We start from the raw sequence: 111,767 nt of genomic DNA on the forward strand, positions 1-111,767 counted from the left end.
CCGGAACATCGGCACCCGCAGCACGTAGGCGATGCCGTCGCGCACGTCCCGGACCAGCGTGGTGTTGCGTGCCGGCGGGGCTGCCGCCGCCCCGGCCGGCCCGCCGGGCGGGCGGCGCCTTCACGAGCGGACGGCTCATGGACGGGTGCGGGTCACGCGGGGACCTTGGCGGTGGCGTCGACGATCACGCGGAGCAGGTCCACCACGCGGGGTCCCCAGCGGGAGGCGACGTCGTCGTCGAGGCCGACGACCTGGTTGTTCTTGACCGCCGTGACGCCCGACCAGCCGGCGCGCGCCTTGACCGTCTCCGCGCTCTGCTTGCAGCACTTGGTGTCGGCGAGGAAGACGAAGTCCGGGTCGGCCTTGACGATGACCTCCTGGGAGAGCTGCGGGTAGCCGCCCTGCTTGCCGTCGGCGTCGGACGCGTCGGCGATGTTCTCCAGGCCCACCAGGGTGTAGAGCGAGCCGATGAAGGTCTTGCTGGTGGCCGTGTAGAGCTCCGGGCCCAGCTCGTGGTAGTAGGTGAGCTTCTCGGCGCGCTTCGGCAGGTTGGCGACCAGCTTGGTGATGTCGTCCTTCATGCGCTTCGTCACGTCGGCGGCCTCGTCCGCGTGGCCGGTGAGGGCGCCCAGCTCGGTGATCTGCCGGTAGCTGTCGTCGAGCGTGGTCGCGGCCGGGGTCTGGTAGACCGGGATCTTCAGCGCGGTGAGCTGATCGACGATCTTGTTGCGGTCGTCGGAGAGGACCACCAGGTCGGGGCTCTTGCCGGCGATCGCCTCGGCGTTCGGGGTGAAGCCCGAGAGGTCGCTCTTCGGCGCGTCGGCCGGGAAGTTCGACTGGTCGTCGACGGCGGTGACCTGCTTGCCGGCGCCGATGGCGAAGAGCATCTCGGTGGCCGACGGGGAGAGCGAGACGATCTTCTCGGGCCGCTTCTCCAGCGTCACCGTGCCCACGGTCACGGGGAAGGCGGCGCCGGCCGAGCTGGCGCCGGCGGCGGGGGTGTCGTCGGAGCTCTTCTCGGCGCAGGCGCCGAGGGCGAGCGCGGCCACCGCGAGGGTCGCGGCGAAGAGCCTGGGGGTACGTCTGAGCACGGGGTCCTCCTGTCGGTCGAGGAGCGTGGTGCTTCGCCGACAGGGAGCGGTGGCGCCCGTCCGCGAGGCGCCCTTCCTCGAGAGCGCGTGTCGCGACCACGGACGCAGGCGACCTGGCTCGTCCCCGCCACGCCCGGGTACGGCGGTGGCGGGACATCACAGTTGCGGGACAGCGCCGGTTTCGCACCGGCTTCGCTGCGCGTGGTCGGTAGAACGGTAGCGCACGCCCCGGACGTGCCTCGACGATCCAGGGCGCATCGGCGCTCGTTGATCACCAACGGCGGCGACACGCCCTGGATCGGCGTACGCGGAGAGGGGTGGTGGGGCCCCGCCGGGGGCGGAACCGGGGCCCCACCGGGTCAGGAACTGGTGATGGTGACGTTGTCCACAGCCGCCTCGACCAGGCTCGCGCCCGAGGCGTCCGCCGCCTCGACGAGGATCCGCACCGACTGACCGGCGTACGGGGTGAGGTTGGCGTTGGCCACCGCCCAGGCGCCGTTGCGGTTGGTGGCCGCCCCGGACTGGGTGAACAGGGCCGTGGTGCCGCCGTTGTGCACCACGCTCACCCGGAGGTAGTCGGCCGACGAGGCGTTCGAGCCGTGGGCCAGGTACCAGGCGAGGGAGAGCGTCAGCGTGCCGCTCGACGGCAGGGTCACCGCCGGCGACCGGGCGCTGGTCACGCCGCCGTCGACGTCGTGGTCACCGGCCCCCGTGCCGGCCAGCCGGCCGGTGACCAGGTCGTTGGCGCCGGCGTACGGGGTGAGCTGCTTCGCCCCGCTGGAGTTGGTCGCCTGGGCGGCGCCCCGCTCGAACGCCCCGGCGGTCGCGGTGTCGGTGCCGTTCGGGTTGATGGTCCAGCCGGTGGCCGTCTCGAAGGTGTCCGACCAGATCGTGGTGCCGCCGCCACCGCCGCAGTACTGGTCCTGCTTGCCGATGACCCGGTACGGGCAGTCGGCGTACTCGCTGATCAGCAGGACCGCCTCCCGGTTCCGCGAGGTCTGGGCGGGGATCACCTCGTCGGGCGGGTAGAAGCCGCCACCGCCGGCCGAGCCGGGGTACATCTCGAAGGTGTACGCCCAGATGCCGTGCTGGCCCCACATCCAGTCGATGCTGTCCCCGTCGGTGATGTAGAGGTCGCTGGACTGCTGCGGGGTGTAGCCGTTGGTGTTCGCCATCTGCTGGCCCAGCGTGGCGAAGGTGTTGTACTGGTCCGTCGACATCCCGGGGGCGGTGTTGTTGTACGTGTAGCCGAACGGCCAGAGCACCAGCTCCGAGTACGTGTGGAAGTCGATGTTGGCCTTGATCTGCTGGGTGCCGCCGACGACCCGGCTGTTCACGAAGTTGCGCAGTGCCGCGGTCTCCGGCGCGGAGAACGCCGACGGGCCCCGGTAGGTGTCCGACGAGGTCGAGCCGGACGAGCCGCCGCAGCAGCCCCACTGGTAGGACCAGTTCCGGTTCAGGTCGGTGCCCACGTACGACGAGCCGCTGTTGGGCTGCCGGTTCTTGCGCCAGGAGCGGTAGGAGCCGGTGGCGATGTCGTACTCGCTGCCGTCCGGGTTGACCGTCGGCACGATCCAGATCTCCCGGCTGTTCACGATGCTGGTGATCCGGGAGTCGCTGCCGTAGCTGTCGGTGAAGAGGTTGAGCAGGTAGACCGCCATCTCGACGGTCAGGTGCTCGCGGGCGTGCTGCTGGGAGTTGAACAGGATCTCCGGCTCGTTCTCGTCGGTGGCGACGTTGTCGGAGATCTTCACCGCCATCAGGTCCCGGCCCTCGTACGAGGAACCGATGCTGATCTTCCGGGCGATCGAGGGGTGGTCCGCGACCACCTTGTTCACCAGGGCGGTCAGCTCGGCGTAGTCGTGGTAGTTGGAGTCGGCGGGCGGGAAGGCCGCCGTGCCGACGTCCCCGTCGGCGTGGTCGTGCCCGTCGGCCGACGGGGCGGGGACCGCCTCCAGCCGGAAGCCGAGCCGGGTGATGGCCGCCGCCTCGGCGGGGGTGGCCGAGACGTTCAGCACGCCGTGCTCGACGAAGTCGATGGCGGCGCCGGTGCCGGCGACGGCGGTGCGGTCGTCGACCGTACGCGGGCCGAGCACCCGGTACGACGCCGTCGCGGAGTCGGCCCGGTCCGGGGCCGGCCGGGCTGTGGCCGGCGCGGCGGCGACCGTGAGCAGGGCGAACCCGGCTGCTACGGCGACCGCCAGACGACGGCGGAGGGTGGTGTTGCGGAAGGCCATGGACAACCTCCTCGGAGGGCGGGAGGAGATCCCGCTCGGTGGAGGACACTTCACCACCGCTCACATGGTCATATCAACATCCATCGCTGCCCACTTTGCATGTCATCCTGATCCTCACATCGGCAAGGATTTTCCAACTGTCGACCTCTGGCGAAAGTTCCTTCCGAGCGGGACACTGACCCGCAACGATCGTCCGTCCCTGCGGAGGACCCATGGCCAGAACACGCCTGCGTACGGCCGCCCTCGCGGCCGCCACCGCACTCTCCCTTCTCGGCACCGCGGCACCCGCCGTCGCCGCGCCCGTAACGGCACCGTCGACCACCCGCCCGGTGGTCCACGACGAACAGATCACCTTCCAGGACTGGTCCCGCTACCCCGACTGGCGTCGCGGCACCCACGCCGGCACCACGGCCGTCCCCGGCCTCCGGCCGGGTGTGACGATGGCCCGGCCGCTCGGCACCACCGACTACACCGACCCGCACACCGGCGTCACCAAGAGCTGGGAGTACGCGACCTGGACCTCCCCGGTCACCCAGGTCGGGTTCGACGCCACCGAGCTGATCGCCTCGTGGAACGCGAAGACCCCGGCCGGCACCTGGATCCAGGTGGAGATGCAGGGCACGTACAACACCGGCGTCCAGACCAAGTGGTACGTGATGGGCCGGTGGGCCTCCGGTGACGCCGACATCAAGCGCACCAGCGTCAACCGGCAGGGCGACCCCTGGTCGACCATCTGGACCGACACCTTCAGCATCGACGACGCCTCCGTCGGGGTGCTGCTGCGGGGGTACCAGCTGCGGCTGACCCTCTACCGGGCGCCGGGCCAGCAGGCCGCGCCGGTGGTCCACACCCTGGGCGCGATGAGCTCGAACGTCCCCGACCGGTTCACCGTCGAGCCGAGCAAGGGCGGCATCGCCTGGGGCAGGGAACTCGCCGTCCCCCGCTACTCGCAGAACGTCCACGCCGGCCACTACCCCGAGTACGACGGCGGCGGCCAGGCCTGGTGCTCCCCCACCTCCACCACGATGGTGATCGAGTACTGGGGCCGCAAGGCGTCCGAGGAGGAGACCTCCTGGGTCGACCCGACCTACCCGGACCCGACGGTCAACCACGCCGCCCGGATGGTCTACGACTACCAGTACGACGGCGCGGGCAACTGGCCCTTCAACACCGCGTACGCGGCCAGCTTCCCCGGCCTGGAGGCGCGGGTCACCCGGCTGCACTCGCTGGACGAGGTGGAGCGCTTCATCGCCGCCGGGATCCCGGTGGTGACCAGCCAGTCCTTCCTCGCCAGCGAGCTGGACGGGGCGAACTACGGCACCTCCGGGCACCTGTTCGTCATCGTCGGCTTCACCGCCGAGGGCGACGTGATCGTCAACGACCCGGCCTCGTCGAGCAACGACGTGGTGCGCAACGTCTACAAGCGTGAGCAGTTCGAGCAGATCTGGCTGCGGACCAAGCGGATCAACGCCAGCGGCGGGGTGTCCGGCGGCCCCGGCGGCGTCGTCTACCTGATCAAGCCCACGACGAAGCCGTGGCCGAAGGTGGCCGGCTCCACCAACTGGTGACCTGACACCGACCTGATCGAGGGGTCCGCGTCGCCCGGCTCAGGCCGGCGACCGGGCCCCTCGGCCGTTGCGGACAAGTCTGTTCGAGAGGTGCTCGCCGGATGTCTACGGGTTGGCCGACTTGCGACGTTGATAGGGCGTGACCTTCGAGGAGTACGCGTTCGCCCGCACTTCGGCGCTGGTGCGGCTCGCCCGGTTGCTGACCGGTGACGAGCATCGGGCCGAGGACCTGGTTCAGGATGTCCTCGCCAGGGCGTACGCCCGCTGGGCGCGCATCTCCCGGACGGATCGACCCGATGCGTACGTCCGTCGGATGCTCGTCAACGCCCACCACTCGTGGTGGCGCCGGCGCAGCAGCCAGGAGATCTCCGTCGCCGACGTGCACGATCGGCCGGGCGCTACGGACGAGGCCGCCGGTGTCGCCGAACGCGACGCGCTGTGGCGGCTCGTCCGCACCCTGCCGGCGCGTCAACGCACCGTCATCGTCCTGCGCTACTACGAGGATCTCGACGACACGTCGATCGCCGAGATCATGGACTGTTCCACCGGCACAGTCCGTACCCACGCGATGCGGGCCCTGGCGGCACTCCGCAAGCGACAGGAAGCATCCGCATCCGCCTCCGCCCGGACTGGAGGAGAGTTCTGATGTCCAGCGATCTCGATCAGCAGCTCGCCACGACGCTCAGGCACCACGCGGGCGGCGACATCGACCCCGCGCCGATCGTGGAACACGCCAGGCGTCGCGGCCACCACCTCCGGCTGCGCCGCCGCTGGCTGGCCACCGCGGGGACGGCGGCGGCGTGCGTCGTCCTGGCCGCGGCGGTCATGGTGCTGCCGTCCGGTCGGGCACCCGATGGCGCGACCGTGCCGGCCACGGCACTCGTGCTGCCGGCCGCACCGGGCCAGCCCGGCGCCATCGCACGGCCCGAGGATGTGGGGGCCGACCCCGGCGTGGTGCACTTCACGACCGACAGCCTGGTCAGCGATGCCTCGTCCGCGACCTGGAGCGCCGGCCGTGGGGTCGAGAGCGTCGAGTTCCGGGGCCCGACCGGGCAGGCCCGGTTCGCGTTGGCGCGCAGCGTCGCGACGCTCGATGGGCTGCAGCAGACGTTGTCGTCGGCGGGGCGACCGCAGCCGCCGACCGATGTGCGAGTCGGAGGCCGCCCGGGGGTCGCTTGGCTCGATACGAAACTGTGGTTCGTCCGCTGGCAACCCGTCGACGGGCTGTGGGCTCAGCTCGACATCTACGCGACCGGCCGCGACGAGGCGACGGACGCGGCGAGTCGCGTCCGGTTCGACGGCGCCCACCGCTGCGTGGTGCCGTTCCGCCTGCGGTCACTGCCGCCAGGTGGGCGGCTGCTCGGCTGCTCGGTCACGCTTTCCCGGTCGGAGCACGGCTCCTTCGATGAGGCCTCGCTGACGGTAGGGGACGATTCCGGGCGCTGGCTGACGGTTCGGGCGCAACCTGTGCCGGGGCGCGACGCCAGGGAAGCCGACCTCGTCGCAGGGCCCCACCGGGCACGCCGGCAGGGCAGCGACGTGCTGGAGATGTACGTCAAGCCGTTCATGGTCGAGGCGTTCCTCAAGGGTTGGGGGAACGGCTACACCGAGTCGGAAGGCCTGACGGCGCTGAGCGGGTACCAGCCGGTCCACGACCTCGACCGCCCCGACACCTGGTGAACCACCCCGCGCCGATACGGCGGCCCTGCGCTGGCCTTCGACGCTTAGGGCTGGCGTGCGTTCCTCGACTCCCTGAAGCACAGCTAGCGCTGCCATCCGTGGTCGGAGGCTGCCACCTTCCGGAAATTCCGTTCTACTCTTCGGGACAGCCATGGACCTTGGCAAGAGAGTGCCCCTCCAGGGGCGCTTTCGTGCCAAGATCTCCGCCGCCACGGTCCCGGCCGTGGTGGTCCACCGGCGGTCAGTCGTGGTTACGGCGGGTGCCGGGCGTTTCGGCCGGGCGGTAGCACAGACGGGGCAGCTCGACAGGGGCCGAAGAGGGATACGCGGATGCGGTCACACCGTTACTCGACGCGGCAGGGCAAGGTGGGGCTTTGGAGGGCGCTGATCAACGGGCGCCACCCTGTTGCTCGTCGCCTCCGGGCTCGTCCTCGCCGGCGAGGGCGGAGCGGAGCCGCTCCTTCTCGGCGCGACGACGCTCGGCGGCGGTGGCCATCTCCTCGGCCATCTCGTCCCGCCAGCCCTTCAGCAGGAAGAACGACAGCGCGGCCGAGAAGGCCAGCGCCACCATCAGCTTGATGAAGATGTCCATCTCGACCAGCCAGAGGGCCGCCAGCACGGCGACGAACAGGCCGAGCCGGCCCAGCGTGTACTTGACCGCCGCGCTCACGTTCCGCACTCCGTTCTCCGCGCCGGGGCTCCGGCGGCAGGTTCAGCCCGTCCGGCGGGCCAGCCAGTGGACGCCGTGGAACCAGACCACCGCGTACCCGAGGGTGAAGGTCGCCGCCCCCAGCCCACCGGAGAGCAGCGGCGGGAGACCGGCGGCGAGGCCGGCCACCACGAGCCCGGCGACCACGCCCACGGCGACGGCCGCCAGCGCCGACACCACCCGGGCCGCGCCGAACTCCCAGGCGCGGAAGTCGTCCCAGAACAGCCAGGCCGGCAGGATGATCGCCAGCCAGCCGTTCGACCGCCCGAATTCGCCGCTGCCGATCAGCGCGAACGCCCAGTCGAACAGCACCACCGCCAGCACGCCGATGACCAGGCCGGCCAGGCTCACCCCGAGCAGGTCGCCCAGGGTGAGGATGCGCCCCTCGGCGTCGCGCCGGGGGAATCCGCTCCGCTGCTCGGTCATGGTCTGGAAGGGTACGTGCCGACTCAGGCCCAGACCTGCTGCGGCTCGGCGCGGCGCTCGGCCAGGGACGCGGGGGCGTCGTACTCGCGGACCACCTCGTAGCGGGTGTTCCGCTCGACGGGGCGGAAGCCGGCGTCCCAGATCAGGTGCAGCAGGTCGTCCCGGTGCATCGTGTTCGGGGTGCCGTACGAGTCGGCGTCGTGGGTGATCTTGTATTCGACGACCGAGCCGTCCAGGTCGTCGACGCCGAAGTTGAGCGAGAGCTGGGCGACCGACAGCCCGTGCATGACCCAGAAGCACTTCACGTGCGGGACGTTGTCGAAGAGCAGCCGGGAGACCGCGAAGGTCTTCAGCGACTCGGCCGGCGACGCCATCGTCGTCCGGGCCTGGATCCGGTTACGGATCTTGCCGTCCGCCGAGTCGACGAAGTCGTGCTGGTAGCGCAACGGGATGAAGACCGCGAAGCCGCCCGTCTCGTCCTGGAGCTCGCGCAGCCGCAGCACGTGGTCCACCCGGTGCCGGGGCTCCTCGATGTGGCCGTAGAGCATCGTCGCCGGGGTCTTCATGCCCTTGCTGTGCGCCAGGGCGTGGATCCGCGACCAGTCCTCCCAGTGGCAGGCGTGGTCGACGATGTGCTGGCGGACCTCCCAGTCGAAGATCTCCGCGCCGCCGCCGGTCAGCGACTCCAGGCCGGCGTCCATCAGCTCGTCGAGGATCTCGTCGGCGCTCAGCCCGCTGATCTTCTCGAACCACTGCACCTCGGTCGCGGTGAAGCACTTGAGCTTGACGTTCGGCAGCGCCGCCTTCAGCTCGCGCAGCACCTTCGGGTAGTAGCGCCAGGGCAGGGTCGGGTGCAGGCCGTTGACGATGTGCAGCTCGGTGAGCTGCTCGTCCTCCATCTCCTTGGCCTTGCGGACCGCCTCGTCGATGCGCATCGTGTAGGCGTCCTTCTCGCCCGGCTTGCGCTGGAACGAGCAGTACGCGCACGAGGCGGAGCAGACGTTTGTCAGGTTGAGGTGCCGGTTGACGTTGAACATCACCCGGTCGCCGTTGAGCTCGGTGCGCCGGTGGTGCGCCAGCCGGCCGAGCCACGCGAGGTCGTCGCTGTCGTAGAGGGCGATCCCGTCCTCACGGGTCAGCCGCTCGCCGGCGTACACCTTCGCTTCGAGCTCACGCTTGAGTCCGGCGTCCATCGAAAGCCACGTCCCTTCCACCTGCGGTAGGAATCGAGCGTACGTCGGCCCGCCGACGCCGCCGCAGCATGGTCGGCCCCCGTGCGCCGGTTCACCGAACTCACAGGCTCCCGTTACCTGCCGACGCATCGACATCGTTGCCTGGGTGCGGTAAGACAGGGTGGGACGTTCGCCACACACTGGTAGCGTCCCGACGGCCGCGCCCACCGGCGCGGCGACGCAGGCCGGACGGGGAGCGGAATGGGCGACAGCAGGCACGGGCGACGGCAGCGACGGCGGAGTCCGGTGATCTCGCCGGTGCTGCGCCCGGCGCTCTGGTCCGCCCTGCTCGGCGCCGTCGCCGCCACGGTCCTCGCCAACCCGGTCCAGGCCGACCCGTCGCTGCCCACCAGCGTCCCCGACACCGGGTCCCGGCCGTCCTACAGCGGCCAGCTCCAGCTCCCCGGCGGCACGCCGGTCCCGGGGCTACCGGGCACGGTCCCGGGCGTGCCGGGCACGGTTCCCGGGCTGCCGGGCGCGGTCCCCGGCGTGCCGGCCGGCAACGTCGGCAACGGCCCGCTCGCCGCCCAGATCTACGCCGCCGAGGCCCAGGTCGGGCAGCTCCGTGACCAGCTGCTCCTGCTCCAGCAGAAGCGCACCGAGGCCGAGACGCAGCGTGCCACCGCCGAGCGCAACCTCGCCCTCGCCCGGGACGCGGTGGCGCGCGCCCAGGAGGGCGCCGACGCCGCCGCCGCGGGCGCCTTCAAGGCCGCCGCCGCCCTCCCGCCGGGCGAGTTCGCCAACGACCTGCACGAACTGAGCCGGCTCTCCCGGATCATCCGGGGCGAGAAGGCCGAGGGCGGCACCACCGCCGCCCAGGGCGAGGTGTCCCGGGCCCGCACCGGCGAGCAGGCCGCCAGCCAGGCGATGGTCTCGGCCGACTCCCGCCTCACGGGCGCCAGGACGGAATACTCCGCCGGCGAGAAGGCCCTGCGCGCGGCCGAGAAGAAGCTGGACAAGCTGAAGCGGGACAACGCCGCCCAGCTCGTCGAGATCGAACGCCAGCAGGAGGCCGCCGAGCAGCGCCTCGGTGCCGGCTACCTCGGCAACGAGACCGCCAACGGACTGGCCGCCCACCCGACGGCGCTGAAGGCCCTGGCGTACGCCAAGGCGCAGCTCGGCGACCCCTATCTGTGGGCCGCCGAGGGGCCGGACCGGTTCGACTGCTCCGGCCTGATCTACGCCGCCTACCGGTCGGCGGGCTACTACGGGCTGCCCCGGGTCTCCCGGGACCAGTACTACGCCACCCGGTCCCGCACCGTGTCCCGCACCGCGCTGCTCCCCGGTGACCTGCTCTTCTTCGCCTCCGGCACCAGCTGGACGACGATCCACCACATGGGCATGTACGTCGGCGGCGGCAAGATGATCCACGCGCCGACCACCGGCGACGTGGTGAAGATCTCCACCGTCCGCTGGTCGCGCCTCTACGCCGCCACCCGCGTCATCGGGGCGGTGCCCGCGCCGGTCAGCACCCCCTCGCCGACGCCGACGCCGAGCAAGCCGCCCGCGACGAAGCCGCCGACCAGCCCGAAGCCGACCTCGCCGACCTCGCCGTCGCCGAGCCCGTCGACGTCACCGTCGACCTCGCCGTCCCCGACGCCGACCGGCACCCCCTCGCCCACGCCCACGCCCGACACGTCGACCTCGCCGTCGCCGTCCCCGAGCAGCTCGGACGCCTCGTCGCCGAGCCCCTCGGGGGGCAGTGTGGCGCCGACCACGGCGCAGAGCAGTTCCGATCCGGCGGCCAGCACCTCGGCCAGCACGTCGGCCACCGCCTCGGCGAGCTCCGGCAGCTGACCACGGTCCCCGGGCCGACCGACGGGATCGGCCCGACATCGCCCCCGGAACACGCTCCGGCTGTGCCGTCGGGCCGGAATGTGGCACGGTGACAGACAGGCACGCCCGGTCCGATGTCGCGGATCCGGGCGCGAGCGTGCGCGGAGGGCGAGCATGGCCGAGCAAAAGGTTCCGGCGGAGCCGGTCGACCACGGATCCGCGCCCGACCGGAGCGGTGCCGGGGCACCGCATCCCCTGACGTCCGTCGGCGCACCGACGCCGGCCACAGCCGACGGCGCGGCGGGGCCGTCCGGGTCGTCGACCGAGCCGTCCCCCGACGACGTACGCCGACAGCCCGACGCGCCGGCCCGGGGCCGGGTGTCCGTGGCCACCGCCGCCGCGCCCGGCGGGAGCGAGGCGGTACCGCCGCCCGGCCCGAGCGCCGGCACCACCTACCGGGCCGCCGGGACGGGTGCTCCGGCGGCCACCCCGGTCCCCGGTCAGCGGGGCACGGCGGGGGCGCGGGCCAGCGCCGCCGTACCGGGCATGCGGCGGATCTCGGCCGACGAGGCCGGGGCCATCCGCTCCCGGACGGGCGAGGCCCGGATCTACCGGGCGGCGCCGGTCAACCCGGAGCCGCCGGAGCCCGCCCAGCCGCCGGAGCCGGCGCAGCCGCCGACCCCGCCCGTCCCGGAGCCCGAGCCGGCGCCGGCCCCCACTCCGCCGGTACCGGGTCCGAACCCGCCGTCGCCGGCCCCTCCGGTCCCGACGCCGACGCCGCCGGTCCCCGGTCCCTACCCGCCCGGCCCGGTACCCCCGGGACCGGGACCCAGGCCGCCGGCACCGGTACCGCCCGTGCCGGGTCCGCCCACGCCGCCACCCGGGCCGCCGGTGCCCGCCCCGCCGCCCCCGCCCGGCCCGACGCCGGCGCCACCGTTCCCGCCGCCGCCCCTCACGGCCGTCGCGAGCGCTGGACCGGCACCGGGCCCCGTCGCGGGCGCGCCGCCGTTCTCCGCGCCACCAGCGGTCACGCCGTCGTTCTCCGCGCCGCCGTTCTCCGCGCCGCCGTTCTCCGCGCCACCGGCCGGCGCACCCTCGTTCTCCGCGCCGCCGTTCTCCGCGCCGTCGTTCTCCGCGCCCCCGGCGGTAGCGTCGCCGGCATCCGCGCCCCCGGCGGTCGCGCCCCCGTTCTCCGCACCGCCGGCATCTTCGCCGCCGTTCTCTGCGCCTCCGGTGTCCGGGCCGCCGGGCGTGCCCGCTCCCGCGCTGCCCGGCTGGCCGCCGCCCACCAACCCGGGCGACCGCCGGCCCGGTGGCGCCGAGCCGGCCACCGCGCCCCGGGAGGCACGCCGGCTGAGCGGTCGCGTCGACGGCGGCGGCCCGGCCACGCGCGTCGGGCAGGCCGGGGGCGCCCCCGCGGGCCGCTACGACGGCGGACCCGACCTGGGCACCATCTACGGCGCGGGTGCCGGAGCCGCCACCGAGGGCCCGGGCTTCAACACCGTGGCGTTCCCGAACAACCCGGTGGAGAACTCCGGCTCGTTGACCGGGCACATCCTTGCCCAGGGCTGGACGGAGACCCCCACCGAGCAGCGCTCCAGCACCGCCAAGGTGGTGGTCGTACTGGCCGCCTCGCTGGGCCTGCTCGTGGCGATCAGCGTGCTGGTCGTGCTGCTCGCCAACGACACGGTGGGTGGGCTGGTGGGCGGCGTCCTGAACAAGTGAGCCGCGTACGACGATTGGTGAGCCCGCCCACTACCCGTCCGTGGTCGGGTGGCGGGTTCGTCCTGTCGCCGTACACTGGTGAGGATCACTGACCCGGCGCGCCCTGCGCGCCCATGGGCGATCTTGCGGGCGATTCGGCGGCGTTCAGCTGCGGCAGGCCATCGCGAAGATGCGCCCCGCTCGAAAGGCATTTCTTGACGACCTTTGCTGAACCCAGCACGTTCCTGCCCGCCCTCGACTCCGCCGACGCGCAGACCGCCGTCGAGCGGGACGGCACCGTCCAGGACCCGGCCGCCCCGGCGACGCCCGAGGCCACCGACTTCGCCGCGCTGGGGCTGCCCCAGCCGCTGGTCCAGGCGCTCGCCCGGCAGGGCATCACCACCCCGTTCGAGATCCAGCGCGCCACCATGCCCGACGCGCTCGCCGGCCGCGACGTCCTCGGCCGTGGCCAGACCGGCTCCGGCAAGACCTTGGCCTTCGGCCTGCCCCTGCTCGCCCTGGTCGCCGACCGCAACCGGGCCCGGCCGTTGCGCCCCCGGGCCCTGGTCCTGGTGCCGACCCGGGAACTCGCGATGCAGGTCAACGACGCGCTGATGCCGCTCGGCAAGGCCGTCGGCGTGTTCCTGAAGACCGCCGTCGGCGGCGTGCCGTACGACCGGCAGATCGACGCCCTGCGGCGCGGGGTGGAGATCATCGTGGCCACCCCGGGCCGGCTGGGCGACCTGATCGCCCGGGGCGTCTGCCACCTGGACGACATCGAGGTCACGGTCCTCGACGAGGCCGACCAGATGGCCGACATGGGCTTCCTGCCCGAGGTCACCGAACTGCTGGCGAAGACGCCGGCCGGCACCCAGCGGCTGCTCTTCTCGGCGACCCTGGACGGCGACGTCGACGCGCTGGTCAAGCGGTTCATGACCGACCCGGTGACGCACTCCACCGCCCCGTCCACCGCCTCGGTGTCCACCATGGACCACCACATGCTGCTGATCCCGCCGCACGACAAGTTCCCGGTCGCCGCGTCCATCGCGGCCCGGGACGGTCGGACGATGGTCTTCGCCCGCACCCAGCTCGGCGTCGACCGGTTGGTCGAGCAGCTGGCCGCCGTCGGCGTACGGGCGGGCGGGCTGCACGGCGGCAAGACCCAGCGGATGCGTACCCGCACGCTGGCCGAGTTCCGTGAGGGACGCGTGAACGTGCTGGTCGCCACGGACGTGGCGGCCCGGGGCATCCACGTCGACGGTGTCTCGCTGGTGCTGCACGTCGACCCGCCGAAGGACCCGAAGGACTACCTGCACCGCGCGGGGCGTACCGCCCGGGCCGGCGAGTCCGGCGCGGTGGCCACGCTGGTGCTGCCGAAGCAGCGGCGGACCACGCTCGCCATGCTGGAGAAGGCCGGCGTGGCACCGGCCGAGACCCGGGTGCGGGTCGGCGACCCGGCGCTCGCCGAGCTGACCGGCGCCCGCGAGCCGAGCGGCGTCCCGGTGCGCATCGAGGCCGAGGAGCCGCGCCGGCACGGCGACCGGCCGGGCGGCCCGCGCCGCTACGGCGACCGCGACACCCGGGGCGAGCGCCGCTACGGCGACCGGCCCCAGGGCGAGCGGCGCTACTCCGACCGCCCGACCGACAGCCGCGGCTACGGCGACCGTCCGCAGGGCGAGCGGCGCTACTCCGACCGCCCGACCGACGGCCGCGGCTACGGCGACCGGCCCCAGGGCGAGCGGCGCTACGGCGACCGGCCGACCGACAGCCGTGCCTACGGCGACCGCCCGCAGGGCGAACGCCGCTACGGCGACCGGCCGACCGACGGCCGTGGCTACTCCGACCGTCCGGCTGACAGCCGCGGCTACGGCGACCGTCCGCAGGGCGAGCGGCGCTTCGGCGACCGGGGCGGCTTCCGGCCCGAGGGCCGGGGGCGCGACGACCGGCCGCGCGACGACCGGCGGGGCTTCGGCGGGCGTCCGCCGGCGCGTACCCACTGACCGACAGCGTCATCCACGAACGCCGTCGCGGGGCTCAGGCTCCGCGGCGGCGTTCGCGCATTCGCTGCCGGTGTCGGCCGGGTCGCGTAACGTCCGGCTCATGCCGACCATGCCGAAGTCGCTCTTCTGGACCCGGACGGACACCGCCGGCGCGGAGCACGCGCTGTTCGACGACGGCCGTGGACTGACGGCGCGGGGCACGCTCACGGCTGTCGACCCGATCCCCTACACCTGCCGCTACCAGCTCGCCACCGACCCGGAGTGGGCCACCCTCCGCGTCGAGGTCGAGGCGGAGGGCACCGGGTGGCTGCGGAGCGTACGCCTGGAGCGGGTGACCGACGGGTGGCGGGTGACCACCGCCGAGCAGGGTGACCTGGACGCGGCGCTGCGGGCGGCCGGCCACCCGCCGGTCGGGCTGCCCGGCACGGACGACCCGGGCCGGCTGGCCGGGGCGGTGGACGTCGACCTCGGCGGGGCGGCGCTGTTCAACGCGCTACCGGTGCGCCGGCTCGGGCTGCCCCGCGCCGCGGCCGACACCCCGCACCGGATCGACGTCGCCTGGGTGCTGGTGCCCAGCCTGCTGGTGGTGCCCGCCGAGCAGGTCTACACCCCGCTCGGCCCCGGCCGGGTCCGCTTCACCAGCGACACCTTCACCACCGACATCGACCTCGACGGCGACGGCTACGTGGTGCGCTACCCCGGGCTGGCCGAGCGCGTCGACCCGCGCTGACCGGGCTGCGGACGCCTCCCCCGACGCCCCGGGCCGGCCAGGCTGGCGCGGCCACCCCGCGGCGCAGGCCAGGCAGGCGGCTCAGGCCGGCCAGGCGCCCGTGCTGAGGAAGCGCTCGACGGTCGCCACGTGCGGGGTCGGGTCCAGTCCCTGGGCGGCCAGCCAGTCGTCGGAGTAGTAGGTGTCGGCGTAGCGGTCGCCGGCGTCGCAGATCAGGGTGACCACCGAGCCGGTGCGGCCCTCGGCGAGCAGCTCCGCGATCAGCCCGAAGGCGCCCCACAGGTTGGTGCCGGTCGAGCCGCCCACCCGGCGGCCGAGCACGGCCGAACCGGCGCGCATGGCGGCCAGCGAGGCGGCGTCGGGCACCTGGACCATCCGGTCCACCACCGACGGCACGAACGACGCCTCGACGGTCGGCCGGCCGATCCCCTCGATGCGGGAACCCCGCCCGGTGCGCACCGACCAGTCGGCGGCCTGCCAGGCGGGATAGAACGCGGAGTTCTCCGGGTCGACCACGCACAACTTGGTGGGCAGCCGCTGGTAGCGGGCGTAGCGGCCGATGGTGGCGCTGGTGCCGCCCGTGCCGGCGCCCACCACGACCCACGCCGGCACCGGGTGCCGTTCCAGGGCGAGCTGCGCGTAGATCGACTCGGCGATGTTGTTGTTGCCCCGCCAGTCGGTGGCGCGCTCGGCGTAGGTGAACTGGTCCATGAAGTGCCCGCCGGAGTCCTCCGCCAGCCAGCGGGCCTCGACGACCACCTTGGCCGGGTCGTCGACGAGATGGCAGCGGCCACCCTGGAACTCGATCTGGGCGATCTTCTCCGGCGAGGTGGAGGCGGGCATCACCGCGATGAACGGCAGCCCCAGCATCCGCGCGAAGTATGCCTCGGAGACCGCCGTCGAGCCGGAGGACGCCTCCACGATCGTGGTCTCCGGGCCGATCCAGCCGTTGCACAGCCCGTAGAGGAAGAGCGAACGGGCCAGCCGGTGCTTCAGCGAGCCGGTCGGGTGCACCGACTCGTCCTTGAGGTAGAGGTCGATCCCCCACGACCGGGGAAGTGGGAACGGCAGCAGGTGGGTGTCGGCGGAGCGGTTGGCGTCCGCCTCCACGGCGGCGATCGCCTCGGTCACCCAGCGCCGGCTGGCCTCGTCGCACCGGTCGATGTGAGTCACGTTCGAAACTTAGCAAGCCCGCTCACCGCGGACCGGCCCCGATCCGGCGGCGCTGGCGGCGCTGCCCGGCCCGGCCGGCCGCGAGGATCAGCGGGGCGAGGCGCACGGCGACGCCGGGCAGCGCGTCGAGGAGCCGGACCTGCGCGCCGCGCCAGCGGGGGACGCTGACCACCGGGCGGGGCCGCCGGGCCAGCCGCGCGGCCCGCCGGGCCACCCGCTCGGGGGTCAGCAGCGTCCCGGTGAAGGAGGCCGCGGCGCCCGGGTCGTCGAGCCGGTCGTGCAGCATCGGCGTCCAGATCCCGTCCGGGCACAGGCACGACACGTGTACGCCCCGGTGCCCGGCCAGCCGCAGGTCGGCGAGGGTGCCGATGCTGAACGCGACGAGGGCGTGCTTGCTGGCCGCGTAGACGGTCTCGCCGGGCGCGGCCACCAGGCCGGCCAGCGACACGACGTTGACCACGTGCCCGTGCCCCTGTTCCCGCATGACGGCGAGGGCGGCGAGGGTGCCGTTCATCGCGCCGAGGGCGTTGACCTCGACCACCCGGCGGCGGGTCGCCGCGTCGTGCTCCCACGAGGGGCCGGTGACGAGGATCCCCGCGTTGTTCACCCAGAGGCCGAGCCCGCCCCGGCCGGCGGCCTCGGCGGCGACGGCGGCGCAGGCGTCGGAGTCGCGTACGTCCAGCCGGCGCGACCAGCCGCCCAGCGGGGCGGCGGCGCGGGCCACCGCCTGGTCGTCGTGGTCGGTGAGGAGCACCGGCCAGCCGTCGGCGTGCAGCGCGGCGGCGATGGCGCGGCCGAGGCCGCCGGCCGCGCCGGTGACCACCGCCGCCCCGGGGGCTGGCTTCGTCATCGGCGCACGCTATCGCCGCCCGGCGACCGCGCGCCAGAGCCGGCCGGACGCGGCCGTCTGGCGACCGACGGCCGGGGGTGGCGGGACGCGGTCGTCCGACGGCCGCAGGTGACCGGCCGCGGCCGTCGGGGCGGGGCGGGTCAGGTGGTGGGAGGCACCGGGGCCTGTGGCCGGTTCTCCCACTTCGTGGAGAGGGCGATGCCGGTCCGGGTGGAGGCGACGCCCGGGGTCCGGTTCAGCCGCACGATGAGCCGCTCCAGCTCGGCGATGGTGCCGACCCTGGCCTTGAGCAGGAACGACTCGACGCCGGCCATGAAGTAGCAGGATTCGATCTCGGGCATCTGCCGGAAGGCCTCCAGCACGTCGTCGGTGTCGCCGCCGGAATCCTCGACGATCCCGATGAGCGCGGTGACGGCGAAGCCGATCGCCTCGGGCTCCACCTCCGCCCGGTAGGCCCGGATCACGCCGCTGGACTCCAGCTTGCCGACCCGCTCGTGCACGGCGGGCGCGGAGAGGCCGACCTGTCGGGCCAGCTCGGCGTAGGACAGGCGGGCGTTGCCGCGTAGCAGCTCCACGAGGCTCAGGTCGATGGCGTCCACGGACTGTGACCCTAGCGGTCCGGGCGTAACGTCGGGCATCCGGCGCGCGTTGGACATGACAGGGTGTAGTCGTCTGCAAACCGACAGTCAAGGGAGCCGCACGCAGGTAATATTTCCTAACTTCCCACTCAGTGCGTTTTTCGCGTTTGGCGGACAGGCCAGGTCGCTGGTGCTGTAATTGCCATACGTCCCTCATGACGGCTCTGGGCTCGCACCGGCCGGGGGCAGTGTGTTCAGCCGGGGGCTTCGTCGACGCGAGGAGGGGGCTGTGGACACTGGAGATCGCCTGCTGACACCGGGTGAAGTTGCCGCGCTGTTTCGGGTTGACCCGAAGACTGTGACGCGATGGGCAGCGGCGGGCCGGATAGGCAGCATCCGGACTCCAGGCGGGCATCGCCGGTTTCGGGAATCCGAGGTGCGGGCCCTGCTTGAGGGGGAGGGCATGTTGGACGAGGCGGAAGACGTCGGCAAGCCGCGTAACGCGGGGCCGGCCACCTCGACCGGGCCGGGCCCGGCCAACGCCGGCATGTACTGAATGGTGCGGATCATCACGCGGGCCGGACGGAAGCTCCGGTCCGCGTCGCGGTGAGCCGGGCCCGGGTCACTCCCGCGCCACGCCCAGCTCACCCGACCAGCGTCGGAACAGCGTGTGCGGTACGCCGAGGGCGTCCAGCACCTTGCCGGCCACGAAGTCGACGAGCTGCGGAGCGGTGGCCGCCGCCCCGGCGCCGTAGAAGCCGGGACTCGCCGGCAGCACCACCGCTCCGGCGTCGTGCAGCGCGATCAGATGCTCCAGGTGGCTGCGGGTCACCGGCGTCTCCCGGGGCACCACCACCACCGGCCGGCGCTCCTTGAGGTTGACCTCGGCGGCCCGCTGCAACAGGTCCTTGGAGAGCCCGATCGCGATGCCGGCACACGCCGCCGTGCTCGCCGGGACCACGGCCATCCCGCGTACCCGGTAGGAACCGCTGCTCGGGCCGGCGGCGAGGTCGCCGGCGGGCCAGTGCCGCACGTCGGCTCCCGCCAGGTCGCGGCCCAGCCAGGCGGCGAGGTCGTCGGCCCAGTGTGCGTCCCGGAACGGGTGCCCGGTCTCGTCGAGGACGGTCAGCCGGGCGGCCCGGGAGACGATCAGGTCCACCGGCTCGCCGGCGTCGAGCAGCGCCCGCACGACGGCCGCCGCGTACGGCGTGCCGGACGCCCCGGAGACTCCGACCACCCATGGTTCGCGCATGCCCTCCAGCCTGCCTGGTCGTCCCCTCCCGGTGCCCGGCACCCCCGCCCGGAGCGTCCGAGATGTCCCGCTCGGGTGTCGGTTGTGCGCCGACGGGCGCGATGTCGTGCCGGGAGCGCGCCCATCCCGCCGGCCTGACATGCTGCCGGTGGCGATTCCCACGCGAAGCGGGATCGAACCCGGGAGGAATCGGTGATGACCGGCGAGGTCCTCTGGTCGCTACGGTCGGAGTGCCCCATCCCGCCCCGGCTCTCGCCGCACGCCGACCGGGTGCAGGAGTGGCTGGTCGGCGACCTGCTGCCGGGCCTCGGCCTGGCGACTGACGACGAGGCACCGCAACGGCTGGCGCACGCCGGCGTCGCCCGGTACGCCGGCCGGCTCTACCCCGGCGCCACCGAGGCCGACCTGCGGGCGTTGACGGCCCTGTTCACCTGGTTCTTCCTGGTCGACGACGCGTGCGACCGGCCGGGCCGGCTCGATGCCGACCAGATCCGGGCGCTGCGGGCGGGCGCGCTCACCCTGCTGCACTCCGGACCCCGGCTCCGGCACGCCGGCCTGACCGGGCCGCTGAGGCGGCTGCTGGTGCACGCGTGGCGGGAGCCGCGCCGGCGGATGCCGGCCCGCTGGCGGCTGCGCTTCGCCGGGGCCGTCGCCGACCATCTCGACGGCACGTGGCGGGAGGCGGCGAACAAGGCGGCCGGCCGCCGCCCCGGCGTCGCCGAGTACGTCGCGCTGCGGCGCGCCACCTCCGCCGCGTACGTGTCGTATCCGCTTGTGGAGTTCGTCACCGGCCGCCCGCTGCCCGACCCGGTCCACCACCACCCGCTGCTGCGGGAGATCGCCGGCACCGGCAACGACCTGCTCTCCTGGTACAACGACCTCGCCTCCCTGGAGCGCGACGAGGCCACCGCCGGCGGGCACAACCTGGTGCTCGCGACGGCGGCCGAGCAGCGGGTGCCGGTGGAGACCGCGGTCGGCCTGACGGCCGAGCGCTGGCGGGCGTCGATGCGGCGCTTCGTCGAGCTACGCGCCGGGGTGCCGTCGTTCGGCCCGGCGCTGGACCGGGCCGTCGCCGACCACCTCGACGGGGTGGCGAACGCCGTCCGGGCCACCGTCGACTGGACCCTGGAGAGCACCCGCTACGGCGGTAAGGAACGGCACCTTGTCAACGCCTCCGGTAGAGGAAGGGGCCCTTCCTGACGGGCTGGCCTGGCCCGACCTTGACACGATCCAGGCTGGCCCGGCCGCAGCCGCCGACAGCCGGCACCCGCAGGGCGAGCAACGGCCCAGGGTCAGGCGCGCAGGCCGAGGCGGATCACCAGGTCGAGCAGGGCGAAGACGAACAGCGCGATGCCGACGAAGCCGTTGGCGGTGAAGAAGGCCCGGTTGACCTTGCTCAGGTCGGTCGGGCTGACCACCAGGTGCTGGTAGCCGAAGGCGACGGCGGTCAGCGCCAGACCCACCCACCAGAGCCAGCCGAAGCCGACCAGCGCCCCGAACCAGACGAACAGCGCGAACGTCACCACGTGCGCGACGGTGGAGGCGTGCAGCGCGAACCGCAGCCCGTAGCGGGCCGGCACGCTGTGCACGCCGATCTGCCGGTCCACCTCGGCGTCCTGGCAGGCGTAGATCAGGTCGAACCCGCCGATCCAGAGGCCGACGGCCACGCCGAGCAGCCACGCCGGCCAGGAGCCGTCGAGGGTGCCGGTGACGCCCAGCCAGGCGCCGACCGGGCCGACGGCCTGGGCGACGGCGAGGATCGCGTGCGGCCAGTTGGTGAACCGCTTGCCGTACGGGTAGACGACCAGCGGCACCACGGCGAGCGGCGCGAGCACCAGGCAGAGCGGGTTGAGCAGGGCGGCGGCGGCGAGGAAGACCACGAGCGCGACCGCCGCGCCGGTCCAGGCCGTCCGCACGCTGACCGCCCCGGTGACCAGCTCCCGGCCGGCGGTACGGGGGTTCCGCGCGTCGATCCGCCGGTCCAGGATCCGGTTGGCGGCCATCGCGAACGTCCGCGCGCCGACCATCGCCACGGTGATCAGCAGCAGGTCCAGCCACCGGACCCGCCCGCCGTCGACCTGCATCGCGGTGAGCGCCGACAGGTACGCGAACGGCAGCGCGAACACGGAGTGCTCGATCGCCACCAGCTTGAGGAAGGACTTCACCCGGCCCGGTCGCTGCACGGGTTCGACGGCGGTGGCCATCAGATGCCGTACTCCTTCCAGCGCTTGTCGACCAGGGAGACGACCTCGGGGGCCATCCGCATCTCCTCCGGCCAGCCCCGGGTGTAGCCCTCCTCGGGCAGCTTGCGGGTCGCGTCGACGCCCGCCTTGCCGCCCCAGAACTGCTGGTACGACGCGTGGTCCAGGTGGTCCACCGGGCCCTCGGTGAGCAGCAGGTCCCGGGCGTAGTCGACGTTGCCGAAGGCGCGGAAGGCGACCTCGTTGTAGTCGTGCACGTCGCAGTCCTCGTCGACGATCACGATCAGCTTGGTCAGCGACATCATGTGCGCGCCCCAGATCGCGTTCATGACCTTCTGGGCGTGCTTCGGGTAGCGCTTGCGGATCGACACGATCGCGCAGTTGTGGAACACCCCGGCGGCGGGCAGGTCGTAGTCGACGATGTCCGGGATCAGGAAGCGCAGCAGCGGCGCGAAGATCCGCTCGGTGGCCTTGCCGAGGCCGTGGTCCTCCTGGGGCGGCTGCGACGTGACGATCGTGTGGTAGACCGGGTCGCGCTGCGTGGTCATGCACTCGATGTGCATCACCGGGAAGGGCTCCACCGGGGTGTAGAAGCCGGTGTGGTCGCCGAACGGGCCCTCGGGGAGCCGCTCGCCCGGCTCGATGTAGCCCTCCAGGACGATCTGCGCGTGCGCCGGCACCTGCAACGGGACGGTCAGGCAGTCCACCATCTCGACCCGCTCGCCGCGCAGGTACCCGGCGAACAGGTATTCGTCGATGTCGGCGGGGAGCGGCGCGCTGGCCGAGTACGCCACCGCCGGGTCGGTGCCGATGGCGATCGCCACCGGCAGGCGCTGGCCGAGCCGCTCGGCTACCGCGTGGTGCGCCGTGGAGTTCTTGTGGATCTGCCAGTGCATGCCGATGCTGTTCCGCGAGTGCTGCTGCAACCGGTACAGCCCCAGGTTGCGCTTGCCGGTCTCCGGGTGCTTCGTGTGGGTCAGCCCGAAGTTGTGGAAGATCCCGCCGTCACCCGGCCAGACCTGCAACCCCGGCAGCCGGTTCAGGTCGACGTCGTCGCCCCGGTAGACCACCTGCTGGCAGGGGGCGGTCCTGACCTTCTTCGGCGGCATCGACGTGAGCTGCCTGACCTTGCCCAGGCCGTCCATCATCCCGGAGAGGCCCACCGGCAGCTCCGGCTTGAGCATGTTGCCGATCCGCTCGCCGACCTCGTCCAGCGACTCGACGCCGAGCGCCATCGCCATCCGCTTCTCGGTGCCGAAGAGGTTGATCACCACCGGCATCTCGCCCCGGGTGGGCCGCTCGAAGAGCAGCGCCGGGCCGTCCGCGCGGACCGTCCGGGTGACGATCTCGCTGATCTCCAGGGTGGGATCGACCGGCGCACTCACCCGCCGCAGCTCGCCCGCGCGCTCCAGCGCCGCGAGGAAGTCCTTGAGATCGGTGTACGGGAAGCCACGAGCCGCCATGCCTGCCAGTCTCCCGCACCGACCTGGGCGGCGACCACGCCGGGTGGTGTGACACCGGCGATCCACCGGCACGTCGGCGCGGGCACGGCCGGGCCGCTTCTGCCGGCGGAGTCCGCGCCATCGAACATTGTCGCTCCGGCGGGCCGGATCGGAGGGCCGGCGCTCACTAGGATCAGGTCCGCCGACCGGGCCGGCGGTGACGCCCGCCGCGGCTCCGCGGACCGGCCCACCCCACGAAGGAGATCGATGACAACTGTGCGCTTCCCGCGCGGCAGCGTGCTGCGCGCCCTGACGGTGCTGGCCGTGGTCACGGCGGGCGCCGGCACGGTGGCCGGCCCGGCCGCCGCGCGGACCGACCCCGGTTGGGTCAGCGGCTGGCTCAACGACCTCACCGTCGGCGCGGCCGGTGCGCCCGGCCGGTCGGCACCGCTGGACCTGAGCAGCAGCGGCGCGACCGCCCCCCGGGTCACCGTCGACCTGACCGGTCTCGCCGGCGTCGCCACGGCCAGCTTCCCCAGCTGGTGTGTCACCGAGGGCACCTCGGTGACCTGCCCGATGCCGCCGGAGGCGACCCCGGACGAGTACGGCACCGTCAACGGCACGGTGCCGGTGGTGTTCCGCGCCGTTCCGGGCGCCGTCGACGGCGCGACCGGCACGCTGGACTACACGGTCCGGGCCGACGGGCTGGAGCCGTACACCCAGCAGGCGACCGTCAGCGTGCGCTCCGGGGCCGATGTCCTCGACCTGGTCGACGAGTACGTCTCGGGCGCCGAGGTCGGCGACGTCCACGCCGTGCCCGTGGCCGTGGTCAACGCCGGTGACCAGCCGGCCGAGGATCTCCGGGTGACCTTCCGCTTTCCGGTCGGCCTGCACCCCGCCAGCTACCGGAACTGCCGGTACGGCACCGATCCCGTCCTCGCCACGGTGGTGGTCTGCACCGTGCGGGGCACGTTCGCGCCCGGGATCCGGCACGAACTGCGCAACGGCCTCGCCACCACGATCGGTCCGGCCGCCCTCGGCGACAAGCGCATCACCCAGTTCGTGGAGCCGCTGGCCACCGCGGGGCCGCTGCCCGGCAACGTGCGGCTGACCCGCCGGGAGGCCGACCGCGCGCTCCGGCTGCGGCCGGTCGGCGGGACGCTCGATCCGGTCACCGCCACCGGCCCGGGCGGCGGGACCTACCTGCGGAACATCCACGGCGCCTTCGACATCGTCGCCGTGGGCGCCACCGTCACCGGTGCCGTCGGTGCCACCGTGCGGGTGAGCGTGGGGATCCGCAACGAGGGTCCGGGTGTGCCGGACGGCACCGTCTCCGGCGGCAACGCCGGCGGGTTCCTCTTCACCCCACCGGCCGGCGTGACCGTGCTGGCCACCCCGCCCGGCTGCTCGCCGACCGGCGACGACGAGGGCGGCGCTCCGACGTCCTGGGTCTGCTGGCTGGGGGCGGTGTTCCCCGCCGGGCAGAGCTTCACGGTCCCGTTCGACCTGCGGATCGACGGGCCCGCGGGCGCCCCCGGCGAGGTCAGGTCGTACTACGACTACCCGCGTCCGGACGACGATCCGGCTGACAACGCCGCCCCGGTCACGCTCGGCTGACCGGACAACGGCACGCCTCGACGGAGGTGGGCCGGCCTCGGGCAAGCCGTGGCCGGCCCACCCCGCCCTCGGCTGTCCGGGTGCGTCAGCGGGCGGCCGGCTCCCAGGCGTACGCGGCCAGGGGCGCGTCGAGCGGGGCGCCGGTGAGCCGGTTGGCCAGGGTGGAGATGGTGTACGTGCCGACGCCGAGCACCACGTCCAGCGCGTGCCGGGACTGGTAGCCGGCCGTCAGGAAGGCGGCGATCCCGTCCTCGGGCACCGCGCCCCGGTGGTCGAGCACGGCGAGGGTGAAGCGCCGCAGCGCCTCCAGCCGGTCGTCGGGCAGCGGCGTGCCGGCGCGCAGCGCGTCGATCAGCTCGGGCGTCGCGCCGTGCCGGGCGAGGGCGGCGGTGTGCATGGCGACGCAGAGGTGGCACTCGTTGCGGGTGGCGACCGTCATGACGACGACCTCACGCTCGACCGGGTCGAGGGCACACTTCTCGAAGATGCCGTTGACGGTGAGGAAGCCGGTGAGCAGCTCCGGGGACTCGGCCATCAGGCCGACGGCGGCGGGCAGGTGACCGAGCCTGCGGCGTACGCCCTCCATGGTCGGCCGGGCGGCGGCGGGTGCGGTGTCGGCGGTGTGCGCGGTGAACGGGGGCACGGCAAGCCTGCTCTCGGGGGTCGGGGACGGTCGGCGCGGCCCGATCGGCGACGCGCCGCGCGTGACGTAGGATCGTCAACGTGGTTGTCGAAACAGTAAACGAGGTTGTCGAACGTGGCAACGGCTGACCCCGACCGGCCCGGCTTCCTGCTGCCCCTGCTGCTGCTGGCCGGCTTCCGTACGCTCGTCGACGACCTGCACGCGGAGCTGGCCCGGCAGGGGCACCCGGAGCTGCGGCCGTTGCACGGCTTCGTCCTCCAGGCCGTCGGCGCCGAGGGCACCACCGCCACGGAGCTGGGCCAGCGGCTCGGCGTCTCCAAGCAGGCGGCCGGCAAGACGGTGGACCGGCTCGTCGCCCTCGGCTACCTGGAGCGTGCCGACGACCCGCGCGACGCCCGGCGCAAGCTGGTCCGGGTGACCCTGCACGGCCTGGACGGGCTGCGCCGCTCGGCAGCCGTCTTCGACCAGCTCCGGCAGCGGTGGGCCGCCACCCTCGGCCCCGACCGGGTCGCCGCCCTGGAGGACGACCTGCGCGCGGTCACCCCGGCCAACCCGTTCCGCCTCGACGTGCCCGGCTGGTTCGGCGGCTGACCCCCGCCCTGGCGTTCACGCCCGGGGCGGGCCCCCGGCCCGGTTCCCGGGTGCGCTCGACGGTCTCCTGCCGGGCCGACATCCGGTACTGGCACCCGCCCGGAGCCGGGAGCAACAGGCGCCCGGCGGGGCCGGCAGCAGCACGGCCGCCCGCCGTCAAGACCCCCGGTCGCCGTCGCCCGAACGGTCGAAGCCCGAACGGTGCGCGCCGCGCGGCCCCGCGGACCGACCCGGCCCACCCGCCGACAGGCGCCTTTCCCGGGACGTCCGAGCCGGTCATAGGCCTTTCGGTCACCCGCTAACACACCGCGTGCGAACGCGGCCAGCACCGTCCATGCGGAATTGTCCGCCGTTCAGTCGGGCCCCGCCGGATCCGCGCGGGGACGTAAATCTTCCGACATTGCCCGCAGACAATTCCAATGGTTCCGTCACCACCATCCGAAACATTTTCCATCGGAGATGGGGGTGACGGTTGGCTATGGCCACCTTCAATCAGCAGAACCAGCGCGTGGATCGGCAGTTCAACGCCGAAACCATCGATCTGCGGAACAGCACCTTCGAACGTCTGCCCGACAACGCCGGCCAGACGGAACTCGTCCCTCGGCTGGAGGCCGTCCTGAGGGCGGTGGAACAGGCCACGGCCAGCGGCGCCCTCGACCCGCAGGTCGGCCGCACCGTCGTCGACGACCTGCACGGCGCCCGCCGGAGCCTGACCCGCGACGACCAACGCGAGGCCTCGCGACGGCTGCGGCGGGCCATCGAGGTGCTGCAGGCGGCGGCGCCGCTGGCGGTGATCGGCGGGGCGATGGCGACCATCTGGAACTCGTTGGGCGGGGCTTCCTGATGACCACCTTCGACCAGCACGGCCAGCGCGTCTTCGGCGCCCAGATCAACGCCGACAACGTGCACATCAACAAGTCCGACGGGCCGCAGCAGCTGATGGCCTACGGGCGGCGAGCCGTCGCCGAACGGCTGTACAAGAGGGCGGCCGAATACTTCACCGAGGCGATCGCCAAGGGGGCGAAGGGCTCCGACCCGCACTACTACCTGGCTCTCGCGCTCCTCGGCGGCAGACGGCCCAGCCGGATGGGCCGCGAGGCGCAGCAGGTGATGACCCGGGTGGAGGAGCACCTGGGCAGGGCACTCCAGATCGACCCCGCCGCGGCGCACGTCCGCGCCCTCTGGGCGGCCGTCAAGCGCGACCACTACGCCGACCGCCACGACCCCGGCCCGTCCGTCGCCGACATCGAGGCCGGAGCCGGCGACATCGACCCGGTGCACGCGGCCGAGATCGCCCCCTTCCTCGGCAACCGCGAGAACCGGCTGTGGCAGGCCACCGTCGCCGTGGCGCAGGCCGGCATCGAGGAACGCAAGCCGAACGTACGCAAGTACTTCGTCCGTACGCCCGTGCCACCCGCGACCGGTGGGGCGCAGGCCATGATGGTCGCCGGTGGCATCGGGTTGGTCCTCGCACTGATCCTCGTGATCGCGTCGTTGTCGGAGTCGGGTTACCTCTGCCTCGCGGTGCTCGTGGGTGTGGGCGGCCTCGTCCTGCTGGTCAAGGGATTCGGCCAGTACAACGCGCTCACGTCGGCGTACGAGCGTGACCTGGCGGCGGCCGAGCCGAAGCCGAGCGACGAGCAGATGGACGTGTGGCTGCACTTCGACAAGTTCGGAGTTCTCGACCACGCCCTGCGGCACCTCGACCGCGAACTGGACGATCTGATCTGCGAGCCGCAACTCGTCATCGGTCCCGCCTCGCCCACCGAACAGGCGGTGGGAAAGGACGGCATCCGTCGGTTCTCGCGGTACAAGTTCGTCATCCTGCTGCTCGGACAGACCCGCATCTCGGTCTTCTCCTGCGAGTGGGACTTCGTCAAGTGCATCGTGTCGAACGCCGACGCCTTCGACTTCCGCTACAAGGACATCACCGGCCTACGAATGCGGCAGTTGCACGAGGCGACGCACGGCAGCCGACTGGTGATGACCGGCGACGACGGCAAGGAGATGGAGGTACGGTTCGCCAAGATCTTCGAGATGATCATTGCGGGTACGGACCGGATCGCGGTGACCATCGACGTCCAGGCGCAGAACGCCGGCGCCGGGTTGCAGCCCACGGGGGCCACCGCCACCGAACGGCTCGTCCGGCGGCAGTTGGACGACGCGGCCTGACCGCCCGGTCGCGGCTGCTCGGTCTCGCGCCTACGCGCCGGAGTAGAGCCGGTCAGGATCGACCAGGACCACATCGGGTCGGTGGGCGGCGAGCTGCCGCAGTTCGGCGGTGAACCCCTCGGCGCTGGCCAGCAGCAGCCGCGCACCGCGCGCGTCGAGCCCGGGGCGGGCGACGAGCAGCTCGCGCGCCCGCTGTAGTCGATCCAGGTGGGGCCGGCCCAGCAGCCGGCCCCACTTGACTTCGCCGATGGCGAGCAGGGGACGCGGACCGTCCCCGAGCGGCGACTCGCCGAGGGCGACGAGGTCGAGTTCGTGGCTGCTCCGGCTGGCCGGATCGGTGAGGACCGCCGCGCTCACCTCGGCAACCGGGCCGCCCAACGTCTCCTGGTCGGCGAACCGCAACGCCCACTGCCGGACGATCTCCTCGAACGCCGGTCCGAGCACCGCGCTGGCATACCGGGGCTGGGAGCGCCGCCAGACGTCCGCGCCGCGTCGCTGCTCCAACGCGGTCCAGGCCGGACGCATGACGGCCTGGTAGAAGGTGATCAGCGGTTCGGCGATGCGATAGCGGCTGCGGCCGCTGCGCAGAGGGTCCGGCTCGCGTACCAGGAGACCGGCGTCCTCGAGCACGGTGAGAGGGTGGTGCAGATCGGTGCTCTTCCGACCGATGAAACCCGCGATGCCGCCACGGGTGCCGTTGCCTTCGGCGACCGCCGACAGCACCGAGTGGTAGAGGGCCGTGTCCCGGAGGTCCGGATCCTCGGCGAGCAGGTAGCGCGCCTCGCGGAACAGCGGGCGGGCGGGATTGAGGACCGCCCGCGCGACCCAGTCGTCGAAGTCGTCCGGCCCGTCGGGCGTGTCGTCCTGCACGTACTCGCGTCGGTAGGCCGGCGTGCCTCCGACGATGGCGAACACCTGGGCGGCGAGCAACGGATCGTCGAATCCCCAGAACGCCGCGGCGGCCCGGTAGTCCAGAGGCGCGACGGGCAGCTCCAGCCCGGCTCGCCCGCGCAGCGGCGCGGAGCCGGCCAGCAGCCCACCCATGAACGAGAGCGCCGAACCACACAGCAGGAGACGGGTACGGGAGGCGGTGCGCTCGGCACGGCCGGGGGTGAGCGCGTGCTGGATCACCGACGGCAGGTCCCGGCTCGCCCGAGCCAGGTAGGGGAACTCGTCGACCACCACTGTGACCGGCCGGTCCCGGCCGAGGGCCAGCAGTGCGTCGACCGCGCTCGCCCAGTCCGCGAGGTGCACCGGCCCGGGAGCGCCCACGTGCCGACCGAGCGCCTCGCCCAGACGCCGCAACGAGTCCGCCTGCGTCGCCTCGGTCGCCCCGAAGTAGAAGCCGCCCGTGGCGCGGGCCAGCTCGTACAGCAGCAGGGTCTTGCCCTGACGGCGGCGGCCGCTCACGACGCCCAGGGTCGCGCCCGGACGGCCGTCGGCGGCGAAGCGGGCCAGCTCAGCCCACTCGACGTCGCGGTCGAAGATCCCGGGCGGCTTCGTCAGGTGCACAGCAGGAAGTATAACTACACTTATAATAAGTGCGGTTATACGTCTTGCAAGGCTGGCTCAGTCCAGGCCGCCGTAGGAGTGCAGGCCCTCGAAGAAGATGTTCACGCCGAAGAGGTTCATCAGCATGGTGAGGAAGCCGACGACGGCGAGCCAGGTCGCGACGTTCCGCTTCACGCTCGGGGTGGCCCGCGCGTGCAGGTAGCCGGCGTAGATCACCCAGGAGATGAACGACCAGGTCTCCTTCGGGTCCCAGCCCCACGGCCGCCCCCAGGCCGCCTCGGCCCAGATCGCCCCGGCGATCACCGCGAAGGTGAAGACCGGGAACGCGAAGGCGTGCAGCACGAAGGTCAGCCGCTCCAGCGCCGCCGCCGCCGGCAGCCGCTTCGCCAGGGTGTACGGGAAGCTGCGCCGACCCTGCTCGTAGCCGGAGCGCATCAGGAACGCCACCGCCGGCACCGCGCCCAGCAGGAAGATGCCGGAGGCGAAGACGATCGTCGAGACGTGGATGACGAACCAGTACGAGTTGAGCGCCGGCACCAGCGGCACGATCGGGGTGTAGAGCACCAGCTCGGCGGTCGCCACCAGCAGCACCATCACCAGCGACATGAACAGCCCGAGGCGGCGCAGCTGCGGCCGCTTCCAGAGCACCACCAGCCAGGCGGCGACCCCGATCCAGGTGCCCGTGAGCACGAACTCGTACATGTTGCCCCAGGGCATCCGGTCCGCGGCGAGACCGCGCGTGACCAGCGCCCCGAGGTGCAGCAGCGCCCCGAGCGCGGTGGCCGCGACGGCGACCAGGCCGCCCAGCCGGGCGCGTCGGGCCGTACGCTCGGCCGCCGCCGCGCCGGTGTCGGCGGGTGCGGCGGGGGTGCTGCCCCCGGCCGCGCCGACGCCGGCGCCGACCAGCTCGCGGGCGGGTGCCGCGGCGACCCGGGCGCGGGAGTTGCCCAGCGCGTACTCGACGGCGTGGCTGATCATCGCGATCAGGTACGCCAGGATCGCGAACGACACCAGCTGGTCGGAGAGTGCGGACATCACTCGGCTCCTTCTCGCGCTCCGGCCCGGTCGCCGCCGTCGCGGTCGACACCGGCCTCCTCGTCCGACCGCCCGTCGCCGCCGACTGCGGCCACGAGCTGCGCGAACTCGTCGGCGAACCCGGGATGGTCGGTGCGCGGCAGGCCACCGGCCTCGACCAAACTACTACCGCTCGTCGGAGATCCACTCGTGGGGTCGGCGGCACCCGCCGGCAGCACCCGGAAGAAGACCCGGCGACGCCGCCCGAACAGCGAACCCATCAGCCCGACCAGCAGGACGGCGGAGCTGACCAGCAGCAGCGTCGAGCCGGGGTCGTAGCGGACCGACAGCGTGATGTACGGCACGGTGCCCAGGAACTCGAGCGTGGTGCCGTCGTCCAGCTTCCAGGTCTCCCCCTTGCGGAGCAGCTTGGTGCCGACCTCCTTGACCTTGCCGGCATCCACCTGCCGCTGATCCAGCTTGTAGACCGAGCCGGGGATGCCGGCGTCCATGCCCAGGTTGCCCTGGTAGGCGACGAGGTTCAGCGCCGGATTCCGCTCGGTGGGGTACTCGGAGCGGGCGAAGGGCGCGGCGGCCGGCGCGGTCGGCAGGTAGAGCCCGGAGAAGGCCATCTGCGTGTTCGCATCCCGCTCACCCGTGGCCGGATCCACGTTGATGTCCGGGAACGCCGCCAGCCCCTCGCTGGTCAGGCCGATGTCGCCGGTCGTCAGGAACGGGAAATTGCTGGTCTGGCTCTTGCCGAACCGGTCGGTGTAGCGGATCACCGGGGCATAGCCGTGGCCCAGCAGGTAGACGTTCGCGCCGTCGAGGCGCAGCGGGGAATTGACCGAGAATCCGGCCGGCCGCCGCTCGCCGCCGGCCTCGTCCACGGTCACCCTGGCCTCGTAGAAGTCAGGCTGACCGGACTCCAGGAACCGGGCGTCGAAGTCGTCGAGTTGGATGCAGAAGCCCGGCAGGTCGGCGCTGCTGACGCGGGGGCCGAGCTTGCTCTCGGCGTACTGCTGGCGGGTGTTGCAGAACGCGTTGTCCTTGCCGGCCACCAGCAGCTTGTTGCCGCTCCAGCCGTACCAGGAGCCGAGCGCGACGCCGACCAGCACGAGCACCAACGAGCTGTGGAAGAGCAGGTTGCCGGTCTCCTTGAGGTAGCCCTTCTCGGCGGAGACCTCGTCGCCGCGGACCACCACCCGCCAGCGCCGCCGGCGCAGCACCTCCGCGATCGCCGCCGCGCCCCCCTCGGGCGCGGCCAGCACGGTGTGCTGCGGCAGCCGGTCCAGCCGCCTCGGCGCGGTCGGCGGCTTCGACCGCAGCGCCCGCACGTGGTCGCGCAGCCGGGGCGTGATGCAGCCGATCAGCGAGGTGAAGAGCAGCAGGTAGATCGCGGAGAACCAGACCGAGCCGAACGCCTCGAAGGCGCCGATCCGGTCCAGCACCGGGGCCAGGTCGGGGTGCGCGGTGAAGTAGTCCCGCACGTCCTCCGGGTTGACCCCGCGCTGCGGCAGCACCGAGCCGGGAATGGCGGCCACCGCGAGCAGGAAGAGCAACACCAGGGCCGTACGCATGCTGGTGAGCTGCCGCCACGAGTTGCGCAGCAGGGCCAGCAGGCGGTTGGGCCGGCGCCGGGGAGCCTCGGCCGGCGGTGCCGGCCGCTCGTCGACGGCGGTCATCAGATGCTCACCTCGCCCGCCCCGACGGTGGTCTGCAACCAGATCACGAAGTTCGTCCAGCCGCCGGTGACCAGCGCGAGGCCGATCAGGATCAGCAGCGCCCCGCCCACCCGGGTGACCCAGCGGCTGTTGCGCCGGACCGCCCGGAACACCCCGAGCAGCCGCTCGAAGCCCAGCCCGAAGACGACGAACGGCACCCCCAGCCCCAGGCAGTACGCCAGGGCGAGCACCACGGCCCGGTCGGTCTGCCCGCCGACGCCGGCCATGCCCAACACCGCGCCGATCGTCGGGCCGGCGCAGGGCACCCAGCTGAGCGCGAAGACCGCGCCGAAGACCGGCGCGCCGAGCAGCCCGGCGGCGGGCAGTCGCTGGATCCGGAACTCCCGCTGCAACCCCGGAACCAGCCCCACGTAGCTCAGGCCGAGCACGACGATCAGCGCGCCAATGACGATCTCCAGCGTCCGCTCGTACTCGAAGAAGACCCGGCCGACGCTGGCGAAGAGGATCGCGGTGGCGGTGAAGACGACGGTGAAGCCGGCGATGAAGAGCAGCGTGCCGGCGAGCACCCGGCCCTTGACCGCGGCCCTCGTCGGCTCGGTGCGCTCCCGCACCGCCACCCCGCCCCCGCCCTCGGTGTCAGGAAGGGACCCTTCCGCTACCGGATCCGTTGACGGGGGGCCCTTCCTGACCTGCGGGCGCCGGGTTTCGAGGTCGGCGCCGGCGAGGCCGGTGACGTACGACAGGTAGCCCGGCACCAGCGGCAGCACGCACGGGGAGAGGAAGCTGACCAGCCCCGCGAGCGCCGCCGCGCCGATGGCGAGCAGCAGCGGACCCGACTGGGCGAGTTCCGAGAACGTCTCGCCCATCAGCGGGAACCGTTGGGCGCGGGTTTCTCGGCCGCGATCCGCTCGACGATGGGCTGGAGGCCCTCCTGCTTCACCGCCGCGCGGATCACCACGGCGATCCGGCCGTCCCGGTCCAGCACGACGGTGGCCGGGATGGTGTTCGGCGGGATGTCCAGGGCCAGCGCCAGCCGGCTCGGCGGGTCGAAGAGGCTCGGGTAGGTGACCTTGAAGCTCTCCTCGAAGGCGAGCGCCTTGTCCCGCTGGTCCTGGATGTTGATGCCCAGGAACGTCACCCCGGAGCCCTTCGTGGCCTGGTACGTGTTCTCCAGGTCGTCCGCCTCCGCCCGGCACGGCGCGCACCACGAGCCCCAGAAGTTGACCACCACGACCTGGCCGCGGTCCCTCGCCACGTCGTGGCTGCCGCCGGTGAGCAGCTCACCGGCGAGCTTCGGGGCGGCCGAGCGCTGGTCGGGGGCGCACTCGATGATGCCGCCGGAGTTGTCGCACGCCTCCTCGCCGTCGCGCGACGAGCAGCCGGCCAGTGCCACCGACACGACGGCGGCGAGCAGACCCGCGGTCAACCTCCGGGCGTTCATCAGGCCCCCTTGGCCGTCCTGGCTGTCGGCGACATCGCGATCAGGTGCGCGGCCGGCTCGGAGTAGCCGATGCCGACCACCTTGGCGCCGTCGAAGTGGAAGGAGGTGAGGCTGGCCAGCCCGCACTGGCGCTTGCGCGGGTCGTGCCAGAGCCGCTTGCGCTCGACGTGGCGGCGCAGCGTCCAGATCGGCAGCTGGTGGGAGACCAGCACGGCCTCGCGCCCCTCGGCCGCCACCCGGGCGGCGTTCAGGGCGGCGAACATCCGCTCCGCGATGGCCCGGTAGGCCTCGCCCCAGGACGGGGTGACCGGGTCCCGCAGCACCCACCAGTTACGCGGGTCGCGGAACGAGCCGTCGCCGGGCGAGACCTTCTTGCCCTCGAACCAGTTGGCGCTCTCGATGAGCCGCTCGTCCGCGCCGACCGGCAGCCCGAACTGCGCGGCGATCGGCTCGGCCGTCTGCTGGGCGCGCTCCAGCGGGCTGGCCACCACGTGCACGACCTCCCGCTCGGCCAGCCCCTGCGCGGCGGCCTTGGCCATCTGCACGCCGAGCTCGGAGAGCCGGAAGCCCGGCAGCCGGCCGTAGAGGATGCCGTCCGGGTTGTGTACCTCGCCGTGCCGCAGCACGTGGACCACCGTCTTGCTCACCGCTACCCCCCGTGATCTGCCGCTGCCGCAGCGTTGGCCGCCACCGGCAGGGCTGCGGCGATCTGCTCCAGAGCGGCGTCGTCCAGCGCCGCAGACACGAACCACGCCTCGAACGCGCTCGGCGGCAGGTAGACGCCGCCCGCGAGCATCGCGTGGAAGAACGCCTTGAACGCCGGCACCTGCTGGGTGCGGGCGCTGTCGTAGTCGACCACGTCGGCGTCGGTGAAGAAGACCGAGAACATGTTTCCCGCGTACGACAGCCGGTGCGGGACCCCGGCGGCGGCGAGCGCGTCCGCGGCGAGCCTGCCCACGACGGCGGCCGTGTCGTCGAGCTTGCGGTAGAGCGCGTCGTCGGCCAGCCGCAGGGTGGCCAGGCCGGCGGCGCAGGCCAGCGGGTTACCGGAGAGGGTGCCGGCCTGGTAGACCGGGCCGGCGGGGGCCAGTCGCTCCATGATCTCCGCGCGCCCGCCGAACGCCGCGGCGGGCAGCCCACCACCCATGACCTTGCCGTACGTCCACAGGTCGGCGTCGGAGGGGTCGAGGCCGTGCCAGCCGGCGCGGGAGACCCGGAACCCGGTCATCACCTCGTCGACGATGAGCAGCGCCCCGTGCGCGTGCGCGATCCGGGCGAGCTGGGAGTTGAAGCCGTCGCGCGGGGCGACCACGCCCATGTTGCCGGCGGCGGCCTCGGTGATGATCGCGGCGATGTGCTGGCCCTCGGCGGCGAACGCCTGCTCCACGGCGGCGACGTCGTTGTACGGCAGCACGATCGTGTCGCCCGCCGCCGCCCCGGTCACCCCGGGCGAGTCGGGCAGGCCGAGGGTGGCCACCCCCGAGCCGGCGGCGGCCAGCAGGCCGTCGGAGTGCCCGTGGTAGCAGCCGGAGAACTTGATGATCCGGGGGCGGCCGGTGAAGCCGCGTGCCAGCCGGATCGCCGACATGGTGGCCTCGGTGCCGGAGTTGACCAGCCGGACCTGCTCGACCGGCGTGCGGTCGACGATCTCGGCGGCCAGCTCGACCTCGCCCGGGGTCGGGGTGCCGAAGCTGGTGCCCCGGGTCGCGGCCGACCGGATCGCGTCCACGACCTCCGGGTGCGCGTGGCCGAGGATCAGCGGGCCCCAGGAGGAGACCAGGTCGACGTAGCGCCGGTCGTCGGCGTCGTAGAGCCAGGGCCCCTCCCCCCGGACCATGAAGCGCGGCGTGCCGCCGACGGCACGGAACGCGCGCACGGGAGAGTTCACCCCGCCGGGCACGATGGCCTTGGCGCGGTCGAACAGGGCCTCGGAGGCCGGTGCTTCGGCCGGGTAGCGGCCGGATCCGGCGGGAAACATATCGGTCACGATGCCGCCATTGTGTCAGCGTCGGGCGGCGAATCGGCAGGCACCCCGTACCGGGGTTACCAGGCTCACCCGGGTCGGCCCTCACCGCCGTCCCGGCGGCGTCACGTCCGCGGCGCGGGACGTCCCCGTTCCCGACCTCCTCGGGAGCGCGGTCGCCGCGCCCGGCCGGCTCGGTCGCCACCGCTCGACGGGCCGGGTGGCCCGGATCGCGCTAGGCTGACCCGGTGGATCGTGCCGAACTGTCCATCACGCTACACCGGACGGGCGACGAAGCTGTGCTTCGCCTGGCCGGTGAGATCGACATGCTCACGGCCGCCCAGCTGTCGACCGTCGTCAACGAGGTCCTCGCCGAGCCGCCGCCGCGCATCGTGCTCGACCTCGGCGGGGTCACCTTCTGCGACTCACAGGGCCTGGGCACCCTCGTCGTACTCAGCCGCAAGGCCAGCCACGCGCAGAGCCTGCTGATCCTGACCAACGTCGGCGACTTCCTGCTCCGCGTCCTGGACATCACCGGCCTGCGCAGCGCCCTGATGATCCGCAACGACCAGACCACGGGCTGACTTTCCGCCCGCCCGCTGTGGCGCGGCGGCGCGATCTTGGCGAGTTACGGCCCCTCAGGGGGCCGCCAGCTACCAAGATCTCGCCTGCGCACCTCAGCTCGCCCGGCGTAGTTCCGATGCCTGGGTCAGGGGGTGTTGCCCCAGCGGGCCTGTTCCAGGAGCTGCACCGCGCGGTCGCGGGAATCCTGATCGTCGAGGCGCAGCATCGCGGTGGCCTCGTCGACCGCGTCGGTCAGCACCCGCAGCTGCGCGTCGCGGTCCCGCACCAGATCCGACTGGGCGGCGAGCTGCCGGGTCTTCACCCACAGCTCGACGAAGACCGACACCTTGGCCCGCAGCACCCACGGGTCGAACGGCTTGGTCAGGTAGTCGACCGCGCCGACCGCGTAACCGCGCAGCGCGAGCTGGGCGTCCCGGTCGGCGGCGGTGAGGAAGATGATCGGCACGTGCCGCGTACGCTCGCGGCGCTTGATGTGGCTGGCCGTCTCGAAGCCGTCCATGTCCGGCATCTGGGCGTCCAGCAGGATCACCGCGAAGTCGTCGACCAGCAGCTGCTTCAGGGCCGCCTCGCCGCTCTCGACGGCGACGGACTGGACCGGCAGGCCCTGGAGAATCGCCTCCAGTGCCATCAGGTTCTCCCGGCGGTCGTCCACCAGCAGCGCCTTTGCCATCTGGGTCACGAACTCTCCTCGGTTCGGCTGCCGCTGATCCAGGACGACATGAGTTCGATCAACTCGTCCAGGTCGACGGGCTTGGTGATGTAGTCACTTCCCCCGGCCGCCAGCGCCGACTCGCGGTCGCCGGGCATGGCCTTGGCGGTCAGGAAGACGATCGGCAGGTCGGCGAACCGGTGGTTGCGCCTGATTTGTCGGGTCGTCTCGTAACCGTCCTGATCGGGCATCATCGCATCCATCAGGACGATGTCCACCTCCGGATGCTCGGCCAGCAGGCGGACGCCGTCCGCCCCGTTGTCCGAGTACAACACGGTCAGGCCGTGCAGTTCCAACGCGCTGGTCAGCGCGAAGACGTTCCGGACGTCGTCGTCGACGATCAGCACGGTGGTGCCCTCCAGCCGCCGGGTGGCCGGCGTGGAGGCCGGCTCGGGCAGCTCCGGCGGGGGCATGAGCAGCGAGGACGGCAGCCCGGCCCGCGCCGGTGACGGCGGCAGCGGCGCGACCACCGCGTCCGGGGCGAGCACGTCCGGTACGAAGAGGGTGAACGTCGAGCCCTGGCCGGGCGCCGACGCCACCACGATGCTGCCGCCCAGCAGCCGGGCCAGGTCCCGGCTGATCGACAGCCCCAGCCCCGTACCGCCGTAGCGACGGCTGGTGGTGCCGTCGGCCTGCTGGAAGGCCTCGAAGATCAGCGACAGCTTGTCGTCGGAGATGCCGATGCCGGTGTCGACCACGGTGAACGCGATGACCTGCTGCGCGTTTGTCAGGGCCGGCACGTCGAAGACCGTGTTGTCGGGCGCTGGCGCGATCCGCAGCGTCACCGCCCCGTTGTCGGTGAACTTGACCGCGTTGGAGAGCAGGTTGCGCAGGATCTGCTGGAGTCGCTGGGCGTCGGTGACCAGCGCCTCCGGCAGGTCCTTGCTGATCCGTACCTGGAAGTCCAGGCCCTTCTCCTCGGCCTGCGGCGCGAACGCCTGCTCCACGTACCCGCGGATCTCGTCGAACCGGACGGCGGTGGGCTCGACGTCCATCCGCCCCGCCTCGATCTTGGACAGGTCCAGGATGTCGTCGATCAGCGACAGCAGGTCGGAGCCGGCGCCGTGGATCGTCCGGGCGAACTCGATCTGCTTCGGCGTGAGGTTCTGCTCCGAGTTCTCGGCCAGCAGCCGGGCCAGCAGCAGCAGCGAGTTCAGCGGCGTACGCAGCTCGTGGCTCATGTTGGCCAGGAACTCCGACTTGTACGCCGACGCCCGCGTGAGCTGCTGGGCCTTCTCCTCCAGGCCGAGCCGGGCCAGCTCGATCTCCCGGTTCTTCGTCTCGATGTTGCCCTTCTGCTCCGAGAGCAGCTGCGCCTTGTCCTCCAGCTCGGCGTTGGTGCGCTGGAGTTCCGCCGACTGTTCCTGCATCTCGTGGGCGAGCCGCTGGGACTGCGCGAGCAGTTCCTCCGTACGCCGGTTGGCCTGGATGGTGTTGACGGCGACGCCGGTGGTGAGCACGAGCCGCTCCAGGAACGACAGGTGCAGCTCGGAGAAGGCCGCCACGCTGGCGAACTCGATGACCCCGAGCAGCTCGCCCTCGAAGAGCACGGGCAGCACGACCAGGTCGGCCGGCGGGGTCTCGGCGAGCCCGGAGCGGAGCATCAGCTTGCTGTCCGGCACCCCGCCCATCCGGATGGTGCGGCGGGACAGGGCGGCCTGCCCGACCAGCCCCTCGCCGGGGCCGAAGGTGACCTCGTGCCCCCGGGCGACGTAGCCGTAGGAGGCGGTCAACCGCAGCCGCATCACGCCCTCGGACGTGTCCGCCAGGAAGAACGCGCCGAGCTGCGCGTCGACCAGCGGTGTCACCTCCATCATGATCATGCGGCAGACCTCGCCGAGGTCGCGCTGCCCCTGGAGGAGGCCGCCGATCCGGGCCAGGTTCGAGTCGAGCCAGCCCTGCTCGGCGTTCTTCTTGGTCGTCTCCCGGAGGGTGACGATCATCTGGTTGATGTTGTCCTTCAGCTCGGCGACCTCGCCCTGCGCCTTGACCGCGATCCGCTGGGTCAGGTCGCCCCGGGTCACCGAGGTGGAGACCTGCGCGATGGCGCGCAGCTGGGTGGTGAGGGTCGAGGCGAGCTGGTTGACGTTCTCGGTGAGGTCCCGCCACGTACCCGAGACGCCCTTCACCTGGGCCTGACCGCCCAGCTTGCCCTCGGTGCCCACCTCGCGGGCCACCCGCGTCACCTCGTCGGCGAACGACGACAGCTGGTCGACCATCGTGTTGACCGTGGACTTCAGCTCCAGGATCTCGCCCTGGGCGTCGACCGTGATCTTCTGCGACAGGTCACCCTTCGCCACCGCCGTGGTGACCGAGGCGATGTTCCGCACCTGCGACGTCAGGTTCGACGCCATCGAGTTCACGTTGTCGGTCAGGTCCCGCCACGTACCCGAGACGCCCTTGACCTGGGCCTGACCGCCCAGCTTGCCCTCGGTGCCCACCTCGCGGGCCACCCGCGTCACCTCGTCGGCGAACGACGACAGCTGGTCCACCATCGTGTTCACCGTCGACTTCAGCTCCAGGATCTCGCCCCGGGCGTCCACGGTGATCTTCTGCGACAGGTCACCCTTCGCCACGGCGGTGGAGACCTGGGCGATGTTCCGCACCTGGGCCGTCAGGTTCGACGCCATCGAGTTCACGTTGTCGGTCAGGTCCCGCCAGGTGCCGGCGACGCCCCGCACCTGGGCCTGACCGCCCAGCTTGCCCTCGGTGCCCACCTCGCGGGCCACCCGCGTCACCTCGTCGGCGAACGACGACAGCTGGTCCACCATCGTGTTCACCGTCGACTTCAGCTCCAGGATCTCGCCCCGGGCGTCCACGGTGATCTTCTGCGACAGGTCGCCCTTCGCCACGGCCGTGGTGACCGAGGCGATGTTGCGCACCTGCGACGTCAGGTTCGACGCCATCGAGTTCACGTTGTCGGTCAGGTCCCGCCACGTACCCGAGACGCCCTTCACCTGGGCCTGACCGCCCAGCTTGCCCTCGGTGCCCACCTCGCGCGCGACGCGCGTGACCTCGTCGGCGAACGACGAGAGCTGGTCCACCATCGTGTTCACGGTGTTCTTCAGCTCCAGGATCTCGCCCTGGGCGTCGACCGTGATCTTCTGCGACAGGTCGCCCTTCGCCACGGCGGTGGAGACCTGGGAGATGTTGCGCACCTGGCTGGTCAGGTTGCCGGCGAGCTGGTTGACATTCTCGGTGAGGTCGCGCCAGGTGCCGGAGACGCCGCGCACCTGGGCCTGGCCGCCCAGCTTGCCCTCGATGCCCACCTCGCGCGCGACGCGCGTCACCTCGTCGGCGAACGACGACAGCTGGTCCACCATCGTGTTCACGGTGTCCTTCAGCTCCAGGATCTCGCCCTGCGCCGCCACGGTGATCTTCTGCGACAGGTCGCCCCGGGCCACCGCCGTGGAGACCTGGGCGATGTTGCGGACCTGGGCGGTCAGGTTGGACGCCATCGAGTTGACGCTGTCGGTCAGGTCCTTCCACGTGCCGGCCACGTTCGGCACGTCGGCCTGCCCGCCGAGCTTGCCCTCGGTGCCCACCTCGCGGGCCACCCGGGTCACCTGCTCGGCGAAGAGCCGCAGGGTGTCGGTGAGGTAGTTCATCGTGTCGGCCAGCTCGGCGACCTCGCCGCGCGCGCTGACCGTGATCTTCTGCGACAGGTCGCCCTTGGCCACCGCCGTCGCCACCTGGGAGATCGACCGCACCTGGCCGGTCAGGTTCGACGCCATGGTGTTCACCGAGTCGGTGAGGTCCTTCCAGGTGCCGGCGACGCCGCGCACGTCGGCCTGGCCGCCGAGCTTGCCCTCGGTGCCCACCTCCCGCGCGACCCGGGTGACCTCGTTCGAGAAGGACGAGAGCTGGTCGACCATCGTGTTGACCGTGCGGCCGATCCGCAGGTACTCACCGCGCAGCGGCCGGCCGTCGATCTCCAGCGCCATGTGCTGGGAGAGGTCGCCGTCGGCGACCGCGACGATGACCCGGGCGATCTCGGTGGTCGGCCGGCCCAGGTCGTCGATGAGCGAGTTGACCGCCCGCTGCCCCTCCGCCCAGGAGCCGTCCAGCCCCTCGTCGTCCAGGCGCTCGGTGAGCCGGCCGTCCCGGCCGACGATCCGGCTGATCCGCCGCAGGTCGAGGTACTGCTGCTCCTGGAGCGACACGACCTCGTTGAAGGCGTCCGCGACCTCACCGGCGCGGCCGGCCCGGCGGGGCAGCCGCACCTTCAGGTCGCCCCCGCGCACCCGCCGCAGCGCCTCGGTCAGCTCGCCGAGGAGCGCCTCGTGGTCGGGCGCGGACTGGTCCACGGTCGCCGACTGTTTCGTGGTCATCATTCCTCGCTCAGCTCGGGGCCACCGGCTCCTGCCGACACCGGCCATGCCCCCATTGTGCCCGTGGCCTCGTCCGCGCCACGTCCACGCGCCCGACCCAGACCACTCCCACCGCCCCGGCCCCGCCCCGCCGGGCCCCGCCTGAGGGGCCGATCAGGCAGTTGTGGGGCCTGACGAACCGGGTCGAACGTCATCGATCGCCCACCACAAGTGCATGATCGACGAGGCGGGAGGGTGGGGCCGCCCGTCCGGGCATCGGCTTGGCACCCGCACGGGTGGCGGTGGAGGATACGGGGGTGTCAGCGGAGGCGGGGCCCGCGGCGACCGGGGGCCGAGACGAGCACGTCCGGCGCGTCCGGCTCCCCGCAGACCGGCGTACGCCGGCCGCGGCGCGGGCCCTAGTGCGGTCCGTCCTCACCGAGGCCCACCTGGACCAACTGGCCAACGAGGCCATGCTGCTCACCACCGAACTCTCCACCAACGCGGTGGAGCACGCCCGCACCGAACTGGACGTCGAGGTGGTCGCCGACCCGGTCGGGATCACCGTCACCGTGTCCGATTTCGCCGCCGGCCCGGTGGAAGAGCTGACCGTCGGGGTCCGCAACGACGCCACCGACATCGACGAGGTCTCCGAGCGCGGCCGGGGGCTGCTGCTTGTCGACCACTTCGCCAGCCGCTGGGGCACCACCTACCTGCCCACCGGCAAGGGGGTGTGGTTCCGGCTGGACCTGCCCGGCCCGGCCACGGGCACCCGGCACGCGCGGGTACCCGGCGCGGCGACCGCCGGAGGCGGCGCACCGGCGACCCCGGAGAGCTCCGCGCCGAGCGCCGGGGCCATGAGCGAGCTGATGCAGACCACCCCCGACCCGTACGCCGAGGATCCGCTGCCCGACTTCGCGACCAGCCTGCTCACCCGGGTGGCGGAGATGGTCGGCGCGGCGGGCGGGGTCGTGCGGCTGGACCGGGGGGACGGGCAGGGCACCCAGGTGCTGGCCCGGTACGGCCGCCAGCCCCGGCCCGGCAACGAGCTGCTCCGGGTGGCGCTGGCCGTGCACCGGCCGTACACCGGTGAACTGGTGCTGGACGCGGCACCGTCGGCGTACGCGCGACCGCTGGCCGTGCTGATGGCCGAGCGGCTCTCGCTGCACCTGGAGAACGACCGGCTGCGCCGGGCGGACGTCCGCCGGCAGGCCTGGCTGACCTTCCTCGCCGAGGCGAGCGAGCTGCTCGCGCAGTCGCTGGACGTCGAGTTGACCATGGCGCTCGTCCCCCAGCTCGTGGTGCCCCGGCTCGGGCAGTGGTGCGCGGTCCACACGACCGACGAGTGGGGCCGGCTCCGCCTCGCGGCGGCCAGCCACGCCGACGAGTCGGTGCTGCCCCAGCTGCACCAGGTGCTCGCGGAGACCGGCCCGGACTCGGTCCAGGCCCGGCTGCGCGAGGCGTCCCGCAACGGCACCCAGATGCCGCTCGGCGCGCCGATGGAGGGCTTCGCCGTCCCGTTGATCGCGCGGGGTCAGCGGCTGGGCACCCTGGCCGTCGGCCGGCACCAGCGGCACCGGCACGACCCGGACGAGGTCGCCGTGCTGGAGGACGTCGCCCGGCGGGCGGCGCTGGCGATCGAGAACGCCCGGATCCACGCCGAGCGCCGGCGCGTCGCGCACACCCTCCAGCAGTCGCTGCTGCCGCCGGTGCTCCCCGTGGTCGAGAGCATCGGCTTCGCCGCCGAGTACGTCCCGACCGGCGGCGACGTCGACGTCGGCGGCGACTTCTACGACGTGGTGCCCCTGCCGGACGGCCGCTGGCTGGTGGTGATCGGCGACGTCTCGGGCAAGGGGGTGCAGGCGGCGACGGTCACCGGCCTGGTCCGCGACGTCATCCGGGTGCTGGTGGGCGACGGCAAGCCGCTGCCGGAGGCGCTGGCCCGGGTCAACGAGACGCTGCTCGAGCGGGGCGGCGGGCGCTACTGCACGCTGGCCCTGGCGGCGGTCGGCCCCGGCGACGGCGACCGGCTCGACGTGTCCCTGCACCTCGCCGGCCACGACCGGCCGGTGCTGCTGCCCGCCGGCGGCGGGGCGCGTTTCGTCGGCATCGGCGGCACCGCGCTCGGCCTGCTCGACTCGATCGCCTCCCCGACGGCCGAGGTGCCGCTCGCCCCGGGGGACTCGCTGGTCTTCTACACCGACGGGGTCACCGAGCGGCGGCGCGGCCGGGAGCTGTTCGGCACCGAGCGGCTGCGCGACGCCGCCGCCCCGCTGGCCGGCTACCCGGCCGACGTGATCGCGGCCCGGCTCCGCTCGACGGCGATCGGCTTCTCGGCCGAGGCGCCCCGCGACGACATCGCCATCCTGGTGCTCCGCAACGACGCGACCTGAGCAGCGGCGGCAGGGCCGGCCGGACGGGTTCGCTAGGTTGACCGCATGTCGAGCACCGTCCATGCGTCCGCCGAGCGCCCGCCGCTGCTGCGCAGCACCGTCGCCGCCCAGTCGGCGCTCACCGCCGCCTTCGTCGTCGTCCTCGCGCTCTGGGTCGGCCGGATGGCCGCCGCCGGGGTCGGCCCCGAGGAGATGCGCAGCGGGGCGTACGACCCGAAGGACCTGGTGCCGTTCGGCCTGAGCGCAGCGAACCCCCTCATCTGGCTGTACGGCGCGGTGTCGCTGCTCTACCTCGCCGGCCTGGTCGCCGGGCCGCTGCTGGCGGTCCACGCCGTGGTCCTGCTGGCCCGGGACCGGTCGGCCATGTCCCGCCGCACGTGGCGGGTGTTGCTCGCCCTGACCGTGGGCGCGGTGGTCGTGGCCGCGAGCCGTTTCACGCCGGTCGGCGCCGACCTGCACCGCTGGTGGATGGACTGAGCCGCGCGCGACCCCGGCCGCGCCGCCCTTCCGCCCCGCTCGCGCCGGGAGCTGGCCGGCGCGGTCAGAGGCCGCCCGGGAGGCGGCCCGGGGCGAGGCGGCGGTGCGGATCGAGGTGCTCCTTGGCCGCGCGCAGCCGGGCCAGCCCGGCCAGCTCGCCCCAGAGGTCGACGGCCCGCCGGACGGCCGCCGGCGCGGAGACCACCACGCACCGGCCCTGCCGGGCGAGGAGCACGCCCCGGACGGCGGCCAGGATCGACGCCACCCGGTCGGGGGACATGGCAGCGGGCAGGGCCGCGTGCACCACGCCGAGGCCGGCGGAGCCGCGCACCGGAACGGGGCCGCCGGCGGCGTCCCGCAGCGCGTAGACGGCGGCGTGCAGGTCGGCGATCGGCACCTCGATGCGCAGCGCCGTGTCGCCCGGGCCGAACGGATAGCGCCGCCACCACTCGGGCGCGGCGTGGCTGGCGGCCGCGCCCGGGCCGAGGAGCGCGACGAGCCGGTCGGCGCGCTCGGCGACGTCGGCCGGGCCGCCCTCCAGCAGCACCACCAGCCGACCGGCGCCGGCCGGGCCGCCGCCGGCGCCCCCCGCCATGGACGGGTGCGCGGACATCGCGGAGGCCCGGCTGCCCTGGCGCGGCCGGGGTCCCGCGCCGGCCGGCAGGTCCAGCTCGACCGCCGCCGGGTCGAGGCGCGCGGCGAGCACGGTGCGGACCAGGTCGTGCACCTCCAGCGGGGTCCACACCGGTCGGCTGACCCAGATCCGGCCGGCCGGTACGGCCTGCACCCGCAGGGTCGCCGAGACCAGCACGCCGAGCGCCCCCTGCGAGCCGCAGAGCAGCCGGGCCAGCTCCAGCCCGGCCGCGCCGCCCCCGGCGTCGACGAGCTCGCCGTCGGCGTCGAGGTAGCGCACCCGGACGAGCTGGTCGCAGGGGCTGCCGTGGCGGTGCCGCAGCGGTCCCGCCTCGCCGGCGGCGAGCACGCCGCCGAGGGTGGCCCCGGGCGAGGGGGCGTCGAGCGCCAGGCGCTGCCCGGTGCGGTCCAGAGTGGCCTGCACCGCCCGCAGCGGGGTGCCCGCCCCGACCTCGGTGGTGGGCGCGCCGACCGGCTCGTGCCCGATCCCGGCGAGCCGGCCGGTGTCGAGCATGATGTCGACCCGGTCGGGGGCGGCACCCCAGTCGATCTTCGTGCCGGCGCCGCGCGGCACCACCGTCAGGTCGTGCCGGGCGGCGAGCCGCAGCACCTCGGCCGCCGCGCGCGGACCGCCCGGGACGGCGACCCAGCGGGCCGGGCGGCCGGCCACCTCGTCGGCCGGGCCGGCGAAGCGGGCGAACGGCGGGCCGCAGATCTCCGTCAACCGCCGGGTGATGTCGAGGGCTCCGGGCCGGTCGGTGGAACTCGCTGCAGCCGCCATGCCGGCCATCGTACACATGTTCGAAAGCTGTGGCGGCGGGTCGCCGACGAGGCCGCGCGGCGGGCGGCGCGCGGCCGGTAACGTGACGCCGTGACCACCGAGACCCCCGTGCCCACGGCGAAGCGGGTGCCCAGCGAGCGCACCCACCACGGCGACACAGTCGTCGACGAGTACGCCTGGCTCACCGCCAAGGACGACCCGGAGACGATCGCCTACCTGACCGCCGAGAACGCGTACACCGAGGCCCGGACGGCGCACCTCGAAGGGCTGCGCGCCGACCTGTTCGAGGAGATCCGCCGGCGCACCCAGGAGACCGACCTGTCGGTGCCCGGCCGCAAGGGCGGCTACTGGTACTACACCAGGACGGTCGAGGGCCAGCAGTACGGCGTGCAGTGCCGCCGGGCGGTCCGCGACGGCGAGACCGAGCCGCCGGTCAGCGCGGACGGCGCGCCGCTCGACGGCGAGGAGGTGCTGCTCGACGGCAACCTGCTCGCCGAGGGGCACGACTTCTTCGCGCTCGGCGCGTTCGACGTCAGCCCGGACGGGCGGTGGCTGGCCTACTCCACGGACTTCTCCGGCGACGAGCGGTTCACGCTGCGGGTCAAGGACCTGTCCACCGGCGAGCTGCTGCCCGACGAGGTGCCCGACACGTTCTACGGCACCGCCTGGTCCACCGACGCCTCCGTGCTGTTCTACGTGACGGTGGACGAGACGTGGCGCCCCAACCGGGTCTGGCGGCACACCCTGGGCACGGCGTCCACTGAGGACGTGGTGGTCTACCAGGAGGACGACGAGCGGTTCTGGGTCGGCGTGGAGCTGAGCCGCTCGGAGCGGTTCGTCATCATCGACGTGCACAGCAAGATCACCAGCGAGGTGCTGGTGATCCCGGCCGGCAACCCGACCGGCGCGCCGGCGTCCGTGGCACCCCGGCGGCAGGGCGTCGAATACACCGTCGAGCACCACGGGCACCGCTTCCTGATCCTGCACAACGACGGCGCGGAGGACTTCGCGCTGGCGTACACCTCGGCGGACGCGCCCGGCGACTGGGTGCCGCTCATCGAGCACTCGCCCGGCACCCGGCTGGAGGCCGTGGACGCCTTCGCCGACCACCTGGTCGTCTCGCTGCGCACCAACGGGCTGACCGGGCTGCGGGTGCTGCCCGTCGGCGGCGGCGACGCCTTCGACATCGACTTCCCGGAGCCGCTCTACAGCGTCGGCCTGCACGACAACCCGGAGTACCGCACCGGGCAGATCCGGCTCCGCTACGCCTCGCTGGTCACCCCCGACTCGGTCTACGACTACGACCTGGTCACCCGGCAGATGGTGCTGCGCCGGCAGAAGCCGGTGAAGCCCGGGCCGGACGGGCGGGCGTACGACCCGGCCGACTACGAGCAGCACCGCGACTGGGCGCTCGCCGACGACGGAACCCGGGTGCCGGTCTCGCTGGTCTGCCGGGCCGGCACGCCGAAGGACGGCTCCGCCCCCTGCGTGATATACGGCTACGGCTCGTACGAGGCGAGCATGGACCCGTGGTTCTCCGTCGCCCGGCTCTCCCTGCTGGACCGGGGCGTCATCTTCGCCGTCGCGCACACCCGGGGCGGCGGCGAGCTGGGCCGCAGCTGGTACGACCAGGGCAAGCTGCTGGCCAAGAAGAACACGTTCACCGACTTCGTGGCCTGCGCCCGGCACCTGGTCAAGGCGGGCTGGACGACAAGCGACCGGCTCGTGGCCCGGGGCGCCTCGGCCGGCGGGCTGCTGATGGGGGCGGTCGCCAACATCGCCCCGGACGCGTTCGCCGGGATCGTCGCGCAGGTGCCCTTCGTGGACGCGCTCACCTCGATCCTCGACCCGTCGCTGCCGCTGACCGTCACCGAGTGGGAGGAGTGGGGCAACCCGCTGGCCGACCCGGAGGTCTACGCGTACATGAAGTCCTACACGCCGTACGAGAACGTGCGGGCGGTGGACTATCCGGCGATCCTCGCGGTGACCAGCCTCAACGACACCCGGGTGCTCTACCACGAGCCGGCGAAGTGGGTCGCCCGGCTGCGGGCGGTCGCCCCGCAGGGCGACTACCTGCTGAAGACCGAGATGGGCGCCGGCCACGGCGGTCCCAGCGGCCGTTACGACTCCTGGCGCGAGGAGGCGTTCGTCAACGCCTGGATCCTCGACCGCCTCGGCCGCGCCTGACCTGCGTGTCAGGAAGGGCACCTTCTTAACGGATTCCGCATAGGAAGGTGCCCTTCCTGACGCCTCAGCGCAGCACGCCCGACGCCCGCTCGGCCGCAGGACGTTCGCTCAGCGCAGGACGCCCGCAAGTACCGCCGGGTCGACGTTGCCGCCGGTGACCACGGCGACCGTACGGCCGGGCGGCAGCTCGGCGGCGCGGAACAGCCGGGCGGCCACGGCCACCGCGCCGCTCGGCTCCACGACCAGGCGGGCGTCGGTGACCAGCCGACCCATCGCGGCGCGGATCTCCTCCTCGGTCACCGTGACGATGCGGTCGAGCCGGGCCCGCAGGTGGGCGAGGGTCAGCTCGGAGGGGGGCAGGCGCAGCCCGTCGGCCATCGTCCGGTAGGTGCGCTCCTCGCCCCACACCACCACCGAACCGGCCGCCAGCGACTCCCGCGCGTCAGCGGCGAGTTCCGGCTCGACGCCGATCACCGTCGCCGCCGGGCGCAGGGCGGTGACAGCGGTCGCGACGCCAGAGGAGAGCCCGCCGCCGCCCACGGGCACCAGAACCACGTCGACGTCGGGCAGGTCCTCGACGATCTCCAGCCCGACCGTGCCCTGACCGGCGATGACGCGCCGGTCGTCGAAGGGCGGCACCAGCACCGCACCCGTCGTCGCGGCGATCCGCTCCGCCTCCGGCCCGCGTTGCGGGGGCGGCACCAGCAGCACCTCGACGCCCAGCGCCCGGATCCGGTCCACCTTCGCGGCCGGGGCGCCCTCGGGCACCACGATCCGGCACGGCACGCCGGCCGCGCGGGCCGCGTACGCCAGGGCCAGGCCGTGGTTGCCGGAGGAGTGGGTGACCACGCCGCGCGCCCGCTCCTCGGGCGTCAGCCGGGCGACCGCGTGGGTCGCGCCGCGCAGCTTGAAGGACCCCACCGGTTGCAGGCTCTCCGGCTTGAGCCACAGCTCCGGGTCCCACCCGGTGCGCACCAGCGGGGTACGCAGCACGGTGCCCGCAATGTCGGCGGCGGCGTTCCGGACGTCGGTGATCGAGACCAGATCCATCGGCCCATCCTGCCCGACGCACGGGGCGCCGGCGGGCCTACATCGGTTCGAGCGGGGCGGCGAGCGGCTGTTCCGTCCGCCCTGACGCGTAGTCCATCTCGACCGGGTCGCCCTCCCACGGGACGACGAAGGTCCCGGTGGTGTTGCCGTCGACGTTGTACGGCCGGTTCGGGTGCCGCGCGCTGCGCAGCCACTTGCTGGACAGCTTGTGCAGCCACGTGCGCTGGCGTTCCCAGACGACGAGGTGCCCGGTGCCGTCGAGCCGGTACATCAGCTTGTGCCGGCCCTGGATGGACCGGTAGAGCTCCGGGACCGAGAAGTTCAGCGCGATGTTGTTGGCCGTGGCGTCCTTCTGCCCATACACGATGAGCACCGGCACCTTCTCGCCGAGGTTGGTGTGGTCGGCGGTCACCCGCTCCTGGTTCCAGCCCCACCAGAATCCGTTGCGGAACCGCGAGACACCGGGCCCCCAGGTGCGACCCAGCTGGTCGTTGGCGAGGAAGGCGTCCCACACCACGTCGACGATGCCGTGCGCGTCGTCCCGCTGGCCCGGGTAGCGGGGCTCCACGTCGACCTCGCTGTCCCACGACTTCCTGAGACCGGCCTTGTGCACTATGTGCATGGGGAAGCCGTACACGGGGCAGGGGGAGCTGACCGGGAGCGTCGGCGGCGTCGACGGGCCCGTCACCGCGAAGATCGGTGCGAGCAGGAGGACGCTGGCCACCTTGGCGGGGTCGACCGTCATGGCGAACGGCCCCACGGCGTACGCGCCCGCCGAGTAGCCGATCAGATCGACCTTCGGTGGCATGTCCGGCTGGCCCAGGATCCAGTTCACGACGGTCCCGAGTTCTGCCCAGTCGCTCGCCGAGTTGGTGAGCTGCTTCGGATACCTGGCCGCGCACGGTTCCCGGGGCAGCAGGAGGTGCTGCTGGAGCGGGTTGATGTTGCAGGGGTCGTTCATCTGCACCGGGCGGGTCGACCTGCCCATCCCCTGCAGGTCCATGACGAAGACGTCGAACCCGTCCTCCGCCAGCTCCCTCGCCCAGCTGTACCCGCCCTCCCCCGCGTCGTACTCCAGGTCGAACGAGACGAGCCCCGGGCTGCTGCGGCCGTGCACCATGAGCACCGGCTGGCGGGGCCGGCTCGGCGGAAGGTCGGGTTTGAACCAGCGGACGAACAGCTGGATCACCGCGCCGTTGTTCGCGTCGAGGTTCGACTTGTGGCTGACCGCGAAGTCCTCGCTGGTGAAGTGCATGGGTCGTACTCCGGTGAATCGGCCCCCGGGCTGGCCTGGACACGTCCCGGTGACGCCAGGATCGCCTGCCGCCTCGCGGCGCGCGGGCCGGCCGCGGCGCGTTCACCCGTCCGGGCGCCGGCACCCGGCGGCCCGCGCCCCGGTGCCTAGACTGCCGGAGTGAGCGGGGGCGACGGCGTGGACGACGACGAGCCGGCCGAGGGCGTACCGGCGTCGGGGTGGCGGGCGGCGGCGCGCGACCGGCGCGTCTGGGCGATCCTCGCGGTGGTCGCGTTCCTGCTCGTGTGCTGCTGTTCCGCCGCCGCCGGGACGCTGCTCGCGCTCTCCGCCGGCCTGTTCGCCGCCGGTTGACCCCGCCAGGTGTCAGAAGGGCGCCCGCCCCTGCGTCCCGACCAGTGCGGCCGCCTCGCCGGTGCGTACCATCCGCTGCCAGCGCAGCCGGTTGCCGACCAGCGCGGTGACCACCGACTGCACCACCACCAGGTACATCACCTGCCGGTAGATCAACTGCTGGAACGGCAGGCTCCACAGTGGGCCGAAGCGTTCCCGGTCCAGTCGCAGCGCGTACGCGGCGGTGAGCGCCTGGAGCAGCAGCAGCCCCGCCCAGGCCAGCACCAGGGTCGACCAGGGCAGGAACAGCAGGCCGTAGACGGCGTAGACGTCCACCGCCGGGGCTGTCAGCGGCAGCACGATCTGGAACACCGTCAGGTACGGCAGGCCGCGCCGGCCGAGCCTGCCGCCGGCGCCCCGCTCGCGCAGCGCGTGCCGGTGCTTCCACATCGCCTGCATCGTGCCGTAGCACCAGCGGTAGCGCTGCCGCCAGAGCTGCCGCAGCGAGGAGGGCGCCTCCGTCCAGGCGATGGCGGCCTCCTCGTAGACCACCCGCCAGCCGGCCCGCAGCACCTTCATGGTGAGGTCGGTGTCCTCGGCCAGGGTGTCCGAAGGCACCCCGCCGACGGCGAACAGCACCTCGCGGCGGAACGCGCCGATCGCGCCGGGGATCGTCGGCATGCACTCCAGCACGTCGTACATCCGGCGGTCGAGGTTGAAGCCGATCACGTACTCCAGGTGCTGCCAGCGGCCGAGCAGTCGGCGCCGGTTGGCGACCTTGGTGTTGCCGGAGATGGCGCCCACCGTGGGGTCGGCGAAGCCCTGCACCAGCCGGTGCACGGTGTCCGGCTGGAAGACGGTGTCGCCGTCGACCAGCACCAGCAGGTCGGCGCGGGCGGCCCGGATGCCGGTGTTCAGCGCCGCCGGCTTGCCCGCGTTGGCCTGCCGGACGACCCGCACCCCGCGCAGGCGGAGCCGCTCGACGATCCCGGCGGTGTCGTCGTCGGACCCGTCGTCCACGACGATCACCTCCAGCGCGGGATAGTCGCTGGCCATGAGCGACCGGACGGTCGCGGCGATGTTCGCGGCCTCGTTGTAGGCCGGCACGATCACCGACACCGGGGCGGTGACCGTCGGCGGCGTCCGCCTCCGGCTCGGCCGACGGACCCGCCGCACGTGCACCTGGGCGCAGACCACCTGCGCGACCAGCCGGGCCACGCCCAGCACCAATGCGACCCCGAGCAGCAGGTCCATCATCCCGGCGAGCCAGCCGGCGCCGGCCTGGGTCCACCGCAGGGCGTGGCCGCTCAGCCGGCTGCCCGTGCCCGCCGGCACCATGGAGGCGGGCGCGTCGATCCCCTCGGAGACGGTGGTGAAGCGGTAGCCCTGCCGGGTCAGCCCGGGCAGCAACTGGTCGAGGGCGGCCACCGTCTGGGCCCGGTCGCCGCCGCCGTCGTGCATCAGCACCACCGCGCCGCGCCCCCGTTCCGGGGTGGCGGCCTTCACGATGGCCGGCACGCCCGGCCGCTGCCAGTCCTTGGTGTCCCTGTCGGCGAGCACGGCGACGTGCCCGGTGCCGGCGGCGGCGCTCAGCGCGGCGTACTCGGAACCGGTCAGTGCCGACGGCTGGGACGAGAACGGCGGCCGGAGCAGGGTGACCTCGCGGCCGACCGCCCCGGCGACCGCCTTGCGGGTCAGCGAGAGCTCCAGGTCGCGCCGCCAGTCCGGGGCGGAGCCGAGGTCGGCGTGGGTGAAGCTGTGCGAGCCGATCTCGTGCCCCTCGGCGAGGATCCGGCGGACCAGCTCCGGATGCTCGTTGACCCGGGCACCGACCACGAAGAAGGTGGCGCGCGCGCCGTGCCGGCGCAACGCGTCGAGCACCTGCGGCGTCCACCGCGGGTCCGGCCCGTCGTCGAAGGTCAGCGCGACCGTACGGTCGGGCATGGTCCGGCTGACCGGCCGGTCCTGGTCGAGCCGCAGCACCGGCCCGCCGGTGACGACCTCCTTCGGCACCGCCGGCCCGGCGGACGTGTCCGCCCGTGCCCCGCCGGAGCCACCAGTGAGCCCGGTGACCAGACCGTCGACGGTGAGCGCCGCAAGCAGCAGCGCCAGCCCGAGCAGGAGCAGGACCCAGTGTGCCCGCGGGTCCCGGCGGGCGATGTGCCGCCCCACCGCTACCTCGGCTTGCCCGGGGACCGGCTGGGCTTCGCGGTGCGCCGTTCGTCGCCCCGGCCCGGCTCGTCGGACCGGCTCGGCCGGGCGGTGGGAACGCCGGTGGCGGTGGCCGGGGCGGTGCCGTCGCCGGCCGTGCGGGTGGGCGTCGGGACCGAGGTGCTGGTCACGGGCGACGGACGGGGGCGGGCCGACGACGCGCCGCCCACCTCGCCGCGGACGTCCGCCTCGGCTTCGCGCGGTGCCGCCGGGCGGGTGTCCGACCAGCCGGGCGGCGACACCGACGAGTCCATGAAGAGGCCGGCGGCGATCAGGCCGAGGCTCGTGAGCAGGCCAAGGCCCATCGCGGTGCCGGCGATCACCGTGAGCCGGCGCCGCCGTCCGGTCCGGTCGACGAACACCGGCGGCGCTCCGCTCGGCTGGTTGCGCATCTACTGACTCCCGCTGCCGCACACACCGGGGGTCGTCCGGCCCCGGCCGGGCCCGTCGGCCGGGCCTCCGAGCAGACAGCGTCCGGACCGCCGCCGGCGTTACAGCTCAGGTCGTCCGCAGCTCCTCCACCGCCGTACTCGCGCGCAGGAAGAGCAGGCCGACGCCGACCGTCGCCAGCACCCCCGCCAGGGCGCCGGCCCCGAGCAGGGCCAGCTGTTCCAGGGGTACGTCGGGCGGCACGGTCACGTCCGGCATCGCCACGAGCCGGGTGTGGCGCGCCCGGGTGGCGGGGTCGGCGCAGAGCTGCGCGGTGGCGTCGCAGACCTCGTTGTAATGCTCTGCGGTCGGCGTGCGGAAGAGCCCCCGGGCCAGCAGCAGGCCCACGGCCAGCGCGACGGCCACCGCCGGCACGGCGGGGGCCAGCGACTGCCAGGCGATGGACCGGCCGAGCGTGGGCCGGGGCACCCCGGTCGCCACCAGGGCCGCGTACGCGCTCCGCCGGGCGGTGATCCCCTCCACCACCGCGACGACCAGCCCACCGGCGGCGACCAGCATGGCCACCGCCACCGCCAGGTCCACCAGGTCCATGGTCCGCAGGTAGAAGCCGTCGTCGCCGGCCAGTCCGCCGCCGGTCCGCCGGCTCAGCTCGCCCGCCGCGACGAAGTACTCCCGCAGCCCGGCCGCCCCCGCGCCGAGGAGCACCGCCGCCAGCAGCGCGGCCAAGGTGCGGCTGCCCGCCCACGGGTCGGCCGTCAACCGGCGGGCGGCGAGCAGCGCGGCCGGCCCTCGGGCGTAGCGGTGCAGCATCCGCCCGGCCGTCCAGGAGATCCAGCCGGTGCCGACGACCACCCCGACCATGGCGGCCAGCCCGCCGCTGACCAGCAGCGCCGGCACCAGCCACGACGGCGGGTCGGTGGCGCGCCGGTCGTAGAGGCGGGTGACCGGTTCGACGGCGACGAAGGCGGCCAGCCCGGCGCCGATGAGGACGCCCGCCCAGGGCCGAGGGCCGCGTTCCCGGCGGTGCGTACGCAGCACGCCGAACGGGGTCGTGCTCACCCGGCGCAGCATCAGCGCGGTGGCCAGCGCCGCGACCACCGGCAGCCCCGCCAGCACCGCCACCAGCGCGCCCGGGGCGGGCAGCACGTCGGTGGGGAGCGCGAGGCGTCCCTGCGCGTCCGGCCGGTCGAGCAGCTCCCGGCCGGCGAAGTGGACCGATGCGCCGGCCAGCGTGCCGAGCAGGCTCGCCAGGCCCGTCTCCAGCACGGCGATCCGGGTCACCTGGCCCGGGGTGGCGCCCGCGAGCCGGAACGCGGCCAGCCGGCGGTCCCGCGCCGGGGCACCGAGCCGGGCGCACTGCCCGGCCAGCGCCAACACGGGAATCAGCAGCAGCAGCAGGGCGAAGGCGGTGCCGCCGCGCAGCCCCGGCTCGACGAGCAGCTCGTTGGCGTACTGGTGGGACCAGCGGCTGCCGTTGCCGTCGGTGGCGGGCGGGGTGGGGATCGCCAGCACGGTGAGCGCGGCCAGGGCGGCGAGCGCGGCCAGGGCGGCGCTGAGCGCGGTCAGCGCCACCCGGACGGTGTCGGTGCGGGTGCCGGCCAGGGCGAGGCGTACCAGCGTGGACGGTCTCACCGGCGGCTGCCCGGCAGCGGGGTGTCGAGGCCGAGCCCGGTGTGGTCGACCATGCCGTCGCGGAGGATGACCTCGCGGTCGGCGTACGCGGCGATCTGCGGCTCGTGGGTGACCAGGACGACTGTGGTCTTCTGCTCGCGGGCGAGCCGGACCAGCTGGGTGAGCACCTGCTCACCGGCGAGTGTGTCCAGCGCGCCGGTCGGCTCGTCGGCGAAGAGCACCCGGGGCTCGGTGACCAGGGCCCGCGCCATGGCGCAGCGCTGCTGCTGCCCGCCGGACATCTCGCCCGGCCGGGCGTCGGCCAGCTCCGCGACGCCGAGCCGCTCCATCCAGGACAGGGCGGCCGTCCGCGCCTCCCGCCGCCGGGAGCCGGCGAGGAGCAGCGGGAGGGCGACGTTCTCGGCGGCGGTCAACTCGGCGACGAGCTGGCCGAACTGGAGGAGCACCCCGAACTCGGTGCGCCGCAGCCGGGACCGGGCCGCCTCGGACCAGGTGTCGATCCGGTGCCCGTTCCAGCTCACCTCGCCGACGTCCGGGCGCAGGATGCCGGCAAGGCAGTGCAGGAGGGTGGACTTGCCGCAGCCGCTCGGGCCGGTGACGGCGACGATCTCCCCCTCGGCGACGTCGACGGTGACGCCGCGCAGCGCGGGTGTCGGCCCGTAGGCCTTGACCACGCCGCGAGCCTGAAGTTGCGTCACGAGTGCACCTCCCGGTGCCAGTCGGCGACGCGGTCCAGGGTGGTCCGTAGCCACCGCAGGTCGGCGTCGAGATGGGCGATGGCGAAGTCGGCCGCGACGATGTCGTCGAGGCTGGCCGAGGGCGCCGTCTTCACCGCGGTCAGCTCCCGCAGCCGCTCGGTGTGGGCCTGCCGCTGGGCGACGAGGTAGGCCCGGGCCCGGTCCGCGTCGGCCACCAGCAGCGCCACGGCCACCTTGGCGAAGAGTGCGCTGGCGACGTACGGCATCGGTGGCTCGACCTCGGCGAGCCACCGCTGGAGCGCAGCCCGGCCGTCGGCGGTGAGCGAGTACGCGGTGCGGTCGGGACCGCCTTCGCGTTCCTGCCCGGCGGGTGCCACCAGGCCGTCCCGCTGCAACCGGCCGAGGGTCGAGTAGACCTGCCCGAAGGCCAGCGGCTTGGCGCGGGGCAGGCGCTCGTCATGGGCGCGCTTCAGCTCGTAGCCGTGCCGGTTGCCGGCGGCCAGCAGTCCCAGCAACACGTGCGGGGTGGACACCGCGTCACTATTCACCCGGTGAATAGTGACTGTCAAGGAGGCCCGCGCGGCGGGGGTGCCGCGCGGGCCTGGTGGCGCTTCGAGCTCAGGCGCCCGCCGACCAGCCCGGGTCCCGGCCGGTCAGGGCGAGCAGACGGTCGATCTCGGGAGCGTCCGACGACGACGTCCCCACCGGCTCCGCGAAGACGCCCTGCTCCCGGGCCGCCGGCCCCATCTGCTCGCACAGGGCGTACAGCGGGGGCAGCGCCTCCGGCGCGGGGCGGAACGGCTGCCCGGTGGCGACGGCCAGGTCCCAGGCGTGCACCGTCAGGTCGAGCAGCACCATGGTGCCGACCGTCTCCTGTGGCAGCCCCATCCCGGGCGAGACGCCCTCCAGCGCGGCCGGGTCCGACCACGCCGCGACCAGTTTCGCGGCCTCCGCCTCGAACCGGTCCCGCCAGCCCTCGGCCAGGTGGTCGGGCTTCTCCGCCCACTCCGGCTGCCCCCTGCCGGCGAGGGCCTGGAAGTTGACCACCACGTCGTAGAGGTGGTTGAGCAGGTCGCGCACGGCGTAGTCGCTGCACGGGGTCGGCAGGTCCAGTTGGTCGTCCGAGACGCCCCGGACCACCGCGACGGCACGGGGCGCCGCGGCTGCGAGCAGATCACCAGTCTTCGTGGCCATGCGCTCAGGGTACGAGCGTGGCCCCGCCGTCGCCGCCCCGCGCGCAGCCGGCTCAGTTGCGGCGGAGGGCCACCACGGCGACGTCGTCGTGGATCTCCGGCGGAGCCAGCTCGACCAGGAGCCGTTCGCAGAACCGGTCCAGGTCGTCGTCGACCCGGGTGGCGGCCACGGCCAGGGCGGCCAGCCCGTCGTCGATGGTGGTGTCCCGCCGCTCGATCAGTCCGTCGGTGTAGAACACCAGCGTCGCCCCGGCCGGCAGCACGAACTCCAGGTCGGGCGGCCGGGGCGCGCGGACCCCGAGCAGCGGGGCCGAGTGCTGCACGAACTCCACCTTGCCGTCGAGGCTGAGCGCCGGCGGCAGGTGCCCGGCGCTGGCCAGTCGCACCCGGCCGCTGGGCGGGTGCAGCAGCAGCACGCAGATCGTGGCCAGCTCGTCGGGGAGCAGGGTGCGCATGAGTTCGTTGACCCGGTGCAGGATCTCGCCCGGCTGGTGCCCCTCCACCGCGTACGCCCGCACCGCGTGCCGCAGCTCGGCCATCACCGTCGCGGCGTGCAGCGAGTGACCGGCCACGTCGCCGATCGCCAGCAGCAGGTGGCCGTCGAGCATCACCAGCTCGTAGAAGTCGCCCCCCACCTCGGTCTGGGCGCTCGCCGGCTCGTAGCGCACGGCCAGGTCGAGCCCGTTGACCTGCGGGATCCGGCGCGGCAGCAGGCTGCGCTGGAGGGTGACCGCGATGCGGTGCTCCTCGTCGAAGGAGCGCTGCGCTTCCACGGCCGCCGCCACGGCCTGGGCGAGCTGCCGCAGCACGGGGGTGTGGGCGGTCTGCGTGGCGGTGGGCACGACGACGTAGAGCGGCGCCCGGTCCTCGCGCAGCCGGGCGGCGACCACCGTGACCGTGTCGCCCGCCGGCCAGCCGACCAGGCCCCAGGCGGCCGGATCGTCCACCCGGACCGTCGTCCCGGTCGGCACCCCGGTGTCGTCGACGATCCACCCGACGATCGTGGCCGTGCCGTCGGGGCCGTCCGCGATCCCGGCGATGCAGTCGCCCTCGAACGTCTCGGCGACCACGGCGGCCGGGCTCTTGAAGATCTGCGCGGCGCCGGCCGCCGCCGCCTCCAGCAGCCGCGCGAAGTTCGGCGCGGAGTGCACCGCCATGGTGGTGTCGGCCAGGCCGAGGAGCCGTTCGGCGAGCACTTCCGCGCGCTGCCGGGCCCGGTAGTAGCGCAGCACCGCGTGGGAGGTGGCGACCAGTTCCTCCGGCTCGATCGGCTCCGCCAGGTACGCGTCCGCGCCCCGGGTGAGCCCCTGCGCCCGGTCCACCACGTCCACCGCGTGCGCGGACACGTGGATCACCGGCATCGCCGGGTGCGCCGCCTTGATCCGCTCGCAGACCTCGAAGCCGTTCAGGTCGGGCAGCCGCACGTCGAGCACCACGAGGTCGATCGGGTCCACCCCGACCCGGGCCAGCGCCTCGGCGCCGTTCTCGGCCTCCAGCACCGCGAAGCCCGCCCGGGAGAGCCAGCTCACCAGGAGGTAGCGCTTGGTGGGGCTGTCGTCGACCACCAGTACTGTCGCCGGGCCGCCCTCCACGTCACGCTCCGCCCACGGGCAGGGTGACGGTGAACGTGCTGCCCCGGCCCGGCTCGCTGGACACCACGAGGCTGCCGCCGAGCAGGGTCACCAGCCGCCGCGCGTACGGCAGGCCGAGGCCCGTTCCGCCGACCCGGGTCGCGCCGGGCACCTGGTAGAACTCCTCGAAGATCCGCTCCTGCAGCTCCGGGGGGATGCCCGCGCCGGTGTCGGAGACGATGAGCGACCAGCGCTCGTCCTGCCGCTCCGCCCGCAGCCGGACCTCGCCGCGCTCGGTGAACTTGAGCCCGTTGTGCAGCAGGTTGCGCAGAACCTGGGCGAGCAGCACCTCGTCCGTACGCAGCGTCGCCGGGACGGGCGGCTCCTCCACCACGAGCTCGACGTCGGGCCGGATGGCCAGGGCCCGCAGCGTGCCGCGCAACTGGCCGAAGACCGGCCGCAGGTCGACCTCGGCCCAGTCGGGCTCGATCCGGCCCGACTCGGCCTTGGCCAGGTCGAGCAGCTCGTTGACAAGCGTGAGGAGGTCACCCGCCGAGGAGCGGATCAGCCCGACCTGGCGGGCCTGCTCGGCGGTGAGCGGGTCGGAGGCGGAGTCGCCCAGCAGCCGGCCCAGGCCGATGATCGCGGTGACCGGGGCCCGCAGCTCGTGGCTGACGTTCGCCAGGAACCGGCTCTTCGACTCGCTGGCCGCACGCAGCTGCGCGGACTTCTCGTCCAGCTCGGCGTAGAGGGCGACCACGCCCCGGTTTGTCTCCTCCAGCTCCTCGGTGAGCTGGTTGTAGAGCGCCATCACGCCCCGGTTGGTCTCGGCCAGCTCCTCGTTCAGCACGGCCAGCTCGTCGCGCTGGCTGCGTACCTCGTCGAGGGCGGCGATGAGCTGGGCGTTCTGGGCGGTCAGCTCGTCCAGGGCGCTGCCCGGGGCGTTCCGGTCGAGCTCGGACCGCAGCTCGGCGAGACGCTCGGGGGTCAGCACCTCTGCGGTGACCGGGACACGTCGGGACATCCTCACGACCGTATCCCCCTCGCGTGTCGCCACGCCCAACTTGTCCACCAACCGCGCCACGGCACCGGACTGCGGCTCGTACCGCCCGTCGGGCAGCGGACGCACGGGGACGAGGTCCACCCGCAGGTGCCGCCTGCCGTCGACGGCGTCGTGGACGAGGACGAATGCCACCTCCGCCCCGCCGACCGAGTGCAGCAGGTCGCGGGCGACCTCGCTGAGCGCCGTGGCGATGCGTACCTGGTCCTGGTGCTCAAGGCCCACCGCGGCGGCGACCTCACGGCCCCGCTGCCGGACGACGAAGATGTCGTGTTCGACCCGCAGCGCCATCTGCAGCAGCGGCGCCCCGGCGGACCCGGTCACGACCAGGCCCGGGCGGCCAGGACGCAGGCGTCGTCGCGGCGCGTGCCGGCGTCACGCAGCACCGTCGCGGCCACCACCAGGGGCGACCGGTCGGCGAGACCGGGATAGTCGGCGAGCTGCCAGCGGTCGACCACCCCGTCACTGTGCATGACCAGCAGGGCGTCGCCGTCGAAGGGGTAGTCGTACTCCCGGACCGAGGGTCGCTGGTGCCCGGCGATGCCGGGCAGCGAGACCAGGCCCCGCCGCTTGCCGTCGCCGCCGATCACGACGGCGGAGATGTTGCCCAGCCCCGAGTAGCGCAGCACCCCGGCCGACGGGTCCGGCTCGGCCACGGCGAGCGCCGCGCCCCGGGTGTGCGACATCGAGCGGTGCAGGTGCGCGACGACCGCCGACGGGGGCCCCGCCGGCGCCTTGCGGAACGCGTCGAGCGCGGCGTCGGTGGCGGCGGAGGCGAGCGGGCCGTGTCCCAGGCCGTCGCAGACCAGCACCTGGCGCCGGCCCTCGACGATCCGCCACGCGTACCCGTCGCCGCAGACCGACTCCCCGGGTATCGGCCGGCTGAGCGCGCCGGCCCAGGGCCGCTCGTGCCCGCCGTCGGGCTTCGGCCAGACCTGGACGGCGAGGACGGTGCCGCGCTGCGGCCGGGAGTAGCAGTCGAACCAGCTCGCCTGCCGGACGATCGCGCCGAGGCCGATGCCGAGCGTCCCGACGGTGGAGTGCCCGTCCTCGAAGGAGGCGGTGAGGTCTGCCATTCCCGGCCCGGAGTCGAGGGCGACCAGTTCCACGCCGGCCTCCCCGTCGCGCCGCACCGGCCGCAGCAGCACGACACCGTCGTCGGCGTGCTTGACCAGGTTGCTGGTCAGCTCGGCGGCGACGATGGACAGGTCGGCGATGCGGGCGTCGCTCAGGGCGAGTTGGGTGCCGAGCCGTTCGGCGGCCCGACGCGCCGTGCTCGCCGCGCTGCCGCTCTCGACCCGGTACCAGACTCCGCGGTCGGAGACCACGTCGTCGTTCATCGGGCCCATTTGGTGACCGTGATCCGGGTTCCCTCACCCGCGGCGGTCTGGATGTCGAACTCGTCGACCAGCCGGCGGGCGCCGCTGAGCCCGAGTCCGAGCCCGCCGCCGGTGGTGTAGCCGTCGGTCAGCGCGAGGTCGAGGTCGGCGATGCCCGGGCCGGAGTCGGCGAAGACGATCCGCACGCCCCGCCGCCGGCCGTTGTCCACGATGGCCACCTCGACCGAGCCGCCGCCGCCGTACACCAGGGTGTTGCGGGCCAGCTCGCTCGCCGCGGTGACGACCTTGGTCTGGTCGACGAGCGAGAGCTTGACCGCCACCGACACCGTACGCACCAACTGCCGGACGCGTACCACGTCCTCGTCGCTGCGGATCGCCTGCGCCTGCGGCTGGCCCAGGTCGACTCCGGTGGTCATGACAACGCCGTCGTCTCGGCGTCCGGTTCGTCGTCGAACGCGAGCTCGCGCTCGTCGGCGTGGGCCGCCGCGATCAGCTCCATGCCCCGCTCGACGTTGAGCGCCGTCCGGATGCCGTTGAGCGACAGGCCCAGCTCGACCAGGGTGATGGCGACGGCGGGACGCATCCCGACCACGACCGTCTCCGCGTCGAGCACCTTGGAGATCGACGCGATGGTCGACAGCATCCGCCCGACGAAGGAGTCGACGATGTCCAGGGCGGTGATGTCGATGATCACGCCGTGGCAGCCGGTGGCGACGATCCGCTCCGCGAGGTCCTCCTGGAGCTGGACGGCCGTCTGGTCGGACATGTCGACCTGGATGGAGACCAGCAGGATGTCGCCGATCTTGAGGATCGGCACCCGTTCCATCAGGCCTCCCGACGCTGGCGGCGCCCGGTCTCGACCCCGGTGAGCCGGAGCACGTGCCGCAGCGCGTCGGCGAGGCTGGCCTTGGTGGCGATGTCGCCGAACTCGATGCCGAGGGCCACGATGGTCTGGGCGATCTGCGGCCGGATGCCGGAGATGATGCAGTCGGCGCCCATCAGCCGGGCGGCCACCACGGTCTTGAGGATGTGCTGGGCGACCTGGGTGTCCACCGCCGGTACGCCGGTGATGTCGATGATCGCGTAGGGCGAACCGGTGTCGACCAGGGTCTGGAGCAGCCGCTCCATCACGACCTGGGCCCGGGCCGAGTCGAGGGTGCCGACCAGCGGCACGGCGACCACGCCCTCCCAGAGCTTCACCACCGGGGTGGACAGCTCCAGCAGCTGCTCCGCCTGGTCGGCGATGAGGCTCTCGCGGGTGCGCACGAAGCTCTCGAAGGTGAAGAGACCCATCTGGTCGATCAGCCCGGAGAAGGCGACGTAGTCGCGCAGCGTCTGGGCGCCGCCCTCGGCCTCCATCCGCTCCAGCAGCACCTCCTTGAGCGAGAACACGCTGATCGCCGTCTCGGAGGCGGAGAAGCCCTGCCGGGCGCGTCCCCGGGACAGCTCCGAGAGCACGGCGCGCAGCTCGGCGGCCCGCTCGGAGTCGAGGTCGACGGCACCCTGTTCACTGACAGTGATCATGCTAGAGTGCAGCTCCTGCAGCTGCCGGCGCAGCTCGCCCTGGCTGAGCCGCCCGCGCAGGGACCCGGCGACGATCTCCGTCCAGCGCTGCATGATCCGATCGGCATGACCGGTCAGCAGACCGGCCAGCCGGCTGCTTTCCTCGGCGCTCAACGCCATGGTGAACCCCCTTCGACCTCGACGGCGGACTCTATCACCGGGGGTCGCAGCGCTACTTGTCGCAGGGCAAACGAATGAGGACGGCCCCCGGATACCGCATCCCGTTCTGCGTACCACCCCGATCGTGGGATACCGTTTCCCCGATAACAGGAGGTCTGGCGAATGTCCTTGACGGTGCACACGGAACAACGCGGCGACGTGGTCGTCGTATCGGTCGCGGGCGAGCTGGACATGGCGACCGCACCGCAGCTCCAGGACCAGATCACCGACCTGCTCGACAAGGGCCGCAGCCGGCTCGTCTTCGACCTGGCGAACGTCTCGTTCTGCGACTCCACGGGGCTGTCGGTGTTCGTCCGGGCCAAGAACAGCTGCGACGAGGCGGGCGGCGTGGTACGGCTGGCCGCTCCGCAGCGGGGCGTGCTGCGCATCCTCGAGGTGAGCGGTCTCGTCGAGGTGCTGCACACCTACCCGACGGTCGACCAGGCCGTGGCCGGCGATCCCACGCCGGCCACCTCCTGACGGTTCCTCCTCACGCCTCGTCCTCGATGTGTCGGGGACGGGCGATCACCATGCCCGCGCCGGTCTGCACGGCGAGCGCCGCCAGCAGAAACCCGATCGGGACGGTCCACCCGCCGGTCGTCCCGTAGAGGATGCCCACCAGCAGTGGCCCCAGCGCGGCGATGAGGTAGCCGACGCTCTGGCTGAACGCGGAGAGCGCCACCGTCCCCTCGGTCGTCCGGGCCCGCAGCCCGATGGTGGCCAGGATCATCGGGAAGGCGCTCTGCCCGATCGCGAGCAGCACCACCCAGAGCAGCGCCCCGTCGTGCGGCGCGACGGCCATCCCGACGTAGGCGAGGGCCATCGCGGCGGAGAGCGTCAGCACCAGCGGGTGCAGGGTGCGCAGCCGCCCGGCCAGGGTCGGCATCAGCAGGGCGATCGGCACGCCCAGCGCCGTCACCCCGGCGAGCAGCAGGCCGGCGTCCTGCGGCCGGTAGCCGGCGTCGCGGAAGAGCTGGGCCAGCCAACCCATGATCGCGTAGGCGCCCAGCGACTGCGTCCCGAAGTAGACCGCCATCGCCCAGCCGAGCCGGGTCCGCCCCGGCCGGATCCGGCGGGCACGGGGCGCCACCGCCGCCGGGGTCGCCGCCCGTCGGGCCGCGCGCGCCCGCAGCGCCAGCGGCACCCACGGGAGTACGGCCACCAGGGCCAGCCCGGCCCATACGGCGAGCCCGGCCCGCCAGGTACCGAAGAGGTGCGCCACCGGCACCGCCGCCGCGGCGGCCACCGTCGCGCCCACCGTCAGCGTCATCGAGTACGCCCCGGTGACCAGTCCGATGCGGTGCGGGAAGTACTGCTTGACCAGCAGCGGGAGCAGGACGTTCGCCACCGCGATCCCGGCCAGCGCGAGGGCGCTGCCGGCGATGAAGACCAGCGCGGAGTCGGTGCCGACCCGGACGAGCTGCCCGGCGGCGAGGATCAGCATCGCCACCACCAGCACCCGGGCCGGGGAGTTCCGGCGGACCAGCCGGGGGGTGAGCGACCCGAAGACGGCGAAGGCCACCGCGGGCAGGGTGGTCACGACCCCGGCCAGCGCCCCGGAGAGGGCCAGGCCGCCGCGTACCTCGTCGAGCAGGGCGCCGAGGCTGGTGATCGCGGCCCGCAGGTTGAGCGCCACGAGCAGCATGCCGACGAGCACGAGCAGGCCACCGGCGACCGGTCCGGCGGGCTTGGGGGTGGCGCCGACGGTACCGGCGGCAGGAGCCGTCGCATCCGCCGGTGCGGGCACGTCGTCCGGCCCGGCGATCGTCTCCGGCACGGAACGCGGTGGGGTTCCGGCGTCGACGGCGGCGGTGGTTGGCGGGGTCATGTGTCCGAACCTACAATCATGGGATGAATTTCAGGCAGGTGTTGTAACCAGTGCCACCGTCGGTTGATTCCGCCGCCGCGCCGCCCAGGGGCCACCGGGTACGGCAGACCATCGCCCAGCTCAGGGAGCGGATCCTCGGCGGCGAATGGCCGGTCGGCGGGCGGATCCCCACCGAGCCGCAGCTGGTCGCGGCGCTCGGCGTGGGCCGCAACACGGTCCGCGAGGCGGTGCGGGCGCTGGTGCACGCCGGGGTGCTGGAGTGCCGGCAGGGCTCCGGGACGTACGTGGTGTCGACCGACGAGCTGGCCCCGGTGGTGGCCCGCCGGCTCACCGCCGACCGGATGGCCGAGGTCGTCGAGGTGCGCCGCGCCTTCGAGGTGGAGGCCGCCCGGCTCGCCGCGCTGCGGCGTACGACCGAGGACCTGGCGGCCCTGGACGGCGCGCTCGCCGCCCGCGAGGCGGCCTGGCGCGACGGCCGGTTCGACGAGTTCGTGGCGGCCGACGCGGCGCTGCACACCGCCGTGGTCGCGGCGGCGCACAACGGCATGCTCGCCGAGCTGTACGCCTCGGTCGGGGCCGCGCTGCACAGCACGATCGCCCAGTCGATGGGCGGCGCGCTGGAGCCGGACCGCTACGTCGACCACTCCCGGCTGGTCGAGGCGATCCGGGCCGGCGACCCGGGCCGCGCGGCGATCGAGGCCGGCGCTTTTCTGGAGCCCTCGCCCGGGGCATAGGTTGTGCCGGACGGAAGACCGGACACCTCGGGAGTACGGATGCTCAAGGGCTTCAAAGACTTCATCATGCGCGGCAACGTCGTCGACCTGGCGGTCGGTGTCGTCATCGGCGCCGCGTTCACGGGCGTGGTCACCCAGCTCACCAAGTCGTTCCTGGAACCGCTGATCCGGGTCTTCGTGCTGCTCATCACCGGCAGCGACAAGGGCCTGGCCGGCACCGCGCCGACGTTCCGCGGCATCGCCTTCGACTGGATCATGTTCGTCAACGCGCTGATCACGTTCCTGCTCACCGCGGCGGCGCTCTACTTCCTGGTCGTCTACCCGATGAACAAGCTGGCCGAGCGGCGCAAGCGGGGCGAGGAGCCGCCGCCGAAGGCGCCGAGCGAGGAGGTCCGGCTGCTCACCGAGATCCGCGACGCCCTGGTCGCCGCCGGCCACACCACCCCCGGGCAGCGGCGCGGCGCGCTCGACGACGTGCTCGGCCGCCGGGAGGAACCGCCCACCGGGCGCTGAACCCGGCGCACGCACATCGGCCCCTGCGGGAATCCCGCAGGGGCCACACATTTTCGTACGCCTGTTCGATAGAGTCCCGCCATGGAGCAGCGGAAGCACTGGTGGAACGGGAAATGGGGCCGACTGGCCCGGCGCGACGTCTTCCTCCGGGTGGACGCCGACCGGTGGCACGTCGAGCAGCGCGCCGGCGGCTCCGAGGGCGTCTCCCGGTTCTACGAGTACGGCACCGCCGAGGAGGCCGAGGAGACGGTCCGGGCGCTGCTCCAGGGCACCGACACGTGGCGCGAACTCTCCCCCCGCCCCCCAACCGCCTGGTGAGGAACCCCGCCCGCCTGGTGAGGGACCCCGCCCGAGATCTTGGACAGTTGGCGTTCAGCCCGAGCGACAACTGTCCAAGATCTCGACGGTGGTTTAGCCGGAGCGGGGGCCGGGAACCGCCCCGGGATGGAGCAGCAGGGCACCGAGCGGCAGGCGACAGTTTCCCGGGTCACCACGGGCATGCGGGTGATCGACGTCGACGGCACCGAGTTCGGCACCGTCGACCTGGTCCAGCGGGGTGATCCCAACGCGGTGACAGTGCAGGCGCCGACCGCCGACCCCGGCAGCAGCCTGGACGAGCTGATCGAGTCGACGGCCGTGGAGGAGCCGGACGTACCGGCCGACCTGGCCGCCCGGCTGCTGCACAGCGGCTACCTGAAGGTCTCCACCGACCTGGTCCGCACCGGCGCGGTCTACGTGCTCGCCGAGCAGATCGCCGCCGTCACCGACGACCAGGTACGCCTCGACGTCCCGGCCCGCGACCTGCCGCCCGAGGAGTGACACCCACCCGCCCGGTCTCGGTCGGCCCCGCCAACCCGCTCGTGACAGGCTCCACCGCTGGCCCCGGCGCCCCGGTCGTTACGGTCTCCACCGCCGGCCCCGGCGCCCCGGTCGTGACGGGTTCCACCGCCGGGCTCCGCGACGCCGTCGCGGCGGGTGCGGGCGGCGGCTCCGGCGCGGTCGGCCCGCCGGAGCGGTGGCGGAAGAGCAGGAGCATCACCCCGCCCGCGACCAGGCCCCAGAACGCGCCGCCCACGCCGAGCAGGGTCACCCCGGAGGCGGTGACCACGAAGGTGACCACGGCGGCCTCCCGGTCCGCCGGTTCCGCCAGCGCCGAGGTGAGCGCGGTGGCCAGCGCGCCGAGCAGCGCCAGCCCCGCGACCGCCTCGATCAGTACCGGCGGGGCGAGCGCGACCAGCGCGGTGGCCGCACCGGCGCCCAGCCCCAGCAGGGCCAGCCCGGTCCCGGCGGTGACCGAGGCGATCCAGCGGCGGTCCGGGTCGGGGTGGGCGTCCGGGCCGGCGGCCAGGGCGGCAGTGATCGCGGCGAGGTTGACCGCGTGCCCGCCGGCGGGCGCGGCGAGCACGGTGGTCAGTCCCGTGGCGCGCAGCGCGGCGCCGAAGGGCGGCCGGTAGCCGTAGCCGACCAGCACCGCCATCCCCGGTACGTTCTGCGCGGCCATGGTGACCAGGAAGAGCGGCAACGCGAGGCCCACCATGGCGGAGACGTTCCAGGCTGGCGCGGTCAACTCGACCGCGGGCAGCAGCCGCGCGCCACCGAGCCCGGAGACCGGGGTGGTCAGCGCGATCGCCGCCACCGCGACGACCAGCGCGCCCGGCACCGCCCACCGGCGGGCGAACCGGTGCAGCAGCAGCCAGGCCAGCACCACGGGGACGGCCAGCCGGGGCACCTCGACCAGCGCGCGGACGGGGGCGGTGCAGAGCGGCAGCAGGACCCCGGCGAGCATCGCGCCCGCGATCGGCCGGGGGATCGCCGCGACGGCCCGCCCGAGGGCGGGGAACAGCCCGGCGGCCACGATCAGCGCGCCCGAGACGAGGAACGCCCCGACGGCGACGGGCCAGCCGCCGGGCACCGTGCCCGTGGCGACCAGCAGCGCCGCGCCCGGGGTGGACCACGCGACGCTCATCGGGATCCGGTGCCGCAGGCCCAGCCACACGGCGGAGATCCCGGAGGCCACGCACACCGCCAGCAGCCCCGAGGCGGCCTGTGCGTCCGAGGCGCCGACGGCCCGCAGGCCGGCCAGCACCACCGTGAACGAGCTGGCGAACCCGACCAGGGCGGTCACCACACCCGCCAGCACCGGTTGCGACCGTCCCGCCATCCCGCCTCCCCCGACCGTTCCGTTTACGGAACAAGAGCCTGTAGCACCATAGCGGGGTGCCGCAGACGTCACCAGTCCACCGATCGGCCCCCGATCCGGGCGCCGAGGCCGTCGGTCGCCGGGTACGCGCCCTGCGCGAGGAACGCGGGATGTCGCTGTCCGCCCTCGCCCGGCTCGCCGGGGTGGGGAAGGCGACCCTCTCCGGCCTGGAGAACGGCACCCGCAACCCGACCCTGGAGACGCTCTACGCGATCACCGCGCAGCTCGGCGTACCGCTGACGGCCGTGCTCTCCGGCCCGGCAGCCGGGCCGGTCGTCCGCGGCGCCGCGGTCAGCGCCATCCTGCTGGAGGTCTTCGAGGACGCCGACGCCACCTACGAGCTGTACCGGATGCTGGTCGCGCCCGGTCCCGAGCAGCTCTCCCCCGCGCACCAGAAGGGGGTCACCGAGCACGTCACCGTCTTCGCGGGCGTGCTGCGCGCGGGCCCGGTCGACGCGCCGCTGACCGCCGCCGCCGGCGGGCACCTGCGCTGGACCTCGGACGTGCCGCACGTGTACGCCGCCGTCGGCGACGAGGAGGTCGCCGCCAGCCTCCTGCTCCGCTACCCCCGGAGGTGAGCACCAGGTGTCGTGGGGTCAGCCGTCGACGGGGGTGGGCACCGGTAGCCGCCGCTGCACCGCCCAGATCGCCGCCTCCGTACGCGACGCCGAGCCGGTCTTGCGCAGCAGGTTGGACACGTGCACGGTGACCGTCCGCACCGAGATGCCGAGGGCCCGCGCCGCCTGCTTGTTGGACATCCCGGCGACCAGGCAGCCCAGCACCTCGGTCTCCCGCCCGGTCAGCTCGGCGTCCACCGGATCCACCGGCCGCTGCGACGCCATCCTCGGCGGGCGCGGGGCGGGCGGCGGGCGGAGCAGCGCCTCGGGCCCCCGGCCGGCGTGGGCGGCGAGCAGCTCGGTCAGCGCGTACGGGTTGCCGCCGGTGCGCTGCCAGACGGCGCGCACCAGCCGGCCGGACGGGCGCGGGTCCGCGTACACCTGGGTCAGCACCTCGGCGACCTCGGCCGGGAGCAGCGGTCCGAGGTGTTGGCGGACGGCGCCCCGGACGCCGCAGAGCCGGGCCAGGGCGCGGACCGCGAGGTCCGGCGCGACGGCGTCCTCGGCGGGCCGGCTCGCCACCACCAGCAACGCCGGCAGGTCGGCGGCAGTCGCCAGCTCGCCGACCAGGTTGAGGCTGGCCGGGTCGAGGGCGTGCAGGTCCTCCACCACCACCACGGCCGGGCCGGCGCCGACGAGCAGCCGGACGACCCGCACCGCGAGGCGGAGCAGGGTGCCCGGCGCGTAGCGCTCGCGCGGCGCGGTCGGCTGCTGGGCGAGCCAGGCCAGCGCGTCCGGCGGCAGGTCGAGCCGGCTCGTGTCCCGGCCCGTGAGAACGGCGGCCAGCCAGTCGTACGGGGCGGGGCTGTGCACGCGGGCGGCGCCGGAGAGCACCACCGCCGGTCGGGGGGCGAACGCGTCGAGGGCGGCCGAGACCAGCAGGGACTTGCCCACCCCGGCGGCTCCGGTGATCACCGCGACGGTCGGCGCGGACCGTCGGCCGGCGACCACGGTGGACCACACCCGGTCGAGCTCAAGCAGCTCGCCGGCGCGTCCGACCATCGACACCGGCATCATTCCCCAACCCTACGCAGTAGTGCGTAGAGACGGCGGGAGGGTGTTCTTGGCAAGCTTGACCCCATGACGCTGATCCTCCGCTCGGCCATCCTCAACGACATCGGCCTGGTTCGCACCAACAACGAGGACTCCGCCCTCGCCGGTGACCGCCTCGTCGCGGTCGCGGACGGCATGGGCGGCCTGCCCGCGGGCGAGGTGGCGAGCGAGATCGTCATCCGCATCCTGGACGAGCTGAGCCCGCCGACCGCCCCCGACGAGGCGGCCGCGGCGCTGCGCGCCGTGGTGAGCACCGCCAACCGGCGCATCCACGCCGCCATCACCGTCGACCCGGCGCGCGACGGCATGGGTACGACGCTGACCGCCGCCCTGCTCGCCGGGGACGCGCTGGTGCTGGCCCAGGTGGGTGACTCCCGCTGCTACCTGCTGCGCAACGGGGAGCTGACCCAGCTCACCCGCGACGACACCTTCGTCCAGGCGCTGGTGGACCAGGGGGCGCTCTCGCCCGAGCAGGCACGGCACCACCCGCAGCGGTCCCTGGTGACCCGGGCGGTGCAGGGCTCGGACACTCCCCCGGCGGTCGGGGTGCTCACGGTGGTCGCCGGCGACCGGCTGCTGCTGTGCAGCGACGGGCTCTCCGACTACGTCGAGGACGGCACGATCGCCGCGACGCTGATCACGTACGGCGACCGCCACCACTGCGGCGAGCAGCTCGTCAAGCTCGCCCACCAGGCCGGCGCGCCGGACAACGTGACCGTCGTGGTCTCGGACGTCGTCGCCGGCTGAGCGCGTCCCGGCTCCTGTCGCGGGCAGTCGCCGTCAGCTAGGTAGTTGTGCCATCTAGGTAGTGCCGCTATGTTCCTCGGGTGGATTCCGACCGGCGCGGGCAGTGGCTGCGCGGGGTGCTCGACCTCTGCGTCCTGGCCCTGCTGCGCGAGGGCGAGTCCTACGGCTACCAGCTCGCCCAGGCGATGGAGGCCGCCGGCATCGGGCCGATCCAGGGCGGCACGCTCTATCCGGTGCTGCTGCGCCTGCAACGCACCGGCCTGGTCACCGCCGAGTGGCGGGAGGGCGCGTCCGGTCCGGCCCGCAAGTACTACCGGATCACCGACAGCGGGCGGGCGACCCTGCGCCAGGGCGGCAGCGCCTGGCTCGCGTTCGTCGCCCCGGTGACCGGCCTCGTCACGAAGGGGGTCGACGGATGAACGCCGACGAGTGGCTGCGGGCGTTCGCGGCCGAGTTGGACCGGCGCCGGGTCCGGGCGGACGCCGCCCGGCACGTGGTCGCCGAGGCGGCCACGCACCTACGCGACAGCGGGGGCGACCCGTGGGCCGTCTTCGGCCGGCCGCAGGACTACGCCGCGGCGATCGTCGAGACCATCGGCACCTCGCCCGCCGCGCGTCCCGGACCGGTCCGGCTGCACGCCCGGGGCATCACCAAGCGGTACGGGCGACGCACCGTCCTGCGCGACGCGTCCCTGACCGTCCGGGCCGGCCAGATCGCCGCCGTGATCGGGGCGAACGGCTGCGGCAAGAGCACCTTCCTGCGCGTCTGCGCCGGGCTGGTCTCCCCCGACGCCGGGGACGTGACCGTCTCCGGCCGGGTCGGCTACTGCCCCCAGCAGGGCGGCACGGCCGACTTCCTGCTGCCCGACGAGCACTTCGTGCTGGTCGGCGCCGGCCGGGGCGTGGCCCGGGGACCGGCCCGCCGCGCCGGTCAGGCGGCGGCCCGCCACCTCGGCTGGGAGGCCGACGGCGACGTCCTCGCCCGCAACCTCTCCGGCGGCACCCGGCAGAAGCTGAACCTGACCATGTCCACCCTCAGCGAGCCGGACGTGCTGCTGCTCGACGAGCCCTACCAGGGCTTCGACCAGGGCACGTACGTCAACTTCTGGGACCAGCTCGCCCGGCTGCGCGACGAGGGCCGGGCGATCGTCGTGGTGACCCACCTGCTCAACCAGCTCGACCGGGTCGACCTGGTGCTCGACCTGACCCCGGCCACCCAGGGAGGGCGTGCGTGAACCGCCTCGTCACCGTCGCCGAGATGACCCTGCGGGAGCTGCTGCGCCGTCGGGGCGTGCTCCTGCTGCTGCTGTTGATGCCGCTGGCGTTCTGGCTGATCCGGCGGGACTCGCACGTCGGGCAGTCCGTACGCTCGCTGCTGCTCGGCATCAGCTGGGCCGTCAGCACCGCCGCCCTCTTCGCCACGGGCGCGGCCCGCGAGCTGGAGCCCCGGCTGCGGCTGGCCGGCTACCGCCCGCACGACCTCTACCTCGGCCGGCTGCTCGGTTTGTGGGCGGCCGGGCTCATCCTGTCCGTGCCGTTCTTCGTGCTCACCGTCGTGGACGCGCCCGAGCTGCGGCACGGCGGGGTGGCGGTGGCGCTGCTCTGCTGCGTGGGGGTGGCCGCGCCGTTCGGGATGCTGATCGGCGCGCTGCTCCCCCGCGAGCTGGAGGGGACGCTGCTGCTGCTCACCATCGTGGCGGTGCAGATGCTTATCGACCCGGCCGGCACCGGCGCGAAGCTGACCCCGTTCTGGTCCAGCCGGGAGATCGCCACCTGGGCCGTGGACCACGCCGACTCCGGCTACCTGGCGCGGGGTTCGCTGCACGGGCTGGCCGTCACCGCGCTGCTGATCGGCGCCGTGGCGGCCGTCTTCAGCGTCCGGCTGCGCCGCCGCCGGCACCTTCGACACCTGCCGATCGGCTGACCGGGCGTCGCCGTCACACCGACGATTGCGGTTGCGGCGACCGCCGGGCCGGGATGGGATGGGCGGATGACCGTCCGCCGGGTGAACGCCGAAGAGAGACTGTCCACCAGCTTCGCGCTCGGCGCGTACGCCTTCGAGGCGTCGCCGCGCAGCGCGGCCCGGGCGGAGGAGTTCCGCGGCTATCTGCCCTACAACAAGGGCAACCGGACGCTGGTCGTCGAGGAGGGCGGCACCACGCTGGCCGCCGCCTCGGCCATCCCGATGCGGCAGAACCTGCGCGGCGAGGTGCTGCCGATGGCCGGCGTCGCCGGGGTGGCGAGCCATCCGCTGGCCCGTCGGCAGGGGCACGTACGCACGCTGATGCACCAGCTCCTCGACGAGATGCGCGACGAGGGGCACCAGCTGAGCGCGCTCTACCCGTTCCGGCCGTCGTTCTACGCCCGGTTCGGCTACGTGGGGCTACCGAAGCCGCGTACGGTCACGTTCTCGCCGGCCGACCTGGGCGAGCTGCTCGGCGCCGACCTGCCCGGCGAGGTCGGCTGGGAGCGGATCGGCGAGGGCTACCGGGACTGGCGCGCGTTCACCGAGCGGTGCCTGAACGAGCGGCACGGCTTCGCGATCTTCCCCGGCTACCGGGACGTGGGGTTGCGCGACCGCGACGAGCACTGGCTGCTGACGGCCCGCACGGGCGGTACGGTCACCGGCGCGGTGCTCTACCGCATCGACGACCACGGCGGCACGCTCGCCGCCGGCGACCTGCTCGCCGCTGACCCGGTCGCCCGGGCACTCATGTTGCAGTTCTTCGGCCGCCACGTCGACCAGGTGGAACGGGTAACCGTGCAGGTGCCCGTCGACGAGGTGCCGGAGCTGTGGCTGACCGACCTGGCCGTGCACGTCGAGGCGCGGGTGGCCCGACCGGGTTACTCCGCGCCCATGGCCCGGCTGCTGTCGATCGACGCGCTGGCCGGGCTGCCCGTCGGGGCGGGCCGGGTGCGGGTGGAGCTGACCGGCGACCGGTGGCTGGCCGGGTCGTACCTGCTGGACGGCACGACCGGCGCGCTGGAGCTGGTCACCGGGGCCGCCGCCACCGCGCCGCCGACCGCCACGCTGACGGCCGCCGGCCTCTCCGCCCTGGCGTACGGGGTCCTGGACCCGGTCGAGGTGGGCCTGCGGGGGCTGGGCGACGTGTCGACGGACGCGGCGGCGGAACTGCGCCGCCTCTTCCCCCGCCAGAACCCGTACGTCTTCGCCGACTTCTGACCCCCGCCTCCGGCGGGTGGACGTGTCAGTAGGGGTTGCCGTGGCCGGCGGCGCGACCGCGGAGCAGGGCGGTGGGGCGGCCCGGGAGGTGGCGCGCCGCCGACATCGGCGGGCTGGCGGTGTGCGCCCGGTCGGCCATGCCGGCGAAGAGTTCCTTCAGCGCGCTGAGCGCGTCGTGTCGCGGATGCCAGCCCAGCTCCGTCTCGGCGCGCTCGCTCGACATCAGCGGCGCGTGCAGCGCCAGCTCCACCCAGCCGGCGTCGATCGGTTGCAGCCGCGCCCGCCAGGTCAGGGCGGCGGCGACGCGCAGCACCGGGGCGGCGACGGGCACCGTCCAGCCGTGGAAGTGCCGGGCCACCAGCTCCGGGGTCAGCACCGGGTCCGCGGCGACGTTGAACGCGCCGCGCGCGTCACCCAGGACCGCCCGGGCGTACGCGTCGGCGACGTCGTCGGTGTGCACCGCCTGCATCCGCAGCCGCGGGTTCGTCGGCACCAGCGGGATCCGGCCGAAGCGCAGCAGCCGGACGGGCGCGAGCGGGCCGAGGAAGTAGCGGGTGATCTCGGTGGCCGCCGCCCGCTGGAAGTTCAGGCCGGGCCGCAGCCGCACCACCCGCAGCTCCGGGTGCTCCCGCTCGGCCCGGTCGAGCAGCGCCTCCACCTCGGCCTTGTCCCGGCTGTACGACGAGCCGGGCACCCCGGTCGCCGGCCAGCGCTCGGAGATCGGGTGGTCCTTCGGGCCGGACGCGTAGACGCCGACCGACGACGCGTACACCAGGGCCGGCACGCCGGCGCGGACCACGGCGTCGATCACTGCCGCGCTGCCGCCCACGTTGGTCCGGTGCAGCACGCGCTGGTCGTGGCTGGGCTGGATCTGCCAGGCCAGGTGCACCACCGCGTCGGCGCCGGCGAAGACCTCGGCGAGCTGGTCGGCAGCGCCGGGCAGGCCGACGTCGCAGGAGTGCCACTCCACCTGGTCGTACGGCTCGCCGCAGTCCGGCCCGGGCAGCCGGCGGGCCACCCCGGCGAGTTCCACTCCGCGTTCCCGCCGCAGCCGGCGCAACAGGGCGGTGCCCGCGTTGCCGGTCGCCCCCACCACCACGATCCGCATGCCCGCCCCGTACCCGGTCAGCCCCGGCTCAATCGCCGGTCACGGCCACCGTTCGGGAGTACGGCGAGCGGCGCGCCCGTCAGGGGCGGGGCGAGTGGCGTACCCAGTTCTTCTGCCCGCCCCGGCGGCGGCCCTGCGAGGCGGCGAGGCAGCGCGGGCAGATCCGGCCGACGGGGTCCGCCTCGGTGAGCACGTCCGTCGAGGCGTACTCGAACCGCACGTGCGGGAAGCGGCGCAGCCGGGTCCGGCTGAGCGGGAGCCCGCAGACGGTCTGGTTCTGCCCCGGCAGCCAGGCGTGCACCTCGCCGGCCGGTTCCCGCACCCCGTCCGGCCCCGCCCCCTCACTGGAGGCCGCCACGGCCGGAACACTGCTCATCCTCATACGGACACGGTTCCCCGACGCTGCCCCCGCCATGCCTGCCTCCACCACCCGCCCCCACCGGGTCGATCATGCAGTTGTGGTGGGCGGAATGGGGGTGTCTACCACTTTTGCGGGGCACCACGACTGCATGATCGGCGCTATCTGGGTCGCCGTCCGCCCGTACCGGGCCTGCCTCATTTCGTACGCCCGGAGACGCCCGCCCACGACGGGCCGGCGTCTCCGGCGGCGGTTGCCTGCGCTCGGCCGGCCCTCACCCGACGACACCCGTGTCACGTCGACCGGGGGTCTCCAGCCTCGAACTGATCGTCGTGAAGCCTCCGCCGGAGCGGGCGGCGCCGGCGATGGCCGTGAGCACCTCGAGGACGTGGAGCCCCCGGGTCGCCGCGGCCAGCGCGGGCCGCCCCGCCAGGATGGCCCTGGCCATCTCGACCAGGCCCATCCCCATGAATCCGTCGGAGTCGCGCGGGCCGGGGAGCACCTCGACGAAGTCGGTGCCGCCCGCTGCCCTGAGCAGCACGGGGCCGCCCCACGAGTTGGCCTGCGCCGCGACGATCGTGCCCTCGGTGCCGTGGATCTCAAGGTGCGGCGTACGCGTCGCCACGACGTCGAAGCTCGTCACCAGCATGCCCATGGCCCCGCTGGCGAACTCCAGGACGCTGTTGATGTGGGTGGGTGTCTGCACGCTGAAGGTCGACCCCGCGCGGGGTCCGGCCAACACGACGCGTTCGGTACGCGCGGTCGCGCCCAGCGCCCCCACCCGCACGACGGAACCCATGAGTTCGGTCAGCACCGTGAGGTAGTACGGACCGATGTCGAACAGGGGTCCGGCGCCCTCCTGGTAGAGGAACTCCGGCTCGGGGTGGAACCGTTCCGGCCCGGCGTTCATCATGGCGGCGTTCACCGAGGTCGGGGTGCCGATCGCGCCGTCGGCGATCAGCGCCGCGCAGGTCTGCGCCCCGACGCCCAGGAAGGTGTCCGGCGCGGTGCCGACCTGCAACGACCGCGCCCGGGCGGCCTCGACGATGCGGTGCCCGTCGGCCATGGTGGTCGCCAGGGGCTTCTCCGTGTAGACGTGCTTGCCGTGCTTCAGGGCGCGCAGGGTCACCTCGGCGTGCGCCCTGGGTGGGGTCAGGTTGAGGACCAGGTCGACGTCCGGATGGGTCAACAGGGCGTCGACCGGGTGCACCTCCGGCACCGCGTGGGCAGCGCCGAGCGCCCGCGCGCGCGCCGGGTCGGCGTCGGCGCAGGCGACGACGGTGACCGCCGGGTCCCCGGCGAGGTTGGCCAGATAGCGGGAACTGACGTTTCCGCACCCCACGACCCCCACCCGCACGGACCCCCCGTCGTGGACCACGTCAGGAAAGCCTGATCTCGTGGCCGGCCCGCGCCGACTCGTAGATCCCGTCGAGCATGCGCATGACCTCCGTGCCGTGGGAGACGGGGGCCACCTGCTCGGCCTCTCCCAGGCACAGCGAGACGAAGTGCGCGATCTCGTTGGCGAACCCCTCGGCGAAGTCGAAGCTGAGGTGGTCGATCTGGGGGCCCACGTTGAGGACGGTGTCGTGCATCTCGGTGGCGATCCGGAGCTTCGGTTCGAGTTCCGCGCCACCGCGCTCGCCGAAGACCGCCACTTCGAGGCGGTCCTCGAGGGCGTGCAGGGAGTAGCTGGTCTCCAACGTCAGGGACGCCCCGTTGTCGAACCGGATGAGGGCCGTGGCGAAGTCCTCGACGTCGCTCTGGGTCGGGTCGTAGTCCGCGACCTTGTACCGCGACAGCGACGTGACGTTGGCCCGGTTGCCCAGCCGGGTGTGGGTGACCGCGCTGACCGTGACGGCCTTCGGGGTGCCCATGAAGTACCAGCAGAGGTCCAGCACGTGCACGCCGATGTCGATGAGCGGTCCCCCGCCGGACCGCTTGTGGTCCGCGAACCAGCCACCGGGGTTGCCGAGCCGTCGGATGTTCGTCGCGCGCGCGTGGTAGACGTCGCCCAGCAGCCCGGCGTCGACGAACGACTTGAGGACCTTGGCGTTCGCGCCGAAGCGCCGGACGAAGCCGACCTCCAGGTGCCTGCCGCTGCGCTCGACGGCCTCGACGAGCGCCTCGGCCTCGCCGGCCGTACGGCTCAACGGCTTCTCCACCAGCACGTGCTTGCCGGCGTCGAGCGCCGCCGTGGCGATCTCCGCGTGGCTGTCGTTCCACGTGCAGATGCTCACCGCGTCGATCTCGGGGTCGGCGAGCAGGCTGTCGAGCGTCGGGTGCACGCGGGTCACGCCGAAGGTCTCGGCCTTCTGCGCGCTCCGTTCCTGGTTGACGTCGAACACCCCGACGAGGTGGACGTCCGGGTTGGCGGCGTACGCGCCCAGGTGCATCTCCGCGATGCTCCCGACGCCGATCACGCCCACGCCGAGCCGGCTCACTTCGCCGCCTCCGCCTCGGCGAAGAGCCGCTTCGCGTTGGCCAGACCGATCGGGTTGGCCATCAGGCACTCCTCGATGCCCTCGAACTCGATGGACACGAAGCCGTCGTAGCCGGCGTCGACGATGCCTCGCACGATCCTGCGCATGTCGAGGTCGCCGTAGCCGACGATGGAGCCGAGCAGGTAGTTGCCGCCGGGGGTGTGGTGCCAGCCCTCGCCGGGGTACTGCGAGCGGACGTAGAAGTCCTTCAGGTGCACGATGCTGGCGTACGGGGCGTTCTCGGCGACCGACACCACCGGGTTGTCGTCGACCGACATGAAGTTGCCGACGTCGAGGGTCGTCTTGAAGTTCGGCTCGTCGACGAGGTGGATGAGCCGGCGTACGCGCTCACCGCCGTTCATCAGCAGCCCGTGGTTCTCCACGCTGGTGGTGATGCCGTACGGGGCGGCGTACTGGGCGATCTCCTTGCACGCCTCCACCATCCGGGGCAGCAGCGCCTCGAACTCGGCGATGTCCTTCGCCCGGTGGGCCCACTTGGCGACATCGTGGCGGAAGAGCTTGATGTCCAGCGCGGCCGCCACCTCGATGTGCCGCTTGACCCGCTGCATGCTCTTCTCCGCGTCCGCGCCGAGAAGGTCGGCCGGGACGACGAGGTTGGACAGGGTGACGCCCTGGTCCGCCGCGCGGGTCTTGATCTCCTGGACGAACCCGGGGTCCTGGTCGAGGGTGGAGGTGTCGTTGGAGATCTCCGGGGAGAGCGACACCGTCGCGATCTCCATGTGGGTGGCGTCGCTGGCGCCGATCCAGTCGATGACCTCGAGGAGGCTCATCCGGTTGGTGCGCAGGTGCTGGTAGAAGGAGTAGGAGCTGAAGCCGAACTGCACGGGTACTTCCTTCGGTCGGTTGCGGTTGGAGGGGTCAGGAGGAGAGCGCGGCGTACTGGCGGCGTCGTTCCGCCTGCCGCGCCGGGTCGGGGATGGGCGACGCCATGAGCAGCCGGTTCGTGTACGCATGGCGCGGTCGTGACGTGACGGTGTCACCGTCACCGGTCTCCACGATGCGGCCCTTGAGCATGACCGCGACCCGGTGGCAGATGTAGCGGACCACCGACAGGTCGTGGGAGATGAAGAGGTACGCGACGCCGGTCTGCTCCTGGATGTCGATGAGCAGGTCGAGGATGCGTGCCTGGGTGGAGAGGTCGAGGGCGCTGACCGGTTCGTCGCAGACGATGAGTCGGGGCTTCAGCGCGAGGGCGCGGGCGATGGCGATGCGCTGCCGTTGCCCGCCGGAGAACTCGCGCGGGTACCGGCGCCCGGCGTCGGCTTCCAGGCCGATCTGGCCCAGCAGCTGACCGATCCGCGCGGAGGCTTCGGCCCCGGGCACCCCCTGCGCCCTGAGCGGCTCGGCGAGGATGCTCTCCACGGACATCGCCGGGTTGAGCGACGAGTACGGGTCCTGGAAGACGACCTGGATGTCCCGGCTCAGGGCCCGGCGGGCGCGCCGGTTCGCGTGGGTGATGTCGGCGCCGTCGAACGTGACAGTGCCGGCGCTGATCGGGGCGAGCCCCAGGAGCGCGCGGCCCAGGGTCGTCTTTCCCGAGCCGGACTCGCCGACCAGGCCGACCGTCTCTCCCGCCCGGATCTGCATCGAGACGTCGTGCAGCGCGTGGAAGGACGGACTGCGCCACCGGGCCCCGCGATAGACGACGTTGACGTCGCGGACGTCGAGCAGTGGGGCGTCGGAATCGTTGCGGGTGCTCATGACTGCACCTCCTGAAGGTCGTCGCGCGACCGGCGGGGAGGGGCGTCCTCCAGGGTCGCGTCCAAGAGCATGCGGGTGTACTCGTGCTGCGGGTTGGCGAAGAGTTCGGCGACGGGTTGCTGCTCGACGACGAGGCCGTCCCGCATCACCGCGACCCGGTCGCAGAGGTCGGCGACCACACCCAGGTTGTGGGTGACGAGGATGAGGCCCATGTTGCGCTCGCGTTGCAGGTCGCGGAGGAGTTCGAGCACCTCCACCTGGACCGTGACGTCGAGGGCGGTGGTCGGCTCGTCCGCGATGAGCAGCTCGGGATCGCAGGAGACGGCGCCCGCGATGAGCACCCGCTGTGCCATTCCGCCGCTGAGCTGATGGGGGTAGGCGGCGAGCGTGCGGGCGGGATCGGGAATGCCGACGCGTTCGAGCAGGTGCAGGGCCCGCTCGTGCGCGGCCTTCTTGGAGAGGTTGAGCTTGCGCCGCATCGGCTTCGTCAGCTGGGCGCCGACGGTGAAGGACGGGTCCAGGTTGGACATCGGCTCCTGCGGCACGTAGGCCATCTGCGGCCCGCGCAGCTTCTGCAACTCGCCCTCGCGCAGCCCGATCAGGGACCGCCCGTCGAGGGAGAGGTGCCGGGCGGACACGGAGGCGTCGGGTGGCAGGAGTCCGAGGATCGCGAAGGACGTCTGGGACTTCCCGGAGCCGGACTCCCCGACCAGGCCGAGCACCTCTCCCCGCGCGACGTGCAGCGACACGCCCCGCACCACGTCCTTGGCGGCTCCGTCCTCGGCCACGTACCGCACCGACAGGTCCTCGACGCGGAGCAGGGTGTCCGCGGGGAGTGCGGTCGCGGGCGTACGGTCGGCTTCGGCTTCGCCCTGGACGACCGTCGTGTCGTCCCGGCCGACGGACCGCGCGGCGCGCTTGGCCTTGGGTTTGCGGCTGACCCCCAGCGAATCCGCCAGGGCCGTGCCGAAGAGCACGAGTGCCATGACCGTGAGGCCGATGGCGACGCCGGGCGCGATGACCAGCTCGGGCGCGCGGTGGAAGTTCTGGAAGGCGTTGCTGAGCTCGCCACCCCAGCTGGGGCGCTGCGGGTCGCCGAAGCCGAGGAACTCCAGGCCGGACTGGACGATGATCGCCATGCCGAAGATGAATGAGGACCGCACGAGGACCGGCCCCAGCACCACGGAGAGCACGTGGCGGAAGATGATGCGCAGGTCGGACAGCCCCGCGACGCGGGCGGCGTCGAGGTAGAGCTCCTCGCGCACCGCGATCACGGCGCTCCGGGTCAGCCGGAAGATGTCCGGCGACGCCAGCACGCCAAGGGTGATCATCGTCGGGGCGAGGCCGCTGCCGAGGGAGGCGATCACCACGATGATGATGAGGATCTCCGGCAGGGACATCAGCATGTTGAAGATCCAGCTCGACACCCCGTCGAACCGCTTCGCGCGGTAGCCCGCGAGCAGACCTGCGGGAATCCCGCACAGGAGGGCGACGGCAACCATGATCGCGCCCGCCTGGAGGCTCACCCGGCCGCCCCACAGCAGGCGGCTGAGGATGTCGCGCCCGTTGCCGTCCGTGCCGAGCGGATGGTCGCCGCTCGGCGGCCGGAGCGCCTCCGAGAGCACCACCAGGTTCGGGTCCTGCGGGGCGAGCAGCGGCGCGAGCAGGCTCGCCGCGACGATGGCCAGCAGGACGCCGCCCGCCACCACGCCCATCGGGTTACGCAGGAAGGAGCGGAATCTCCTGGCTGTCAGGCCCGCGCGGGGCGTCACGTCGGCGCTCATGCGTTCCGTACCTTCGGGTTCAGTGCGGCGTAGAGGATGTCGACCGCGAGATTGACGAGTACGACGACGAGCACGGTGAAGAGCAGGACGCCCATGATGACGGGGATGTCGCTGTTGCCCGAGGCGTTGATGGCGACGGCGCCGATGCCCTGGAGGCCGAACACGCGCTCGATGATGGCGGCGCCGCTCATCGCCGCGATGAACTGGAGGGAGAGCATCGTCAGCGCCGGCGGAGCCGCGTTGCGCAGGACGTGGGTGAGCAGGATCTCGCGCTGCGAGAGGCCCCGGCTGCGCAGCGTACGGACGTAGTCCTGGCTGTTGACGGTGATCACGGAGTTCCGCAGTTGCTGGGCGATGGCGGCGATCGAACCGATCGACAGCGCGACGATCGGCAGGGTGATGGACCAGAGCCAACCGCTGGGTGAGTCGTTCAGGTGCACGTAGCCCGTGGCGGGGAACCAGCCCAGCTGCACGGCGAAGACCAGGGCCAGGATGATCGCGACCCAGAAGTTCGGAAGGCTGAAGCCGAACACCATGAACACCTGGAGTACGCGGTCGAACGTCCCGGGACGGGTCGCCGCGAGCAGCCCGAGCACGATGCCGAGGACCGCGGCCACCAGGACGGCGCCCAACGCGAGGGAGACGGTGACTGGCAGCCGCGTCACGATGAGCTCGCTCACGTCGGTGTTCTGCGCGGACGAGACCCCCAGGTCACCGCGTACGACCCCGCCCAGCCAGCTCAGGTACTGCTCGACGAGCGGCCGGTCGAGCCCGAGCTGCTCCCGCTTGACCGCGACCTGTTCCTCCGTCGCGTAGAGGCCGAGCGCGCCCCGGGCCGGATCGGAGCCGGTGAGCATGAGGAAGAAGAACATCCCCGTCACGACGGAGAACGCCAGCAGCAGGCCCGTGGCCAACCGCCGACCGATGAAGCCCAGCATGCCTGCTACCTCCTAGATGAGCTGTAGTGATCCACCGGATGGGCCGGCCGGTTGCCCGGCCCATCCGGGGTCGATCGACTGTTACTTCGCCGGGGCGAAGAAGCGGAGGCTCGGCATGAGCTGCGCCTGCTGCATGGTCACGTCGATGTCCGACTTGAACAGGTAGACGTTCTCCTGCGTGACGATCGGCGCGAACCAGGCCTGCTCGACGAGGTGGGTGTTCAGCTCCTTGTAGAGGGCGGCCTGCTTGTCACCCTGCGCGGCCGGGATCTCCTTGAGCAGCCGGGTGACGGTCTCGTCGGTGTACTTGAAGTTGTTCCACAGCGACGTCGGGGTGAGCTTGTTCAGCACGTCCGTCCACGCCGGGATGTTCGTGGAGAACGAGAGCATGAAGGCCGGCTGGCCCTTCAGGGTCTCCAGGCCGCCGTTGGCGAAGCCGTTGACCGGCACCTGCTCGACAGTGATGCCCACGTCGCCCAGGTACTGGGCGACGATCGGCACCAGCGGGGACATGAAGCCCTCGCTGTACGAAACCTTGATCTTGAAGCCGCTGCCGTAGCCCGCCGAGGCAAGCAACTCGCGCGCCTTCGCCGGGTCGTACGGGTAGCGCGCGTTCAGCTCCGGCACCCACGCCTCGCTGGCCGGGTTGAAGGTCTGCGTGGAGACCTGGCCGAACCCGCCGTAGTGGGTCTCGAGGATGGCCTTGCGGTCGAGCGCGTGGTTGATCGCCTGCCGCACCCGCACGTCGCCGAGTGCCGCCGACGCCTTGCCGGCGCGGTCCTGGAGGATGATGCCCTGCCACTCGCCGGGCACCGTCTTGACGGTGAGCCCGTCGGTCTTGGCCTTCGGCACCATGTCGGGGGTGCCGTACATGAACTGGATCTGGCCGGTGGCGAGCGCGTTGTACCGGGCGGTGAACTCCTCGTACGGGCGGATCACGACGTTCTCGAAGGGGAACGCCTCGCGGTTCCAGTAGCCGTCGCGCGCCTTGAACGTGTACTTGACGCCCTTCTCGGAGGCGCCCGCGTCGTACGTGTAGGGCCCGGAGCCCACCGGGTTCGAGGCGATGTTGCCCGCGCTGAGCGCCGTGGGGCTCACCATGTACCCCGTGTACGTCGCCAGGGCCGCCAGGAGGCCGGGGCTGGGCTCGCTGAGGTGCAGGCGCGCCGTGGCCTTGTCCACGACCTCGACGCGCTCGATCGCCCGGGCCCCCTCGGAGGCGCTGCCCGCCCCCTTCTTGCGCGCCTCGAGGTTGACCTTCACCACGTCGGCGTCGAAGGCCGCGCCGTCACTGAAGGTGACACCGTCGCGCAGCTTCAGGGTGAGCTCGGTGAGGTCGGCGTTGTACTCGTACGAGGTGGCCAGGTTGCCCTCGATCTTCGACTCGGCCGTCTTGCGGAGCAGCGGGTCGTAGACGGCCTCCGCGTAGTGGATGACCGCGCCTTCCTTCATCTCAGCGGGGTCCCAGGTCAGCAGGTCGCCGTTGTTGCCCAGGACGAGCTGGGACGAGCCTGCTTCATTCGCCTGCCCGCCACCGCTACAACCGGCGAGGGCGAGAGCGACTACGGCAAACGCTGCCGTCAGCGTGCGTGTCAGTTGCACCGTGTTCCCTTCTATTGCTGCAAAGCCAGCGCCGGTCGGCGTCGCTATGAGTGACGGGGATCGGATCAGCGGATCAGGCGATCCCGAGTTGTTGGCTCATGACCATGGCGGTCGCGCCGCGCAGGACGATGTCGTCGCCGAGCTCCGAGAGCCGCAGGACGATGTCGCCGTGCACCTCTGTCAGGGCGCGCTGCCGGATGGTTTCCATCGCCGCGGCGGCCAGCGGTCCTTCCAGCACCCGGTGCGGCCCGCTGAGGACGATTTCCGAGACGTTGATGGCGGCCACGATCGGGGCCAGCACCGAACCAAGCGCCTCGCCCGCGGCGGCGAGGACCCGGGTGTGCTCCGCGTCGGTACGGGCTTCCGAGAGGTCTTCCTGGATGCGCCGGGTCGACAGCCAGGTCTCGAGGCAGCCGAACTTTCCGCAGACACAGGCCCGCTCGCTGCCGGTGTCCACGACCACGTGGCCGATCTCGCCGGCCGCGAACCTGCTGCCCAGGACGGGCGTGCCGCCGAGCAGCAGACCCGCCCCCACGCCGACACCGACCCGCACGAGGAGGGTGTCGGCCGCGCTCTCGCCGTAACTGCGCTCGGCGAGCGCGGTGGCGTTGGCGTCGTTCGACACGACCACGGGACAGCCGAACTGCTCGGTCAGCACCGACCGGAGGTTGAGGTCCTTCCACCCCAGGTTGGGTGCGCTGAGGACGACGCCGCCGAGGTCCACGATCCCCGGGGTGCCGATGCCGATGCCGAGCAGCGGCGCCGTCACCTGTTCGCGCAACGCCCCGACGAGACCGACGACCTTCGCCAACGCGTCGGCTCCGGTGCTGCCCTCGTTCTCGACCTGCTGACGAGCCACCACCGATCCGCCGAGGTCGAGCACGGCCCCCCGGTAGAGCGTCGAGTGGCTCAGGTCGACGGCGATCGCCTGGTAGGCGCGCTCGTTGAACTCGAGCATCATGGCCGGCTTCCCGGGCCGCGTCCCCGCCCGCGTACCGACCTCGACCACGAGGTCGTCCGCGAGGAGGTCGCTCACGACGTCCGAGACCGAGACCCTCGTCAGCCCTGTGCGTCGCGCCAGATCCGCCCGGCTGTGCGGCCCTTCCCGGTAGAGCGTGCGCAGCAGCAACTCGCGGTTGTGCACGCGGGCCTGCTCCGGGAGCACCTTCTCGCCGGAGCGGACCCGGGCCGGAACCCGGTCTCGCCGCAGGGTCCCCACCGCGCGGCCCTGGGGCTCCGGCGGTGTGGTTCCCGTCTCATCAATGCAGGTCACCCGGTTAGTACAGGCGGCTAACAAACTGCGGACAAGAACGCGGCTCGCCTTGTTCCCAAGTTGTTACATTCCCATGGCCCGCTTTTTGCGCCAGCTTCAGCCAGTTAACACCCCTGGTAGAGCCGCTGACCACGGCGCCGAACGGGCCCGGCGGCACGCTGGCGAGCCGACACGGCGACGAGGAGGGACACCATGGGCGCCGGCTCTCCGATAAGGTCCGACCGGAGGCCCGCCAGCCTTCTTCGGGATCGACCGCCGGACCGCGACCGGCCCCGGGCTCCCAAGATCAAAGGCCCCCGAAGGCCGGGCAGTTGACCTTCCGGCACCCTCCGCGCCGCCCGGCCTGATTCCTCCCGTACGCCCGGAAGCGCCGTCATGGACGGGCGTTCCTCACCTGAGCTGCCGGTTCCGCCTACGGCACGAAAGCCGAGAGTCGCAACCGGCCGCCTTCCGGTAACCTGAGCGCGCGGGCCGCTAGCTCAATGGCAGAGCTGTGGACTTTTAATCCATAGGTTCAGGGTTCGAGTCCCTGGCGGCCCACTCCTATGCAGGTCAGCGGCCCTTTTCGGGGCCGCTGTTGCCGTGCTCCGGGCCGGCACAGCAGCGATGTGCAGCAGCACCCGTGGATCCATCGCCAGGGTCGAGCCCATCCGAGGTACAGTTTTCTGTACTTACCCCGGAGGTGGTCATGCGGACCGTCAACTTCACCCAGCTACGACAGAACCTGGCCGCCGAACTCGACAGCGTCATCAACGACGCGGAGGAAGTGGTGGTGACCCGGTCGGGCCACGAACCGGTGGTCATCGTGCCGCTTGCGGAGTACGAGGCGATGAAGGAGACCGAGTACCTCCTTCGCAACCCGGCCAACGCCGCAGCCCTGCGCCGCTCCATCGCGGAGCTTGAGGAAGGCGACGCGGCCGAGCGGGACCTGATCGAACCGGCCACCGTGCGGGACGTCGCGTGAGGCTGGTCTTCACCGCGACGGCCTGGAACCAGTACCTCAGCCACACCGACCGGAATCTGGTCAAACGCGTCAACGACCTCATCGCGGACGTGATGCGCAACGGATACGAGGGCATCGGCAAGCCGGAACCCCTGCGGGGAGAGCTGTCCGGCTTCCGGTCCCGCCGGATCGATCGCGAGCACCGGCTGGTGTATCGGATCACCAAGGACGACGTCGAGATCATCGCCTGCCGGTACCACTACGGCGACCGGTAGCGACCGGGCTGGCGTGCTTGATGAGAGCCAAAGTAGCGCCGGGTACCGACACGCCAACCCGCCGTAACCACGCTGCACTGGATTGACGAGCTTGATCCGCCCTACGGTTTTCGGTGTCAGCAGACGCACTCGAAGGACAAGCCGCTACTCGCTGGGGTCGCGATCCAGGCTGCACGGACAGGGGGATGCTGTTGCGTCTCCGCCCAGATATCCGCCAGCGCGGCGGCGCGTAGCGGTCCGGTGGGAGCAAACCTGAACCCCGTGTCCCGAACGTCAAGGCCGTCCAGGTCGATCAGACCGGCCTCGTCGTCGAAAGTCAATTCCAAGTCGAGCTGCCATAGTTCGGGCTGCCCGTAGGGGGCGACACAGTCACCGACATCAGCGATGGCGATCTGCCGGGTGAAGGTCAAGATCAGACGGTTGTCGCTCCAGGACCGTCGGCCCCACTGGACGATGAAGCCGTCAGCATCAGAGTCCGGAGTCGGATCGATGCCGTCGATGTCCAGTTGCAGAAACTCAGCGAACGCACCCCATGCCGCCTGCACGTCGGTCACCGAGGACTGCTCGATGCCATGCTGCCGCAGGATCTGTGCGAACGCGTCCAGGCTGCTCCGCCAAGGGATTTGCATGTGCCCAGCATGCCCCGACAGGAAGCCCGGCTGCCGGCCGGTGTGGGAGGACTTTCTGTACGCCTATCAAGGCGGCCCTTGACGGGCCGCACGCGCCGCCGCCTGGGCGCGCGTCCGATGCTCCGCTGTCGCTCCACGCCGGCCGCGCAACACGCCCGGCGCCGGGCCGGCCGCACCCTCTCGTGCGTGATTCAGCCGGAGGCAGCGGCGGGGTGGTCATATTCCGCGCGGTACGGCTCCGTCCCGCCAGCGGTAGAGGTCGCGCAGCAGGGAAATCTCAGCGCCGTGATGGATCAGCTCCCTGTTGACGTGCAGAACGATGCCCTCCATGGGAAACCGCTCGGCACCCACCGTGGGCGGATTCTCCAGGTCAGCGTCCGCGAGCTCGCGGACCCCCGCGTTCCATCTCTCATACATCTCATCGAGCTGTTTCAGCGCCTCGTCGGCGGTCCCCGCGTAGGCAAATGTCTGCGAGTCGACGTCCTGGCCGCCGAAGTGCCATCCGACCCGATAACCTAGGCAGGAGACGATGATGTGCGCCAGCCGCCAGGCAATCGTGGTCACGGGCGCCGGAATCGGGCCAGGGGACGCGAAGTCCATCGTCCATTCCCCCGAGCCTACCGACATCGGTGCCGCCGACGTGCCACATGGGCGGATGCTCCAGCAGCCGCGCACCGGCTCCCAGAAGTACTCCTCATCGGCAAGACCGTGCAGCCGTGGCCGCAGGTTCTTGTGCCAGTGCCGGTCCAACTGGTCCGCGAGTCGCTCGCTTCTTGTCACTTCCACACACTACCTACAACGCAGACCTGGCTGCCGACCCTCGTGGACGCGTCGAATCATGCCTCGGGCCATTGTCTGCCCCGCGCCCGGTCCGTGCCGCAGATCCGGCACAACTGAGCGCGAGTAGCGGCGGAAGACGCCGGAAACGATGGAAGTCGTTTCAGCAGGTCAGAGACCTGACGGGCGGCGAGGCGTTTGAGCTCGGCGCAAAATGCGTCTACCCGCAACCACTCACGACGGCAATGCCATCACCTTGCCTGAGCCCTTGATTGAGTCTTGGGCTACATCAGCTTTACCTGACGGTGACCAAACTATTAACCGGCTCGGCAATATAGCCGACATTTGCCGCCGACTATGGAAGCCATAGGCTGTCCCCGAACACGGGAAATCATCGCGAATCAAGGAAGGGAGATTTCCATGCCGGATATCGACTTGGGCGTGGCCTCGGACTGGGACGAGGGTGACACCCATGGGCGAATCAAGCTGCGGCAGAACCAATGCTACCCGAACTCACCCAAGCGGGACGTTCTGATCAGCTCCCCGGTCAGCATCGAACTGTCGGTGAACACCAACCACAGCACCAGCCAAGAGGCCGACAAGATTTTCTTCACCACCCACCACGGAAGCCAGAAGAAGATCATTGCCATCCTGGATTCCGACGGCAATCTGCAGATTGCCGGCCGCGTCACGGAAATGCAGACGAATCTGCAGTACTGATAACGACGCCAAACGTAAACCACGGGAGCACCCGCACACCGCGGGTGCTCCCGTGCCATGCCGGCCGCTGTCGAGTTAATGGCATTCTCCCGATCTCCAGGGTGATGGCGACCTGGTTAGGAGTTTGGCCACTCCGCCACACCTCACCCTGTGCACCATGACGCTCGGCCGCGTACGCGCCTAGACAGACGCGGTGGGCAATAACCGCGTTCACACCGCAGAGGTCATTGGTTCGATCCGGGGGAGGTGCGGGCAACGGTACGCCCGCTGCGGACCAGTGCGGCTGCCGCGATAAATGCAGGCACAAAGGACACCACTAGCCCGATCTTACCCAGCTCGACCCATGCTGGATTTATTCGGCCGAATGCGGCCGGAAGCGCTTCATCAATCTCTGTTGGTTCGTCAGATAGCCATAGCCAACCCCCGGAACAGCAACAGCAAAGCACGCTGAGCAGACTCGTCGCGAGGGCGACTACTCTCGCACTCTGATGACCCGTCCTGAGCCACAATGCGACGCCAACCGATGCAGGCGCGAAGAAGAATGCATACCACATGGTGAGCCGAGCTTCGAAATAAAAGTAGGACGCCTTGAGTGCGGCAACACTGCTGTCTACTGGGGCGCCGGAACGACCCGCTGCGTCGTTCACGGCATCGTTGATGCCCCCTTGGGAATATATGGCGGAGATCGCCGCGAATATCAGCAACGACGCCTGAAGAACCAACAATGAGCTTGCGATGTTGACTCCCAGCAGGAGACGCCGAGGCGGCAGCCCGCCAGCTGAGTTCGTGCTAGTCGGAACCACGAGGTGATGCTAGATGGCAATCAATGCCGAACCCTTGCCAGGGTGATGTGCAGTGAGCGACCGAAACCGTGACGGTGGCCTGCCACGGCGTACCACCGACCCAACAGGTCGGCCGTCCCTGCCATGGGGCACTGCGTGCAGTTCAAGGCACCTTCCAAACTGACGGTGCTCGCCCAGTCGGCTAGCGCTCCTCCAGGTAGCGGCGAGCAAGCCGTCTGATGATGGCCTCGCCGTCGGCGGCGGGCAGGTAGCTGGCTTCCTGATGCGACTCGCTGTCTTCCCACTCGGAGATGTCTGCTGGGTCGTCGCCTCCGATGCCCAACGACACGTCACTGTGCCGGGCGCGGAAGTAGAATCGCTCGCCGTTTGGCAGAGAGCCTTCCACCTGCACTGGAACTGCCAAGCACGTCACCTGCGCCTCCCAGCCCTCGGTCCGCAGGGTGGCGGCGAGTTGGAGCCAGGACGCTTGGTGCTGCTGATGCCACCGCCGTCGAGCTTCGTCATCCATGAGGTCATGGTGTCGGACCTACCCAGACCTCCGCGTTGGAGGGCCGACCAGGTGGGTGACTAACCGAGTGACGACCGTGACGGACACCTGCGGGCTGTGGGGGACATTGCAGGGCCGTCTTTGCAGCCCAGCACTTGCCTTCCGCTTCAAGGTCTGACGGTGGTCCGGGTCAAACCGACCTCGTCCGACTCGTCACGGCATGCCCGCGTACCGGAGTGGGAGCGGGGGTCGGGGCCGGCGCCACACGACATAGGTCAGGATGGCGAAGGTGGTCAGAAGCACCACCGCGATGGGGACCATGAACCACCCGGAGTGATCGCCAACCTCGCGCACCCTGAGGCAAGGGTCGCTCTTGGCATAGTGGACACGGATGCGCTGACCGGCACTCACAGCCCGGTTGGCATCGACCGTAACGCGCAGACTTGATTCACACGTCTCGCCACGGCTTGTGGTGAACTGGACTGTCAGGAATGTTTTTGTCCCGTGATGCTGGACGTCCAGCACGTCAGCCACTGCCTCTGATCCCCGGCGTTCGTCTGCGGCTGACCATGTGCCGAGCGCCGTAAGCGCAATCACAAAGACGAGACCGAACATGGAGAACACCCGCAGGAAGGCTCGGCTTGGCAGTCGGCGGTCCATGGCCGGACTCTAGAACCGGCCAGCAATGAGGCTGGTGCGGTGACTACTCAGCCGCGATGTGCTTGCGGCTGACCTGGTGGGCGGCGGACGAGTCAATCTGCACGCCGGACTCTGCTAGACCGACGGTTCATGGAAGTAGACAGTGGCCGACCACCAGTCACCGTCGGCGTTGACCTCGTTGCGCAATACGACGTCCTGGACCTCGATGCCGGGCCGTTGTTCGATGCTGTCTGCGATCCGCCGTAGCAGCGCCGGGACGCTGTCCTGGCCGGGGCCTGCTGGGTTGCCTTGCGAGAAGTGCTTGATGGACCACGACTCCGGTTCAGACGACATGACGGCAGTCTGCCAGCGATTCGAACGCGCCCGTCTGCCTTACCCGCCCCAGACACCACCGACCCCACCGGCGCCGCTGCCGGGGCTGCCGTCACTCGGGTTGCGGTGTGCGTCAAGTCGCCTGCGGGCCTCAGTCGACGCCTGCCGGTTACGAACCTGGCCGTCGATGTCGAGTGAGCCCTTCTGGGAACGGCGCCACAGCCAGACCGCGGCAACGACCACCAACGCGATGATGAGAATCATGAGCCAACGCATGTCGACCTCCGCCTATTGATCGACCATAAGCCCGATTGACAGTCCGTGGGCCTGTCGCTGCTCTCAGTATGCGCAGGTCCGGTCAACGGACGGCTTGTGACCGCTCTCCGCGACGAGGCTCGCGCTGGGTCGGACGTACCGCTGTCGACAGCAACGACCCTGAAAGGCTGACGATTCCACGTGTGCCCGCTCGCTGCGGAAACGGCGTTGCGCAGCCCCCGGCCTGGACGGTTAGGCTGCTGCCATGACCAGCTCGCCCGCGTACCCGATGACGTCCCCCGACGTCCAGGTCGGCGCGCTGCGACGCCGGCGGTCCCGCGACCGCCTGCGCTGAGGCTTCCTCTCCTGCGACCGGCGGATCGAGCCGTCGGTCATCGTCGATCGTCCTCGGTCCGCCCGCATCCCCATCCGGTGATCCGCGCGGCGGACCCGAGCGAGATCGGCGTACCCATGGACCTTGAGAAACTGCTGGCCGACCGGCTGGCGCCGGCGTTCGCGACGGTGGCCGGCGGGCCGGTTGATCCGGTCGTGCGGCGCTCCCAGCGCGCGGACTTCCAGTCCGACGCGGCGCTGGCGCTGGCCCGGCGGCTCGGCCGGCCGCCGCGCGCGATCGCCGCCGAGGTGCTGGACCTCGCGGAGCTGGCCGATCTGTGCAGCGCGGCGGAGGTCTCCGGGCCGGGCTTCCTCAACCTGACCGTCGCCGATGGGGCCCTGGGCAGGCTGGTCTCCGCGCTGGCCACCGATTCGCGGCTCGGGGTGGGGGTGGCCGTCGAGCCGGAGACGGTGGTGGTCGACTACTCGGCGCCGAACGTGGCGAAGGAGATGCACGTCGGGCACCTGCGGTCGACGGTGATCGGCGACGCGGCGGCCCGGCTGCTGGAGTGGCTGGGGCACCGGGTGCTGCGGGCCAACCACCTGGGTGACTGGGGCACGCCGTTCGGCATGCTGATCGAGCACCTGGTGGACCTGGGCGGGGCCGAGGCGGCGCGCGAGCTGTCCATGGGCGACCTGGACTCGTTCTACAAGGCGGCCCGGGTCGCGTTCGACGCGGATGAGGCGTTCCGGGAGCGGTCCCGGCGGCGGGTGGTGGCCCTGCAGGGCGGCGATCCGGCGACGCTGCGGCTGTGGCGGTTGCTGGTGGAGCAGTCCGAGCGGTACTTCATGACCGTCTACGACCTGCTCGACGTGACCCTCACCGAGCGGGACTTCCACGGTGAGAGCAGCTACAACGACCTGCTCGGACCGGTGGCCGAGGAGCTGGACCGCCTGGGGCTGCTGCGGGAGAGCGAGGGTGCGGCCTGTGTGTTTCCGCCCGGCTCGGTGGGCCGGGACGGCGAGCCGCTGCCGCTGATCGTCCGCAAGTCCGACGGCGGGTACGGCTATCCGGCAACCGACCTGGCGGCGATCCGGCACCGCACCGGCACGCTGGCCGCGACCCGGTTGCTCTACGTGGTCGGCCTGCCGCAGCGGCGGCACTTCGAGATGGTGTACGCCGCCGCCACGCAGGCCGGCTGGCTCGCCCCGCCGGCCCGGGCCGAGCACGTCGGGTTCGGCTCGATCCTCGGGTCGGACGGGCGGATGCTGCGCAGCAGGGCCGGCGGCTCGGTGAAGCTGGTCGGGCTGCTGGAGGAGGCGATCGTCCGGGCCACGGCGCTGGCCCGGGAGCGGAACCCGGACCTGGGCGAGGCGGAGGCGGCCGAGGTGGGCCGGGCGGTCGGCATCGGCGCGATCAAGTACGCCGACCTGTCCAGCGACCGGCACAGGGACTACGTGCTCGACTGGGAGCGGATGCTGGCGCTGGACGGCAACACCGCGCCCTATCTCCAGTACGCGTACTCGCGGATCCGGTCGATCTTCCGGCGGGCCGGAGTGGCGGCCCGGCCGGAGGCGGCGATCTCGCTGGCCGATCCGGCCGAACGGGCGCTCGCCTTCGAACTGGTCGGCTTCGGGACGGTGGTCGGCGAGGTGGCGAACAGCCTGGAGTTCCACCACCTGACCGGCTACCTGTATCGGCTGGCTGCCGCGTTCAGCGCGTTCTACGAGCGCTGCCCGGTGCTGCGCGCCGACGGGCCGGTCCGGGAGAGCCGGCTGGTGCTCTGCGACGTGACCGCCCGGGTGCTCCGGCAGGGGTTGTACCTGCTCGGCATCAGGACTCCCGAGCGCATGTGATCGATACTTGGGGGCGATCGATGCCGGCAACGGCACCGCAGGTCACAGGGTGATGACCACCTTCGCCCGCGCGTGTTCACCTTCGAGGTACCGGATGGCCTCGGGCACCTCGCGCAGCGGGTAGGTCCGGTCGATGACCGGGGTGAGGCGGCCGGCCTCGGCGTGGGCGCGGAGCGTGTCGAGGTGTTGCCGGCTGGGCGCCGCGGTGAGGGTGACGATGCGCTGGCGGACGAGGGGCGCCAGCAGCCGTCCGCGCGCGAGGAGCCAGACCGGCCCGACGAGGCTGCCGCCGCCGTACACGCCGCCGCCGGAGAGCACAAGCGTCCCGGTGGGTGTCAGCGCCCGCCGGAGCGCGGTGAGCGAGCGGTTGCCGACCAGGTCGAACACGACATCGTGGCGGCGGGCCTCGCGGGTGAAGTCGTCGCGGGTGTAGTCGACGACGTGGTCGGCGCCGAGGGATCGGACCAGGTCGACGTTGCGGGTGCTGCACACTGCGGTCACGGTCGCGCCGAGCGCCTTGGCCAGTTGGACGGCCAGGGTGCCGACGCCGCCGGAGGCGCCGTTGACGAGGACGCGGTGGCCGGGCTCGACCCGCCCGACGTCGCGCAGCCCCATGAGCGCGGTGACACCGGCCAGCGGCAGCGCGGCCGCCTGCTGCGGGGTCAGGTTCGCCGGCTTCGGCGCGACCAGGGTCGCGGGCACGCACACGTACTCGGCGAACGCGCCGTTGGCGTCGCCGAGGTCGCCGAAGACGGCGTCACCCGGGCGCACCTGTCGGACGTGGCTGCCGACGGCCTCGACCCGGCCGGCGAAGTCGCGGCCGCGGATGCGCGCGCGGGGCCGCGTCCGCCCCATCGCCAACCGCGCCATCCGCGGATCGCCACGCATGGCATGCCAGTCGTACGCGTTCAGCGCGGCGGCCTCGACCCGCACGAGCACCTCGTCGGCGGCGGGCACCGGCACGTCGACGTCCGCGAGCGTGAGTGTCTCCGGCGGGCCGTACCGGTCCTGGACTATCGCCTTCATCTTTCGCCCTCCCTCTTGGTGTACGCCGTACACCCAATGTAGGTGTACGGCGTACACCGGTCAAGGCGGTTAAGGTTTCAACCGCCGCCAGAAGACGAGGACCGAGATGGCTGAGCAGGCTGAGACGCTGCGCCGGGCGCCGCTGAGCAGGGACCGGATCCTGCACGCCGCCGTCGCGCTCGCCGACGGGGCCGGGATCGAGTCCCTCAGCATGCGCAACCTCGCCCAGGATCTGGGCGTCGTGCCGATGGCCCTCTACAAGCACGTGGCCAACAAGGACGAACTACTCGACGGCATGATCGACGTCGTCGTCGGCGAGATCGACCCGCCGGTGCCCGACGCCGACTGGAAGCACGCGGTCCGCAGCCGCATCCTCTCGGCGCGGCAGGTGCTGCGGCGCCACCCCTGGGCGCCGCTCGCTATCGAGTCGCGGAACATGGCGACGCCGGCCGTCCTCGCGTACCTCGACTCGGTGGTCGGGACCCTCCGGGCCGGCGGGTTCTCCGCCGACCTCGCCCACCACGTGATGCACGCGATGGGCAGCCGGATCCTGGGCTTCAGCCAGGAGCTGTTCGACGCCTCCCGGCGCGCCGGCCGCTCCGGCACGGCCAGCTCAGAACCACCGCAGGCCTTCCCGCCGGAGGTCGCGGCCCGGTTCCCGCACCTCGCGGAGATCTCCACGGCCGCGTCCCACGACGACGCGTCGGTCGTGGGACAGGGCTGCGACGACCAGTTCGAGTTCGAGTTCGCGCTGGACCTGCTGCTGGACGGCATCGAACGGCTCCGACAGCAGAACTGGACGTCGCCGCGATCGGTCATCCGATGACCACGCCGTAGCGGCACCCGGTGTTGCTCGCCTCCTGGCGGCAAGCCCGCGCCCGGACCGGGTAAGCCGGAAGGTGAGCCGTCTCGTCGCAGCCGGACCGGACCGAAGGGAAGAGCCTGATGCGTGGTGTCGTCCTGCACGCCCCCCGCGACGTACGGGTGGAGGAGCGTGAGGATCCGCGGATCCTCCTCCCGACCGACGCGATCATCCGCCTGTCCGCCACCTGCGTCTGCGGTTCGGACCTGTGGCCGTATCGCGGCATCGAGACGGTCCACGGGCCGTCCCCGATGGGCCACGAGTACGTCGGCGTCGTCCAGGAGGTCGGCGACGAGGTCAGGGAGATCAAGCCCGGCCAGTTCGTCGTCGGCTCCTTCTTCGCCTCCGACAACACGTGCCCCATCTGCCGCGCGGGCTACCAGTCCTCGTGCGTCCACCGGGAGCCGGTGGGCGGGCTGGGTGCCCAGGCCGAGTACCTGCGCGTACCGCTGGCCGACGGCACCCTGGTCGCCACGCCCGACCTCCCTACCGACGACCTGGTCCCGGCCCTGCTCGCGGCCTCCGACGTGCTCGGCACCGGCTGGTTCGGCGCGGTGGCCGCCGAGGTGGGCCCGGGCAAGACCGTCGCGGTCGTCGGCGACGGCGCGGTGGGCCTGCTCGCCGTGCTGGCGGCCCGGCGGCTCGGCGCGGAACGCGTCATCGCGGTCAGCCGGCACGAGCCCCGCCAGAAGCTGGCGACCCACTACGGCGCCACCGACATCGTCACCGAGCGCGGCGACGACGGCGTGGCCCGGATCAAGGACCTGACCGACGGCCTCGGCGCGCACTCGGTCATCGAGGCGGTCGGCACCCAGGAGTCGATGTTGCAGGCCATCCGCTCCACCCGGGCGGGAGGGCACGTCGGCTACGTCGGCGTGGCCCACGACGTCGAACTGCCCGGCGAGGAGTTGTTCTTCTCCCACGTGCACCTGCACGGCGGCCCCGCCCCGGTGCGTCGCTTCCTGCCCGAGCTGATCGACCTGATCTACAGGCGTGAGATCGACCCCGGCCGGGTCTTCGACCTCACCCTCCCCCTCGACCAGGCCGCCGAGGGGTACCGGGCCATGGACGAGCGCCGGGCCGTCAAGGTCCTGCTCAATCCCTGAGCGACTGGGCCGGTGGGCCGTTCCGCGCCGGAACGGCCCACCGCGCGGGGTCGACCGCTCAGGGGGTGTACGGCGCGTCCGTGTGGCTGATCTCGACGAGCCGGCTGCCGCTGAGTTCATAGACGGCCGTACGCCGTACGGCGACCTCCGCCGAGGACGCGTCCTCGGGGCGGGTCAGGTAGACCACCGTCGCCCGGCGCGACTTGATCGAGACCGACTCGACGGGCGTACGGTCGCCGATGTCGACCATGGTGACGTAGACGGGCTTACCGTCGATGTTGCCGTACATCACGATCTGCCAGAACTTGCCGGTCCCGCCGCCGTCCATCAGCACCGGGACCACCGCGTCGGCCGCGTCGTCGCCGGTCAGGTCACCGATGGCGCACGGCTGTTGCATGTGGACGACAGTGCCGTCCTCGCCGGACCACATACCGTCGACAAGCGGGATCGGATCCGGGTAGCCGTTGTACCGCTCGGATCCGTTACCGAGCACGGCGGTCTTGAGCTGCGTGCAGGTGAGCGCCTTGAGCGTGGCGGGCGCTCCGGACGTGTCGGGTACGGCCGAGGGCGCCGGCTCGTCCGGGTCCGCTGTCTCGTCGTCCACGCTGACGGTGCTGCCTGTCGGCTGCGCCGAAGCGGCCGGGTCCGGGTCGTCCGCCGGCGTGTTGATCGTGACGCATCCGCTCAGCGCCGCCACCAGGGCGAGTGCCGCGACGGGCAGCAGGGTCCTACGCATTGATCTTCCCTCTCCTTGTGTGGCCCGGAGCGTAGTGCGCCTCCGCCACGGCCGGCAGCCGGTGGTCGGCATGCCGTCCACAATGGAGAAGGGAGGGCCACTGGGAGGAGAAGCAAGGGAAGCCGCCCGTCGTCGCCACTCCTGTCGCCAGGGACGGCAACCGGCTCAGGTGGACGGACCGCCGTGCTGGTCGAGCCTGTCGCGGAGCGTGCCGGCGAAGCCCTCGGCCGTGGCGAGCTGGTCGCGCAGCGCGCTGACGCGTGCGGTGGCGGCGGTGTGGAACATGCCGAGCCGGTCGAGCAGGGCGACCCGGTCGGCGCCCTCGGCCGTGTCGAGGGCATCGAGTACGCCGAGCAGGTCGCGCATCTCGTCGAGGGTGAAGCCGAGCGGCTTCATCCGCTTGACCACGGCGAGCCGGTCGAGGTCGGGTGCGGTGTAGAGGCGGAAGCCCCCGTCGCTGCGGGCCGACGGGACGATCAGGCCGACGTCCTCGTAGTGCCGGATGGTGCGGATGCTCAGCCCGACCCGCTCGGCGACCTCGCCGATCTGCATCAGCCGCCCTCCGACCGGGCCGGCGGCGGGCACCGAAGCCGGACCGGGGGCGGGTGCCGGCTTGGCCGTACGGCGGTCGGGGGCCATCAGTGGCCGACGCCGAGCCGGCCGGCGAGGGTGCCGTGGATGTCCGCGCTGGGGCGGTTCAGCTCGACGATCTCCACGGTCTTGCCGCGGGCGGCGTACTTGGTGGTGACGGCGTCGAGGGCGGCCACGGAGGAGGCGTCCCAGACGTGGGCGTGCGTCATGTCGATGACCACGCTGTCGGGGTCGTTGGCATAGTCGAACTGCCCGACCAGGTCGTTGCTGGAGGCGAAGAACAGCTCGCCGTGCACCGAGTAGATCCGGGTGGTCCCCTCGGGGTCGAGGACGCTTGTCACCTCCACCAGGTGGGCGACCCGCCGGGCGAAGACGACCATCGCGGTGAGCACGCCGGCGACGACGCCGACGGCGAGGTTGTGGGTGGCCAGCGTGGTGACGACGGTGGTCACCATGACGATCGTCTCGCCGTACGGCATCCGCCTGAGCGTGGCCGGGGCGACCGAGTGCCAGTCGAACGTCGACACCGCGACGATGACCATCACGGCGACCAGGGCGGCCATCGGGATCACCGCGACCACGTCGCCGAGCGCGACAACCAGGATCAGCAGGAAGACGCCGGCCAGGAAGGTCGACAGCCGCGTACGGGCGCCGGACGCCTTCACGTTGATCATCGTCTGACCGATCATCGCGCAGCCGCCCATGCCGCCGAAGAACCCGGTGACGATGTTCGCCACGCCCTGCCCCCACGACTCCCGGGTCTTGCTGGAGGGGGTGTCGGTGATGTCGTCGACCAGCTTCGCGGTCATCAACGACTCCATCAGCCCGACCAGCGCGATGCCCAGGGCGTACGGGGCGATCAGGGTCAGGGTGTCCATGGTCCAGGGGACCTGCGGCAGGCCGAGCGTGGGCAGGCTGTCCGGCAACGCCCCCTCGTCGCCCACGGTCGGCACCGTCGCGTGGGTGGCCACCGTGACCACGGTCAGCACCACGATGGCGACCAGCGGCGCCGGGACGGCCCGGGTGAGGCGGGGCAGCCCCACCATGATCGCCAGCGCGACCGCCGCGAGCGGGTACACCAGCCATGGCACCCCGATCAGGTGCGGCACCTGGGCGACGAAGATCAGGATGGCCAGGGCGTTGACGAAGCCGACCATCACGCTGCGCGGAATGAACCGCATCAGCTTCGCCACCCCGAGCACCGCCAGCAGGATCTGGATCGCGCCGCCGAGGATCACCGCGGCGATCAGGTGGTCGAGGCCGTACTCCTTGGCGAGGGGCGCCACGACCAGGGCGACCGCCCCGGTGGCGGCGGAGATCATCGCCGGCCGCCCGCCGCAGATCGCGATTGTCACCGCCATCGTGAACGAGGCGAAGAGGCCCACCCTGGGATCGACCCCGGCCAGGATCGAGAAGGAGATCGCCTCCGGGATCAACGCCAGGGCGACGACCAGGCCGGCGAGGACCTCGGTGCGGAACACCCTCGGCGACAGCCAGGACGGGCGGGGCAGGCGCGGGCGGGAGGCCAGGGACGACACAGAGGACATACAGCCATTTCCACTCGGAGGGTGCGGAGACCCGACGGACCCTACTCTTCCGCCACGGAAGAGTTCCCACCCGCGTGGCGAGCGTCACGACCGTGGGCCACCGCGCACCCTGCCCTCCCGCGCCCGGCGGCGGTCAGGCCGGCCCGGCGCCCGGGGCCGGGACCGCCTGCTCGGCGGCGCGGCTCACCTCTTCCCAGCCGGCCCAGACGTCCATGCGTCGCCTGGAGATGTCGAAGGCGAGGTCGTAGACCATGCTGCCCAGCAGCAGCCGCAGTGGCGGGTCGTCGCTGGCGACGAGCTTCATCAGCGCCTCGGCGGCCAGCCGGGGTTCGCTGTCGATCGACCCTTCCGCCCACTGCCGCGCCAACTCCTCCCGCAGCGGGTCGTAGGCGGGGTTCGGGGTGGCCGCCGTGCTGCTGGTGTAGAGGTCGGTCCAGTAGCCGCCCGGCTGGACGATGGTGACCTTGACGCCGAAGCCGGCGGCCTCGGCGGCCAGCGCCTCGCTCATGCCCTCCAGCGCGAACTTGCTCGCGCTGTAGAGCCCCGTGCTGGGGAAGCCGCCGAGGGCGCCGATGCTGGAGACCTGCACGACGTGCCCGCCGCGCTGGGCGCGCAGGTGCGGCAGGACGGCCTGGCTGACCCAGAGCGCGCCGAAGAAGTTGAGGTCCAGCTGGGCGCGGGCCTCGGCCTCGGTGAACTCCTCGACCATGCCCATGTAGAGCGCCCCGGCGTTGTTCACGACGACGTCGAGCCGGCCGAAGTGCCGTACCGCCTCGTCGACGACGTCGAAGACCGCCGCGCGGTCCGTGACGTCGAGGCGCAGCGCCAGCAGGCGGTCGGGGTGTCGGGCGGCCAAGTCGTCGAACGGCGAGACGTCCCGGGCCGCGCCGACGACCCGGTCGCCGGCGGCGAGCGCGGCCTCGGTGAAGGCGCGGCCGAGGCCACGGCTGGCCCCGGTGACGAACCAGACCCGCGGCGCGGCGGTGGCTGAGGCTTCCATAGGGGACTCCCTCCCTAACGAGACGGACCGTCTCGTCTTGTTGACGAGAGTGACCCTACCCGATCGGGCTCCACTGTCAAGACGGACCGTCTCGTCTCACCCTCTTGCTAGATTGGGCCCGTGCCCACGCAGAAGGTCGCCCCCGACTCCAGCCGTCGCAGCGAGACGGCACGCCGCGCCATCCTCACCGCCGCCTTCGACCTCGTCGGCGACGTGGGCTACGCGAAGCTCAGCATCGAGGGCATCGCCGCCGCCGCCGGCGTCGGCAAGCAGACGATCTACCGCTGGTGGCCCTCGAAGGGCGCCCTGCTGTTCGACGCCTTCCTCGCGCTCACGACCGACGGCGGGCAGGACGGCGCCCTACCGGACACCGGCGACCTGGCCGCCGACCTGAAGCTGGTCCTGCGGGCCGTCGTCGACGAGCTGAACGACCCGCGCTACGACCTGCCCATGCGCGCCCTGCACACCGAGATCGTCCACGACCCCGCCCTGGCCGCCGACTACGCGGAACGGCTGGACGGGCCCATGCGGGAGCTGAAGAAGGAACGCCTGCGCGCCGCCCGGCGTGCCGGCCAGCTCGCCGAGGACGTCGACCTCGACGTGGCCGTCGACCTGATCTTCGGGCCGGTCCTCAACCGGTGGCTCCAGCGCACCGGCCCGCTGACGCACGGGTACGCCGACCAGGTGGTGGACACGGCGCTGCGCGGCCTGCGGCCCCGCGAGGCGTAGCCCTCGCGTCGCCGGGTGGACACAACACCGGGCCCCCGGTCGTCGTTGATCCGGTCGTACCCACCCCACCGGGTGCGGGCACCGACCGTGGAGGAGGCACGCCGATGACCAGTCAGCGCGAGACCGTGGAGGTCGACCCGGTCCTGTTCCGTGCCGTCTACGACTCGCCCGCCTCGCTGCCCGGCAGACACCGGTGGACGACCCCGGAGTCGGACGTACGGCGGATCGAGAAGCTGCTCGGCATGCCGCTGCGCAGCATCGGCGCCCCGCTCTGGGTCAGCGGCGACGAGCCGGACTGCCCGAAGTGCGGCCGCCGGGTGAACTGGTACGACATCGTCTCCTCCGCCCTCTCCGGCGTGCACGACCGGATGATGATCGCGACGGTCATCCTCGGCGACCGCAGGTACGTCAACACCGAGGTCCCGGACGCGATCGCCGGGGTGCGCTGCACCGACTGCCGCACCGCGATCGAGGGGCTGCGCAGCTTCAAGTGCCACAACTGGGCGTACGCCTTCGAGGCACTGGAGACCGTCCGGCAGCGGATGTCGGGCGCGTCAGTCGTCGGCCGTCAGCCCGCGGGCGAACCGCAGCCCGGGGCGCCCGTCGAGTGACAACTCGCCCACCGGCGTGAACCCGGTACGCCGGAGCACCGCGAGCGAGCCCGCGTTGTCCAGCGTGGTCCCGGCGGTCAGCCGGCGCAGCCCGTACGCCCGGCGGGCCAGTGCCACGACGCGGCGGACGCCGTCGGTCGCCACCCCGCGCCCGGCGACCCGCTCGGCCACCCGGTAGCCCAGCTCGGCCTCGCCGTCGGCGACATCGACCAGGTTGAACCGGCCCAGCACGTCCCCGTCGGCGTCGACCAGGACGTGGAAGTGGCAGGTGCCGCTCTCCTGCTCGGCGAGCAGCCCCGCGTGCCGCGCGGCGAAGTCGGCGAAGTACGCGTCGCCCCGGTCCGGCACCGAGCGCGCGAACCACTCCCGGTTCTCCCGTTCGAAGCGCAGCAGCGCGTCGGCGTGGTGGGCGGCGAGCCGCTGAAGATCGGGCACGGCGCCACCCTACCGAGCTGCGCCCGTACGCCTCAGTGGTCGCCGGCGGAGCGGCGGGTGGGGCGGCGGCCGGGCGGGGAGGGCGGCTCCGGCCCCGGGTCGGGCACCTCGGGCATCGGCCGGGTGACCGGCCCGGCTCCGGTGACCCGGAGCGGCTCGCCGTGGTGCCACACCTCGATGCCGGTCTCCGGGTCGGCGTCCGGCAGCTCGTAGCGGGCCTCGTCGGAGGTGAGGGTGACCCGCAGCCGGTGGCCGTGCCAGCGCAGGTGGAACGCGAGCCGGTCGATCGCCGCCGGCAGCCGGGGGTCGAAGGAGAGCACCCCGCGGTCGTCGCGCAGCCCGCCGAAGCCCTGCACCAGCGCCAGCCACGCCCCGCCCAGCGACGCCAGGTGCAGCCCGTCGCCGGTCTTGTCGCCGAGGTCCGCCAGGTCCTGGAGCACCGACTCGGCGAACAGGTCGTACGCCAGGTCGAGGTGCCCGACCTCGGCGGCGAGCACGGCCTGCGGGGAGGCCGACAGCGACGAGTCCCGGACGGTCCGCGCCTCGTAGTAGGCGAAGTTGCGGGCCTTCTCGTCGGCCGTGAACTCCCCCGGGCAGCGCTGCATGGCGAGCACCAGGTCGGCCTGCTTCACCACCTGCTTGCGGTACAGCTCCAGGTAGGGGAAGTGCAGCAGCAGCGGGTAGTCGTCCTCGGAGGTGTCCGCGAAGTCCCACTCCGGCTGCTCGGTGAAGCCGGCCGACTGCTGGTGCACCCCGCGCTTGCGGTCGTACGGGACGAATACCGCGTCGGCCGCCGCACGCCAGGCCGACACCTCGGCCGCCTCGACCCCGAGCCGGGCCGCCGCCTCGGGGTGCCGCTCGGCGGCGTCGGCGGCCCCCCGCAGGTTGCGCCGGGCCATCAGGTTGGTGAAGACGTTGTCGTCGACCAGGGCGCTGTACTCGTCGGGGCCGGTCACGCCGTGCAGGTGGAAGGTGCCGGTGTCGGACCAGTGCCCGAAGCCGTGCCAGAGCCGGGCCGTCTCGACAAGCAGTTCCAGACCGGGCCCGGCGAGGAACTCCTCGTCGCCCGTGGCGGCGGCGTAGCGCAGCACCGCGTCGGCGATGTCGGCGTTGAGGTGCAGCCCGGCCGTGCCGGCCGGCCAGTAGCCGGAGCACTCCCGCCCGCCGATGGTCCGCCACGGGAAGGTCGCCCCGGTCAGCCGCAGCTCCGCCGCGCGCTCGCGGGCCTGCGGCAGGTGGGCGTGCCGCCAGCGCAGCGCCGAGCGGGCCAGCGGCGGGTCGAGGTAGGTCAGCACGGGCAGGACGTAGCCCTCCGTGTCCCAGAGCACGTGCCCGTCGTAGCCGTTGCCGGTCAGGCCCTTGGCGGGGATGGTCCGGTCGCCGTCCGCCCGGCCCGCCTGGAGCAGGTGGAACACCGAGAACCGGATGGCCTGCTGGAGTTCGTCGTCGCCGTCGAGCTGCACGTCGGCGGTCTGCCAGGCGGCGTCCAGCGCCGCGCGCTGGCCGGTCAGCAGCGCCTCGAAGCCCTCCGCGCGGGCCGCGTCGGCCTCCGCGACGACCAGGCGGGCCAGCTCCTGCGGGGGCAGGCCGTCCACCGGGGTGCACTCGTACGCGGCGAACTTGGTCAGTCGCAGCCGCTCGCCGGCGCGCAGCGTCCCGGTCAGCGTGAGGCGCAGCCGGTCGGGGGTGCAGTCGACGCCGGGGGCGAAGCCGTCCGGGGCGTGCACGTCGTGCGCGACGGCGACGGCGACCCGCTGGCCGCTGTGCCCGGTGCGGTGGACGAGGACGCCGTCGTGCCCGTCGGAGTGCCGGTACTCGGCGGTCAGCGGGTCGGTGATCACGGAGGCGGCGCGGGGGTCGTCGGCGCGCTCCGGCACCCGCTCGTTGGCGAGCAGGTCGGCGCAGACCCGCACCTCGACCGTGCCGTCCAACGGCTCGACGGACCACCGGACGGCGGCCACCGGACGCCGGGGCAGGGAGACCAGCCGGACGCTGCGGACGCGTACGCCGTGCCCGGCCGGCGAGATCCACTCGGTGTGCCGCTCGACCACGCCAGCGCGCAGGTCGAGCACCCGCTCGTGGGTGCGCAGGGTGCCGGTACGCACGTCCAGCGGCTCGCCGTCGACCCAGAGGCGGATCAGGGCGGCGTTCGGCGCGCTGATCACCGTGTCGCTGAACTGCGGGAAGGCGTACCCGTCCTCGGGGTAGTCGAGCTCGCGCCGCTCGTGGAAGCCGTTGAGGTAGGTGCCGGGCATGCCGTAGGGCGTGCCCTCGTCCAGGTTGCCGCGCCAGCCGACCCAGCCGTTGCCCAACGCGAAGATCGACTCGGTCTCGGCGAGGCGGTCCATGTCCGCCTGCGTACGCCGGATCCGCCAGGCCTCGTCGCCCCCTGTGACCTGCCCGGTCGGCGGCCGATCGGCGATGGGGGTTTCGTGCACAGCGCCTCCAGGGAAGTCCGACGTACCGGGCCAATCGAAGCAGATGGGGCTGAGAGGTCGCTGAGACGAAAGTCGGGGGCCACCACCCGACCAATGCACACTGCGCCCGACTTCCAGGTATTCCAGGGTTGCCTGGGAGCTAAACGAGGTATGAACGATCCGTGAGGTGAATCATGATTGATGCGGACACGTCGGACGTTCCGAAGATCAGTGTCGAGTGGTACCAGGACATCGTCGACTTCGCCGCCGACACCCCGCAACCGGTGCAGTGGCTCGCCGAGCACTTCACCGAGGGCGCGATTCTGCTGCTCGGCGCGCTGTGGCTGATCGCGGCCGTGTCCCGGCTCGGGGGCGGGCCGCGCGATCGCGCGTACGCCCTGGTGTCGCCGGCGCCGGTGGTGCTCGCGTACGGGTGCAGCGAGTTGTTGAAGACGGTGGTGGACCAGGAACGCCCCTGCCGGGCGATCGCCGCCGAACTCGCCATCATCGCCGGCGAGTGCCCGCCGACGGGCGACTGGTCGTTTCCCAGCAACCACTCCACGATCGCGGGCGGCCTGGCGATGGCGACGCTGCTGCTGTCGCGCCGGGTCGGCCTGGTGGCGCTGCCGCTGGCGGCGCTGGCCGCGTTCTCCCGCACCTTCGTCGGCGTGCACTACCCGCACGACGTGGTCGCCGGTGTCCTGCTCGGCGCCCTGTTCGCCGCGCTGCTCACCCCGCTGTTCGCCCGCCCCGCCGCCGGGCTGCTGCACCGCCGCGCCCGCCAGGCCGAGCGCCCCGTCCGCGATCCGGCCACCCCGACGTCCCGCCGCTGACCGCCCGCGGGACGCGGAACCTGCCCGCACGGGATGCCTGCCCGCACGGGAGGCTGCCCGCACGGGAGGCCTGCCCGCACGGAGCGCCTGCGCGGACGGGAGGCCGCCCGGCCAGGAGGTGAGCGCGGGCGGCCTGCGCCCGCAGGATCAGAGCAGGACGAGGGCGGCGAGGGCGCCGAGGACGAGGAACGGACCGAAGGGGAGGTGGCTGCGCCAGCCGACGCGGCGGGCGGCCAGCAGCGCGACGCCGACCGCCCCGGAGAGCAGCAGGGCGAGCACCAGCCCGGCCACCGGGACCGCCCAGCCGTACCAGCCCAGCAGCGCGCCGACGCCGAGCGCCAGCTTGGCGTCGCCGAGGCCGAAGCCGCGACGGCCGAGCAGCAGCGTGGTGGTGGCGAAGAAGAGCGCCAGCGCGACGCCGGCCGCGGTGGCGCGCAGCCAGGGCGCCGGGCCGGCTCCGGCGAGGGCGGCCAGCCCCAGCAGCAGCCAGGTCCCGGCAGCGGCGGGCCAGGTGAGCCGGTCCGGCAGCCGGCACACGGCCGCGTCGACGAGGACCAGCGGGATCGCCCAGCCCAGCCACCAGGCCGTGGCGACCAGCACGGCGGCGGGCGGCCCGAGCAGCACCAGCGCCCCGACGGCCGCCGCGAGGGCGAGTTCCACCGTGCCGGGCGGCGGGCCGACGCGCGCCCCGCACCGCCCGCACCGCGCCGTCGGGCCCAGCGCCGGCCAGGGCCGGGCCAGCCCGACCGGGGTGCCGCACGCGTCGCACCCGGTCCGGGTCGCCACCCCCGGCGGTACGGCGTGCCGGATCACGGCGAGCCGGAGCACCGGGGCGAGCGCGAGTACGGCCAGCAGCCGCGCCCCGCGCGCGGCGACCTTCGGTGCGGTCGGCTCCGCCACCGCCGACGGCCCGGTCAGCGCCACGATCGCCCCCGGAGGCCGGCACAGGTGGTGACCACGCAGGGTAGCGCCGTGAATGCCATTCGGTAACGGGCGGAACGGCCCGCACCCCTCCCCCGCAATGCGCGGCGTCGGCCACGGAAATGGCGCGTCCATATAGGCGGGAATCCCACCCTGACGGAATAGCGACGCGTCGGCGCGGGGGACGGATCGGACCAGACGCCACGTCCGGGACACGCACCGGCCGCCTCGACGACGCCTCGCCCACCGCGCACGCTTCCCACGCCGGCGCCCCACCGATTCCCGCCGCCCGACCCACCCGCACCGGCCCCGACCACCCGTCGCCACCACCTGTCATCACTCACAGTGTTCGAACGAATTGCCTCTGTTGCATCGGCGAGCGTCAGCCTATGCTCGCCCCTTGGGTGTGGTGCAACCCACAGCGAAAAGACAGGACGACGCGGGACAACGCTTTTGTAGAGATCCGTAACGGCAAATGCGTAGGCGATTTCCGACAGGTCCGGACGACCCATCCGGTCACGCCGCCGCATGCCCGGAGGCCGCCGAGACCGGCCCCCGGGTCGCCACCGAGGAGGCACGACGTGCGCGGACGGCGGTTCGGCCGATGGGCAACCTGCCTGCTCGCCATCGCGATGTTCGGCGCGGTCCCGGCCTGCGGTGCCGAGCCCGGACCGACCCCCCGGGCGGTGACCGCCGGGGACGCTCCCGCCCCCACCCACCGGGCCGCCGACGAGCAGGCGGCGAGGAAGGCGGCGCTGGCCGCGTACGCCGGATATCTCGCCGCCTCCCGCAAGGCGAGCGGGCGCGGCGACCCCCACGACCCGGAACTGTCCCGGTTCCTCGCCGACCCGCTGCTGACCCGGGTCCGGCTGACCATCCGCAAGGCGAAGGAGCACGGCGCGATGCGTACCGGCACGTTGGTCTCCGACCCGACCGTGACCTCGGTGAGCCTGGATTCGAGCCCGCCCGCCGTGGAGATCCAGGACTGCCTGGACGCCACCGGCTACCGGCTGGTCTACGCCAGGGACAAGCGGGTCGTGCCCGGCACCGGCGGAACGCGGCACCTGGCCACCGCCACCGCCACCCGCTACCCGGACGGCCGCTGGCTGATCAGCGCCGGCGCCGCCCACGAGGACCAGCCGTGCTGACGCGGGCGGGATCGGACGCCAGGGCGGCCCACGCCCGTACCGCCGGGGCCGCTCGCGTCCGTACCGCCGACCGCGGCGGCCGGGGTGGGACGGCCCGCCGGTCGCTCGCGGGCGCCGCCCTGGCCCTGCTGCTGGCGCTCGGGGCGGCCGTGCCCGCGATCGCCGCAGGACGCGCGGACCCCGGCGCGGAGTGCCCGCCGGGGCAGAGCGACTGCAGCGTCTGGGACGACGATCCCGGCACCCCGGGCGACCCCGGCGGCGGCGGGGACGACGGCGGGGGCGGCGACTCGGGCGGCGGGGGCGGCGGCGCCAAGTGCCAGTGGAACGGCCGCACCGTCAAGTGCTACGACAGCGTGCTCGGCTGGTTCAACAACGGCGACGGCTGCTACTACAAGCTCGCCGAACCGCAGCCCGAGGCCCCCGAGGGCCAGCAGTGGTACGTGCGCACCTGCAACGGCGGCGACCTCGGCTCCCAGACCACGGTCCTGCGCGACGCCCCGCCGCCCGGCTTCGGCGCGCCGCCCGACCCGGAGGAACTCGCCCGGCGGGCGCTGGCCAAGATCACCATCGCGGCGCCCCGGATCGCGGTCGCCCCCCGCCGCAGCAACGGTCCCGGCCTGGTCGGGCTGCCGGTCTGGATGTGGGGCCGCAACGACGACAAGAAGTACTTCGGGCCGATCCAGCGGGCCTCGGAGCGCGAGCGGGGCCTGACCGTACGGATCACGGCGACGTTCGACCGGATCGTCTGGAACATGGGCAACGGCCGCAAGGTCACCTGCGCCGACGCCGGTACGCCGTACCGGGCCGACGGCCCACTGGCCGGCCGCCCCTCCCCCGACTGCGGTTACCAGGGCTACCCGAAGGCCGGCGACTACCGGGTGCGGGCCACGACCTACTGGACGGTGACCTGGCAGGGCGGCGGCCAGAGCGGCGTCATCCCGGTCAACCGGACCACGGGAACGGTCCCGGTCCGAATCAACGAACTACAGGTGGTGACTCAATGAGTGTGGCGACCCGGAACGGAACCGGGCCGGTGGACGCGCCGGTCGCCCCGCCCAGGGTGGTCCGGCAGCGGCGGATGCGCCCCGGGCTGCTCGGCCTGGCCGTGCTGCTGATCGCCCTCGGCGGCCTGGGGGCGGCGTTCGCGGTCACCTCCGTACGCGCCACCGGCAGCTACCTGGCCGTGGCCCGGGCGGTCGAGGTCGGCCGGCAGGTCAGCGCCGACGACCTGGTCCCGGTGCAGGTGGCCGGGGGCCAGGGGCTGTCGCCGGTACCCGCCGGGCGGCTCGACGAGGTGGTCGGCAAGCGGGCCGCCGTGGCGCTGACCCCCGGCACGCTGCTGACCATGGCGCAGCTCACCGACGACCCGCTGCTCGGGCCCGGCCAGCAGCAGCTCGCGCTGGGCCTGAGCCCCGCCGAGGTGCCCGCCCGCAGGCTCCACCCCGGCGACAAGATCCTGCTGGTGAGCACGCCGGACGGGGACGACGACCGCCCCGCGGGCGCCGCCACCCGGTTCGAGGCGACGGTCATCGACGCCGTCACCTCGGACGACGACGACGAGGTGGTGGTCTACCTGGCGCTCGCCGTCCGGGACGTGCCGGCCGTCGTCGCACTGTCCAGCCAGGAGCGGATCGCCCTCGTACTGATTGAGGCGGCCTGACCATGGCGATTATCGCGCTGGTGTCGGCGAAGGGCTCCCCGGGCGTCACCACCGCCGCCCTCGCGTGCGCCCTGACCTGGCACCGGCGGCTGGTGCTCGCCGAGTGTGACCCGGCCGGCGGGTCGATCCTCGCCGGCTACCTGGGCGGCGCGCTCGACGGCCCCCGGGGCATCGGCGAACTGGCGGTCGGCGAGTTGCGCGACGGCAACCTGGAGGCGGCGTTCTGGTCCCAACTGGTCGACCTGGACGCGCCGAAGCGGGAGCGGCTGCTGCTGCCCGGCGTCGTCGACCCCGCCCAGGCCGGCAGCGTCATCCCGCTCTGGCAGCGGTTCGCCGACTTCTTCGGCAGCCTGGAGTCCGGCGACCCACCGTACGACGTGGTGGTGGACTGCGGGCGGCTGCACGTCGTCGGTCCACCGTGGCCGATCCTGCGCGCCGCCTCGGTGGTGCTGCTGGTCAGCGGCGCCCGGCTCCCCGACCTCTCCGGCACCCGGGCCATGGCCAGGACGATCGAGCGGGACTTCGCCGAGCACCGGGTGCCGCCGGGCACCCTGCGGCTGCTGCTGGTCGGCGACGGCCACGGCAGCGGCGAGGTCAGCAAGGCGCTGCGGCTGCCGGTGATCGCCCGGATGCCGCACGATCCGCGTACGGCCGAGGTGCTCGGCCTGGGCGGCACCGTGCGGGCCGGTCGGCCCCTGATGCGCGCGGCCGGGGCCCTGGAGGTGCCGGTCGGTGCGCTGCTGGAACGCCGGCGCGCCCGGCTGACCTGGCCCGTGCCGCAGGGGGTGCCGGATGCGGTTTGAACCGGTCTCCGGCGACCCGCGCCGGCAGCCGCCCGGCGCCACCTCGACCGCCCCGCCGCTGGCCCCGCCCAACGGGCGCCACCATCCCCTCCCGTTGCCGGTGCCGGTCACCGCGCCGCGGCCCGAGCCGCCGCCCCGGCCCCGGGTCGACTTCCAGGTGGTACGCGAGCTGCGCCGGGAACTCAGCGAGCGGCTGGCCCTGTGGCAGCGCGGCCGGGAGTTCACCGTCGACGAGGAGGACACCGAGCGCGCCCGGCTCGCGGTGACGGTGGTCGCCGAGTACGCGGACGCGGTGCGCCGGGCCGGCACCCCGATGGCGGCCGGCGAGGAGCGGCTCCTGCTCGACCAGGTGACCGCCGAACTGGCCGGGCTCGGTCGCCTCCAGACGCTGCTGGTCGACGACACCATCGAGGAGGTGCACATCCTCGGTTGCGACCAGGTGCGCGTCACCCGCCACGGCGGCGGGGTCGACTGGGTGGAGCCGATCGCCGACAGCGACGACGAGCTGGTGGAGATCCTCCAGGCGGCGGCCCGCCGGGCCGGGGCCACCGAACGCTCGCTGTCGACGTCCAAGCCCACCCTCGACCTGCAACTGCCCGACGGCAGCCGGCTCGCCGCGGTGTTCCTGGTCAGCCACCGCCCGTACGCGGTGATCCGCAAGCACAACACGCTGGACGTGAGCCTCGACGACCTGGCCGGCGGCCGGGGCGACCTGGACGAGATGATCGACCCGCTGGTGCGCGACTTCCTCCGCGCGTCCATGCGCGCCGGGCTGAACATCATGGTGGCCGGCCTCGCGGGCGCCGGGAAGACGACAGTCATCCGGGCGCTGATGGACGAGATCCCGGCCGACGAGCCGTACGTGCTGCTGGAGGAGAGCCGCGAGCTGCTGCCGGCCCGCCGCCGGCTCAAGCACCGGGCGGTGATGAGCTTCGAGGCCCGGGAGGGGCACGGCGAACGCGGGGCGGACGGTCGCCCGGCCGGCGAGGTGAGCATCGCCGACCTGATCCCGGTCTCCCTGCGGATGGGCGTGCTGCGGATCATCGTCGGCGAGGTCCGGTCCCGGGAGATCGTCCCGATGCTCCAGGCCATGACGACCAGCCGCGGCTCGATGTGCACCATCCACGCCCGTACGCCCGCCGGGGTCAGCGAGCGGATCATCGAGCTGGCGCTCGCGCACGGCCGGGAGATGACCGTCGACCAGGCCCGCCGGATGGCCGGCAACGCGCTCGACCTGATCGTCTACGTCACCGTCGAGGACGAGACCGCGATCGGCGGGCGCAAGCACCGCTTCGTCTCGCACGTCGAGGAGGTCATCGGCGTCGGCGACGGCAACCGGATCACCACCACCCAGGTGTTCGGGCCCGGGCCGGACGGGCGAGCCGTGCCCCGGCACCTGCCCGAGCGGGTGCGCGCCCAACTCCTCCGGGTCGGCTACGACGCCCGGCTGCTCAGCCGGTGGATCGAGGCCGGCACGGGCGCGTGGCGGCGGCCCCGGCAGACCCGGCTCGGGCGGCGGTGACCGGAGGTGCTGGACAACGTCGAACTCGTCGCGGTGGCCTCCGGCGCCGCCTGCGTGGCCGGGCTGCTGCTGGCGGTCGTCGCGCTGGTCGGCACCCGCCGGCCGCCCGGTGGCCCGGGCGCGGGCCGTGGGCTCGACCGGCTCTGGAAGGGCCCGGGCGTCACCCCGCGCGAACAGCGGGCCCACCAGGCGCTGCTGGTCGCCGCCCTGGTCGCGGGTGCGCTGGCCTTCCTGGTCACCGGCCTGCCGGTGGTCGGCCTGCTGGTCGCGGTGGCCGTTCCGGGCACCCCGTGGCTGTTCTCCGTCGGCAAGGCCGAGCAGCGGGCCATCGCCCGCATCGAGGCGGTCGGCGAGTGGACCCGCCGGCTCAAGGACGTCTCCGCCACCGGCCAGGGACTCCAGCAGACGATCATCGGGACGGTCGGCACCGCACCCGACGAGATCCAGGAGGAGGTACGGCTGCTCGCCGCCCGCCTCCAGGCCGGTTGGCTGGCCCGCTCCGCGCTGCTCGCCTTCGCCGACGAGATCGGCGACCCGGTCTGCGACCAGGTGGTGGCAGCGCTGATCCTGCACGTGACCGACCGGGGCGAACGCCTCGGCGACGTGCTCGGCTCGATCGCCGGGGCGGCGGCGGCCGAGGTGGCCACCCGCCGGGAGATCGAGGCGAAGCGCACCCAGCCCCGGTTCGCGGTCCGCTTCCTCACCGGGATGACCCTGGCCACCGTCGCGTACGGGCTGCTCAACACCGAGTACGTCAGCCCGTACGGCACGCCCTTCGGGCAGCTCGTGATGGCGACGCTCGGCGCGGCCTTCGTCGGCCTGCTGGCCTGGGTGCGGTCGATGAGCCAGCCCCGCCGGCCGGCCCGCTTCCTGCCGGCTCCGAACCCGGAGGAGGTGGCCCCGTGAGCGCGAGGAGTGAGCTTGCGAGCCCCACAGTCGCGAACGAAAGGCAGGCCCAGTGAGCGTCGTCCTCAACTGGCAGCTCGCCGTCGCCGTGTGCGGCGGGGCGGCGGTCGGGCTGGGCGCCTTCCTGGTGGTCCGCGAGCTGGTGCCGGCGACCCCCGCGCTCGGGCCCGCGCTGCGCCGGCTGCACCAACCGGCCGGCGCCGGGCAGCTCGCCACGCCCGCCGACCGGCGGCTGGAGTGGCTCACCGGGCTGTCCCGCTGGCTGCGGCCACCACACCGGCAGCTCGCCCTGATCGACCGGACGCCCGAGCAGTACGCCCTGTCGATGCTGCTCTCCGCGCTGATCGGGCTCGCCGCGCCGACGCTGCTCGGCGTCACCCTGTTCGCCGTCGGCATCCGGCTGCCGGTGGTCGTACCCGTCCTCGGCAGCCTCGGGCTGGTGCTGCTCTGCGCCCTGATCGCGCACCGGTCGGTGTTGGACCGGGCGGACAAGGCGCGCGACGAGTTCCGCCAGGCGGTCTGCACCTACCTCGACCTGGTCGCCCTCCAGCTCTCCGCCGCGCACGGGCCGGTGCAGTCGCTGGAGCGGGCGGCGGCGGTCTGCGACGGCTGGGTCTTCGACCGCATCTCCGAGTCGCTGCGGATCGCGCAGATGCAGATGCACTCGCCGTGGGACGAGCTTCGCGACCTCGCCGAGCGCATCGGCATCCCGGAACTGGGCGACGTCGGGGCGATCATGCGCTCCTCCGGTAGCGAGGGCGCGCAGGTGCACGAGACCCTGCGCAGCCGCGCCGACTCGCTGCGCGACCAGATCCGCACCGACAACCTGGCCCGGGCCGAGGGGGTGACCAGCCGGCTCGACATCCCCGGGGCGCTGCTCGTCTTCGTCCTGCTCGGCTTCGCCGTCTA

At 72.8% G+C, this 111,767-nt stretch carries 107 protein-coding genes, 1 tRNA gene and 1 riboswitch (1 of these 109 running past the window's edge); of the genes, 46 read left to right on the forward strand and 62 right to left on the reverse strand.

Annotation, left to right across the window (positions count from 1 at the left end; all coding sequences use genetic code 11):
• Positions 1 to 152 precede the first annotated feature (152 nt).
• Both AB0B83_RS03695 and AB0B83_RS03700 read right to left on the reverse strand, forming a co-directional pair.
• Complete coding sequence (locus AB0B83_RS03695) at positions 153 to 1,091, reverse strand: ABC transporter substrate-binding protein (protein ID WP_357576831.1); 939 nt, start codon at positions 1,089 to 1,091, stop codon at positions 153 to 155.
• 112 nt (positions 1,092 to 1,203) lie between these two features.
• Positions 1,204 to 1,282, reverse strand: a riboswitch (cobalamin riboswitch).
• A gap of 168 nt (positions 1,283 to 1,450) precedes the next feature.
• Positions 1,451 to 3,328, reverse strand: coding sequence for a M14 family metallopeptidase (locus tag AB0B83_RS03700; RefSeq protein ID WP_357576832.1), 1,878 nt, complete (start codon positions 3,326 to 3,328; stop codon positions 1,451 to 1,453).
• Between the two features lie 212 nt (positions 3,329 to 3,540).
• On the opposite strand from AB0B83_RS03700, the gene AB0B83_RS03705 reads away from it, so the two are divergent.
• From AB0B83_RS03705 to AB0B83_RS03715, 3 genes are all read left to right on the forward strand, one after another.
• Positions 3,541 to 4,896 (forward strand): C39 family peptidase, encoded by a 1,356-nt coding sequence (locus AB0B83_RS03705; protein WP_357576833.1) that lies wholly within the window; start codon positions 3,541 to 3,543, stop codon positions 4,894 to 4,896.
• A gap of 139 nt (positions 4,897 to 5,035) precedes the next feature.
• Entirely contained in the window at positions 5,036 to 5,542 is a 507-nt protein-coding gene (locus tag AB0B83_RS03710; RefSeq protein WP_357576834.1) for a SigE family RNA polymerase sigma factor, read from the forward strand.
• Positions 5,542 to 6,576, forward strand: a complete 1,035-nt coding sequence (locus tag AB0B83_RS03715) for a hypothetical protein (protein ID WP_357576835.1) — start codon at positions 5,542 to 5,544, stop codon at positions 6,574 to 6,576. The genes AB0B83_RS03710 and AB0B83_RS03715 overlap by 1 nt, the downstream gene beginning before the upstream one ends.
• Positions 6,577 to 6,964: 388 nt before the next feature.
• Here AB0B83_RS03715 and AB0B83_RS03720 read toward each other — a convergent pair whose 3' ends face one another.
• Genes AB0B83_RS03720 through mqnE form a run of 3 tightly spaced genes read right to left on the reverse strand, consistent with a single transcriptional unit; the run spans position 6,965 to position 8,904 of the window.
• Positions 6,965 to 7,246, reverse strand: a complete 282-nt coding sequence (locus tag AB0B83_RS03720; RefSeq protein ID WP_357576836.1) for a DUF4229 domain-containing protein — start codon at positions 7,244 to 7,246, stop codon at positions 6,965 to 6,967.
• A 42-nt stretch (positions 7,247 to 7,288) separates the two neighbouring features.
• Positions 7,289 to 7,711, reverse strand: coding sequence for a hypothetical protein (locus AB0B83_RS03725; RefSeq protein WP_357576837.1), 423 nt, complete (start codon positions 7,709 to 7,711; stop codon positions 7,289 to 7,291).
• Positions 7,712 to 7,734: 23 nt separating this feature from the next.
• Positions 7,735 to 8,904, reverse strand: coding sequence for an aminofutalosine synthase MqnE (gene mqnE / locus AB0B83_RS03730; protein ID WP_132232180.1), 1,170 nt, complete (start codon positions 8,902 to 8,904; stop codon positions 7,735 to 7,737).
• Positions 8,905 to 9,144: 240 nt separating this feature from the next.
• On the opposite strand from mqnE, the gene AB0B83_RS03735 reads away from it, so the two are divergent.
• The 4 genes from AB0B83_RS03735 to AB0B83_RS03750 all read left to right on the forward strand — a co-directional run bounded on the left by AB0B83_RS03735 (position 9,145) and on the right by AB0B83_RS03750 (position 15,153).
• Entirely contained in the window at positions 9,145 to 10,740 is a 1,596-nt protein-coding gene (locus AB0B83_RS03735) for an NlpC/P60 family protein (protein WP_357576838.1), read from the forward strand.
• Between the two features lie 1,212 nt (positions 10,741 to 11,952).
• A complete protein-coding gene (locus tag AB0B83_RS03740; RefSeq protein WP_357576839.1) occupies positions 11,953 to 12,444 on the forward strand; it encodes a hypothetical protein in 492 nt (163 codons plus the stop codon).
• 113 nt (positions 12,445 to 12,557) lie between these two features.
• Positions 12,558 to 14,423: a DEAD/DEAH box helicase gene (locus AB0B83_RS03745; protein ID WP_357576840.1), complete on the forward strand. Its 1,866-nt coding sequence runs from the start codon at positions 12,558 to 12,560 to the stop codon at positions 14,421 to 14,423.
• Between the two features lie 109 nt (positions 14,424 to 14,532).
• Complete coding sequence (locus tag AB0B83_RS03750; RefSeq protein ID WP_357576960.1) at positions 14,533 to 15,153, forward strand: putative glycolipid-binding domain-containing protein; 621 nt, start codon at positions 14,533 to 14,535, stop codon at positions 15,151 to 15,153.
• Positions 15,154 to 15,234: 81 nt separating this feature from the next.
• On the opposite strand, the gene AB0B83_RS03755 is transcribed toward AB0B83_RS03750, so the two are convergent.
• From AB0B83_RS03755 to AB0B83_RS03765, 3 genes are all read right to left on the reverse strand, one after another.
• Entirely contained in the window at positions 15,235 to 16,326 is a 1,092-nt protein-coding gene (locus AB0B83_RS03755; RefSeq protein ID WP_357576841.1) for a PLP-dependent cysteine synthase family protein, read from the reverse strand.
• A gap of 22 nt (positions 16,327 to 16,348) precedes the next feature.
• Positions 16,349 to 17,176 carry an SDR family oxidoreductase gene (locus AB0B83_RS03760; RefSeq protein WP_357576842.1) on the reverse strand — a complete coding sequence of 276 codons (828 nt, stop codon included), beginning with the start codon at positions 17,174 to 17,176 and terminating at the stop codon, positions 16,349 to 16,351.
• Between the two features lie 140 nt (positions 17,177 to 17,316).
• Positions 17,317 to 17,775 (reverse strand): Lrp/AsnC family transcriptional regulator, encoded by a 459-nt coding sequence (locus AB0B83_RS03765; protein ID WP_357576843.1) that lies wholly within the window; start codon positions 17,773 to 17,775, stop codon positions 17,317 to 17,319.
• Positions 17,776 to 18,043: 268 nt separating this feature from the next.
• Between AB0B83_RS03765 and AB0B83_RS03770 the strand changes: the two genes are divergently transcribed.
• Positions 18,044 to 18,310 (forward strand): BldC family transcriptional regulator, encoded by a 267-nt coding sequence (locus AB0B83_RS03770; protein WP_132232190.1) that lies wholly within the window; start codon positions 18,044 to 18,046, stop codon positions 18,308 to 18,310.
• Between the two features lie 66 nt (positions 18,311 to 18,376).
• On the opposite strand, the gene AB0B83_RS03775 is transcribed toward AB0B83_RS03770, so the two are convergent.
• A complete protein-coding gene (locus AB0B83_RS03775) occupies positions 18,377 to 19,006 on the reverse strand; it encodes a UbiX family flavin prenyltransferase (RefSeq protein ID WP_357576844.1) in 630 nt (209 codons plus the stop codon).
• Between the two features lie 195 nt (positions 19,007 to 19,201).
• Here AB0B83_RS03775 and AB0B83_RS03780 point away from each other — a divergent pair, with 195 nt between their 5' ends.
• Positions 19,202 to 20,206, forward strand: coding sequence for a terpene synthase (locus AB0B83_RS03780; RefSeq protein ID WP_357576845.1), 1,005 nt, complete (start codon positions 19,202 to 19,204; stop codon positions 20,204 to 20,206).
• A gap of 92 nt (positions 20,207 to 20,298) precedes the next feature.
• Here the strand turns inward: AB0B83_RS03780 and mqnP are convergent, their stop codons facing one another.
• Both mqnP and AB0B83_RS03790 read right to left on the reverse strand, forming a co-directional pair.
• Positions 20,299 to 21,210, reverse strand: coding sequence for a menaquinone biosynthesis prenyltransferase MqnP (gene mqnP / locus AB0B83_RS03785; protein ID WP_357576846.1), 912 nt, complete (start codon positions 21,208 to 21,210; stop codon positions 20,299 to 20,301).
• Positions 21,210 to 22,670, reverse strand: a complete 1,461-nt coding sequence (locus AB0B83_RS03790) for a menaquinone biosynthesis decarboxylase (RefSeq protein WP_357576847.1) — start codon at positions 22,668 to 22,670, stop codon at positions 21,210 to 21,212. The genes mqnP and AB0B83_RS03790 overlap by 1 nt, the downstream gene beginning before the upstream one ends.
• Before the next feature lie 246 nt (positions 22,671 to 22,916).
• On the opposite strand from AB0B83_RS03790, the gene AB0B83_RS03795 reads away from it, so the two are divergent.
• Positions 22,917 to 24,266: a hypothetical protein gene (locus tag AB0B83_RS03795; RefSeq protein ID WP_357576848.1), complete on the forward strand. Its 1,350-nt coding sequence runs from the start codon at positions 22,917 to 22,919 to the stop codon at positions 24,264 to 24,266.
• An 85-nt stretch (positions 24,267 to 24,351) separates the two neighbouring features.
• On the opposite strand, the gene AB0B83_RS03800 is transcribed toward AB0B83_RS03795, so the two are convergent.
• On the reverse strand, positions 24,352 to 24,909 hold the full coding sequence (locus AB0B83_RS03800; RefSeq protein WP_357576849.1) for a carboxymuconolactone decarboxylase family protein: 558 nt from the start codon (positions 24,907 to 24,909) through the stop codon (positions 24,352 to 24,354).
• A gap of 114 nt (positions 24,910 to 25,023) precedes the next feature.
• Here AB0B83_RS03800 and AB0B83_RS03805 point away from each other — a divergent pair, with 114 nt between their 5' ends.
• From AB0B83_RS03805 to AB0B83_RS03815, 3 genes are all read left to right on the forward strand, one after another.
• Entirely contained in the window at positions 25,024 to 25,500 is a 477-nt protein-coding gene (locus AB0B83_RS03805; protein ID WP_357576850.1) for a MarR family winged helix-turn-helix transcriptional regulator, read from the forward strand.
• 478 nt (positions 25,501 to 25,978) lie between these two features.
• A complete protein-coding gene (locus tag AB0B83_RS03810) occupies positions 25,979 to 26,344 on the forward strand; it encodes a hypothetical protein (RefSeq protein ID WP_357576851.1) in 366 nt (121 codons plus the stop codon).
• Positions 26,344 to 27,672, forward strand: a complete 1,329-nt coding sequence (locus tag AB0B83_RS03815; RefSeq protein WP_357576852.1) for a hypothetical protein — start codon at positions 26,344 to 26,346, stop codon at positions 27,670 to 27,672. Before AB0B83_RS03810 ends, AB0B83_RS03815 begins: the two co-directional genes overlap by 1 nt.
• 30 nt (positions 27,673 to 27,702) lie before the next feature.
• Here the strand turns inward: AB0B83_RS03815 and AB0B83_RS03820 are convergent, their stop codons facing one another.
• From AB0B83_RS03820 to hemL, 7 genes are read right to left on the reverse strand one after another with little or no spacing between them, the layout of a single operon-like run.
• Positions 27,703 to 29,184, reverse strand: a complete 1,482-nt coding sequence (locus AB0B83_RS03820) for an ATP-binding protein (protein WP_357576853.1) — start codon at positions 29,182 to 29,184, stop codon at positions 27,703 to 27,705.
• A gap of 57 nt (positions 29,185 to 29,241) precedes the next feature.
• Entirely contained in the window at positions 29,242 to 30,219 is a 978-nt protein-coding gene (gene ccsB / locus AB0B83_RS03825) for a c-type cytochrome biogenesis protein CcsB (protein ID WP_357576854.1), read from the reverse strand.
• Positions 30,219 to 31,883: a cytochrome c biogenesis protein ResB gene (locus AB0B83_RS03830; protein ID WP_357576855.1), complete on the reverse strand. Its 1,665-nt coding sequence runs from the start codon at positions 31,881 to 31,883 to the stop codon at positions 30,219 to 30,221. The genes ccsB and AB0B83_RS03830 overlap by 1 nt, the downstream gene beginning before the upstream one ends.
• Entirely contained in the window at positions 31,883 to 32,749 is an 867-nt protein-coding gene (locus tag AB0B83_RS03835; RefSeq protein ID WP_357576856.1) for a cytochrome c biogenesis protein CcdA, read from the reverse strand. Before AB0B83_RS03835 ends, AB0B83_RS03830 begins: the two co-directional genes overlap by 1 nt.
• Entirely contained in the window at positions 32,749 to 33,324 is a 576-nt protein-coding gene (locus AB0B83_RS03840) for a TlpA disulfide reductase family protein (protein WP_357576857.1), read from the reverse strand. Before AB0B83_RS03840 ends, AB0B83_RS03835 begins: the two co-directional genes overlap by 1 nt.
• Positions 33,324 to 33,971 (reverse strand): histidine phosphatase family protein, encoded by a 648-nt coding sequence (locus AB0B83_RS03845; RefSeq protein WP_357576858.1) that lies wholly within the window; start codon positions 33,969 to 33,971, stop codon positions 33,324 to 33,326. The genes AB0B83_RS03840 and AB0B83_RS03845 overlap by 1 nt, the downstream gene beginning before the upstream one ends.
• Positions 33,972 to 33,973: 2 nt before the next feature.
• Positions 33,974 to 35,311: a glutamate-1-semialdehyde 2,1-aminomutase gene (gene hemL / locus AB0B83_RS03850; protein WP_357576859.1), complete on the reverse strand. Its 1,338-nt coding sequence runs from the start codon at positions 35,309 to 35,311 to the stop codon at positions 33,974 to 33,976.
• Between the two features lie 224 nt (positions 35,312 to 35,535).
• Here hemL and AB0B83_RS03855 point away from each other — a divergent pair, with 224 nt between their 5' ends.
• Positions 35,536 to 35,871, forward strand: coding sequence for an STAS domain-containing protein (locus tag AB0B83_RS03855; protein WP_089002478.1), 336 nt, complete (start codon positions 35,536 to 35,538; stop codon positions 35,869 to 35,871).
• A 125-nt stretch (positions 35,872 to 35,996) separates the two neighbouring features.
• On the opposite strand, the gene AB0B83_RS03860 is transcribed toward AB0B83_RS03855, so the two are convergent.
• Both AB0B83_RS03860 and AB0B83_RS03865 read right to left on the reverse strand, forming a co-directional pair.
• On the reverse strand, positions 35,997 to 36,551 hold the full coding sequence (locus AB0B83_RS03860; protein ID WP_151455014.1) for a response regulator: 555 nt from the start codon (positions 36,549 to 36,551) through the stop codon (positions 35,997 to 35,999).
• The gene (locus tag AB0B83_RS03865) at positions 36,548 to 40,915 is read right to left on the reverse strand and encodes a HAMP domain-containing protein (RefSeq protein ID WP_357576860.1); all 4,368 of its coding nucleotides are present in this window, start codon (positions 40,913 to 40,915) and stop codon (positions 36,548 to 36,550) included. The genes AB0B83_RS03860 and AB0B83_RS03865 overlap by 4 nt, the downstream gene beginning before the upstream one ends.
• A 293-nt stretch (positions 40,916 to 41,208) precedes the next feature.
• Here AB0B83_RS03865 and AB0B83_RS03870 point away from each other — a divergent pair, with 293 nt between their 5' ends.
• Positions 41,209 to 43,284, forward strand: coding sequence for a SpoIIE family protein phosphatase (locus tag AB0B83_RS03870; protein ID WP_357576861.1), 2,076 nt, complete (start codon positions 41,209 to 41,211; stop codon positions 43,282 to 43,284).
• 45 nt (positions 43,285 to 43,329) lie between these two features.
• Positions 43,330 to 43,761, forward strand: a complete 432-nt coding sequence (locus AB0B83_RS03875; RefSeq protein ID WP_357576862.1) for a hypothetical protein — start codon at positions 43,330 to 43,332, stop codon at positions 43,759 to 43,761.
• Positions 43,762 to 43,825: 64 nt separating this feature from the next.
• Here AB0B83_RS03875 and AB0B83_RS03880 read toward each other — a convergent pair whose 3' ends face one another.
• Positions 43,826 to 45,175, reverse strand: a complete 1,350-nt coding sequence (locus AB0B83_RS03880) for an FAD-binding oxidoreductase (RefSeq protein WP_357576863.1) — start codon at positions 45,173 to 45,175, stop codon at positions 43,826 to 43,828.
• Between the two features lie 90 nt (positions 45,176 to 45,265).
• Here AB0B83_RS03880 and AB0B83_RS03885 point away from each other — a divergent pair, with 90 nt between their 5' ends.
• Complete coding sequence (locus AB0B83_RS03885) at positions 45,266 to 47,362, forward strand: S9 family peptidase (RefSeq protein WP_357576864.1); 2,097 nt, start codon at positions 45,266 to 45,268, stop codon at positions 47,360 to 47,362.
• A 108-nt stretch (positions 47,363 to 47,470) separates the two neighbouring features.
• Here the strand turns inward: AB0B83_RS03885 and AB0B83_RS03890 are convergent, their stop codons facing one another.
• Both AB0B83_RS03890 and AB0B83_RS03895 read right to left on the reverse strand, forming a co-directional pair.
• Complete coding sequence (locus AB0B83_RS03890) at positions 47,471 to 48,412, reverse strand: threonine/serine dehydratase (RefSeq protein WP_357576865.1); 942 nt, start codon at positions 48,410 to 48,412, stop codon at positions 47,471 to 47,473.
• 37 nt (positions 48,413 to 48,449) lie between these two features.
• On the reverse strand, positions 48,450 to 49,667 hold the full coding sequence (locus tag AB0B83_RS03895) for an alpha/beta fold hydrolase (protein WP_357576866.1): 1,218 nt from the start codon (positions 49,665 to 49,667) through the stop codon (positions 48,450 to 48,452).
• Between the two features lie 159 nt (positions 49,668 to 49,826).
• On the opposite strand from AB0B83_RS03895, the gene AB0B83_RS03900 reads away from it, so the two are divergent.
• On the forward strand, positions 49,827 to 50,018 hold the full coding sequence (locus AB0B83_RS03900; RefSeq protein WP_357576972.1) for a hypothetical protein: 192 nt from the start codon (positions 49,827 to 49,829) through the stop codon (positions 50,016 to 50,018).
• Positions 50,019 to 50,030: 12 nt separating this feature from the next.
• Here AB0B83_RS03900 and AB0B83_RS03905 read toward each other — a convergent pair whose 3' ends face one another.
• The 12 genes from AB0B83_RS03905 to AB0B83_RS03960 all read right to left on the reverse strand — a co-directional run bounded on the left by AB0B83_RS03905 (position 50,031) and on the right by AB0B83_RS03960 (position 61,775).
• Positions 50,031 to 52,169 (reverse strand): bifunctional polysaccharide deacetylase/glycosyltransferase family 2 protein, encoded by a 2,139-nt coding sequence (locus tag AB0B83_RS03905; RefSeq protein ID WP_357576867.1) that lies wholly within the window; start codon positions 52,167 to 52,169, stop codon positions 50,031 to 50,033.
• Positions 52,170 to 52,171: 2 nt separating this feature from the next.
• The gene (locus tag AB0B83_RS03910; protein WP_357576868.1) at positions 52,172 to 52,600 is read right to left on the reverse strand and encodes a hypothetical protein; all 429 of its coding nucleotides are present in this window, start codon (positions 52,598 to 52,600) and stop codon (positions 52,172 to 52,174) included.
• A gap of 106 nt (positions 52,601 to 52,706) precedes the next feature.
• Positions 52,707 to 54,230, reverse strand: coding sequence for an FtsX-like permease family protein (locus AB0B83_RS03915; protein WP_357576869.1), 1,524 nt, complete (start codon positions 54,228 to 54,230; stop codon positions 52,707 to 52,709).
• Positions 54,227 to 54,928 carry an ABC transporter ATP-binding protein gene (locus AB0B83_RS03920; protein WP_357576870.1) on the reverse strand — a complete coding sequence of 234 codons (702 nt, stop codon included), beginning with the start codon at positions 54,926 to 54,928 and terminating at the stop codon, positions 54,227 to 54,229. The genes AB0B83_RS03915 and AB0B83_RS03920 overlap by 4 nt, the downstream gene beginning before the upstream one ends.
• Positions 54,925 to 55,461 carry a PadR family transcriptional regulator gene (locus AB0B83_RS03925; RefSeq protein WP_357576961.1) on the reverse strand — a complete coding sequence of 179 codons (537 nt, stop codon included), beginning with the start codon at positions 55,459 to 55,461 and terminating at the stop codon, positions 54,925 to 54,927. Before AB0B83_RS03925 ends, AB0B83_RS03920 begins: the two co-directional genes overlap by 4 nt.
• A gap of 85 nt (positions 55,462 to 55,546) precedes the next feature.
• Positions 55,547 to 56,122, reverse strand: a complete 576-nt coding sequence (locus AB0B83_RS03930; RefSeq protein ID WP_357576871.1) for a TIGR03086 family metal-binding protein — start codon at positions 56,120 to 56,122, stop codon at positions 55,547 to 55,549.
• Positions 56,123 to 56,174: 52 nt separating this feature from the next.
• A complete protein-coding gene (locus AB0B83_RS03935; protein ID WP_357576872.1) occupies positions 56,175 to 57,713 on the reverse strand; it encodes a SpoIIE family protein phosphatase in 1,539 nt (512 codons plus the stop codon).
• Between the two features lies 1 nt (position 57,714).
• On the reverse strand, positions 57,715 to 59,043 hold the full coding sequence (locus AB0B83_RS03940) for an ATP-binding protein (protein ID WP_357576962.1): 1,329 nt from the start codon (positions 59,041 to 59,043) through the stop codon (positions 57,715 to 57,717).
• A gap of 29 nt (positions 59,044 to 59,072) precedes the next feature.
• Entirely contained in the window at positions 59,073 to 60,092 is a 1,020-nt protein-coding gene (locus tag AB0B83_RS03945; RefSeq protein ID WP_357576963.1) for a SpoIIE family protein phosphatase, read from the reverse strand.
• Positions 60,089 to 60,508: an ATP-binding protein gene (locus tag AB0B83_RS03950; RefSeq protein ID WP_357576873.1), complete on the reverse strand. Its 420-nt coding sequence runs from the start codon at positions 60,506 to 60,508 to the stop codon at positions 60,089 to 60,091. Before AB0B83_RS03950 ends, AB0B83_RS03945 begins: the two co-directional genes overlap by 4 nt.
• Positions 60,505 to 60,918: an STAS domain-containing protein gene (locus AB0B83_RS03955; RefSeq protein WP_357576874.1), complete on the reverse strand. Its 414-nt coding sequence runs from the start codon at positions 60,916 to 60,918 to the stop codon at positions 60,505 to 60,507. The genes AB0B83_RS03950 and AB0B83_RS03955 overlap by 4 nt, the downstream gene beginning before the upstream one ends.
• Positions 60,918 to 61,775, reverse strand: coding sequence for an STAS domain-containing protein (locus tag AB0B83_RS03960; protein ID WP_357576875.1), 858 nt, complete (start codon positions 61,773 to 61,775; stop codon positions 60,918 to 60,920). The genes AB0B83_RS03955 and AB0B83_RS03960 overlap by 1 nt, the downstream gene beginning before the upstream one ends.
• A 162-nt stretch (positions 61,776 to 61,937) precedes the next feature.
• Between AB0B83_RS03960 and AB0B83_RS03965 the strand changes: the two genes are divergently transcribed.
• Entirely contained in the window at positions 61,938 to 62,294 is a 357-nt protein-coding gene (locus tag AB0B83_RS03965; protein WP_091624489.1) for an STAS domain-containing protein, read from the forward strand.
• 10 nt (positions 62,295 to 62,304) lie between these two features.
• Here AB0B83_RS03965 and AB0B83_RS03970 read toward each other — a convergent pair whose 3' ends face one another.
• Complete coding sequence (locus tag AB0B83_RS03970; RefSeq protein ID WP_357576964.1) at positions 62,305 to 63,459, reverse strand: MFS transporter; 1,155 nt, start codon at positions 63,457 to 63,459, stop codon at positions 62,305 to 62,307.
• Positions 63,460 to 63,692: 233 nt separating this feature from the next.
• Here AB0B83_RS03970 and AB0B83_RS03975 point away from each other — a divergent pair, with 233 nt between their 5' ends.
• From AB0B83_RS03975 to AB0B83_RS03990, 4 genes are all read left to right on the forward strand, one after another.
• Positions 63,693 to 64,376: an FCD domain-containing protein gene (locus AB0B83_RS03975; RefSeq protein ID WP_357576876.1), complete on the forward strand. Its 684-nt coding sequence runs from the start codon at positions 63,693 to 63,695 to the stop codon at positions 64,374 to 64,376.
• Positions 64,377 to 64,415: 39 nt separating this feature from the next.
• The gene (gene mscL / locus AB0B83_RS03980; protein WP_357576877.1) at positions 64,416 to 64,889 is read left to right on the forward strand and encodes a large conductance mechanosensitive channel protein MscL; all 474 of its coding nucleotides are present in this window, start codon (positions 64,416 to 64,418) and stop codon (positions 64,887 to 64,889) included.
• A gap of 81 nt (positions 64,890 to 64,970) precedes the next feature.
• Complete coding sequence (locus tag AB0B83_RS03985) at positions 64,971 to 65,207, forward strand: hypothetical protein (RefSeq protein ID WP_132232264.1); 237 nt, start codon at positions 64,971 to 64,973, stop codon at positions 65,205 to 65,207.
• 126 nt (positions 65,208 to 65,333) lie between these two features.
• Positions 65,334 to 65,708 carry a hypothetical protein gene (locus AB0B83_RS03990; protein WP_132232266.1) on the forward strand — a complete coding sequence of 125 codons (375 nt, stop codon included), beginning with the start codon at positions 65,334 to 65,336 and terminating at the stop codon, positions 65,706 to 65,708.
• Here the strand turns inward: AB0B83_RS03990 and AB0B83_RS03995 are convergent.
• A complete protein-coding gene (locus AB0B83_RS03995) occupies positions 65,650 to 67,050 on the reverse strand; it encodes a benzoate/H(+) symporter BenE family transporter (RefSeq protein WP_357576878.1) in 1,401 nt (466 codons plus the stop codon). The two genes, AB0B83_RS03990 and AB0B83_RS03995, sit on opposite strands and share 59 nt — an antisense overlap.
• Before the next feature lie 149 nt (positions 67,051 to 67,199).
• Here AB0B83_RS03995 and AB0B83_RS04000 point away from each other — a divergent pair, with 149 nt between their 5' ends.
• Complete coding sequence (locus AB0B83_RS04000; RefSeq protein WP_357576879.1) at positions 67,200 to 67,667, forward strand: helix-turn-helix domain-containing protein; 468 nt, start codon at positions 67,200 to 67,202, stop codon at positions 67,665 to 67,667.
• 18 nt (positions 67,668 to 67,685) lie between these two features.
• Here AB0B83_RS04000 and AB0B83_RS04005 read toward each other — a convergent pair whose 3' ends face one another.
• Positions 67,686 to 68,723 (reverse strand): AAA family ATPase, encoded by a 1,038-nt coding sequence (locus tag AB0B83_RS04005; RefSeq protein WP_357576880.1) that lies wholly within the window; start codon positions 68,721 to 68,723, stop codon positions 67,686 to 67,688.
• Between the two features lie 63 nt (positions 68,724 to 68,786).
• Here AB0B83_RS04005 and AB0B83_RS04010 point away from each other — a divergent pair, with 63 nt between their 5' ends.
• The 5 genes from AB0B83_RS04010 to AB0B83_RS04030 all read left to right on the forward strand — a co-directional run bounded on the left by AB0B83_RS04010 (position 68,787) and on the right by AB0B83_RS04030 (position 72,689).
• Positions 68,787 to 69,506: a protein phosphatase 2C domain-containing protein gene (locus tag AB0B83_RS04010; RefSeq protein WP_151452588.1), complete on the forward strand. Its 720-nt coding sequence runs from the start codon at positions 68,787 to 68,789 to the stop codon at positions 69,504 to 69,506.
• A gap of 80 nt (positions 69,507 to 69,586) precedes the next feature.
• A complete protein-coding gene (locus AB0B83_RS04015) occupies positions 69,587 to 69,925 on the forward strand; it encodes a PadR family transcriptional regulator (protein ID WP_357576881.1) in 339 nt (112 codons plus the stop codon).
• Positions 69,922 to 70,740 (forward strand): ATP-binding cassette domain-containing protein, encoded by an 819-nt coding sequence (locus AB0B83_RS04020; RefSeq protein WP_357576882.1) that lies wholly within the window; start codon positions 69,922 to 69,924, stop codon positions 70,738 to 70,740. Before AB0B83_RS04015 ends, AB0B83_RS04020 begins: the two co-directional genes overlap by 4 nt.
• Entirely contained in the window at positions 70,737 to 71,429 is a 693-nt protein-coding gene (locus AB0B83_RS04025) for a hypothetical protein (protein ID WP_357576883.1), read from the forward strand. The genes AB0B83_RS04020 and AB0B83_RS04025 overlap by 4 nt, the downstream gene beginning before the upstream one ends.
• Positions 71,430 to 71,510: 81 nt before the next feature.
• Positions 71,511 to 72,689, forward strand: coding sequence for a GNAT family N-acetyltransferase (locus tag AB0B83_RS04030; protein ID WP_357576884.1), 1,179 nt, complete (start codon positions 71,511 to 71,513; stop codon positions 72,687 to 72,689).
• Between the two features lie 25 nt (positions 72,690 to 72,714).
• Here the strand turns inward: AB0B83_RS04030 and AB0B83_RS04035 are convergent, their stop codons facing one another.
• From AB0B83_RS04035 to AB0B83_RS04080, 10 genes are all read right to left on the reverse strand, one after another.
• Positions 72,715 to 73,797, reverse strand: coding sequence for an NAD-dependent epimerase/dehydratase family protein (locus tag AB0B83_RS04035; RefSeq protein WP_357576885.1), 1,083 nt, complete (start codon positions 73,795 to 73,797; stop codon positions 72,715 to 72,717).
• 79 nt (positions 73,798 to 73,876) lie between these two features.
• Entirely contained in the window at positions 73,877 to 74,173 is a 297-nt protein-coding gene (locus tag AB0B83_RS04040; protein WP_357576886.1) for a hypothetical protein, read from the reverse strand.
• A 256-nt stretch (positions 74,174 to 74,429) separates the two neighbouring features.
• A complete protein-coding gene (locus tag AB0B83_RS04045; RefSeq protein WP_357576887.1) occupies positions 74,430 to 75,533 on the reverse strand; it encodes a Gfo/Idh/MocA family oxidoreductase in 1,104 nt (367 codons plus the stop codon).
• Between the two features lies 1 nt (position 75,534).
• Positions 75,535 to 76,596 (reverse strand): Gfo/Idh/MocA family oxidoreductase, encoded by a 1,062-nt coding sequence (locus AB0B83_RS04050; RefSeq protein WP_357576888.1) that lies wholly within the window; start codon positions 76,594 to 76,596, stop codon positions 75,535 to 75,537.
• On the reverse strand, positions 76,593 to 77,480 hold the full coding sequence (locus tag AB0B83_RS04055; protein WP_357576889.1) for a sugar phosphate isomerase/epimerase family protein: 888 nt from the start codon (positions 77,478 to 77,480) through the stop codon (positions 76,593 to 76,595). Before AB0B83_RS04055 ends, AB0B83_RS04050 begins: the two co-directional genes overlap by 4 nt.
• A 34-nt stretch (positions 77,481 to 77,514) precedes the next feature.
• Positions 77,515 to 78,357, reverse strand: a complete 843-nt coding sequence (locus AB0B83_RS04060; protein ID WP_357576890.1) for an ATP-binding cassette domain-containing protein — start codon at positions 78,355 to 78,357, stop codon at positions 77,515 to 77,517.
• A complete protein-coding gene (locus AB0B83_RS04065; RefSeq protein WP_357576891.1) occupies positions 78,354 to 80,141 on the reverse strand; it encodes a dipeptide/oligopeptide/nickel ABC transporter permease/ATP-binding protein in 1,788 nt (595 codons plus the stop codon). The genes AB0B83_RS04060 and AB0B83_RS04065 overlap by 4 nt, the downstream gene beginning before the upstream one ends.
• A complete protein-coding gene (locus AB0B83_RS04070) occupies positions 80,138 to 81,079 on the reverse strand; it encodes an ABC transporter permease (RefSeq protein WP_357576892.1) in 942 nt (313 codons plus the stop codon). Before AB0B83_RS04070 ends, AB0B83_RS04065 begins: the two co-directional genes overlap by 4 nt.
• An 81-nt stretch (positions 81,080 to 81,160) precedes the next feature.
• Complete coding sequence (locus AB0B83_RS04075) at positions 81,161 to 82,681, reverse strand: ABC transporter substrate-binding protein (RefSeq protein ID WP_357576893.1); 1,521 nt, start codon at positions 82,679 to 82,681, stop codon at positions 81,161 to 81,163.
• 73 nt (positions 82,682 to 82,754) lie between these two features.
• The gene (locus AB0B83_RS04080) at positions 82,755 to 83,954 is read right to left on the reverse strand and encodes an ROK family transcriptional regulator (RefSeq protein WP_357576894.1); all 1,200 of its coding nucleotides are present in this window, start codon (positions 83,952 to 83,954) and stop codon (positions 82,755 to 82,757) included.
• A gap of 468 nt (positions 83,955 to 84,422) precedes the next feature.
• On the opposite strand from AB0B83_RS04080, the gene AB0B83_RS04085 reads away from it, so the two are divergent.
• The 3 genes from AB0B83_RS04085 (at position 84,423) to AB0B83_RS04095 (ending at position 85,172) form a co-directional block, all read left to right on the forward strand.
• A tRNA-Lys gene (locus tag AB0B83_RS04085) sits at positions 84,423 to 84,494 on the forward strand.
• 148 nt (positions 84,495 to 84,642) lie between these two features.
• Positions 84,643 to 84,918 carry a type II toxin-antitoxin system prevent-host-death family antitoxin gene (locus tag AB0B83_RS04090; RefSeq protein ID WP_357576895.1) on the forward strand — a complete coding sequence of 92 codons (276 nt, stop codon included), beginning with the start codon at positions 84,643 to 84,645 and terminating at the stop codon, positions 84,916 to 84,918.
• Entirely contained in the window at positions 84,915 to 85,172 is a 258-nt protein-coding gene (locus AB0B83_RS04095) for a Txe/YoeB family addiction module toxin (RefSeq protein WP_357576896.1), read from the forward strand. Before AB0B83_RS04090 ends, AB0B83_RS04095 begins: the two co-directional genes overlap by 4 nt.
• Positions 85,173 to 85,288: 116 nt before the next feature.
• On the opposite strand, the gene AB0B83_RS04100 is transcribed toward AB0B83_RS04095, so the two are convergent.
• Complete coding sequence (locus AB0B83_RS04100) at positions 85,289 to 85,801, reverse strand: hypothetical protein (protein ID WP_357576897.1); 513 nt, start codon at positions 85,799 to 85,801, stop codon at positions 85,289 to 85,291.
• 216 nt (positions 85,802 to 86,017) lie between these two features.
• Positions 86,018 to 86,581 (reverse strand): DinB family protein, encoded by a 564-nt coding sequence (locus AB0B83_RS04105; protein WP_357576898.1) that lies wholly within the window; start codon positions 86,579 to 86,581, stop codon positions 86,018 to 86,020.
• 417 nt (positions 86,582 to 86,998) lie between these two features.
• Between AB0B83_RS04105 and AB0B83_RS04110 the strand changes: the two genes are divergently transcribed.
• On the forward strand, positions 86,999 to 87,298 hold the full coding sequence (locus tag AB0B83_RS04110) for a DUF6342 family protein (protein WP_132232312.1): 300 nt from the start codon (positions 86,999 to 87,001) through the stop codon (positions 87,296 to 87,298).
• A 984-nt stretch (positions 87,299 to 88,282) separates the two neighbouring features.
• Here AB0B83_RS04110 and AB0B83_RS04115 read toward each other — a convergent pair.
• The 3 genes from AB0B83_RS04115 to AB0B83_RS04125 all read right to left on the reverse strand — a co-directional run bounded on the left by AB0B83_RS04115 (position 88,283) and on the right by AB0B83_RS04125 (position 89,581).
• Positions 88,283 to 88,609: a hypothetical protein gene (locus tag AB0B83_RS04115; protein WP_357576899.1), complete on the reverse strand. Its 327-nt coding sequence runs from the start codon at positions 88,607 to 88,609 to the stop codon at positions 88,283 to 88,285.
• Between the two features lie 192 nt (positions 88,610 to 88,801).
• The gene (locus AB0B83_RS04120; RefSeq protein ID WP_357576900.1) at positions 88,802 to 89,248 is read right to left on the reverse strand and encodes a DUF3592 domain-containing protein; all 447 of its coding nucleotides are present in this window, start codon (positions 89,246 to 89,248) and stop codon (positions 88,802 to 88,804) included.
• Positions 89,249 to 89,362: 114 nt separating this feature from the next.
• Complete coding sequence (locus tag AB0B83_RS04125; protein ID WP_357576901.1) at positions 89,363 to 89,581, reverse strand: hypothetical protein; 219 nt, start codon at positions 89,579 to 89,581, stop codon at positions 89,363 to 89,365.
• Positions 89,582 to 90,286: 705 nt separating this feature from the next.
• On the opposite strand from AB0B83_RS04125, the gene argS reads away from it, so the two are divergent.
• Positions 90,287 to 92,005: an arginine--tRNA ligase gene (gene argS / locus AB0B83_RS04130; RefSeq protein ID WP_357576902.1), complete on the forward strand. Its 1,719-nt coding sequence runs from the start codon at positions 90,287 to 90,289 to the stop codon at positions 92,003 to 92,005.
• Positions 92,006 to 92,047: 42 nt separating this feature from the next.
• Here argS and AB0B83_RS04135 read toward each other — a convergent pair whose 3' ends face one another.
• Positions 92,048 to 93,031, reverse strand: a complete 984-nt coding sequence (locus AB0B83_RS04135; RefSeq protein WP_357576903.1) for an NAD(P)-dependent alcohol dehydrogenase — start codon at positions 93,029 to 93,031, stop codon at positions 92,048 to 92,050.
• Positions 93,032 to 93,137: 106 nt separating this feature from the next.
• Between AB0B83_RS04135 and AB0B83_RS04140 the strand changes: the two genes are divergently transcribed.
• Both AB0B83_RS04140 and AB0B83_RS04145 read left to right on the forward strand, forming a co-directional pair.
• On the forward strand, positions 93,138 to 93,857 hold the full coding sequence (locus AB0B83_RS04140; protein ID WP_357576904.1) for a TetR/AcrR family transcriptional regulator C-terminal domain-containing protein: 720 nt from the start codon (positions 93,138 to 93,140) through the stop codon (positions 93,855 to 93,857).
• A 119-nt stretch (positions 93,858 to 93,976) separates the two neighbouring features.
• Entirely contained in the window at positions 93,977 to 94,999 is a 1,023-nt protein-coding gene (locus AB0B83_RS04145) for a zinc-dependent alcohol dehydrogenase family protein (RefSeq protein WP_357576905.1), read from the forward strand.
• A 58-nt stretch (positions 95,000 to 95,057) separates the two neighbouring features.
• Here AB0B83_RS04145 and AB0B83_RS04150 read toward each other — a convergent pair whose 3' ends face one another.
• The 4 genes from AB0B83_RS04150 to AB0B83_RS04165 form a co-directional block, all read right to left on the reverse strand.
• Positions 95,058 to 95,735: a hypothetical protein gene (locus AB0B83_RS04150; protein WP_357576906.1), complete on the reverse strand. Its 678-nt coding sequence runs from the start codon at positions 95,733 to 95,735 to the stop codon at positions 95,058 to 95,060.
• A gap of 165 nt (positions 95,736 to 95,900) precedes the next feature.
• Positions 95,901 to 96,287: a MerR family transcriptional regulator gene (locus tag AB0B83_RS04155; protein ID WP_225851904.1), complete on the reverse strand. Its 387-nt coding sequence runs from the start codon at positions 96,285 to 96,287 to the stop codon at positions 95,901 to 95,903.
• Between the two features lie 86 nt (positions 96,288 to 96,373).
• Positions 96,374 to 97,873, reverse strand: a complete 1,500-nt coding sequence (locus AB0B83_RS04160; RefSeq protein ID WP_357576907.1) for a SulP family inorganic anion transporter — start codon at positions 97,871 to 97,873, stop codon at positions 96,374 to 96,376.
• 133 nt (positions 97,874 to 98,006) lie between these two features.
• The gene (locus AB0B83_RS04165; protein WP_357576908.1) at positions 98,007 to 98,873 is read right to left on the reverse strand and encodes an SDR family oxidoreductase; all 867 of its coding nucleotides are present in this window, start codon (positions 98,871 to 98,873) and stop codon (positions 98,007 to 98,009) included.
• Positions 98,874 to 98,993: 120 nt separating this feature from the next.
• On the opposite strand from AB0B83_RS04165, the gene AB0B83_RS04170 reads away from it, so the two are divergent.
• Complete coding sequence (locus tag AB0B83_RS04170; RefSeq protein WP_132232334.1) at positions 98,994 to 99,602, forward strand: TetR/AcrR family transcriptional regulator; 609 nt, start codon at positions 98,994 to 98,996, stop codon at positions 99,600 to 99,602.
• A 104-nt stretch (positions 99,603 to 99,706) separates the two neighbouring features.
• Complete coding sequence (locus AB0B83_RS04175) at positions 99,707 to 100,213, forward strand: hypothetical protein (protein WP_132232336.1); 507 nt, start codon at positions 99,707 to 99,709, stop codon at positions 100,211 to 100,213.
• On the opposite strand, the gene AB0B83_RS04180 is transcribed toward AB0B83_RS04175, so the two are convergent.
• Together AB0B83_RS04180 and AB0B83_RS04185 are read right to left on the reverse strand one after the other, a co-directional pair.
• Positions 100,157 to 100,648, reverse strand: a complete 492-nt coding sequence (locus AB0B83_RS04180) for a GNAT family N-acetyltransferase (RefSeq protein WP_357576909.1) — start codon at positions 100,646 to 100,648, stop codon at positions 100,157 to 100,159. The two genes, AB0B83_RS04175 and AB0B83_RS04180, sit on opposite strands and share 57 nt — an antisense overlap.
• Before the next feature lie 32 nt (positions 100,649 to 100,680).
• Complete coding sequence (locus AB0B83_RS04185) at positions 100,681 to 102,996, reverse strand: glycosyl hydrolase family 65 protein (protein ID WP_357576965.1); 2,316 nt, start codon at positions 102,994 to 102,996, stop codon at positions 100,681 to 100,683.
• A 263-nt stretch (positions 102,997 to 103,259) separates the two neighbouring features.
• Between AB0B83_RS04185 and AB0B83_RS04190 the strand changes: the two genes are divergently transcribed.
• Entirely contained in the window at positions 103,260 to 103,898 is a 639-nt protein-coding gene (locus AB0B83_RS04190) for a phosphatase PAP2 family protein (RefSeq protein WP_357576910.1), read from the forward strand.
• 147 nt (positions 103,899 to 104,045) lie between these two features.
• Here the strand turns inward: AB0B83_RS04190 and AB0B83_RS04195 are convergent, their stop codons facing one another.
• Positions 104,046 to 104,798, reverse strand: coding sequence for an A24 family peptidase (locus AB0B83_RS04195; RefSeq protein WP_357576966.1), 753 nt, complete (start codon positions 104,796 to 104,798; stop codon positions 104,046 to 104,048).
• Between the two features lie 602 nt (positions 104,799 to 105,400).
• Between AB0B83_RS04195 and AB0B83_RS04200 the strand changes: the two genes are divergently transcribed.
• The 7 genes from AB0B83_RS04200 to AB0B83_RS04230 all read left to right on the forward strand — a co-directional run.
• On the forward strand, positions 105,401 to 105,967 hold the full coding sequence (locus AB0B83_RS04200; protein WP_357576911.1) for a hypothetical protein: 567 nt from the start codon (positions 105,401 to 105,403) through the stop codon (positions 105,965 to 105,967).
• Positions 105,968 to 106,098: 131 nt separating this feature from the next.
• The gene (locus AB0B83_RS04205; RefSeq protein ID WP_357576967.1) at positions 106,099 to 106,971 is read left to right on the forward strand and encodes a hypothetical protein; all 873 of its coding nucleotides are present in this window, start codon (positions 106,099 to 106,101) and stop codon (positions 106,969 to 106,971) included.
• Entirely contained in the window at positions 106,968 to 107,627 is a 660-nt protein-coding gene (locus tag AB0B83_RS04210; protein ID WP_357576912.1) for an SAF domain-containing protein, read from the forward strand. The genes AB0B83_RS04205 and AB0B83_RS04210 overlap by 4 nt, the downstream gene beginning before the upstream one ends.
• A 2-nt stretch (positions 107,628 to 107,629) precedes the next feature.
• Positions 107,630 to 108,430, forward strand: coding sequence for a ParA family protein (locus AB0B83_RS04215; protein ID WP_357576913.1), 801 nt, complete (start codon positions 107,630 to 107,632; stop codon positions 108,428 to 108,430).
• A complete protein-coding gene (locus AB0B83_RS04220; RefSeq protein WP_357576914.1) occupies positions 108,420 to 109,952 on the forward strand; it encodes an ATPase, T2SS/T4P/T4SS family in 1,533 nt (510 codons plus the stop codon). Before AB0B83_RS04215 ends, AB0B83_RS04220 begins: the two co-directional genes overlap by 11 nt.
• Positions 109,953 to 109,958: 6 nt before the next feature.
• Positions 109,959 to 110,858, forward strand: a complete 900-nt coding sequence (locus AB0B83_RS04225) for a type II secretion system F family protein (protein WP_357576915.1) — start codon at positions 109,959 to 109,961, stop codon at positions 110,856 to 110,858.
• A 52-nt stretch (positions 110,859 to 110,910) separates the two neighbouring features.
• On the forward strand, positions 110,911 to 111,767 hold the 5' portion of the coding sequence (locus tag AB0B83_RS04230; RefSeq protein ID WP_357576916.1) for a type II secretion system F family protein. The gene runs 22 nt beyond the window's last position; 857 of the gene's 879 nt are visible here — the first part of the coding sequence; its start codon is at positions 110,911 to 110,913; the stop codon falls past the right edge of the window.

Origin of the sequence: Micromonospora sp. NPDC049060 (assembly GCF_040649055.1) — a bacterium.
Classification (GTDB): Bacteria; Actinomycetota; Actinomycetes; order Mycobacteriales; family Micromonosporaceae; genus Micromonospora; species Micromonospora reichwaldensis.

What these genes read in the sequence shown, in the direction of transcription:
- AB0B83_RS03955 (WP_357576874.1), bottom strand. Translation starts at nt 60,918, where the DNA reads ATGGAACGGGTGCCGATCCTCAAGATCGGCGACATCCTGCTGGTCTCC.
- AB0B83_RS04165 (WP_357576908.1), bottom strand. Translation starts at nt 98,873, where the DNA reads ATGGAAGCCTCAGCCACCGCCGCGCCGCGGGTCTGGTTCGTCACCGGG.
- AB0B83_RS04005 (WP_357576880.1), bottom strand. Translation starts at nt 68,723, where the DNA reads ATGATGCCGGTGTCGATGGTCGGACGCGCCGGCGAGCTGCTTGAGCTC.
- AB0B83_RS03830 (WP_357576855.1), bottom strand. Translation starts at nt 31,883, where the DNA reads ATGACCGCCGTCGACGAGCGGCCGGCACCGCCGGCCGAGGCTCCCCGG.
- AB0B83_RS03835 (WP_357576856.1), bottom strand. Translation starts at nt 32,749, where the DNA reads ATGGGCGAGACGTTCTCGGAACTCGCCCAGTCGGGTCCGCTGCTGCTC.
- AB0B83_RS03890 (WP_357576865.1), bottom strand. Translation starts at nt 48,412, where the DNA reads ATGGATCTGGTCTCGATCACCGACGTCCGGAACGCCGCCGCCGACATT.
- AB0B83_RS03700 (WP_357576832.1), bottom strand. Translation starts at nt 3,328, where the DNA reads ATGGCCTTCCGCAACACCACCCTCCGCCGTCGTCTGGCGGTCGCCGTA.
- AB0B83_RS04020 (WP_357576882.1), top strand. Translation starts at nt 69,922, where the DNA reads ATGAACGCCGACGAGTGGCTGCGGGCGTTCGCGGCCGAGTTGGACCGG.
- AB0B83_RS04065 (WP_357576891.1), bottom strand. Translation starts at nt 80,141, where the DNA reads ATGAGCGCCGACGTGACGCCCCGCGCGGGCCTGACAGCCAGGAGATTC.
- AB0B83_RS03745 (WP_357576840.1), top strand. Translation starts at nt 12,558, where the DNA reads ATGGGCGATCTTGCGGGCGATTCGGCGGCGTTCAGCTGCGGCAGGCCA.
- argS (WP_357576902.1), top strand. Translation starts at nt 90,287, where the DNA reads ATGGACCTTGAGAAACTGCTGGCCGACCGGCTGGCGCCGGCGTTCGCG.
- mqnP (WP_357576846.1), bottom strand. Translation starts at nt 21,210, where the DNA reads ATGGCCACCGCCGTCGAACCCGTGCAGCGACCGGGCCGGGTGAAGTCC.
- AB0B83_RS03875 (WP_357576862.1), top strand. Translation starts at nt 43,330, where the DNA reads ATGTCGAGCACCGTCCATGCGTCCGCCGAGCGCCCGCCGCTGCTGCGC.
- AB0B83_RS04115 (WP_357576899.1), bottom strand. Translation starts at nt 88,609, where the DNA reads ATGGATGACGAAGCTCGACGGCGGTGGCATCAGCAGCACCAAGCGTCC.
- AB0B83_RS04135 (WP_357576903.1), bottom strand. Translation starts at nt 93,031, where the DNA reads ATGAAGGCGATAGTCCAGGACCGGTACGGCCCGCCGGAGACACTCACG.
- AB0B83_RS03960 (WP_357576875.1), bottom strand. Translation starts at nt 61,775, where the DNA reads ATGGCGTTGAGCGCCGAGGAAAGCAGCCGGCTGGCCGGTCTGCTGACC.
- AB0B83_RS03880 (WP_357576863.1), bottom strand. Translation starts at nt 45,175, where the DNA reads ATGGCGGCTGCAGCGAGTTCCACCGACCGGCCCGGAGCCCTCGACATC.
- AB0B83_RS03780 (WP_357576845.1), top strand. Translation starts at nt 19,202, where the DNA reads ATGACCGGCGAGGTCCTCTGGTCGCTACGGTCGGAGTGCCCCATCCCG.
- AB0B83_RS03750 (WP_357576960.1), top strand. Translation starts at nt 14,533, where the DNA reads ATGCCGAAGTCGCTCTTCTGGACCCGGACGGACACCGCCGGCGCGGAG.
- AB0B83_RS04150 (WP_357576906.1), bottom strand. Translation starts at nt 95,735, where the DNA reads ATGCGTAGGACCCTGCTGCCCGTCGCGGCACTCGCCCTGGTGGCGGCG.
- AB0B83_RS03940 (WP_357576962.1), bottom strand. Translation starts at nt 59,043, where the DNA reads ATGGCGCTGCGGGTCGAACACGACATCTTCGTCGTCCGGCAGCGGGGC.
- AB0B83_RS04210 (WP_357576912.1), top strand. Translation starts at nt 106,968, where the DNA reads ATGAGTGTGGCGACCCGGAACGGAACCGGGCCGGTGGACGCGCCGGTC.
- AB0B83_RS04185 (WP_357576965.1), bottom strand. Translation starts at nt 102,996, where the DNA reads ATGGACCGCCTCGCCGAGACCGAGTCGATCTTCGCGTTGGGCAACGGC.
- AB0B83_RS04060 (WP_357576890.1), bottom strand. Translation starts at nt 78,357, where the DNA reads ATGAGCACCCGCAACGATTCCGACGCCCCACTGCTCGACGTCCGCGAC.
- AB0B83_RS04100 (WP_357576897.1), bottom strand. Translation starts at nt 85,801, where the DNA reads ATGCAAATCCCTTGGCGGAGCAGCCTGGACGCGTTCGCACAGATCCTG.
- AB0B83_RS04175 (WP_132232336.1), top strand. Translation starts at nt 99,707, where the DNA reads ATGACCAGTCAGCGCGAGACCGTGGAGGTCGACCCGGTCCTGTTCCGT.
- AB0B83_RS03735 (WP_357576838.1), top strand. Translation starts at nt 9,145, where the DNA reads ATGGGCGACAGCAGGCACGGGCGACGGCAGCGACGGCGGAGTCCGGTG.
- AB0B83_RS04145 (WP_357576905.1), top strand. Translation starts at nt 93,977, where the DNA reads ATGCGTGGTGTCGTCCTGCACGCCCCCCGCGACGTACGGGTGGAGGAG.
- AB0B83_RS04215 (WP_357576913.1), top strand. Translation starts at nt 107,630, where the DNA reads ATGGCGATTATCGCGCTGGTGTCGGCGAAGGGCTCCCCGGGCGTCACC.
- AB0B83_RS04110 (WP_132232312.1), top strand. Translation starts at nt 86,999, where the DNA reads ATGCCGGATATCGACTTGGGCGTGGCCTCGGACTGGGACGAGGGTGAC.
- AB0B83_RS03865 (WP_357576860.1), bottom strand. Translation starts at nt 40,915, where the DNA reads ATGATGACCACGAAACAGTCGGCGACCGTGGACCAGTCCGCGCCCGAC.
- AB0B83_RS04010 (WP_151452588.1), top strand. Translation starts at nt 68,787, where the DNA reads ATGACGCTGATCCTCCGCTCGGCCATCCTCAACGACATCGGCCTGGTT.
- AB0B83_RS04090 (WP_357576895.1), top strand. Translation starts at nt 84,643, where the DNA reads ATGCGGACCGTCAACTTCACCCAGCTACGACAGAACCTGGCCGCCGAA.
- AB0B83_RS03715 (WP_357576835.1), top strand. Translation starts at nt 5,542, where the DNA reads ATGTCCAGCGATCTCGATCAGCAGCTCGCCACGACGCTCAGGCACCAC.
- AB0B83_RS03965 (WP_091624489.1), top strand. Translation starts at nt 61,938, where the DNA reads ATGTCCTTGACGGTGCACACGGAACAACGCGGCGACGTGGTCGTCGTA.
- AB0B83_RS03775 (WP_357576844.1), bottom strand. Translation starts at nt 19,006, where the DNA reads ATGCGCGAACCATGGGTGGTCGGAGTCTCCGGGGCGTCCGGCACGCCG.
- AB0B83_RS03910 (WP_357576868.1), bottom strand. Translation starts at nt 52,600, where the DNA reads ATGCGCAACCAGCCGAGCGGAGCGCCGCCGGTGTTCGTCGACCGGACC.
- AB0B83_RS03895 (WP_357576866.1), bottom strand. Translation starts at nt 49,667, where the DNA reads ATGCACTTCACCAGCGAGGACTTCGCGGTCAGCCACAAGTCGAACCTC.
- AB0B83_RS03985 (WP_132232264.1), top strand. Translation starts at nt 64,971, where the DNA reads ATGGAGCAGCGGAAGCACTGGTGGAACGGGAAATGGGGCCGACTGGCC.
- AB0B83_RS04070 (WP_357576892.1), bottom strand. Translation starts at nt 81,079, where the DNA reads ATGCTGGGCTTCATCGGTCGGCGGTTGGCCACGGGCCTGCTGCTGGCG.
- ccsB (WP_357576854.1), bottom strand. Translation starts at nt 30,219, where the DNA reads ATGTCCGCACTCTCCGACCAGCTGGTGTCGTTCGCGATCCTGGCGTAC.
- AB0B83_RS04125 (WP_357576901.1), bottom strand. Translation starts at nt 89,581, where the DNA reads ATGTCGTCTGAACCGGAGTCGTGGTCCATCAAGCACTTCTCGCAAGGC.
- AB0B83_RS03760 (WP_357576842.1), bottom strand. Translation starts at nt 17,176, where the DNA reads ATGACGAAGCCAGCCCCCGGGGCGGCGGTGGTCACCGGCGCGGCCGGC.
- AB0B83_RS03950 (WP_357576873.1), bottom strand. Translation starts at nt 60,508, where the DNA reads ATGACCACCGGAGTCGACCTGGGCCAGCCGCAGGCGCAGGCGATCCGC.
- AB0B83_RS03990 (WP_132232266.1), top strand. Translation starts at nt 65,334, where the DNA reads ATGGAGCAGCAGGGCACCGAGCGGCAGGCGACAGTTTCCCGGGTCACC.
- AB0B83_RS04035 (WP_357576885.1), bottom strand. Translation starts at nt 73,797, where the DNA reads ATGCGGATCGTGGTGGTGGGGGCGACCGGCAACGCGGGCACCGCCCTG.
- AB0B83_RS03795 (WP_357576848.1), top strand. Translation starts at nt 22,917, where the DNA reads ATGACAACTGTGCGCTTCCCGCGCGGCAGCGTGCTGCGCGCCCTGACG.
- AB0B83_RS03840 (WP_357576857.1), bottom strand. Translation starts at nt 33,324, where the DNA reads ATGAACGCCCGGAGGTTGACCGCGGGTCTGCTCGCCGCCGTCGTGTCG.
- mqnE (WP_132232180.1), bottom strand. Translation starts at nt 8,904, where the DNA reads ATGGACGCCGGACTCAAGCGTGAGCTCGAAGCGAAGGTGTACGCCGGC.
- AB0B83_RS03970 (WP_357576964.1), bottom strand. Translation starts at nt 63,459, where the DNA reads ATGCTGCTCGTGGCGCTCAACCTGCGGGCCGCGATCACCAGCCTCGGC.
- mscL (WP_357576877.1), top strand. Translation starts at nt 64,416, where the DNA reads ATGCTCAAGGGCTTCAAAGACTTCATCATGCGCGGCAACGTCGTCGAC.
- AB0B83_RS04220 (WP_357576914.1), top strand. Translation starts at nt 108,420, where the DNA reads ATGCGGTTTGAACCGGTCTCCGGCGACCCGCGCCGGCAGCCGCCCGGC.
- AB0B83_RS03790 (WP_357576847.1), bottom strand. Translation starts at nt 22,670, where the DNA reads ATGGCGGCTCGTGGCTTCCCGTACACCGATCTCAAGGACTTCCTCGCG.
- AB0B83_RS04155 (WP_225851904.1), bottom strand. Translation starts at nt 96,287, where the DNA reads ATGCAGATCGGCGAGGTCGCCGAGCGGGTCGGGCTGAGCATCCGCACC.
- AB0B83_RS03725 (WP_357576837.1), bottom strand. Translation starts at nt 7,711, where the DNA reads ATGACCGAGCAGCGGAGCGGATTCCCCCGGCGCGACGCCGAGGGGCGC.
- AB0B83_RS04000 (WP_357576879.1), top strand. Translation starts at nt 67,200, where the DNA reads ATGTCGCTGTCCGCCCTCGCCCGGCTCGCCGGGGTGGGGAAGGCGACC.
- AB0B83_RS04040 (WP_357576886.1), bottom strand. Translation starts at nt 74,173, where the DNA reads ATGAGCAGTGTTCCGGCCGTGGCGGCCTCCAGTGAGGGGGCGGGGCCG.
- AB0B83_RS04160 (WP_357576907.1), bottom strand. Translation starts at nt 97,873, where the DNA reads ATGTCCTCTGTGTCGTCCCTGGCCTCCCGCCCGCGCCTGCCCCGCCCG.
- AB0B83_RS03810 (WP_357576851.1), top strand. Translation starts at nt 25,979, where the DNA reads ATGGCCACCTTCAATCAGCAGAACCAGCGCGTGGATCGGCAGTTCAAC.
- AB0B83_RS04190 (WP_357576910.1), top strand. Translation starts at nt 103,260, where the DNA reads ATGATTGATGCGGACACGTCGGACGTTCCGAAGATCAGTGTCGAGTGG.
- AB0B83_RS03945 (WP_357576963.1), bottom strand. Translation starts at nt 60,092, where the DNA reads ATGAACGACGACGTGGTCTCCGACCGCGGAGTCTGGTACCGGGTCGAG.
- AB0B83_RS03995 (WP_357576878.1), bottom strand. Translation starts at nt 67,050, where the DNA reads ATGGCGGGACGGTCGCAACCGGTGCTGGCGGGTGTGGTGACCGCCCTG.
- AB0B83_RS03705 (WP_357576833.1), top strand. Translation starts at nt 3,541, where the DNA reads ATGGCCAGAACACGCCTGCGTACGGCCGCCCTCGCGGCCGCCACCGCA.
- AB0B83_RS03815 (WP_357576852.1), top strand. Translation starts at nt 26,344, where the DNA reads ATGACCACCTTCGACCAGCACGGCCAGCGCGTCTTCGGCGCCCAGATC.
- AB0B83_RS04140 (WP_357576904.1), top strand. Translation starts at nt 93,138, where the DNA reads ATGGCTGAGCAGGCTGAGACGCTGCGCCGGGCGCCGCTGAGCAGGGAC.
- AB0B83_RS04120 (WP_357576900.1), bottom strand. Translation starts at nt 89,248, where the DNA reads ATGGACCGCCGACTGCCAAGCCGAGCCTTCCTGCGGGTGTTCTCCATG.
- AB0B83_RS03930 (WP_357576871.1), bottom strand. Translation starts at nt 56,122, where the DNA reads ATGGCCACGAAGACTGGTGATCTGCTCGCAGCCGCGGCGCCCCGTGCC.